Raw genomic sequence first — 115,343 nt, 5'->3', positions numbered from 1 at the left:
TCGAGCCTGGGTATTATCTGGCCGACAGGTTCGGCATCCGAATAGAAAACCTGTTCGAGATCATTTCGGCAGAAGACGGGTTTATGGAGTTCCGCAACCTGACCTGGGCACCCATCCAGACAGATATGCTGCTGACGCACCAATTGACCGAAACCGAGCGAGATTGGTTAACCAGCTATCATACCATGATGCTGGAACGAATTGGCCCTTATCTGTCCGAAGCAGCATTGGCCTGGGCGAAGAAAATCTGATCAGAATTTGCTGACTATGTTTTAGATTTCACCGCGTTCAAACGGGTACAGCCGGAGAATCTCCCGACATAGAAATCCTTGCTTAGGCGACAGGTTCTGGCCCGGCGGCAATACGAAACTGATATTTGCTTTTCCCTCTTGTGCATCCGGTTTATGAATGCAGATTGATTTGGACATCGACCTCCTACCAACAGGGACGCACCTCGTGTCTTGGGTGATTTTTGCGCTGGAATAATGCTAGCGACTTCCACCAGAGTCGTTTCAGATCGAATACACTGGCCGTAAGTTAAACGCGATTTTTCGCGAATGGTTGGACATCATGGACCCGAAAACCGCCCGCCTCATTCGTAGTCTCCAACGGCATATGCCTGCCTTCGAGGCCGCAGCGCGACACGGCAGTTTTACCTTGGCCGGTGAAGAGCTCGGCCTGACACAAAGCGCTATCAGCCGCCAGGTTAAGGATCTGGAGATCAAGCTGGGCCGCGAGGTGTTTCGGCGCCAACACAAGCAAGTCACACTAAACGAAGCCGGAGAGAAAATTTTTCGCGCCTATTCGTTCGCTACTCAGCATCTGGGTGATGCAATTGAGGACGTTCTGCAGAAAAAGACAAAGCGACAAGTGGTATTATCCACCTCGACCGCGAACGCCGCCTTTTTGCTTATGCCGAGGGTCAAAGACATGCGTGATTGCTTTCTCGGCGGTGAGATATTCGTCATGACCTCTGACCCGCAGGGAGTCGATCCTTCTGAAAATATTGATTTTTCCCTGATATATGGAAAGCCGGATCATACCGGCATGAAATCGGTGCCGTTGTTCAATGACATCGTGACGCCCGTGTGCAGCCCGTCATACCTTGAAGAAAACGGCCCGATCGCAAAGCCTGCGGATCTGTTGTCGCACGATTTGCTGTATATGCAGGCGCAACATTCCTCGTGGATCGGATGGCGGCGCTGGTTGAGACATTTTTCTCTGGAGGTGCCCGCGGGAGGCCAGCAACTGGCGTTCAACAACTGCTATCACGTCATTCAGGCCTGCCTCGCCGGGCAAGGCGTCGCGCTCGGCTGGCTTCGCATTATGCAGGATCAGCTGCAATCAGGACAACTCGTAGCTCCGTTATCTGATCGGGTTGAAACCGATGATCTGTATTACCTGGCCTATCCGCACCACAAGGCCCCTGCATGGGATCTTGCGCCGTTTCATGATGGGTTGATGGCCGAATTCGGTCAACCTGCCGAAACACTTTGACGTTTGCCAGCGACAGCTTCGGGAACTGAACGGTGCACCAAGTCGACCCATTTCTAAGCGACGATTGGCATTTCGGCTGATCAACGGCATTTTTTGAATGCGTTAAACTCATGCTAAGTCGCGTGATATTTCATTTCGGGTCTATTCCGGCATAACTTATGCCTTCCCTTGAACTCCCAGCACGAACCAGATGCCGGATTGCAAGGATACAGCATGAAAAAATCAATCAACTTTCAACTGACAAATAGAGGTCAACTGCGATGAGAGGTGAACAAGCCTCGAATACCCCGCAGAATGTGACACTTCCCGGCAAGAAGACCTGGAACTGGCATCCGGATTTGCCGCTGCAGGACAATTCGATCTTCAACTTGTCGCGCGGCCCGATCAATGCGTTGAAAGTACTGTATAACTCGTGGCTGCCGTTCACTGACCGGCTGATCGTTGTCGCAGTTTCAGTGCTGACATGGCTCTATCTTTCGCTATCGCTTGAAACGGCGCGAAGCTTTTCATTCGACTGGGTGGCGCTGGTCTATCTGCGCGATCTGGCGCTGATGGTTCTGTTGGCGGGCGGAATGCACCTGTATCTGTATACGTTCAAGCGGCAGGGCAATTACCAGCGCTATGATGCGCGTCCGTTCCACAAGAAAAACGCGCTGTTCACCTTTAACAGCCAGTTCCGCGACAACGAGTTCTGGTCCATCGCCAGCGGCGTGACGATCTGGACCGCCTACGACGTTGTCGGCCTTTGGGCTTTTGCGAATGGCTATATGCCGATGCTCAGCTTTGCGGACCACCCGGTCTGGTTCGTACTGTGGTTTGTGTTCCTGCCGATGTATGGCGTGCTCCATTTCTACTGGATTCACCGCCTGCTGCACTGGGGTCCGCTTTATACCAAAGTACACGCGCTGCATCACCGCAATGTCAATGTCGGCCCGTGGTCAGGCATGTCGATGCATCCGGTGGAACATATCGGCTATCTCAGTTCAGTGCCGATCCATGTGGTGCTGGCCTCGCATCCGATCCACTTCATCTTTCAGCTTCGGCAGAAGGTGCTTCTCGCGGTCAGTTCTCATGCGGGCTATGACGCCATTACAACCGGCGATGGCAACGACAAAGGGCTGAAAGTCGGGGATTTTTTCCACCAGCTGCACCACCGCTATTTCGAGTGCAACTATGGTGAGCCCGAGGTTTCTTGTGACAAGTGGTTCGGCACCTTCCATGACGGGACCGAGGAAGCAACCGCCGTCACCCGTGCACGAACCAAGCAGATGCATAAGAAATAAGGAGTAAAAAAGCCGCTTCTTGCGGATGGACGGTGCCCGGAGATTTCAAAAAGACTGTGCGGGAGGCCCCGCACAGTTTCTTTTTTTTCGGCAATGGTTTGCCAGTGCTTATTGCGCAGCAGCGCGAGCCGCTTCAAGACAGCCGTTATAGGTTGCGCGGTTGGCTTCGATCCACTCATCGACGTGACGGTCGATATCATCCGAGCTGTCTTCGCCGTCAGCAACTTTTTTGTTATGACCCGAGATGTCGTTGATGTTGATCGAGGCGACTTCGAACAGCTTTGCAGCAGCCGAGTTCGCGCCGAGGAACTCGTCGGTTGCGATGATGCGGATGCTGTCCACTGCAAAGCCTAGGTCTTTGCCTTCGAAGGTGGTTTCAGCGGTGGCACCGTCGGGCAGCGACGAATAAGGTACGGCCAGGAATTCGACATTCTCGCCCGGGACCAGAACGCCCGATACCCAGTAAGGAGTCTAGTTGTAGTACAGGATGTTCTCACCAGCTTCGTTGCGGGCGATGGTGTCCGCGATGATGGCGTTGTATTCGCCCTGATTGTGGACAACCGTGTCACGCAGACCGAACTCGGTCAGTTGATGCTCGATCACGCGCTCGCAGCCCCAGCCGGGAACACAACCGGCCAGATCAGCCAGACCGTCGCCATCAGCATCGAACAGCTTGGCGTTTTCTGGATCTTTCAGGTCGCCCAGATCCTGGACCCCCGCGTCATAGGCGGATTTGTTGATCAGATAGCCTTGCAGCGCGCCATCAATCAGGGTGCCGACTTTTTCCAGCACCGCGTCGCCACCGGATTCTTCAAAGAAGTTGTTGTGCAGCTTGTTCCACGAGGCAGTGGTGAAATCGGCGTCGCCGGTGCCCAGAGCCAGGTGCATGGTCTGCGCCAGAACCTCTTCCGGCTCGGCAACGTCATAGCCCAGGTCCTCGAGGGCGCGGAACACGATGCGCGCCTGGAAGAACTCTTCGACCGTCGGCTGGATCACCGGGCGAACGGTTACGCCTTCGCCCGGCAAGTGGCCATCGGCCGTGGCTGCGCCGGTCAGCAGAGTGGTGGCGGCAAGCGCGACCAATGTGGATTTGACGAACATTGTGTAGGGTCCTCCCAGTAGATTAGTTCGCTTTTTGTGGTTCGAGTGTTTCCTCAACTTTGGACTTGTTGAAGAAACGATAAACAACGCCAACCGGGCCGCCTTCGTACCAGTGACGGTGCCCGTGTTCGCGGCCGGATTGGCCCATGCCCTGCGTGATACGGTCCAGCACGATGGCCAGGATCACGATGCCCAGACCGCCGACCAGCGCCTTGCCCGCATCCAGACGGCCCATGGCGCGCAGCACCTCGTTGCCCAGCCCTTTGACCGAGATCATCGAGGCGATCACAACCATTGACAGCGACAGCATGATGGTCTGGTTCACACCGGCCAGAATGGTGGGGGTAGCCAGCGGCAGTTCGACCTTGAACAGGATCTGGCGCGGATTGGCCCCGAAGGCGCGCGCCGCCTCGACCACCGAGGGGTTCACCCCCCGGATGCCCAGCGAGGTCAGGCGGATCAGCGGCGGCAGTGCGAAGATGATGGTTACAACCAGGCCAGACACGTTGCCGATGCCGATCAGCATCACCACTGGCACCAGATAGACGAAGGCCGGAATGGTCTGCATGGTATCCAGAACGGGGCGGATCAGCGCCTCGAACCGGTCATTCTTACCGGCAAGAATGCCAAGCGGCAGGCCGATCAGGAAGGACAGGATCACTGCTGAGACCACAATCGCCAGCGTGGTCATCGCCAGCTCCCAGGCGTTGGGCGCCAGAAACCCGAGCGCAGTCATCAGAACGCCGACCAGAATGGCGACCCGTCTTCCCGCCGCCTGCCAGGCAATCAGGATCATCAGGATCAACATGATCAGCGGTGGAACCGCGTTCAGGGCGGTGTCGATACCAACGATCATTTCGTTGAAGAAATTCTTGATCGGCTGAATGATACCCCGGTTGGCGATGGCCCAGCCTTTGACGCCATCGGCGCTTTCGGCGATGCCCAGATCGACCGACGAGAAGGGATCGAGAATGCTGAATTCAGAGTCTGCCATGATACCCTCTCAGTGCTTCATAGTTACGGGGTCATCGACCTCGCCCTGGATGCCGCGCAGCAGGGCATTCTTGGTGACGATGCCGATCGGCTTGCCATCGGCCTTGGCCACAACCGCGTGCTGGGTGGCGATGGGCAGGTTGACCAGATCGTCCAGCGAGTGATCGGGATGCGCCTCGGGCCATTGGGAATGATCGACCGGATTGGTGACGATATCCTCGGGAGTGCCGACCTGAACCAGCGCACCATCTTTCATGATGGCGATGCGGTCGCCGATGCGGATCGCCTCGTCCAGATCGTGGGTGATGAACAGGGTGGTCTTTTTCATCTCGGCCGACAGCGACATGAATTTGTCCTGCAACTGACGCCGGATCAGCGGGTCAAGGGCCGAGAACGGCTCGTCCATCAGCAGAATGGAAGGGTCCGCTGCAATCGCGCGGGCCAGACCGACACGCTGCTGCATACCGCCCGACAGCTCATCGGGGTATTTCTGATCCCACCCGTTCAGATCGACGGTGTCGATGGCGCGCATTGCGTTTTCATGCCGCTCCTTGGCATCATGGCTGCGCACCTCCTGACTGAACGAGACATTGTCCAGCACCGTTCGGTGCGGCATCAGCGCCATGTTCTGGAACACCATACCGATCTTTTCGGCCCGAACCTCGCGCAATTCACGCGCGTTCAGCTTGTTGACGTCATTGCCTTCAATGAAAAGCTGACCCGATGTGGGCTCGATCAGGCGATTCACGTGGCGAATCAAGGTTGATTTTCCCGAACCCGAAAGCCCCATGATGCAGAAAATCTCGCCGCGCCCGACGGTGAATGTCGCATCCTGAACACCGACGACACAATCAAACCTGTCACGAACTTCAAGCTTCCCAAGCCCTTGTTCCTGAACAGCTTTCATCGCCTCTGCGGAACGTTTTCCGAAGATCTTCTACAGATTTCGGCAATCGATGGCGGCGTCACCATGAGTATCTTTCACCGGTTCCTCCCAACCTCGGATTTGTTTGCATACTGCATATTTTTTCGTAGTACACAATTTATATTTTGATAATGTGCGCAACTAATATTGATGGAGTCACAGCTGCGATTCATTTATTCCCAAGGGGCTCGTGATCAAATGGGAGGTCAGAAATGAAAGATGCGTCTCGGCGCCGGAAGCAGCAGCTTTATGAGCACTTGAAAATGTCTGTCATGACGCAATCGTTGTGCCCGGGGGCGGATCTGGACGAGGCGACGCTGTCAGAAGAGTTCGAGTTGTCGCGTACCCCATTGCGCGAGGTATTTCGTCAACTGGCCGGTGAAGGATATCTTGAACTTCGCGAGCACCGTGGCGCGCGGGTTTCGGGCATGTCTTATACGACTCTGCGTGATTTCTTTTTGGCCGCTCCGATGATCTATGGGGCCATTCTTCAGTTGGCCGCCAAGAACGCCAAACCGGGTCAGATCGAACAGCTGAAAGAGGCGCAACAAGCCTTCAAGGCGGCGCTGCGGTCTGGCTCGGGGTCGGATCGGACGCTTGCCAACAACCGCTTTCATGAAGTGACCGGCGATATGGCCGACAACATCTATCTGCTGCCGTCTTTCAAGCGGCTGCTGATTGACCATGCCCGGATCGGCATGACCTTCTATCGGCCACAGGACACGACCATGGCCGAAAACCTGTCCGTCGCCAGCGCCCAGCACGACGCCATCATCGCCGCCATCGAGGCGGGCGATGAGGCGGCGGCTGCGCAGCTCGCCATCGATCACTGGAACCTGTCCCGCGACCAGATCGAGCTGTTTGTCACGCCCGCCGGGCTTGACCATCCGCTGGGATCGACGGCGCGCAAAACCCCTGCATGAGGATATAAATGACCCCCCTGTTCAAGTTCGAAGGGATATACACCCCGGTGGTGACCCCCTATCACGACGATGGCAGCGTCAACTGGAACGCGCTGTCGGATGTGATCGAGTATCTGATCGAAAACGGCGTGCATGGCCTGATCTCAGGCGGCTCGACCGGAGAGAACTATGCCCAGAGCGTGGCCGAGCGTCTGGAACTGGCCAAGTTCACCCATGAGCGGCTGAAGGGCCGTCTGCCGCTGGTGGTTGGCACCGGCGCGATGATGACGCCGGATTCGATTGCGCTGGCGTCGGGCGCGCGCGAGATTAGCGCGGATTCGATCCTGCTGGCCAGCCCCGCCTATTCGGTGCCCACCGACCGGGAAAACGCGCTGAACGCGCTGGCCATCGACAAGGCCGCCGATCTGCCGGTGATGCTGTACAACTATCCGCACCGCACCGGCACCATGATGGGTCCGGAATTTCTGGACCGCGTTGGCCGCAGCCGCAATTTCTGCGGCATCAAGGAAAGCTCGGGCGATATCAACCGGGTGCACCTGCTGGCGCGCGACTATCCGCATATCCAGATGGGTTGCGGCATGGACGATCAGGCGTTGGAATTCTTCGCCTGGGGCGCACCGTTCTGGGTCTGTGGCGGGTCGAACTTCCTGCCCGCGGAACATGTGGCGCTGTACAATGCCTGCGTGGTCGAAGGCAATTTCGACAAAGGCCGCCGCATCATGTCGGCGATGCTGCCGCTGATGCATGTGCTGGAACAGGGTGGCAAGTTCATCCAGACCATCAAACACGGCGTCACCATGAACGGCTTTGACGCGGGCGTGATGCGCGCGCCGCTGCGGGGTCTGAACAAGGATGACAAACGCGCGCTGGAACAGGTCACGCGCGTGTTGAAACGCAAAATCGCCGACATCGTGGCAGAAGGATAAGAAACATGGATCTGCTGACACAGGACGAATACAAATCCATCGCCGCCGGTCTGGACCTGCCCACCGGGGCCTTCATCGACGGCACCTTCCGCCCTGCCGCATCCGGCAAGACCTTCACCAGCACTAACCCGGCCACCGGCGAGGCGCTGGCCGAGATCGCGGCATGTGGCACCGAGGATGTCGATTTTGCCGTCGAAAAGGCGCGTGAGGCGTTTGACGATGGCCGCTGGTCCAAGATGCACCCGTCGGAACGCAAGGACGTTCTGATCCGTCTGTGCAAACTGATGACCCGCAACGCGCGCGAACTGGCGGTGATGGAAAGCCTCGACAGCGGCAAGACCATCTATGACTGCGAAACCGTCGATGTGCCGGAAACCATCCACTGCCTGAAATGGCACGCGGAAGCCATCGACAAGCTCTATGATCAGGTCAGCCCCGCCAGCGACGATCACATCGCCATGGTGGTACGCGAACCGATCGGCGTCGTGGGTCTGGTGCTGCCATGGAACTTCCCGCTGCTGATGCTGGCGTGGAAGATCGGCCCGGCGCTGGCGGCTGGCTGTTCACTAGTGATCAAACCGGCCAAGGAAACCACTCTGACCGCGCTGCGCGTCGCCGAACTGGCGAAGGAGGCCGGTGTGCCCGCTGGTGTCCTGAATATCGTCCCCGGCGGCGGCGGCGAGGTGGGCGAACCCATCGGCCGTCACATGGATATCGACATGGTGTCCTTCACTGGCTCGACCGTGACCGGCAAGAAATTCCTGACCTATTCAGCGGAATCCAACGCCAAGGAAATGGTGCTGGAAATGGGCGGCAAGAACCCCGCCGTGGTCATGGACGACGCCGAGAATCTGGACCGCGTGGCCCAGCATCTGGTCAACGGCGCGTTCTGGAACATGGGCGAAAATTGCTCGGCCTCGTCCCGCCTGATCGTGCACAAGGCGGTCAAGGCGGAACTGCTGGAGTGTATCGCACATCACGCCAAACAGTGGAACATCGGCGATCCGCTGGACCCGGAAACCCGAATGGGCGCTCTGGTGTCCGAAGGCCATTACAACAAGGTCTGCAGCTATCTGGATCAGGCCGAGAACGTGGTCATCGGCGGCAAGGCCGACAGCGGCTTTGTCGAAGCAACCGTGGTCGAGGTTGCCGACAACAACGCGGTTCTGGCCCGGGAAGAGATCTTTGGCCCGGTGCTGTCGGTGATCGAAGTCTCTGGCTTTGACGAGGCGATTCAGGTGGCCAACGACACCGAATACGGGTTGTGCGCGTCGATCTTCACCGCCAACGCCAAGCGCGCCATTCGTGGGGCCCGCGCCCTGCGTGCCGGTACCGTGACGGTCAACAGTTTCGGCGAAGGCGACATCTCGACGCCGTTTGGTGGCTACAAACAGTCGGGTTTTGGTGGTCGCGACAACTCGGTTCATGCCCATGATCAGTACACCCAGTTGAAAACAATCTGGATTGATCTGTCCGATGACGCCGATGAGGCCGTGAGTTGACGCGGTACACCGCAAAATCCCTGCCGGTCCAACGCGGACCGGCAGCCTGGAATGCCATTTTGGGGGCTCAGGCCCCTGCTTCGGTATTGGACGGTAATCTGAGCGCCGACATTGTCGTGGTCGGCGGCGGGTTCGCTGGTTTGACAGCGGCACGCCGCATCACACAATTGGAACCCGAAGCAAAGGTTGTCGTGGTCGAGGCAGGTCGCATTGCCGAAGGTGCGGCTGGCCGGAATTCGGGTTTCATGATCGACCTGCCGCACGATCTGGCCTCGGACGACTATGCAGGCAGTGGCGACGATCGCAAGATGATCGACCTGAACCGTCAGGCCATCGGCTTTGCCCGCGCGGCGGTCGAGGAATATCAGATCGACCCGAATTACTTTGACCAGGCGGGCAAGGTGAACGGTGCGGCCAGCGAGGCCGGACAAGCGCATAACCAAAGCTATGCGAAACATCTGACATCGCTGGGCGAGGAAAGTCAGGCGCTGGACCCACAGCAGATGTTCGAACTGACAGGCTCGCGCCACTATATTTCAGGTCTTTATACGCCGGGCACAGTCATGTTGCAGCCCGCAGGCTATATTCGCGGATTGGCGGATGGTTTGGCTGGGCAAGGCGTGCGCATCTTCGAAAACAGCCCCGTCACCGGCTTTGTCCGCGACGGAGAAGGCTGGCAGGTTCAGACCGAGAAGGGCTCGGTTACCGCGCCGAAACTGGTGCTGACGGTCAATGGCCATCTGGAAAGCTTTGGCATCGAGCGCAACCGCCTGATGCAGCTGTTCCTGTTCGCGGTGATGACGCCGGAACTGGACAGTGAGGCACTGGCGAAGCTGGGCGGCCAGTCACGCTGGGGCGTGACACCTTCGGATCCCATGGGTACGACGATGCGCCGTATCGACACCGGTCAGGGTGGCAATCGGATTGTTACGCGCACTTGCGCAGCCCTGCGACCCGGAATGGCAGCGACACAGAACGATCTGCGTCGGGCTTCGCGCGTGATGCAGCGCAAGTTCGATCAGCGCTTCCCGCAACTGGCTGGAACGCAGATGGAGCATCAATGGGCCGGTCACCTCTGCCTGAGTCTCAACGGCGTTTCTGTCACGCGTGAGATTGACACGGGCGTCTATTCCGGCTGCGTCCAGAACGGGTTGGGGACCGCTCGCGGGACTTTGACCGGAATCGCGGCGGCCGAGCTTGCTTGCGGCCAAAGCTCTGAAATTTCTCAACATTTTAGCGCCGAAACGAGACCTAAACGACTACCCCCTCAGCCGCTTCGGGAAATCGGGGCAAATATCGTACTGCGTTGGAAGGAGTGGAACGCTAAAAACGAGTAAAACTAAACAAGTCATCAAGCAAAAAAGCCAGGTAATGGCTTTCGACACGACACGGGAGATATCAAATGTCGATAAAAGAACCATTTACAGATCTAGAGATAAAAACGGCAGATAGCGGTTTTTATGAGAATAACAGTGTACCGATTGCCCTGATCAGTAAGGGCATCATGGTCGCGCTTGTGCTTTGGGCGCTGGTGTTTCCGGCCAATGCAAACGGTACTCTGGGCAGCCTGAATGGCAGACTGCTGGAAAGCTTCAACAGCTTTTATGTCATCATCGTGGGGCTGTTTTTCTTCTTCCTTGCGATTGTTGCGCTCATCCCGGCCACTGGCAAGCGAGTCATGGGTACTCCGGGTGAGAAGCCCGAGTTTTCGAACTTCTCGTGGTTCTCGATGATGTTTGGCGCCGGCCTTGGTGTGGGCCTGATGGTGTTTGCCACCGCTGAACCGCTGGGGCTGTGGGGATCAAACCCCGTGGTCGTCGCCGGGGACGTTCCGGGCAATGAACCCGAAGCGGTCCAGTCGGCCTATCGATACACCTACCTGCACTATGGCTTCCACGCCTGGGCGATCTATGTGGTGACCGGTCTGTCGCTGGCCTATTATGCCTATACCCGCGATATGCCCCTGACCATCCGTGCCGCGCTCACTCCGCTTTTCGGCAAACTGCTGAACGGCTTTCTGGGCCATGTTGTTGACGTGCTGGGTGTTGTTGCAACGATTCTGGGTGTCTCGGTGACCATCGGCTATGGTGTCAGCCAGTTCATCGACGGTGTCTATGCGATCACCGGCATGGAATGGGTGATGAATCTGGGCGGCGATGTTCCGACTCCGTCGAAAGTGGGCCTGATCGCAGGACTGCTTGTCATCATGGGCCTTTCGATCATCTCGGCGGTCTCCGGTGTTGGACGGGGTGTGAAATACCTGTCGAACCTGAACCTGGTGCTGTCGATCATCCTGCTGGGTACCTTTGTCGTATTCGGCTCGTTCGTCTTCGCCATGACCACCTATGGTTCGGCAATGGTGGACTACATCCTGAACTTCCTCTGGCTGAGCTTTGGCGCCTATGGTCCGCTGTCGGCTGAATCCTTCGCGGCAGCTCTGCCCGCCGAAGCACAGGCCCATGCGGATGCCCTGATGGGTGGCGCGACCAATGCCTGGGGCAGCTTTGACGGCTTCAAGAGCGGTCTGGAGGGCGCAGCTGCAGAGCTGGACGAAGCAACGCTGGCTGCAGCCTATGCCGCGGGTGAGCAGGGTCGTCAGTTCGGCTGGCAAGCGGGCTGGACCACGTTCTACTGGGCCTGGTGGATTGCGTTCTCGCCCTTTGTGGGTCTGTTCCTGGCGCGCATCTCCAAGGGTCGCACCGTGCGTGAGTTCATCCTGGGCTGTGTGTTCGCACCGGCGCTGGTCTGCTTTGCATGGATGACAGTTCTGGGTGGTACCGCCATTGATCTGGAACTCGCCGGCGAAGCCGGTGGCGCGATCATCGGAGCGTCGAACACAAACAAACTGTTCGTAACGCTGTCCTATATGATCGACGGTGGCCTGCTGTCGATGCTGAACGTGATGTGCGTGATCCTGATCATGACCTTCCTGGTGACCTCGGCGGACTCGGGAATTCTGGTGATGAACACGATCATGTCGGGCGGCAGCCAGGAAACCGGCATCAAGCACCGCATCATCTGGGGTCTGATCCTGACCGCTGTGATCGGCGCGCTAATTCTGGCAGCAGGCGAAAACAACCCGATGGACGCGCTGCGCAATGCGATGATCATCGGCGCGTTGCCATTCACCATGGTGATGGGCCTGATGATGGTCGCTCTGGCCAAGGCGCTTTACCGCGACAGCCAGCGCGACAAGCACGGTTCTACTGAAGCTCAGGCCGCCGAGTAAGCGCTATACACACCAAATGATCAACGCCGCCCCCTTTAGGGCGGCGTTTTTTTATTCGCCAGACGCATCACGCAGTCGCTGAGTTCAATTTCATTTTTTGTCGCTCAGAAGACAGTGTTGTCGCAATCTGCTGCGCACGGGTAGAGTGATCACTCTACCCGTGCGCTCATGACTGATACCCAGACTCAGATCGCCGAAAATCTTGATCGCCAGTTTTCCGAAATGGGCTTTGCCACCCAAGGGGTCGAGGCGTTGCGCGCCGGAGCAAATGTTTCGCTCAGGACGCTGTACAAGCATTTCCCCAGCCGCGAGGCGATGGTGATCGGCGCATTGAACCACCGGGACGCGACCTATTCCGACTGGATAGGTCAGGACGATAAAGTGGGTGCGGACCACGTGTTGCACGTAATCGTTCGTCTGTCGGACTGGTTGTACGAGATTTCAAACACGGGCTGTCTGTTCCGCAATGCTCTGGCCGCCTATCCCGAAAGCGATGCCATCCGACAGGCGGTTCTCGAACACAAAACGCGTGTCAGAAACATGTTCCGCACGCGATTGTTGCACATCAGCCCGGAATGCGATGCCGATGCTCTGTCCGAAGCATTGTTCGTCCTGCACGAGGGGCTGACCGAAAGCGCCCGTCTGATCGGAGCAAAACCCGCAACCGACGCCACCATGCGCTGCGCCCGTGCGCTGCTTGGGTCCGCACATATTCACTAAAGCCGGACCAACCGGCAAATTGACAAGAGGATCTGACGTGAAGATCAAGGAACTCCACATCTACGCATATGACCTGCCGGTAAAGAACGGCCCCTACACGATGGCCAATGCCGAGGTCTGGGCACTGGATACCACGCTGGTCAAACTGGTGGCCGAAGATGGCACCATCGGCTGGGGCGAGACCTGCCCGGTTGGTGCGACCTATTCCGAAAGCCATGTCGGCGGCGCCCGCGCGGCGCTTGGCGTATTGGCCGAGGGGCTGATTGGGGCTGAAGTCTGGCCAATGGCGCTGCATCACAAGATGAACAGCCTGCTGAACGGTCACAACTATGCCAAGGCCGCTATCGACATCGCCGCGCACGACCTTCTGGGCAAGAAACTGGGCGTGAACGTGGCCGACCTGCTGGGCGGGGCGCAGATGGACCGTGTCCCCTCGTACTACGCCACCGGCGTTGGCGCACCGGATGAGATCGCGCGTCTGGCCAAAGAGAAAATGGATGAGGGCTATCCGCGCCTTCAGGTCAAGGTCGGCGGCCGCCCTGTCGAGGTGGATATCGAGACCGTGCGCAAGGTCTGGGAAGTGATCAAGGGCTCGGGCATCCGCATGGCGGTTGATGCCAACCGTGGCTGGACCACCCGCGACGCGCTGCGGGTCAGCCGGGAATGCCCCGATATTCCATTTGTCATGGAACAGCCCTGCAACACCTATCAGGATCTTCAGAAGATCCGCCCTCAGGTCACCCATGCCATCTATATGGATGAAAACAGCGTCGATCTGAACACGGTGATCTCGGCCGTGGGCACCGGATTGGTCGACGGGTTCGGCATGAAAGTCACCCGGATCGGCGGGCTGCAGAACATGCGCACCTTCCGCGATATCTGCGAGGCGCGCAACCTGCCTCATACCTGCGACGACAACTGGGGTGGCGATATCATTGCTGCCGCCTGTACCCAGATCGGCGCGACCGTGCGCCCCTCCCTGTCCGAAGGCGTCTGGCTGGCCGCGCCTTATATCGAGGGCAATTACGATCCCGAGAACGGTATCCAGATTGTCGGCGGCCATATCCAGCGCCCCACCGGCCCCGGTCTGGGCGTCACGCCGGATGAAACCAAATTCGGCGCGCCGGTCGCGTCTTTCGGAGGCTGAGATGATCCCCAAAACCATGCATGCCGTACAACTGACCGGCCATGGCGGCATCGACAAGCTGGCCTATCGTGACGACGTTGCAGTGCCTCAACCAAAGGCGGGCGAGGTGCTGATCCGCGTCGCTGCAGCCGGTGTCAACAACACCGATATCAACACACGCATCGGTTGGTATTCCAAGGCGGTGACTGAGGATACCAACACCGGCGGGGCCGAAGGGTTCGACAGCGTCGATGACGACGATGCCAGCTGGTCCGGCACGCCGCTGACCTTCCCCCGCATTCAGGGTGCCGATGTCTGCGGCCATATCGCCGCCGTTGGCGAAGGCGTCGATCCGGCCCGCATCGGCGAGCGTGTGATCGTGCGCAATATGCTGCGCACCTATGTCGAATATCGCCCCTATGAATGCTGGACCATCGGCAGCGAATGCGATGGTGGTTTTGCCCAGTTCTGTGTTGCCCCGTCACAGGAAACCCACGCGGTGAACTGCGATTGGGATGACGTCGAACTGGCTGCCATCCCTTGTGCCTATTCCACCGCCGAAGGCATGCTGCACCGCGCCAATGTCGGGGCGGAAACCGTACTGATCACCGGTGCTTCGGGTGGTGTTGGTTCTGCTGCGGTGCAACTGGCCAAACGCCGCGGTGCGCATGTAATCGCGATGTGTTCACCGTCGAAAGCCGATGCGGTCAAGGCGCTTGGCGCAGACCGCATTCTGGACCGCGACGCCGATCTGGTGGCGGAACTGGGCGCGGGCTCGATCGACGTCGTCGTCGATCTGGTCGCGGGTCCGCAATGGCCCAGCCTCCTGGACGTTCTACGCCGTGGCGGGCGCTATGCCACCGCCGGGGCCATCGCCGGGCCAATCTGCGAGATCGACATTCGCACGCTCTACCTCAAGGACCTGACCCTGTTCGGCTGCACCTTTCAGGAAGACGTCGTGTTCGAAAACCTGGTGAAATACATCGAGGCCGGGGAAATCCGCCCCGTCGTTGCCAAGACCTATCCGCTGAGCGATATCGCCATCGCTCAGGAGGATTTTTTGGCCAAGAAACATACCGGTCAGCTGGTGCTGATCCCGCCGCAGGTGTCGTGATGAAAATCAAGAGAATCGAAATGTTCCAGGTGGACCTGCCCTATGCCCACGGCGCTTACGAGCTGTCGGGCGGGCGGATCTACACCAGCTTTGACGGCACTTTCGTCTGCGTCACGGCCGATGACGGCACCGAAGGCTGGGGCGAAAGCACGCCGTTCGGTCCGAACTACATCGCGGCGCATGGCATGGGAACCCGCGCCGGGGTTGCCGAGATCGCGCCCCATCTGATCGGGCGTGATCCGCGCCACGTCGACCGGATCAACGACGCGATGGACGAGGCGCTGCTGGGCCACAACCACGCCAAAGCCGCCATAGACGCCGCCTGCTGGGACCTGTTCGGCAAATCCGTCGGTCTGCCGGTCTGCACCCTGCTGGGCGGGGCAACGGGGCAACGGCTGCCGACGATCAGTTCGATTTACGCCGGTACGCCAGAGGATATGCGCGCACGTGTCGCCGAACACCGCGCCAAGGGGTATCGCGGTCACTCGGTCAAGGTGGGCGCGTCCGAGGCCGAAGGCGGCCCGGCGCTGGATGCGGAACGTATCGCAGCCTCGCTGGCCGACCGTCAGCCGGGCGAATACTTCATCGTCGACGCCAATGGTGGGCTGGTGCCGGAAACCGCGCTGCGGATGCTGCGCGCCTTGCCATCGGGTCTGGATTTCGTGCTGGAAGCGCCGTGCTCGACCTGGCGCGAGACCATGTCGCTGCGCGCCCGCACCGACGTGCCGGTCATTCTGGATGAGCTGACACAGCTGGACGAGGACGTTGCCATGCTGGTGGCCAATGATGTGGCAGACGGTATTGGCCTGAAAATCACCAAGGCGGGCGGCCTGACCCATTCGCGTCGCCAGCGTGACATCTGTCGCGCCGCCGGTCTGACCATGAGCGTGCAGGACACCACGGGATCAACCCTGTCCTTTGCGGCCATCGTGCATATGGGAGCCACCGTTCCGACCAACCTGCTGCGCTGTGTACTTGATACCCGCGACATCATTGAATTCCAGATCGGCGCGTTTGACGCCCCTGTGCAGGAGGGCGGCGTTCTGCCACCCGACGCACCGGGATTGGGGGTCACCGTAGACCGCGATCTTCTGGGCACTCCACTCGAAACCTGGGAGTTATAACAAAATGTTCGAAGGAAAACGCGCATTGGTCACCGGCGCTGCGGGCGGCATCGGTCAGGCCATTGTCGACAAGCTGCGCCAAAATGGCGCGCGGGTGGCAGTGGCAGACCGTGCAACCGACAACCTGACTGCCGAGGCACATTTGCCCGGCGATCTGCTGGAGGCAGGCTATTGCGACGCGCTGCCTCGGGCCGCACATGACGCGTTGGGCGGGCTGGACATCGTCATCAACAACGCGGGCGTGATCACGCGCGGGCCGGTGACCGAGACCTCGGACGCTGACTGGTCCCTGTCGATGGGCGTCAATGTCGAGGCCCCGTTCCGCATCTGCCGCGCGGCCATCCCGCTGATGGCCGAGACGGGTGGTGGGGCCATCGTCAACACCGCCTCGTGCTGGGGCGGTAAGGCGCCGGGGCCGAACCACGCGCTGTATTGCATGACCAAGGCCGCAATCGCCTCGCTGACCGAATGCATGGGCATGGACCACGCGCATCAGGGCATCCGTATCAACGCAGTTTGCCCGAACGAAGTGAATACGCCGATGCTGCGCTCGGGCTTTGCCAAGCGCGGCTTTGACCCTGACAAGGCGGTGGCCGAGCTGGGCCAGACCGTACCGCTGGGCCGCATCGCTGAGCCGGACGACATCGCCGATGTGGTCCTGTTCCTGGCCTCGGACGCGGCGCGCTATATGTGCGGCACGCTGGTCGAGGTGAATGGCGGGAAGCCGGTCGCATGAGGCGGTTTGAGAACAAGGTGGTGCTGGTCACCGGCGGGCGTTCGGGCATCGGGCAGGCAATTGCCGAACGTCTGGCGTCCGAGGGCGCACGCGTCTTCACCGCGCAGCGAGGTGCCGAGCCTCGCTTCGAAGGGGTCGCGGCGGATTTCACCGATCCTGAAAGCCCCTCGCAAGTCGTGGCCGAGGTCATTTCGCGCGCAGGTCAATTGGATGTTCTGGTGAACAATGCCGGGATGATGCAGGAGGCCCGGGTCGAAGACATGTCGCTGGCGGACTGGCAAAAGAACCTGACGGTCAATCTGACAGCGCCGTTTCTGATGATACAGGCCGCCCTGCCCCATCTGCGCAAAACACGTGGCAGCATCGTCAACACCGGGTCCATTGAAGGGCTGGGCAGCAATCCCGGCCACGCGGCCTATTGCGCCTCGAAGGCCGGGCTGCACGGGCTGACGCGCGCCGTTGCGGTCGATCAAGGGGCCGAGGGTATCCGCTGCAATGCGATCGCGCCGGGCTGGATCGATACCGAGCTGAATCTCGACTTCATCGAAACGATGCCCGATCCCGACGCCTTTCGACGCGATATCGGAAAAATCCACCCCGTCGCCCGCACTGGTAAACCTGAAGAAGTGGCCGCGTTGGCTGCGTTCCTTGCGGCCGAGGAAAGCGGGTTTATCACCGGACAGGTGTATACCGTCGACGGCGGACGCATGGCAAAGCTCAGCCTGCCCTAAGAGCAAATGTGCGATGCCAATTCGTTCCGGCGCCGCGCTTTTGCAGCGCCTTTTCGCAACACTGATCCGGACTATCCGCCCTAAGAAATACCGGAATTGATCGACCCACTAAGTTTGCAATACATCCCCCAGGCTGGCTTGACGCCCCATAGTCGGTAATATAGCCACAATTTCACCTCACACAGTATTGCAAGTCGGTTAACCGGCGGTCGCGACGATCATGTCCCAGACACAGAAGTTCGTATTTTTCCTGACAGATGAGTTTTCTCACCTCGCATTCTCATGCGCAGTGGAACCATTGCGCATCGCAAATCTGATCAGCGGTGAAAACCTGTACGACTGGTCGCTGCATTCTGAAGATGGAGTGTCTGTCACATCCTCGAACGGGTCCAAAACCCTGGTCGACGGGGATTTTTCTTCGGCTGCCAAATGCCACAGGCTGTTGGTATTGTCGGGTATCAACATGCGCAATCATGTCAGCCGCCCGCTATTGTCAGCGCTGCGCCGGGAACGGGCCAAGGGAACTGAAATCGGCGCTCTTTGCTCGGGCGCGTGGATATTGGCCGAGGCTGGTTTTCTGAAAGGATGCAAAGCAGCGATACACTGGGAATATCACGACAGCTTCATGGAGGCATTTCCGGATGTAAATCTGGTGCGCAACGTTTTTGTTGCGGATGAAAAACACATCACGGCGTCCGGGGGTACAGCGACCGCGGATCTCATGCTGCATCTGATCGAAGCAGATCACGGCGAAGACCTCGCGCTCGATGTAGCTGATCAGATGGTCTATGTCGCTGTTCGCAACGCGACGGCCGAGCAGCGCGTCTCGTTGCAGTCCAGAAATGGTATGCGCAACAAACATCTGGTCGGGGCCATTCGCATCATGCGCGATCAGATTGACGACCCGATCCCGCCGTCTTCGATTGCAACCAATCTTGGAATTTCCACCCGCCAGCTTGAGCGGCTGTTCGGTAAATATCTGAATTCCACACCAAAGAAATACTATGTCGAGATGAGACTGGATCGCGCTCGGAAGCTTCTGTTGCAGACCGAAGATTCTGTGACGGATATTTCAATGGCCTGCGGATATGAAAGCCCCGGTCACTTCTCGAAGGTCTATCGCGCGCGCTTTGGTGTCTCTCCGCAGGCGCAGCGGAACAAATTGAGTTAGGCCGCACACTCCGGAAACGGTTTTTAATCGTCGCGGTCTGATTTGCGCCTTGCAGATCGGACAAGGCGGGTGATCGCATTTGCGCCGAAGATATGTCGCATCTATCAAATTTGCTTCGCAAGATTGGAGGCAGGAACCCGCCAGAGATGCGATATACGGCGAGAATTCTGGAGACTCACGATGACCACTGAAAGCCCTACCCGCTCCCGCTCGGGCGGTCGTTCTGCCCGCCGGGCAATTCGTACCGCACCAAAGTTTGACATGCTGCCGGGCCTGACCAACAACCTGCCGCATTGCGAGGTGATGGATGGCTCGCAGGTAGAGATGATCGACAACGCGGCCATGGACATTCTGGAAAACGTCGGCGTTCAGTTCCGCGATCCGATTGCTTTGGAGGACTGGAAGAAAGCCGGTGCCAAGGTCGTCGATGAACTGGTCTATCTGGACCGCAACATGGTGCGCGAGCTGATCGCGACCATCCCGGCGCAGTTCACCTATCACGCGCGCGATCCGCAGAAGAGCCTGAAACTGGGTGGCAAACATGCGGTGTTCGTGCCGATGACCGGCGCGCCGTTCCTGCGCGATCTGGACGATGTGCGCCGGAACCCGACGCTGGACGATCTGGCGATGTTCCACAAGCTGGCGCATATGATGCCCGCAATGCACAGCACGGCGCACCATATTGTCGAGCCCTACGATCATCCGATCAGCCAGCGCCACCTGCGCATCACCTATTCGTCGATGAAATACTCGGACAAGATGTTCATGGGTATGACCACCTCGCCCAAGAACGCTGAGGATGTCATGGATATGTGCGCCATCCTGTTTGGTGACGAGTTCATCGACGCCAACCCCGTCACCACCGGCAACTGTAATGGCAACAGCCCGCTGGTCTGGGATGAAACCATGCTGGGCGCGATGCGCGCCTTCTGCCGCCGCAATCAGCCGGTTCTGTGCTCGCCCTTCGTTCTGGGCGGCGCCAACACGCCCGCTTCGGTGCCCGCCACCGTGGCGCAGCTGACCGCCGAGGCGTTATCGGCGCTGGCCTATACACAGGTGATCCGCAAGGGCGCTCCGGCTATCTGGGGCCACTACCTGTCGACCGTTTCGATGAAATCGGGCGCACCGATGGCGGGGACTCCGGAAATCAGCCTGATGAACTTCATGATCGGCCAGATGGCGCGGTTCTATGATGTGCCGTGGCGTACTTCGAACACGCTGGGCGGGGCCAAGACATTTGACGCGCAGGCCGGATACGAATCCGCCACCACGTTGCAGGCCGTCATGCATGCCGGGGCGAACTATATCTGGCACTCGGCAGGCTGGAACGAGGCCGGGATGCACTGCTCGACCGCCAAGTTCATCGTGGACGCGGAACAATGCGCCATGGCCTACCGGATGGCCGAAGGTCCGAAATGGCACGATTTCGATCAGGCGGTTGCGGCCGTTCCGGATGTCGGCCCCGGCGGCCACTATCTGGGTCACCCGCACACGCAGGACAACTTCCAGCAGGCGTTTTTCATGCCCGACCTGTTCGACAACAACTCGATCGAGCAATGGGTTGCCGAAGGCAGTGTCGAGATCACTGAACGGGCTCTGAAACACGCCAAGAAGCTGCTGGGTGAATATGAAGAACCCAAGCTGGATGAAGCCAAGAACGAAGAGCTGCTGGACTATATCGCCCGCCGCGAGCGGGAAATTCCTGCCGCAGACGAGCTGAACCAGACGTACTAAGCACGCTTCCCTCCCCAAACTGGCCCGCCTTCTCAGGCGGGCTTTTTTGTTTGCATGCACTAAAGTTGAGAGGGGTTCAGTTTGGTAAGTGAGACAGCCGTATTCGTGGTGATCTGATCTATGGGCATGGCAAGCAGGGATGCCAGATCGTCGCTCGCATTCTCGGTTGTGCTGTCCAAAGTCCAGACATCAACTGTTGCGCCATGCTCAGACAAGAAGTCGGGCAGATCGATACCCTCAGATTTCAAAAACAGAACCAGCCTGTAATTGATATAGACGTAATCGAAGGGCGTATTGTCGAGTCGTGCCAAGATACTTGATAACGCGTCAAGCACGCGGTTTAGATTTGCTTTCTTATCCTGTTGCAGATGACGCAGCAGCAATTGAGTGGGATCAAAGCCTTGTGGGATTCCCGGTGCCAGGCGACAAAGTCGATCCAGCACCTTTCGATGGGGGCTGCTTACGACAATATGCCCGGCATGCGCCGAAAGAAGCTTGCCCAGATGCGCCAGATGGGCTGTCGTGATTTCTTCAGGCCCACCTTTGAGATCGAACTGCACCTGCACATTGCTGTCTGAGGCATCCGCCAGCAAATCGGCAATGTCGGTATCACACATCGGGGCTTGCTTGTCCGGCGAACCGTCCATGCGCAACAGCCTGAGCTTGCGGATTTCCTCCGGGTCAGTGTCACGGACCAGACCCTGGCCTGTTGTTTCAGAAGAAAGATGCCGGTCGTGCAAAACTGCAAATCCGACGCCCTTATGCGGCGTCAGATCCACTTCTACAGAGGCGCCGGCTTCAATGGCCTCGACCAATCTTGTGCGTTGAAACGGCGTATCTTCCGACGCGATTTTCAGCTTGTGCCATTTCAGAGCGACCTTGCGCCCGTCCGCGGCCAACAGATGCGTCGGAGTGATTGCCATCATCGCTATGTATCGTCGATCACGACGGCGGCGTGAATATGGAATTGCGGCAGCGAGATATTCAGATACCCGCTTTCGAACTCCCACACCAACTCCGCATCGGAATAGGCGCAACGTACCCGGCCCGGGGCGTGATCACGGCGGATATGGGCGATGCCGTCGCTGATCCAGGGGGCGTCCTCGATCACTTCGATCTGCCGCAGCTCGGAATCGGTGATCGCCATGCCGGACCCGCGCAGCTGCGTCGGCGCATAGAGGACGTGCAACACGTCCCGCCCCTCGCTCGGCTGGCGCATCAGCGACATGCGGGTGGCTGAAGGCAGGTTGGTTGACAGCAGCCGATCCGGATACAACGCGTCGATCATCCCGCGCAGCATGTATTTGTACAGCACCTGCCCCGTTGCGCCATAGAGCGAGAACAGCGGATAGGCGCAATGCATCACCCGCCCCTTACGCAGCATCGCCGGGCCCAAGTCATCGGCCCCGGGGTTTTCCGGGGTATGCAGATGCGAACAGAAATGCGCCCAGTTGCGGTTAAAATACGAGGGACGGATCACCGCCAGAACCTCGGCGTCCGTTGCAGTCAGGGGCAGCGGCTTCTGATACATCACCAAGGGGGTCGCGGGCAGATCACTGTCGAACGCGTCGTCGAATGACGCGTAAGACGGATCAAAGGCGATTTCAGTACCCGACAGATCGGCGCCGATATCCAGCGCCATCCGCTGCCCGTCCGGCGTCAGCCCCGACTGGCCCGTCGACAGAACCGCGCCGCCTTGGGCGACATAATCGGCCAGCTTATCTTGCAGCACTTTATCCAGCCGCACCTCGTCAGGCAGCACGATCAGCCGGTATTTGGCAAAATCGGCGTCGGCATCGATGGCGTCGAAGGGAATCTGCATCTCAAGAAAGGTGCGCGCAGCGGCCCGATCACTGGCCGGAATGCGATGATTGGTATGGGACGCCAGGCGGAGGTTCTGTGACTCGACCACCATCAGCGCCACATCGGCCTGATATTCGGCCCCACGCGCATAGGGTTCCAACTGGCGCACACGCTCATACGCCGGTCGGATCAGCTTGTAGGTTTCCGGGTCCATCGCGCCACGCGGGTGCAGCTGGTCACCGATCGAGCAATGCGTGCCCATGGCCAGCATCTGGCAGCATTCAAAGATCAGCGCTTCGGGGCGTTTGAACCCTCCGAACTCTCCCCAATGAGTATGAAACCGGCCGGTCATTCCCAGCATCGGCAGGCCGAGCCCGTCAGCATAGCGGGCCGAGGCCGGGAAATGATCATACCCCCAGCCTCCGGTTGGCAGACTTTCGATCTCGACCTGCCCGTAATGCTGATAGCGTTCCTTGTCTTTGAACACATGACCCGAGTTATAAAAGATCCGGACATCGGGAAAATCCGAGTTGATCTCGGTCGTGAAGCGTTCGAAGAATTCCATGATCCGCGCCTTGTCGTTGGCACGGCGACCCGCTTCGGTCGTCGGATCCTGACCCATGGCGACGGTCGACTCCAGACAGGCCGGGCAGACGCATTGGTTCGATCCCACGATGTCCATGAACAGAGCCGGTGGCGCATAGGCGTTGCAGACCTCTTTGGTCAGGGCGATGACATAGTCGATATAGCTCGGATGGTTCAGGCAGATCGTGTGCCAGGCCGGGGTCAATTGGTGCATCGCGCTGGGTTCGATTCCGGCATAATGCGCGGGCGTGTTCAGCGCGCTCATCACCCGCCATTCAGGATGTTCGCGCGCGGTCAGTTCGTCCCATTGCACGGTCATGTAGATCGGCGTTTCGATATCAGCGGCGCGGCAGGCGCGCACCATGTCGCCCAGCAGATCAGGCCGTTTCAGATGCGGATGCGGTTTGCCGATCTGCGTGGGGTAATATGCCCAGCCGTGATGGCAGCGCGCAAACAGGGTGACGGAATCAACAGCCCCGTCCTTTAGCACCTGCACAAACTGGTCCGGATCGAAATCTGCACCTACGTCGGGGATATGTTCTGAGGTGTGGAAATCCAGATGGATCTGGCGAAAGCGGAAATTGTCAGGGTCTCTATCGTGCATGGGTCACGTCCATCTCAATTGTATGCCGGTCAAAAGGTGACTGTCCGGCGACCAGATGCCGCCGGATCGAAAAGCGTTACGCAGTCGCCTCAGAAGCGGTCGCCGCTGTGCGGGTCAAACAGGTGCAGCTTGTTCAGCGCGACGTCAAAACTCAGGGTTTGGCCCGGCGCAATCGGAAGGGGGTGGTACATGGTCGACTGGATCAGTTGCGACCCGACGCGGACAGACAGGATCGCCTCAGAGCCCAGATCTTCGGCAAGATCGACACTAAATGTCAGTTGCCGGGTTTCACCATCATGTTCCAGACCATGGCCAACCGGCGTGATATCTTCGGGACGCACCCCCAGCGACAGACGGTCCGGCAAACCCGGCATATTGACGAATTGTGCAGGCAACGGCAGCGTCTGACCATCGGCAAACCGTAGCTGCGGCGCAGGCCCGCTGCGGTCAAGTTCAACATCGATCAGGTTCATTGGCGGAGAGCCGATGAACGTGGCCACAAAGGTATTGGCGGGGCGCTCGAACACGTCGCGAGGGGTCCCAACCTGTTCGATGACGCCATCGCGCATGATCACGATGCGGTCGGCCAGCGTCATCGCCTCGACCTGATCATGCGTTACATAAATGATTGTATTTCCGACCCGCTGGTGCAGGCGTTTGACCTCGGCCCGCATCTGGGTGCGCAGCTTGGCGTCCAGATTTGAAAGCGGCTCGTCAAACAGATAGACCTCGGGTTCGCGCACGATGGCACGGCCCATGGCGACGCGCTGACGCTGACCGCCTGACAATTGCCCGGGCTTGCGGCGCAAAAGCTCGGTCAGGCCCAGCGTTTCGGCGGCCTCGGATACCCGACGATTGATTTCCGCCCGGGGCATCCCCTGAACCTTCAGACCAAAGCCCAGATTACCCTCGACCGTCATATGCGGATACAGGGCATAATCCTGAAACACCATCGCGATGTTACGCCCGCGCGGCGGGATTTCATTCACCACCCTGTCACCGATCTGAACGGTGCCCGCACTGATCGTTTCAAGCCCCGCAATCATCCGCAGCGTAGTGGATTTGCCGCAGCCCGAAGGACCGACAAAAACCACGAATTCCTTGTCGGGAATTTCCAGGTTCATGTCATGAACGACATCAAGCTTGCCGTAGGACTTGCGAACTTCTGTCAGAACAACTTCAGCCATCTTGACCATCCATGTTCTCGTCCAGCTCCAGCCAGACGGGTTTGTGATCGGACCCGGCGGCCGCTTCGTCGATATGGGTCGCCTTCAGCCGGTGCCGCAGGTCGGGGGTGACAAAGATATGGTCGATATGGTGGTCGCTGAAGTGGCTTGTCTGACCCGAGCCTTCGGCGTAGCCCAGCCAGGTCCAGCTGTCGACAAATCGGTCAAGCGTCATGACCCGGCCGCCTTCCATGCCGATGGGGCCGGTGAATTCATCATAAACTGCGCTGCCCGGCGCATTGTTCATGTCGCCCAGCAGGATGGCCGGTTGGGGCATCGGCGGAGGGGTCTCGCCATTGGTCCAGTGATCGTCCATCCATGCCGGATCGCCATTCCACGAGCCACCCTGCAACGGAGCCTCGAGAATGCGCTGCCGCACGAACCGGGCCTGATCCAGTGCATAGTCCGGGGACCAGTAGAACAGATGTACGTTGTAAACCCGCAGTGGCCCGCCGGGAGCGTCGATCACCGCCTCAAGCAGGATCGAATGCATGCAATGCCGCGTGAACGAGCCACGGGTCGGCAGGGGCCACGACCGGGTCGACAGGATCGGATAGCGCGACAGGATCATGTCGCCATGCTGCCGCCTGCGATTGATCAGGCGACCTTCGTCATTGCGATAGCTGGCATCGACATTCATGCCCGAGGCATAAACCCAATAATAGTCGCCCAGATACTCGGCCAGCGTTTCCGCCTGATCCACATCGCCGCCGCGCTTCCAGAACCGGTCAACCTCTTGCAGGCCGATAATATCGGCGCCCTGCAGTTCATCTGCAATGCGCTTGAGGTCCAGTTTCTTGTCCCGGCCAACGCCGTATTGGATGTTATAGGTGACGATTTTCACTTGAGTCTGCCTTGTATTTTTTGAAGGGACGGCCGTTCGTGCAGGGTACAATCCAGCAGGATTTCCCGGGGCGGTCCGGTTTCCGAGCCATCCAGACGTGCCGCCATGCATTTGGCCACATGAATGGCAATCTCGCCGATAGGCTGTTCGATAGTGGCAATGCCGGGGGGATAGAGACGAAAAACCTCATGATCATCGAAACAGACCATCGACAGATCGATCCCCGGTCGCAACTGATGGGTCGAGATGAACTCGAGCGCGCCACGCCCGATCCGGTCGCTGGAATAGAAAACCGCAGTGGCAGGATCGTCGAGCGTCAGAAACGCGCGGGTTGCCTCTGCCCCGACCGCGCGCGCCCAGTTGCCAGGGTGTTCCAGCGCCGGATCCAGCGGCAGGCCGGCAGCCGTCAGCGCATCTCGATAGCCCAGATGTCGGTTGCGGGCGGTCTGCGTATCCAGATCTCCTAGGGCGATGCCGATCCGGCGGTGGCCAAGCTCGATCATGCGGGTCACCGCATCGGCGGTGGCCGCGCGGTCATTGACCAGCACCCGGTCCGCAACCAATCCGGGCACATCGTTGTTATAAAGGACCACCGGGATACCCGAGGCCGATAGCTGTTCCAGTTCATCCTTGGCCGCGCTGTTACCGGAAAAGACCAGCCCGTCAATGCGCCGATCCGCGGCGGATTGAATGGCATCCTGCATCGCCTTGTCTTCATAAGCATGGCTAAAAAACAGCATCGAATAGCCGATATCGCGAAACGCCCGGACCATCTCGGTCATGATCACCCCGTTGAAACCGTCAAAAGCGGGGGTGACAAAGCCAAGCGTCAGTGTCCGCGACGATTTCATCGCCCGCGCCACCGGGTCGGCGCGAAAACCAAGCTCGTCAATGGCTGCCTCAAGCCGCACCCGGGTCTTTTCGCGCAGATTCTGCCCGTTGAGGTAGCGCGACACTGTTCCCACCGCAACATCCGCCGCGCGGGCCACGTCGATCACGGTCGGTCGCTTGTCACTGCTCATATCCGGCCTCGTTCTTCATGGCTCAGCCCTTAGCCCCGCTCTTGTTCTTGCCATCGGCCGAGAAATACTTCTGGAACAGAAGGAATACGACCAAAGGCACAATCGAGGTGATGATGGTGGCCACCGCCCGCTGATCCAGATTTGGCTCATAGGTCCCGGCGATGGTCGACAGCAGCATCGGCAGCGTCTGTTTTTCGCGCAGGAACAGCAAGGGCAGCAGCAGCGAGTTCCACACCCACATGAATTGCAGGATCGCCACCGCGGCCATCGAGGTCAGAGAGTTCGGCAGCACGATGTAGAAATACGTCCGCAGATGGCCGCACCCGTCGACCTGCGCCGCGTCGATCAGCGAGCGGGGAAAGTTGGCCAGAAAGCTTTTGACCAGAAACACCGCCCAGGCAAAGGACAGCCCGGTAAAGGGGATCACCACTGCCCAATAGGTGTCGATCAACCCCAGTTCCCGCCACAGCTGGAACAGCGGAATGATGACGATCTGGTTCGGAACCACGAAGGCATTGACCAGGATCAACAGCAACGCGGTCCGGAACGGAAAATGCAGATATTGGAACGCATAGGCCGCAGCGGGCGCAAAGAGCACCGGGAAGATCGTGGCCAGCGCGGCAACACAGAACGAATTGTAAAGCGCAGCCCCTAACGGATAGTTTTCCCAGACCGTGACCCAGGCTTCGAGCGTAAACGTGAATGGCGTGATCACCCACCATCCCGAAGTGATCTCACCCTCGGGGCGGATAGACATCAGGATGATGCCCGCCAGAGGTGCCAGCCAGACTAGTGCGGCGCAGGCCATCGACAGGACGGCCCAGCGAGGAGGTTTCTGTATCATCGGCTCTCGGCGCTCCGGTCCAGGATCAGGGGGATGGCGCAGATAACCACCGCGACAAGCAGAACAATGGTACTGGCCGCGCCGTAACCTTGCTTGAAGAACACCACGGCCTCTTTGTACATAAAATACCCGACGGTTTCCGTGGCCCGCACCGGCCCACCGGTTGTCAGGATATGGATCATGTCAAAGGCCTTGAGCGAATTCAGCAGATTGATGAACACGGCGATCTTCAGTCCCGGCAGAGCCAGCGGTGCCAGAATATAACGCAGGATCTGAAAGTTGGTGGCCCCGTCGACATAAGCCGCTTCGATCTGACTGCGGGGGATGGCCTGAACGGCGGCAAAACAGGTCAGCAGCGGCAACCCGGCCTGCGACCAGACATAGGCAGCGGTGACACCCCATAGTGCTGTGTCGGGATTACCCAGCCATGGCGTGGCCAGATGATCCAGCCCGATGCCGCGCAAAATTCCGTTGAACAGCCCGTAATCAGGTTGCAGGATACCCAGCCAGATCAGTCCTGTCGCTGCCTCGGAAATCCCATAAGCCGCAAAGATCACCAGCCGGAACGGCGCGGTTTGCTTGGGCGCAAGCCCACATAGCAGCGCCATGGTAAACCCAAGCGCCACAGAAATGCTGGTACAGGCAAGGGTCCAGGTGAAGGTGACCTTCAGCGCGTTGTGGAAATTCGGATCGGAAAACAGATCGATATAGTTTTGAATTCCAATGGGGGTTGGCTTGCTCAGCCCGGTCCAGTCCAGAAAACTGATCCGGAAGGTTTCAATCAGCGGATAAAGAACGCCAACCACAAAAAAAGCCAGCGCAGGAGCCAACAGCACGAAGGCAACCCAGTCAATCCGGTTGAACCGGATACGCCAGGACGGTCCGGACCCCACGCGGGATCCGGACAAGGTCCGGGAGGAAACACTGGACCCCTGCGACATCGACATCAGTAGACGTCCGCCGCTTTGGCTTCCCAACGCGCTGTGATCGCGTCGATGCTGGCATCCGAAGGATCGCGCAGGAATTCCTGCAACCCGATGCGGAATTCACCCGACAATTCTGTCGGCAATAGGTCGTCAAGGACAAAGAAGACGTCCGAGCTTTGCAGCGCTTCGGCGTACTTGGCGACGATCGGATCATAGTTGGAGGGGTCAGCATTCTTGCTGGGGGTCGCCTGATTGTATTCGGCGATGATGCGCGAGCCTTCCGCCGACAGGACATAATCCAGAAACAGCATTGCGTCATCCTGGTTGTCGCCGTTCTTCATGACGACAAGATTTTTGCCATCCACACTCAGCGCATCCGAATGGGCCGGATCGATGGTCGGGAAGTTGACAAAACTATAGTCCACCCCCGGCTCCAGCCCGTATTCGTTCGAAGCGCGAGCGTTCAGCCAGGTGCCAATCAGAACATATCCGGCATCACCATCCTTCAGTGCCGCATCTGCGCCATCCGACCAGTGGGTCGACAACATGGTGTCGGCATCAGCACAGCAATTGGCCTCGAGCATGGCGCGCAAATTGCGCAGGGTCTGCTTTACCTCTTCCGACTCCCACGACACCTCATGATTGGCAAGTTTGCGGGCAAAATCTGTGCCCGCGGTCTTGAGCAGTGCATTCTCGAACCACTCAGTCTGGGCCCAGCTGCGCGCACCCATGTAGACCGGCATCTTGTCAGCTGCGCGGAAAGTTTCAAACGAGGCCAGGAACTCATCCCAATTCTGCGGCGCATCCAGTCCCAGACCTTTCAAATTGTCGACCCGGTACCACATCCCCGCGCGGTTGCCCGCGATGATGTAGGTTCCATAGGTCTCGCCGTCATAGGTGGACAGATTGCGCCAGCTGTCGCTCAGCGAGTCCGACCAGTTATACTGATCCCACGCATCATTCAGAGACACCACCAGATCGTTGTCCACCATCTCTTTTTCCAGCGATGGCCATGTGTTGATCAGAACATCGAATTTCTCACCCGACAGCAGTGCAGTGCGAATACCGGCGCGGGCATCATCACCCCCCGCCCCGGGGTTGATCTGGCGCAGGTCGATATCAATGTTTGCGGCATCAAAGCCCGCTTCCAGAGCATTGAACATCTCGGCTTCCGTGCCACCCAGCCAGTTCAGCAAGATGACCTCGCGATCAGCTGCGAAAGCACTGGTTGCGATAAGCGTCGCACTCATCGCGAGTACTGAGGTCTTGAGTTTCAAGGTCATGGTTCCCTCCAAAAATGAAACGTTTCATTTCTCTAATCGAGTCGTGCAACACAAATATGAATCTGTCAATAATTTTCTGTCTGACTTGGATTTTTTTATTTATATTACAACCTGTTACGCCAATTTTGGCCAGCGCAACCAGTTACTCCGGCCAATTGGGCTAACCGGCCAGTTTGACACTTGCAGCAGCACACGTGCATACCGTTTTGTCGCGACGCTTGGGGCGTGAATTACATCACCGCGCCGATTTGCCAGGGCACAAATTCCACGCCTCCGAACCCCAGTTCTTCGCTTTTTGTCTTTCCGCCCGATGCGACGCGGATCAGCATGTCCAACAGCTCCTCTCCCTTGACCTCGATGCTGACACCTTCAGTAATGATATCACCGCAGTTCAGATCCATGTCGTCGGCCAAGCGGGCATACATTTCCGAGTTTGTGGCGACCTTGACGCAGGGCGTCGGCTGAAAGCCCGACACCGAACCGCGCCCAGTCGTGAATACGATCAGATTTGCGCCCGAGGCCACCTGCCCGGTGACCGAACAGGGGTCAAATCCCGGGCTGTCCATAAAAACAAAGCCGGTTTTGTCGATCTGTTCAGCAAATCTGTAGACGCCCCGCAAAGGTGCTGTACCGCCTTTTGCAACTGCGCCCAGCGACTTTTCCAGAATGGTCGTTAGTCCGCCGCGCTTGTTGCCGGGGCTTGGGTTGTTGTCCATCTCACCGCCATTACGGGCGGCATACTCCTCCCACCAATGGATGCGCTCGATCAGCTTCTCGCCGATATCCACGGTTTCCGCCCGCCGGGTCAGCAGATGCTCGGCCCCATAGATCTCAGATGTTTCAGACAGGATTGTGGTGCCGCCCTGCCGCACCAAAAGGTCCGAAGCATATCCCAGCGCCGGATTGGCAGTGATCCCGGAATAGCCGTCCGAACCACCACATTGCATCCCGACGGTCAGAGCACTGACAGGCGCCGGCGCGCGACCGGCCTGATTGGCCTGTTCGGCAATCCCGCGTAACTCTTCGAGCCCACGCTCGATGGTGCGACGGGTGCCACCTTCGGTCTGGATCGTCATGTACCGCAACGCACCGTCCGCACGGATCGGTCGCCCGCCCACCAGATCAGCCACCTGCATCACCTCGCAGCCCAGTCCGATCAACAGGATGCCGCCAAAATTTGCATGTTGCGCATATCCGGCCAGGGTGCGGAACAGCGTGTCGTACCCCTCATCCTTGCCCGACATTCCGCACCCGGTCCCATGTACGATGGGCACGACCCCGTCTACATTTGGGAAAGCATCCAGCAAGCCGGATTTTTCCGCCGCCTCGGCAATGAACCGTGCAACCGAACCCGAACAATTCACAGTTGTCAGAATGCCGATGTAGTTCCGCGTACCCACTTTGCCGTCAGACCTGTGAAAGCCCAGAAAGCTGCGCTGCTCCTTCAGTTCGGGCAGGGGTGCGTTTGCGCTGGCATGGGCATAGTCCTGTTGATGGGCGCCCATACCCAAATTGTGCACATGGACATGTTCACCCGGGGAGATGTCTGATTTGGCCTGACCGATGATCTGACCATAACGGATGACGTTTTCGCCGGTTTTAATGAACGATGCAGCAATCTTGTGCCCTCGCGAAATCGACGCCGTCAGGGGAACCGGTACAAGCGAAGGCTGCTTTCCGGCCTGCAAATCGCGCAGGGCGATTACGACGTTGTCGTCAGGATTCAGCCTGACGACATCATGCGGCGCTTTGGTGCACTGGCTTGTTCCGCTGTCAGCTTGCATCATATCCCCAATCTTCTGGCCGTAACTGCTACGCCTGATATCTGCACTTGTCAACTAACATGTTAGAATGATACCAACGCACCATGACCAGACATCACGACATCGATGCCGCGCTTATGCCCGAAATCACCACGACCGAGGGCTCGCTTACTCAACGCGTTCACAACGCGATAAAACAGGCCATTCTGGCACTGGATTTTCCACCAGGGGCCAATCTGCGCAAAGCCCCTATTTGCGAACGCCTGAACGTGTCGCGCGCACCTGTGGCCGATGCAATTGCGCGTCTGGCAGCAGAGGGGCTGGTGGATGTGGTGCCACAATCAGGAACCCGCGTTTCCTATCTTTCGATGGAGGAAATCCGCGAAGGAACATTTCTGCGGGGGGCGCTGGAACTTGCCACGGTCGCCAAGGTCGCCCGCGATCTGACCGAGGATCAGCGCAAGCGATTAAGCCGCAACATGCGCCTGCAAGAGTTGTTGATCGAGGATGAAGACATTCCCGGGTTTTATCAGGCGGACGAAGAATTCCACAATTTGTTGATGGAGTTCACCGGGTATCGCCGCCTTGCCGGTGTGGCCCAAACGGTATCACTGCAAGTCAGTCGCGCCCGGATGTTGCTGCTGCCCACCCCCGGCCGCATTTCTGAAACGCTGGCAGAACACCGGGCGATATTCGACGCGATCTGCGACCGCGACGAGCAGACCGCACAAGATGCCATGCGTCATCACCTGGGCCAGTTGATGCCACGCATCGAGGTGCTGCAAAACCAGCAGCCCCACCTATTCAACCTCACAACCAGTACGACAAGCGAGGCAGAATGACCGTTTCCCAAACAGAACTGCTCAACAATCGAACGGATCGACCTGTTCCTCTGACCCGCATGGGCTTTGGCGGCGCGCCGCTTGGAAACCTGTATCGCAATGTCACGGATGAAGACGCGCAAGCCGCACTACGGGCGGCGTATGACGCGGGCATTCGGTTCTTTGACACAGCGCCTCAATACGGGCTGGGACGTTCCGAGTACCGCTTTGGCGAAGCCATCACCCGGTTTGGCCGCGATAATATTCAGCTTTCGACCAAAATCGGGCGCCTGTTGCTGGATTGCGAGCCGCATGAGGTCACGCCCGAGGCTTTCGTCAACGTCCCGCAAAAGCGCATCGTATTCGATTACACCTATGACGGGGTAATGCGGTCCTACGAGGCCAGTCGCCAGCGGATCGGCGTGGCAAATGCCGACATTCTGCTGGTGCATGACGTCTGCGTGTTCTCACAGGGCAGTCAGGAAATGTCTGACGCCAAGGTGCGCGAATTGTTCGACGAAGGGGGCTACAAAGCGCTGGTTGAATTGCGCGACGCTGGAGAAATTGCCGCTATTGGTGCGGGCGTGAACGAATGGCAGGTCTGCGAGAAACTATTGGGTCTGGGCGATTTCGACGGGTTTCTGCTGGCAGGTCGTTACACATTGCTGGAACAAGAGGCATTGGACAGCTTTCTGCCCCTTTGTGAAAAACGCGATGTGGGGATCATTCTGGGCGGGCCTTATAACTCGGGCATTCTGGCCACCGGAGCGGTGTCCGGTGCCAAATACAACTACGCCGATGCCCCTGATGAGATTTTGAACCGCGTGCGCAAAATCGAGGCTGTCTGCGCGGCGCATGACACACCTCTCATCGCTGCCGCATTGCAGTTTGTTCTGGGCCATCCTTGCGTCAAGACGGTAATTCCGGGCGCGGTCAGTGCCGCTGAGGTGCGGGCCAATGTTGCGTTGCTGGACCGCGACATTCCGTCGGGATTGTGGGCAGATCTGCGAACCGAAGGCCTGATCCGACCAGACGCGCCGCTGCCAAGCGAGGCTGCCAATGCTTCGTAACATCGACCCGATCCTGTCACCCGATCTGCTTTATGCGCTGCGCGCCATGGGACACGGCGACGAGATCGTGATTGCGGATGCAAATTTCCCCGGCTCCAGCAGCGGGCCGGAATGTATCCGGGCCGACGGATCTTCGGCCAGCGCAATATTGAGGGCCATTCTGTCCATCATGCCGTTGGACACTTTCGTGCCCGACCCGGCCTTGACCATGCAGGTGGTTGGCGATCCGGACGCCATCCCCGACGCGGTTGCGGACTTTCAGAACATTATCAACACAACAGCCGACAATCCGGCCCAAATACAGGGGCTGGAACGGTTCGCGTTCTATGATCGGGCTGCAAACGCCTTTGCCATCGTCCAGACCGGTGAGCGCAGACTGTATGGCAACATCATTCTGAAAAAAGGCGTCATCGGATGAGGATCGACGCCCATCAGCATTTCTGGAAGCTGGCACGCGGCGATTATGGCTGGTTGACGTCCGATCTGGGCGCGATTTACCAGGACTTCACCCCGGATGATCTGGCCCCCCTGCTCGCGGCCGCCGGGATTGATGGCACGGTTCTGGTGCAGGCCGCCCCGACCGTGGCCGAGACGGAATACATGCTGTCTCTGGCCGATCAGTCCGCGTTCGTCAAAGGTGTTGTTGGCTGGGTCGATTTCGAAGCTTCGGATGCGCCCGCACAGATCGCCGCACTGGCCGCGCATCCGGTTTTGGTGGGGCTGCGTCCAATGATACAGGACATTGCCGATCCGAATTGGATGCTGGGCGATGCCCTGACGCCAGCCTTTGCAGAACTGCAAAAGCGCGCTTTGATCTTCGACGCCCTGACCCTGCCCCAGCATCTTGGTCCGCTCAGGCGCCTGCTTGAGCGTCACCCCGATATGCGAGTTGTCATAGACCATGGCTCGAAGCCGATGATACGGGATGCGCTCATAACAGAATGGTCCAGAGATATGGCCGCACTGGCCAGCGAAACAAAGGCATGGTGCAAGCTCTCTGGTTTGGTCACCGAGGCGAACGCAGATTGGACGATCGAAGACCTGCGGCCCTATGTCGATCACTTGCTGAACACGTTCGGCCCATCGCGCCTGATCTGGGGCAGCGACTGGCCGGTTTGCACATTGGCCAGCACCTACGAGCGCTGGCTTGAAACCACCGACAAACTGCTTGGACAGCTGAACAGCGCGGAACGTCAGGCGATTATGGGTGGCAATGCCGCCCGCGCTTACAACCTCGGGGAATGACATGACACCTGCATTGGACCCAAACGGGCTGTGGCTCGGGCGTATTGAACGCGCCGGAATCGGCCCCTGCATTGTCACGCTACGCAACGGACGTGTCGTCGACATTACCTCAAAAACGGCGCCAACCGTTCGGGATGTTCTGGAACGCGACGATGCGGCGGATTACGTCCGTTCAGCCCAAGGCGAGGATGTTGGCCCGCTGGACGCAGACCATCGATGGCTTGCCCCCTGCGATCTGCAAGCCGTCAAGGCTTGTGGCGTAACGTTCGCCGGGTCCATGGTGGAACGCGTGATCGAGGAACAGGCAGCAGGCGACCCCGCCAAGGCTGACGCGATCCGGTCACGCATCGGCGACCGGATCGGCGACAGCCTGTCAAACATCGTACCGGGATCGGACGCCGCAGCGCAGGTCAAAGAAGCTCTGATCGGCGAAGGCCTCTGGAGCCAGTATCTTGAGGTCGGCATCGGTCCCGACGCCGAAGTGTTTTCAAAGGCGCAGGTTCTGTCCTCAGTAGGTTTTGGCGCAGAAATCGGCCTCCATCCAATCTCGACCTGGAACAATCCTGAACCCGAAATCGTGCTGGCCGTGACCTCCAATGGTGAAATCAAAGGCGCGACCCTGGGCAATGACGTCAACCTGCGTGATGTCGAAGGGCGTTCGGCCCTGTTGCTGAGCAAGGCCAAGGACAACAACGCCTCATGCGCGATCGGGCCGATGATCCGACTGTTCGACGAAAAATTCACATTGGATGATGTGCGCCGGGCAGAGTTGACGCTGACGGTAACGGGGCCGGATGGATTTGTCCTGAACGGCAACTCCTCCATGTCCCGGATCAGCCGCGATCCCGCCGATCTTGTAGGTCAAACCATTGGTCGCCATCACCAATATCCCGACGGATTGATGCTGTTTCTTGGAACGTTGTTTGCGCCTACGCAAGATCGTGATACGCCCGGCGGTGGTTTCACACATAAACTGGGTGATATCGTCACCATCGCCAATGACCAGCTTGGGGCACTTACCAACACGGTGCGCCTGTCAACCGATTGTCCGGAATGGACTTTCGGAGCGTCTCACTTGATGCGAAACCTCGCCCAACGCGACCTGATTTGAAAGAGAACTGAACATGTTGACCGGAAAACACTTGATCGCTGGCGAATGGGTTGGCTCGGACCATAGTTTCGCCTCCGAACCCGCACATGGCCCAAGTCACGACTTTTTCGTAGGGACATCGGCGCTGGTGGATGCAGCCGTTGAAGCCGCGGAAGAGGCATTCGCCACATTCGGCTGGTCGACACGCGCCAACCGCGCCGCGCTCCTGCGTAAAATAGCGGATGAGATTGATGCGCGTGGCGACGCGATTACGGAAATAGGAACGCAGGAAACCGGCCTGCCCGAGGCGCGCCTGCAGGGCGAACGTGGACGCACCGTTGGCCAGTTGCGCCTGTTCGCCGACCATATCAAGGCCGGGGATTATCTGGATCACCGCCACGACCCTGCCATGCCGGACCGCGCGCCCCTGCCCCGCCCCGACCTGCGCATGATCCAGCGCCCTCTGGGTCCGGTCGCGGTGTTCGGAGCATCGAACTTTCCGTTGGCCTTCTCGGTCGCAGGGGGTGACACCGCCGCAGCACTGGCCGCCGGTTGTCCGGTGGTCGTCAAGGGCCACTCGGCGCATCCCGGCACCGGAGAGATCGTGGCCCAGGCCATCGACGCGGCCATCAAGGCAACAGGCACGCATCCCGGTGTGTTCTCACTGGTGCAAGGCGGCAAGCGCGATGTGGGTACACGTCTGGTGCAACATCCTCTGATCCGTGCGGTGGGCTTTACCGGCAGTCTGGCTGGCGGGCGCGCGTTGTTCGACCTGTGCGCCCAGCGCGACGAACCCATCCCGTTCTTCGGTGAGCTTGGCTCGGTCAACCCGATGTTCATTCTGCCGCACGCTGCTGCGGCGCGCGGCGCCGCGATCGGCACCGGCTGGTCGGGCTCGCTGACCATGGGCGTTGGTCAGTTCTGCACCAACCCCGGCATCGCGGTGATCATCGACGGGCCGGACGCAGATGTGTTCCAAGAGGCAGCCGAAGCAGGGCTATCCGCAGTAGGCAACCAAACCATGCTGACCCCTGGGATTGCAGATGCCTATCGCGACGGCGTCGCCCGCGTCGCCGCTGGTACGGGAGTGTCTCAGATCCTGGGTACCAGCTGCGATACACGCGATGCCGCCCCTTACCTGTTCACCGTTTCGGGGGACGATTGGCTGGCTGATCACAACTTGCAGGAAGAAGTTTTCGGCCCGCTTGGCATCGTTGTCCGAGCAAGAGATATCGGACAGATGCAGCAAGTCGCCCGCGCCATCGAAGGTCAGTTGACCTGCACCCTGCATCTGGATGATAGCGACACCTTGGACGCCCGGGCCTTGCTGCCGTTGCTTGAACGTAAGGCGGGGCGTCTTCTGGCCAACAGTTTCCCCACCGGGGTCGAGGTCTGCGACAGCATGGTACATGGCGGCCCCTATCCCGCATCGACCAACTTCGGCGCGACCTCCGTAGGCACACTTTCGATCCGGCGCTTCCTGCGGCCTGTTTGTTACCAGGACATCCCGACAGACCTGCTGCCGGAGGTATTGTAAGGCCGCGCGGCGGTCTTCATTGTATCGGCCGCGCCACGGTTGAAATAACTGATTAGAGAGAGGGATGCCAAAGACATCGGTCCATGCGGTCTTGTAAGACTTGATGCAACTCGGCGTCCCTCAAATCACGCAGCAGCGGCATCCGAAGCTATCGCAGTGCTGACAGATGCACGAGTTGCCTCTCACGACAATCAGCCCCCGCGAATACATTCGGTGTTTTGCGACGAGCGCGGCGAATTTCCTGCATCTCGATATTGCACCCTTCGGATCGTCCTTACGTTCAGACAAACGAATGGACTGCTAAATTCGGATATACCTACTACGCATAGGAGCAGAGCTTGGATGTCGTCAGCTTTGCTTTCACCAGGGCCTCGGCAAACGTGACGGCGCAGGCCACCCCATCCACTACAGGCAGGCCGAATTCCTTGGACAGTTGAGACATCAGGTCGGTCATACCTGCACAACCCAAAACGATGGCCTCGGCTCTGTCCTCATCAATGGCCGCGCGAATTTCACCCCGGATAATGTCGATTGTATTGGGATCGTTCTCTTCCAGTTTTAGCACCGGTACGTCTGAGGCACGTACCCGAACACAGCGGCGATCCAACCCATAACGCAGCAGGTTGGCTTCCAATCCGGCCAATGAGCGTGACAACGTGGTGATGACGCTGAATTTGGGACTGATCATAGACGCCGCATGATATGCGGCCTCTCCCACACCGATGACGGGGGCCGAGGTGATACAGCGCACCGCGTCAACACCGGTGTCATCGAAACAGGCCACTACAATGCCATCGACATCCGGATACTGCCTGACGACGTCCAGCAGACCGGGAACGCATGTTGAAACGTCCAGATAACCCTGAATACTTGGGGGGCCGTCTTGTGAACTGGTCGCAATGATCTCGGTATCGGGGCTTGCGACAGCGCGGGCGGCGGCCGCAATCTTTCGGGTCATGGAACCGGTGGTGTTGGGATTTACGACAAGCAGTTTCATCACATCCTCACACTTCCCCGCCCAAATAGGCGGCCTTGATCCGCGGGTCGGTCAAAAGCTCTTTTGAATTGCCCGAGATCACCACGTTTCCAGTGGTCAACGCATAAGCCCGGTGCGAGATCGAGAGCGCCATGCGTGAATTCTGTTCGACCAACAGCACCGAAACACCCTCATCGCGATTGATCGCCACGATCGAGCGGGCAATGTCCTGCACCAGCTTGGGCGCGATCCCCAGCGAAGGTTCATCCAACAGCAGCAGGCGCGGCTTTGCCATCAGCGCTCGCCCGATCACCATCATCTGCTGCTCACCGCCCGACAGGGTTCCGGCCGACTGGCCATAGCGCTCTTTCAGACGTGGAAACCGTTCCAGCACCGAGTCCAGGGTGCGCTGAACATCTGCTTTGTCCGAACGGGTAAACGCCCCCATCAACAGATTGTCTTTTACCGACATATAAGGAAAGACGCGCCGCCCTTCCGGCACCATGGCGATGCCCTTGGAAACGATCTCGGCCGGGTTTGCTCCGGCAATATCCTCGCCCTCAAACGCGACTGAACCAGATTTGATTTTCGCCAGCCCCGTAATTGCCCGCAGGATCGAACTTTTACCTGCACCGTTGGCACCGATCAGGGCGACGGTTTCGCCTTGCTCAAGATCAATCGACACTCCCTTCAGGGCATAGACATGGTCGTAGTAGAGTTCGACATCCTTGAAATCCAACATCTTTGTCATGGCTCAGATCCCGATCTCGTCATCAGCGCTGCCCAGATAGGCTTCGATGACCTTTTCGTTGTTCTGGATTTCTGCAGGGGTACCTTCGGCGATCATCTCACCAAAATTCAGCACGACAATCCGGTCCGAGATGTTCATCACCGCGGGCATGTCATGTTCCACCAGCAGCACGGTAACGCCCCGATCATCGCGTACCTTGCGTACGAGGTTGACCATTTTCATGGTCTCATCGTGGTTCATCCCGGCAAAGGGTTCGTCCAGCAACAACACCTTGGGGTCAGTGGCCAAACCAATGGCAATGCCCAGCGCGCGCAGGTTGCCCTGCGGAAGGTTCGACGCCTGTTCGTTGGCGATCTCGGTCATGCCGAGGAAGTCGATCAGATCGTCGGCATATTGCCCAAAGCTCTCAACGTCTTCATGGGCCATTCTGGTGCCCCAGAAATATCCGGCCAGCGAAGCGCGGGCACGCAGATGCTGGGCAACAATAATGCTTTCGCGCACGGTCATGGATTTGAAGATCGTCGTCTCCTGAAACGTGCGGACCACACCCTTGCGGGCCACCACATGCGGTTTCAGGTTTGAAATCCTCTCTCCCTTGAACAGAACCTCTCCTGTTGTGGTTGGCAGGAAGGACGAGATCATCTTGAACAACGTGCTCTTGCCCGCCCCGTTTGGTCCAATCACCGAAAGGATCTCGTTCTCATTTACGTTGAACGAGATATCGCTATTGGCCGTCAGGCCGCCGAATTTCTTGGTGACGTGGCGGACTTCCAGAAGATGGCTCATTTGTCCGCTCCTTTCTTGCCCGGCAACCGCAGGCTGAGCAGCCCGTTGGGCAGGAACAGCATCAGGATGATCAGCAAGCTGGAATAGGCGAGCAGTTGGAAGCGGCCGAGTTCAAACAGCAGGTCCCAGCCAAAGTACAGAACCAGCGTGCCCAGCATCGGGCCGAACACATAACCCAGCCCACCCAGGAAGCAGTTCAGCATGAAATTCACGCTGTCGGCGACTTGAAAACTGGAGGGATAGACCGATTGCGCGATCGACCCGAACATCGCGCCGCCGATACCACCCAGAAAGGATGAGATCGCAAATATGACGATCCGGATGTATGAGATATTCACGCCGATTGAGCTGGCCAGTTCTTCATTCTGCTGCATCGACCGGCACAGATGACCAAGACGGGAATTCACCAGCCGATACATGGCGGCGAAGGTCAGCACCATCAGCACACAGGCCGTAAAGTAGAAGGCCAGTCTTGGGTTCTCGAGCGTGGCGAAATCCGGGATCAATGGGATGCCCAGGATCGATACCCCTCCTGGCAGCGGGATCGAGGTGATCCCCTTGGCACCATTGGTGATGGGCAAAGCAAGTGCAGTCAGGGTGACGACCTGCGTCAGCACCAGTGAGATCATCGCAAAGTAAACGCCACGCAGCCGCAGGATCGGCAGGCCGATCAGCACGGCGACTCCTGCCGCAAACAGGCCAGCCAGCGGCAGAGACAGCCAGAACGAGATACCTGCCTTCGTCACCAGAATGGCTGAAACATAGGCTCCGATCAGGGCGAATGCACCCTGGCCGATATTGATGCGCCCGATATAGAAGGTCAGCCAGACGCCCGCACTGGCGATGGACAGCAGCGCCACCGACGTCAGCGTATAGTACAGGTCAGATCTCCCGGACGCTGCGATAAAGCCGGGGACCGCGATGAAGATGGCCAGCAGGAAGACCATCAAACCGGCCCATTGGATCAATGTAAGCTTCGGCACTGTGCTAACCCCACGGTTTACCCATCAGGCCCTGTGGGCGGATGGCCAGGAAAATCATCAGTGAAACGAAGATCAGCAGATAGGTGATATCGCCATATTGCGAGAGCACTGCCAGACCGATGGCTTCCATGAAGCCCAGAATGATCCCGCCTGCAATCGCACCGGAAATCACACCCGCGCCACCGATCATAACCATCATGAAGGCTTTGATCGAAGTGGGGCCACCCATGCCAAGGTTCACGCCGGTAATCGTCACCAGCAATCCGCCAACCAGACCGGCCAGCATTGCCCCCAGCGCAAACCCGATCATGGAGTACCGCTCAACATTCACGCCCATCAGTTGCGCGGCCGTTCTGTCCTGTGCCAGCGCGCGCAGGGCGCGACCGGTTTTGGAGTACTGCATGAACAGGATGAAGCTGACGATAGACAGAATGGCCAGAACGCAGATCAGAATTCGGTCATAGGGCATGATCAGCTTGAAATCCCAGTTGAAGACGCCGTTGACGATCTTGGGAACTCCGCGCTGTTTTTCGCCAAAGACCAGCAGGATGACCGCGTCAAACAGAAAGGCCAGCCCCGCCGCCAGCAGCATTGTGCTTTCTTCGCGGGATGATCGTCGGATGACCGGCGCGAACAGAAACCGCTCGATCAACGCGCCAAGCACGGCCAGGGTGATACAGGACGCCAGCAGCGCAATGACGAATGGCCAGCCGAGTTGTCCGTAGAAGGTGTAGGTGACAAAACCGCCGAGAACATACATTTGCCCATGTGCAAAATTCAGTACGTTCATCAGGGCAAAGATCAGCGTCAGACCCAGGGCGATCATCGCATATTGCGCCCCCAGATAGATGCCATTTGCTAGTATCTGTTCCATGAGAGTCCCGCATAAGGTTCGGGTTTCCCGGGCTGATCATCAGCCCGGGAGAGTGGATTGCTCGTTAGGTTTATACCTTGCCAGGAGGGGTCGCTTCAGTCGACTTCTGCCACAAAGAGCGTTTCAAACGCCCCATCCTGATAGACATTCACCACCAGCGGGACTGCGATCTGACGCTTTTGTCCGAACGATGTTGTGCCGACATAGCGCATCTTGGCGTCCCCCTTCATGAAGGGGTTCGGCGCTTCGAACGTATCCATTGTGGTTTGGAACGCGTTCACGTCGTCAAGGCCCGCTGGGTTGGCGTTCAATGTCGCCAGAATGTATTCCAGCGCATAAACTTTGGTGTTCGACTCGTCGTTGTATTCACCGAACATGTCAGTATAGCGCTTGACGAACTCTTTCATGTCATCCGATGCGATCTCGGGTGTCGAAGCACCGCCAACGGAAATGAAGCCATTGGCCAGGTCCCCTGCCCCTTCGCGCAGAACCGTCGCATCCTGCGCGGTTTCGGTCGAGATGATGCCCTGAAAGCCAAGCTCGCGCGCGGATCGGATCAACTGAGGCGCGTTGGCCGGAGAGACCCCGGACAGAACCAGCAGATCAGGTTGCGTGCGCATGACAGGCGTCAGAACCGGGGTGAAGTCCGTAGTGTCCACCTGATAGGTTACGTTGTCCGACACGACCTCAAGCCCCAAAGATTTGGCGGCCTCAACGCCACCGTCCCGTTGGCTCAGCGGGTCGGATTCGTTTGCGGCAACAAACGCCACGGTCTTTACGCCCTTTTCATCCCGCAGATGCTTATAGATCGCGGGCCCGGACTGATAGTTGGCGACCATGCCCAAAACAGCGTTCGAAGCCGGAGCTGTATAAAGCTCTTTCGGGAAAGCATACGGGAAATACATGATCCCCTGTGCTTCGGCTACGGGGCGTACCGCGGCGGCACCATCATCCACGTTGGGCCCGACCACATAATGGATGCCTTCCTGCGCCATCTTTTCCATACCGGCGATTGCACGTTTGGGGTCTTTCTGATCGTCAAACGACACGATTTCGATGTCATAGGTCGTGTCGCCGATCTGATAGCCACCGGCTTCGTTGATCCAATCGGCGCGCGCTTCCATTGAGCGTTGGTTGGATATCCCCCAGGCCGCCGCCGGGCCCGAAGTTACACCAACAAAGCCGATCTTGAGAACCGGGTTTTCCGCCCAGGCGGCCGATCCCATCACGGACATAACCAAAGCCAGAGCAGCCGATGTCTTCATCAGATTTCTGCGTTTCATTCTTTCCTCCCTATTGAGGTTTCGACGCCTCTTGCGGGCGTTTGAACAATCAAAAAGTCACAGGTCGAATCCCGGTGATGCCAATCAGTTCTGCATTGTTAACAATCTTTGTCAACATTTATCGTTTGCGTTACTATTGATATTGTTAACATGCGGGCAATATATTGTCAGAAGAAGACCCTGCGGCTATTAACAATCTTCAACCCATTTCCACCGATGCGGAACGAGATGACGAACGCAACCGACCAGAAGCTCGACACTTTGCACACTGATCCAGACGAACAAATGATTGTGGATCGGATCTATTCCGCCGTCATGGAACAGAAGCTGGCACCCAGAACCAAGCTGAGCGAACAAACCTTATGTGAGACCTTTGGCGTAGGCCGGATGCGCGTTCGCCGGGCCTTGTTGCTGTTGAGCAGTCAGGGAATCGTGGAACTGCGCTCAAATCGCGGTGCCTTTGTCGCCTGCCCAAGTCCCAACGAGGCCCGCGAGGTTTTTGAAGCCCGCCTGATGATCGAAACCAGCATCGTGCGCGAGCTGACCCGAGAGATCAGCAGCGCGGGCGTCAATGCGTTGCGGGATCATATCAAAAAAGAAGACGAGGCTCGGGCAAGGAATGACCAGACTGAAATCATCAAACTTTCTGGCGAGTTTCATGTCGAGTTGGCCAAATGCCACAAGAATTCTGTGCTTACCCGCGTCGTTCGGGAATTGGTGACCCGGTCGTCTTTGATTGTAGCCCTATTCGGAACCAACAAAGACTCGTCCTGCCCCGATGATGAGCACGCGTCGATCATTGAGGCTATTGTAAGCGGTGACCCCCAATCCGCGGAGAACAGCATCCAGCACCACCTTCTCCATGTCAAAAACTGTCTCGATCTTGAGCAAACCCAGAAGGTCGAACCTGATCTGGCCAGGATTCTTACTGGGCGCATGTAGTTGGCTTTGAACGCGTAAACGCCCCGACAGGGCGCTTTAAACTCACATTGACCTATCAGGACCAGCGAGTGGTTCAGCCTGCCGATAACCCCAAATAGTCGCGCAGTTCTGGCGGCGGATTCTTAAACAGCTGCGATGTCTCTGAGGGTGTGTGCGCACGGCCGCTGGCGACCAGAACAGTCTTGCTGGCGATCCGCTGCGCGTCCTGCGGGTCGTGGCTGACCATCATCAAGGTCGTTCCCGTCTCCGCCAACAGATCCGCGACAAGATCAAGCATCTCGACCTTCAGGGCAGGACCCAAGGCGGCAAAGGGTTCGTCCAGCAGCAATAGCTGCCGTCGCTGTACCAGAACCCGCGCCAATGCCACGCGGCTTTGCTGCCCACCCGACAACTCGGCCGGTTTTCGCGCGCCAAATCCGGACAGCGCAACGCGCGCCAGCGCGGTTTCGACCAACGATTGCTCCTCCTCCGACAGGCGTCCGTTCGGACGCAGACCCAACGCAACATTTTGTGAGACAGTCAGATGCGGGAACAGGTTGCCGTCCTGAAACAGCATCGCCACTGGGCGCTTGCCCGGCGCAAGATCGGAGATCGGTTTACCCCGCCACAGGATTTGCCCTTGACTGAGGTCACGAAACCCGGCGATCGCCTCAAGCAGCGTCGACTTGCCCGCCCCGGACGGGCCGATGATGGCAACGCTGGCACCGGCCTCGACCTCAAAATCAGCCTGTATCGAAAAACCGCCATTGTTGATGACGCAACCGTCAAGTTTCAGCATGCGCCCGCCCTCCACGATCCAAAAGCCAGAATGCGCCCATCGACAGCACCAAAAGCAACAGTGCTGCACCCGCTGCGGCCTGCATCTGATAAGCGCCCATCAGGCGGTAAATCTGCAACGGCAAAGTTGCAATCTGCGGATCGGCAAACAGGGCGATTACGCCCAAATCTCCCATCGACAAAGCAGCTGCAAGCCCTGCGGCAAAGCCGATCTGCGGACGCATACGCGGCAGCAGAATGCGCAGGAAAAAGGTTCTTCTGTTCATGCCTAACGACAGCGCCAGCCGCCCGTGCCGCGAGACCACATCGCGCGCTGAGGGCACCAGAATGCGCAGAGCAAATGGCAAGGCCATGACGGCATTCACCAGCGCCGTCACTGGCAGCGCGAACGCCGTGGGGTTGGCCACCGGACGGATCAGGATGAACAGGCCCGTGCCGATCACCAAAGGCGAAGCGGCCAGGCCTAGAATGCCGCTGATTTCGACAATTCCGTACCGACCGGCTGCAACAGCCATGGCCATGGGCAATGCCAGCATCAGCAGGGCCATCGTGCTGGCGATGGCGACAAGGATCGAAATCAATGCCGCACGGAAAACCAAAACTGGCATCTCGAAAATGCCCGAAGCTCCGGAAATCACTACAGCTGCCAGTGGCAAAAGCAGAAAGGCCGTCGCAGCGATGATCCAGAACCCATCGAACAGGGGCGCGCCACCGTCCCAGCGGCGAATGGGTCGATCCAGCCCACTTCCGAAGCCGTCGCCGCGCGAAAACCTCAGTGCGGCAAAGGCAGCAGCGGCTGTCAGGGCCAGTTGCAGCGCAGACAACAGCGCCGCCCGGCCCAAGTCGAATTCATAGGTAAAGGACTGATAGATCGCCAGTTCGATGGTCGTGGCGCGCGGTCCCCCACCCAAGGTCAGGGCGACGGCAAAGCTGGTCAGGCAAATCGCAAAGATCACCGCCAGCACGCCAGGCAGAATCCGCTTGAGCATCGGCAATTCGATCAGGCGGAACATCGTTCTGCTGTCACAGCCCAGTTGCGCGGCCAGACGAAACCTCTCAGCAGGGATTTCCTGCCACGCCTGCAAGACCAGACGCGTGGCCAGCGGCAGGTTGAAGAACACATGCGCCAACACAACGCCATGCAACCCGTAGATCCGTATCGGCGGCAGACCAAAGAGGCCCAGGACATCCGAAATCCACCCCGCGCGGCCAAAGACCTGCAACAACCCAAAGATCGCCACGATAACCGGCAGAATAAACGGTGCACCCAACAGCGCGATCAGGGCACGCCGCCCCGGAAATCGCCGCCGGGCCAGCGCGCGTGCCACCGGTATCGCCAATGCGACACTGAACAGGGCAGACAAAACCGCCTGCACAAGTGTGAAACGCAAAGCCACCCAATCCGCCGGGCCGAACCCACCGGCCGTATCAGCCCGCAGCGCAACAGCGGCCAGAGTCCCAAGGATCAGTGCAGCGACCAGAGTCGCCGCACCGATACCTGGCCAGGGACTTACTGGCTGAGCGCGCCCAGCCATTCCGCAAGCGCCTGATCACGTGCCACCGCGGCCTCTTCCGGAGAATACAGCAGCGATTTTTCTGGTTTGATCAGCGTGTCGAACCCATCCGGCAAACCGGACGCCGGGGTCACCGCCGGATACATCCAATTGGTGGTTGGAATGATCTGCTGAAACGCATCCGAGACCATGAATCGCAGGAACTGATCCGCCAGTTCTGACTGATCTGTTCCAGCCAGTTTGGCTGCAACTTCCACCTGCATGTAGTGGCCTTCGTCAAACGCGGCAGCCGCTTTACTGGCATCTTCTTCGGCAATCAGGTGATAGGCGGGCGACGTGGTATAGCTGAGTACCATATCCGCCTCACCCTCAAGGAACAGACCATAGGCTTCGGACCAGCCCTTGGTCACGGTCACGATATTGTCGGAAAGACCGGCCCAGATTTCCGGCGCTTCATCGCCATAAGCCGCCTTGACCCATAACAACAGACCCAGACCGGGCGTGGATGAGCGTGGGTCCTGAATGATGATCTTGGAGTCGCCATCGGCCAGTTCACGGAAATTCGCAGGTGCGCCGGCATCCGCATTATGGACAAAGGCAAAATATCCCCAGTCATACGGGGCAAACACGTCATCCGACCATTCGATGGGCAGCGCGTAGTCGGCGGCAATCGGGCTTGGTGCAAACAGACCGGTTTCCTTGGCTGCGGTGATCAGGTTCGTATCCAGCCCCAGCACCACATCGGCGTCCGAGTTTTCGCCCTCAAGCCGGATACGCGACAGCAGCGCAGCGCCGTCCTCGACGCCGACAAGGTTCAGGTCGCAGTCACAGACTGCCTCGAACGCTTCTTCTACTTTGGGGCCCGGACCCCAATCCGAGACAAAGCTGTCATAGGTATAAACGGTCAGCTGAGGCTTGTCGGCCGCCACGGCCGTTGTTGCACTCAGAAATCCCGCAGCAATCAGCAGATGTTTCATGTCATCCTCCATTGCGACGAGAGGGCAAGGATGGATGAACCGTCACCTTTCCCTCCGCCGGTTCTAGCCGGTTCAGGTTCAACGGGTTCGCCGATGGCATCTCAGCGTATTGATCACGCACCCCGAGGTAAGGGCTTGACTAGGTGGGAACGGATCAAAAGACAACCGGATTCTCGGTCTTTTGTGCCAGTCTTTGCTGGTCGGAATTGGATTGTATCAGGGGGCAGCCAAAACCATCTATATATCCGCGCGTATGACACCCGTCGGATCTCGGAAGCGAAGCGCGAATCCGGCTGACGAGATTCGACCCTGAATCGACGCGACCGACTCAAGCCACCGCAACAGATCCCCTTCAGAACGGACACGGCTGTATCCACAACCCATTGGCACCTTTAGTTTCTTCAATACATATAAAAATGTATAGACATATTATCATTTAATGTAACTATAAAAGTTAGGGTTGGACGCAATAGCCGTTCTTGAATAGGTTTGCCGCGCAGTTGGCAAGCGCAAGTAAGCATAGCGACCCGGGATGGAAGCGAAATTGATTGCAGCCCGGTCTGGCCACCGAACGGAGCGAATCCGACGATGGTAAGACCCTGACCTTCAAGCTTCGTGAAGGGGTCAAGTTCAGCGACGGGGCCGATTTCGACGCCGAGGTGGCGAAATGGAATCTGGAACGTTGGATGGGCAAGGACGATTTCAGCTGGATCGGCGTCTCCGACGCGATGGAATCGATAGAGACCGAAGGCTCGCACTGGCTGATCATCAACCTGAAACGCCCGGTTCCCGTTGCCTTGCTGGAACTGACCATCGTGCGCTTCCTGTCGCCCAACGCGGCGAATGCGGATGGCAATCAGACCGCGCCCGTAGGCACCGGCCCGTGGATGGTGATCGAAAATGACAACGCAGGCACCAAGCTGGTGCCGAACCGGAATTACTGGGGCGACGCGCCTGCCTTTGAAGCCGTCGAGCTGAAAGTGGTGCCCGATGAGCTGTCGCGCTCGAACGGGTTGCGCTCGGGCGATCTGGACGTGATCGGCGGTGACTGGGTGTCGCCCCTGTCGCCGCGTCGGGCGCGGGCGATGGAAAAGGCCGGGGACGCCACCGTCGTGGCCGAGCAGGGCACGACCGGCGTGTCACTGACCTTCTCGCCGAAATCGCCCAAGCTGCAGGATGCGCGGGTGCGCAAGGCGATCTCGCATTCCATCGACCGCAACGCCATCGTGGCGGTGCTGTATGAAGGCTTCGCCGATCCAATCAACAACGTCTTCCCCGGCGTGATCCCGGAAAGCGGCTCGCAAAACGAGGTGCCGACCCGCGACATCGAAGGCGCCAAGGCGCTGCTGGCCGAGGCCGGGTGGGAACAATCCGGCGGCGGCTGGACCAAGGATGGCGAGACGCTGGAACTGGAACTGATGTTGTCCGAAGAGGCGCTGCCCGGTTCGCGCCGTCTGGCCGAAATGGTGCAGGGCATGATCTCGGAAAGCGGGATCAAGGTGACCGTGTCTTCGGTGGATAACGCCACCATCCACGAACGCCGCCCGACCTTCGAATACGACCTGACGTTCATGGCCACCTTCGGCGCGCCTTACGATCCGCATGGCACGCTGGGCAACCTGTTCCTGTCCAACGTGGACAGTGGCCCGGACGGCAAGTTCTATGCCCACCCGGATCTGGACCCGCTGGTTCTGGCCGGGCTGGAAACCAGCGGTGACGAGCGCGCGGTTGCGATGCAGGCGATCCACGACTGGCTGTATGACAACACCGCCGTGGCACCTCTGGTCGCGCCGCAGCGGCTGTGGGCGCATTCGGCGCGGGTACAGGATTTTGCGTTACCCGCCACCGATTACGATATTCCCGGTCAGGGCCTGTCGCTGAACTGATCGGTCGATAGGAGACGCACGTGATGCTGAAGCTGTTCACACGGCGCACGGCGCTGGCCATCGGGATGATCCTGGCCGCGTCGGCACTGACATTCGCCATCATTGCCGCCGCACCCGGCAATGTAGCTGCCCTGATGGCCGAGCGTGTCGCCGGCCCATCGGCTTCGGCGGAACTGGTCGCACAGATCGAGGAAGAGCTGGGTCTGAACGACCCGCTGCCCGTCCGCTATGTCCGGTGGCTGGGCGATGCCCTGACCGGCGATCTGGGCATCTCACTGCGGTCCGGCAAACCAATCGGGCGGGAGTTCGCCGAACGCCTGCCCGTGACCGCCACCCTGCTGATCTGGGGTGGCGTGATCGCCTTTTTCCTGACGCTGCTGGTCGGGCTTGCGGGCGCAATCAGCAATGGCGGCTGGGTCGATAGACTGCTTAGGGCGTTTTCGCTGCTGGCGGCCTCGACCCCTAATTTCTTTGTCGCGGCCCTGCTGGTGATCCTGTTTTCGGTCACGCTGGGCTGGCTGCCCGCCTTTGGCGGCGCAGGCGTGGCGGGTTGGATCATGCCCTGCCTGACCATCGCGCTGTTCCCCGGCGCGGTGCTCAGCCGGGTGGTGCGCGTCGGTCTTCAGGAAATCATGGCCCGCCCCTTCGCCACCACTGGTTTTGCCAAGGGCTATGGACGCTCGGGCGTGCTGCTGCGCGAAGCGCTGCCCAATATCGCGGTGCCATACCTGACCACCTTCGGCGCACAGTTCACGCTGATGATCATCGGCTCAATCGTGGTCGAGACGGTCTTTGCCCTCAAGGGCGTCGGCGCGTTCTTCATCGAGGCGATCCGGTTCCGCGATTTCGTCTCGATGCAGGCGATCCTGCTGACCTTCATCGTGTTCTTTGTGTTCGTGAACCTGTTCGTCGACCTGCTGTGCATGCTGATCGACCCCCGTATCCGGAGGCAGAAGAATGCGTAACCTGAAAAAATGGCCCTGGCTGGTGATCACACCGGTGGTCCTGTTCACCCTGATCGCCATTCTCGCCCCGTGGATCAGCCCCTATGATCCCACCACGCAGAACTATGGCGCCATCCTGCAGGGCCCAAGTGCCGCCCATTGGCTGGGCACCGACTATCTGGGCCGCGACATGCTCAGCCGTCTGATCAACGGCGCGCGGGTGTCGCTGTTTGCCATGTCGATGGTGCTGGCCTCGGCGCTGCTGATCGGCGTGGTGATCGGCCCGCAACTGATGCGGCAAGCGATGCGGTTGCAGGGGGTGAACAAGGCCAAAGGGCGCGAGATTGCTCTGGGGCTGTTGAAACGCACCGGCATCCCAGACCCCGAGGACCGCCATAACCGTTACCCGCACGAGATGTCGGGCGGCATGTTGCAGCGCGCGATGATCGCGCTGGCGCTGGCGGGCAACCCGCGCGTATTGATCGCGGATGAACCGACAACGGCGCTGGACGCCACCGTTCAGGCGCAAATCCTTGAACTGCTCAAGGACATCCAGCAACAGGAAGATATTGCGGTGGTGTTGATCACCCATGATATCGGCGTGGTCGCCTCGGTCGCTGACCGGGTGGCGGTGCTCTATGCGGGCCGGGTGGTGGAAAGCGGCACCGTCGCGCAGGTGCTGACCGCGCCGGTGCATCCTTATACGCAGGGGTTGCCGGCCTAGGTCCCCGATCTGCGCGCCGAGAGCGACGCGGTGTCCGAGGGCATCCCCGGATCACCCCCCGATCAGTCGCGGCTGCGCACCGGTTGCCCGTTCGATATGCGCTGTTCACGCACGCTGCCGATCTGTGGCGACCGCCGCCCGGCGGTGATTCCGGTGCCCGGAGACGGCACCCATGTCACGGCCTGCCATGCGGCGCAGGCGGAACTGGAAAGGGCCTGAGATGGAGACGCAAAACGCAATCGAGGTCCACGACCTGAAAGTCCATTTCCCCGGCAGCGGCCCCGACCGGATGGTGCGCGCGGTGGACGGCGTTGACCTGACCGTCGCACGCGGCGCCTTTCACGCCATCTTCGGCGAATCCAGCTGCGGCAAGACCACACTGGCGCGCACCATGGTGGGGCTGCAACCGGCCACATCCGGATCGGTACGCATTCTGGGACAGGATCTGGTCGCCGGGCTGCGCGACCGCAAGGCGCTGGCAAAACGGATGCAGTTCGTGTTCCAGAACCCGCTGGGCGCGCTCAGCCGACGACAGACCGTGTATCAGTCGTTGGAGGAGCCGCTGTCGATCCACGGTGTCGGTGGCAAGGAACGACGCGCACGCATCGCCAAGCTAATGGATCTCGTCGGGCTGCCTGAAAGCGCCGGCGAGCGCCTGCCGCGATCCCTGTCCGGCGGACAGAGGCAGCGTGTGGCCATTGCTCGTGCCCTGATGCTGGAGCCCGAGATTCTGATTTGCGACGAACCGCGTTCGGCGCTGGATGTTTCGATTCAGGCACAGATCGTAAAACTGTTCGTGACCCTGCAGCAGGAGCTTGGTCTGACTGTGGTGATGATCTCGCACGATCTGGCAGTTGTGCGCGAAATGTGGAGCGATGTGACGGTGATGTATCTGGGCCGCGTGATGGAGATGGGCGCGACCGAGACTCTGTTTGGCGACGCCCAGCACCCCTATACACAGGCGTTGCTGTCCTCGGTTCCCTCACCCGACCCGCGTGTCGAAGCGACACGGCAGCGCATCGTGCTGCAGGGCGACCCGCCAAGCCCGATGGATCCGCCACCCGGATGCCGGTTTCAGACCCGCTGCCGCCAGGCACAGGACCTGTGCCGCCAAGAGAGTCCGGTGCTGGACTATCACGCTTCGGATCACGCGGTCGCCTGCCATTATCCGGGCCCGGTCGAAACCTTGTTGCAGACATCCGGCGATTGACGGGCAAGGACGCAGTACGCGATGAAAGAACAGCCCAATGGGGGCGAGCCCCCCATTGCGCATTCTGTTGACCGCAAGAGCGATTTCATTACGATCTGCCCAAATCCACCTTATGCAGGGAGACGTGATGAGCCACTCTCTCAGGACCAAGCTGGACCGTCTCGGACCAAACGCGCTGTCGAAGCTTGAAACCGTCGGCTTTGACAGCAATCGTATGCGCCGCAGCCTGCCGCCCCTGCAAACTTTGGTCGCGTTCGAGGCGGCTGCGCGGCTTGGCAGTTTTACCCTGGCCGCCGCCGAGCTCAACCTGACCCAACCCGCCGTCAGCCAACAGGTAAAACTGCTGGAACACAGGCTTGAGGTGGCGCTTTTCCGGCGCAGCAACAATCTGATCGTTCTGACTGAAAATGGCGAGCGTTTCAGCGCGGCGGTTTCCGCGTTGCTGGATAACCTGAGCGAGAGCGTGCACGAGCTGACCCCGAATGAGGGGCGCATGACGCTGACCGTCAGCATGCTGCCCTCTTTCGCTTCGACTTGGTTTGCGTCCCGATCCGGGCGCTTTGTGGCGGCGCACCCGCAGATCGACCTGATCGCCCTGTCTACGGTGGCCAAAACCGAGTTTGGACAGGAAGGCGCCGACGTCGCCATCCGATGGGGCCCCGGTGGTGCCACGGGTCTGTATGAAGAACGGCTGATCAATGAAAACCACGTTCTGATTGCGGCGCGCGACGTGGCAGAACACATCGGAGCAGACACCGCGATCACCGACCTGAAGCGGTTTCCGATGATCCACGACACCAACCACAGCGAATGGCGCCAAGTCATTGAGATCAATGGTGGCGCGCCTGAAGATTTTGAAAAGGGGCTGTATTTCGGCGATGCCAGCGCATCCCTGAACGCCATTGCCACGGGTCAGGGGATCGGCGTCACGCGCGATGTTCTGGCCGCTGATCTGTTGGCGCGAGGCGTGGTCGTTCCTTTGCCGTTCAAACAGGTACCCGGGCCGCATTCCTACTTTTTCCTCTGCCCAGAAACCCGTCTGGACCAGCCGCGCGTGCAAGCGTTCCTGACATGGTTGCGGGCTGAGATCGGCTCTGCCTAAGAAATTCTTTTGTGCCTCCCAAGCAGACAGCATTTGTCGCGGGGTCAGGATTTGAGGACACTCGGACAAACCATGCGCAAAGGAACGGCCAGATGGAGTTTTCGCTTTTCAACCTGATGACCAAACCGGTCGACGGCTCAAGCCATGCGGACGTGTTCGGGCAAATGCGCGACATGTCGCGGATGGCCGATGATGCAGGGTTCGATATTGCGTGGTTTGCCGAACATCACCTATCGAACTACTGCATCTCGCCCTCGCCACTGATGACTGCGTCGCATATGGCGGGGGTGACCAAGCGGATCGGTCTGGGGCCGGCGGTCGTGGTCATGCCGTTCTACGAACCGCTGCGTCTGGTCGAGGACATCTGCCTGACCGATCAATTGACCGACGGGCGTCTGGTTCTGGGTCTGGGCACCGGCTATCAGCCACGCGAATTCAAGAAATTCGGGTTCGAGATCAATGACAGGCTGATGCGTGGCCTTGAGATATGGGATTGCATTGAACAGGGCGTTTATGGCGGCGTGATCAACTATCAGGGTCAGCACATCCGGATCGAGGATGCGGCACTGTCGATTGCCCCGGTGCAAGACCGTATTCGCACCTTTGCCGTGGGCAATGCCCAAGAGATGCGCCAGAAAATGATTGATTACGGGGCCGAACCACTGACCACCCCCGCCATCGGTCCCAACGCGATTATTGGCACCGCGCGCAGGCTCTATCAGGAAACGCGGGCAGAAAACGGGCTGAGTCTCGAGGGCTTTCCCTTTGCCGTTCAACGCTACATCTATGTCGCCAAAGACAAGGCGGATGCCCGCGCCGCGGCAGAACAGGTGCTGATCCATGCCCGCATGGCCAACAACATGCGACAGCCCGACCCGCAGATGGACGGGGCCGACCTGAAGATCGTACCGTTCGATCAGGAACCGGACATCGACACCGTGTTGCAGCGCGCCATTATCGGCGATGCCGAAGAGGTCACGCGCCGTATCATAGCCGAAGCGCAGGAATTTGGCATTACGCATCTAAGCGTCTTCATGCAGATCGCCTCAATCCCGTTTGCCGAGGCCAGACGCTCGCTCGAGGTGTTCTGCGAACAGGTGATGCCCGCCGTCAAAGCCGCCCTTGCCAGCGATCAAGGCGCCGGGGTGATGGCATCATGAGCGCACCGAATTACGCGCTGGATGACAAGGTCATACTGGTCACCGGGGGGGCGCAGGGGCTTGGGCTGGCCATGGCACGGGCCTGTGCCGCGCAAGGGGCAAGGCTGCGGCTGATGGATCTGAATGCCGAAAAGGTGGCAGCAGCGGCCAATGCCTTGCGCGCCGAGGGTTACGATGCCGAAGCCGCAAGTTTCAACCTGACCGATTTCGCCGCCTGCGAGGCATGGATCAGCGATGTTGCCGCTCAGGCGGGCTCGATCTGGGGGCTGATCAACAATGCGGGTTTCACCAATCATGGCCATGCATCTGAACAGACGGTGGAGGATTACAAATCCATGTATGACGTCCACGTGTTTGCCCCTTTCGTGCTGGCCCGCGCGGCCTGTCAGGTGATGCAGCAGAACCCCGGCCCACAACGCGGGCGGGTCATATCGATCGCCTCGATCGGGGCCACCAATCCTCGTCCGGGCATCGGCAACTACTGTTCCTCGAAATCGGCCGTGGCGGGGCTGACTCGGTCTCTGGCGGCGGATTTCGGCAAAGACGGGATCAATGCCAACGCCATCGCGCCCGGTTATGTGCTGACCGAGATGAACCGCAAAATTCTGAGCGATCAGGGTTTTGTGCGCCGCATCGAAAACCGAACCCCCGCCGCGCGATGGGCCGAGCCCGAAGAAATCGCCGCACCAGCCGCCTTTCTGATGTCCGAGGCCGCGTCCTATATCAACGGTCAGACCCTCGCCGTGGACGGGGGCATGAACAATTATCTGCAAGCGAACGAGGCCTGAATGACAAAACGGTTACAAGATAGGGTCGCACTGATCACCGGGGCCGGTTCGATGGGCGACGGCATGGGCAACGGCAAGGCCACCGCCCTGCGGCTGGCGCAAGAGGGGGCGTTGATCTGCGCGCTCGACATCAACCTTGAAGCCGCGCGGGACACCTGCGCGCTGATTGAACAGAACGGCGGTCGCGCCACGGCTTTGGCCGCAGATGTGACCGATGAAGACCAGATCGCAAATGCAGTGGCGGCCTGTCTGGAGGCGTTCGGGCAGATCGATATTCTGCAGAACAATGTGGGCATCCTGCGCACTGGGGGCGCAGTGGATACGACGGTTGAGGATTGGGACCTGATGGTTCAGGTCAACATGAAGGCCGTGTTCCTGCCGACCAAACACGTGCTGCCCCATTTCATCGAACGGGGCAGCGGCGTGGTGACCAATGTGTCCTCTATCGCCGGTCTGCGTTATCTGGGGGCGCCCTATATCGGCTATAACGCCACCAAGGGCTCGATCATTTCCTTCACCCGCAATCTGGCCGCCGAGGTCGCACCCCAAGGCATCCGCGCAAATTCGATTCTTCCCGGGTTTATAGACACGCCCATGTCGCGTCAGGCGATTGTCGACAACAGCGCAGCCCCGGATCAAATAGATTGGGACGCGCTGGGTCAGCAGCGCGCCGCGCGCATCCCGCTGGGACGCGTTGGCACACCGTGGGACGTGGCCAATGCGGCGCTGTTTCTGGCCAGCGACGACGCCTCGTACATCACCGGCACCGAGATCACGGTGGACGGGGGGGTTTCGTGCCGCGTCTGAGGTCCGGACGCGCGGCACGTATGCAGGCGCAACTGGTCGAACAACCCCGCCTGCCCCCGATCCTGCGGCGGCTGAGGCCACTTGAGATACTTGAACCGGACGAGATCGAACGCATCCATGATGCGTCCTGCACGATACTCGAAGACACGGGCATCGACTTTCGCGACCCTGTTGCGCTGGATCACTGGCGTGCTGCCGGGGCGCAGGTCCACGGCGAACGTGTGCGCATTGACCGGGCGCTGCTGATGGCGCTGGTGGCCAAAGCGCCCGAAACATTCCGGGTCGAGGGGCGGGGCGCGAGAACCGCCTTTACCATGGGCGGCGACACCACTGTATTTTGCCCGATGACAGGGGCGCCCTTTACCCGGGACCTCGACGGTGTTCGCCGCTCGACAACCGAGGCGGATGTGATCAGTTTCGCCCGCCTGACGCAAGCCTGCCCCAGCTTCCACATGGCAGGCGGCTTTACCTGCGAGCCGATGGACCTGCCCGTTGCCCATCGCCACCTGTCGATGATGCGCCACCATCTGGTGGAAACCGACCTGCCACTGTTCGGGATCGGCACCAGCCGGATGCGGGCCGAAGACTGCATCGCCATGGCGCGCATCGCAACCGGGGAATTGATGGACCGGGCGGTGACGATCTGGATGCACGCATCCGGAAACTCACCTTTGGTCTGGGATCAGGCGATGCTGGATGGTGCCCGGGTCTTTGCCGACGCGGGGCAAGCGGTGCTCTGCTCGCCCTTTGTGCTGGCCGCCGCCAACACTCCGGCGGATGTCGCGGCCACCATTGCGCAGGTCAACGCCGAAGCGCTGGCGGCCATCGCCTATCTGCAACTCTACCGGTCCGGAACGCCGGTGGTGTATGGGCAGTATACCGTTTCGATCTCGATGCAGTCCGGCGCGCCGATGGCGGGTACGCCCGAGGTGGCGCTGATCACACAGGCCATCGGTCAGTTGGCGCGACGCTATCGCCTGCCCTGGCGCACCTCGGCCAATCACGCGTCATCCAAGGCATTTGATGCGCAGTCTGGCTATGAAGGCGCCACCACCCTGATGACCGGCATCAACGCCGGGGCCAACCTGATGTTGCACGCCGGGGGATGGGACGAGGGCGGGCTGACCATCTGCTATGGCAAGTTCATTGCCGATGATGAACAAAACCGGCTGATGGCGCGCTATGCACAGGGGATTTCATTTGACCGGTTTGACGAGGCTCTGAAAGCCGTAACCCGGATCGGTCCCGGCGGACATTATCTGGGCGATGCCTTTACGCTGGCCCGCTTTCGCGACGCCTTTGCAATGCCGGAAGAAATGGATTTCTCCAGTTTCGAACACTGGAGCGCGGCGGGCTCCCAAGACATGGCCACCCGGTGCCGCGCCAGGGCGCAGGCGCTGCTGGACGGGTTGGAAACCCCGCCCATGCCACACGATATCCGCGCCGAACTGGATGATTATGTGACCAGACGACAATCTGAGATCGACCCGACAGAACTCTAGTCACAAAGACCCTGCCACGCCGATATCGCTTTCGTAACGTTCATATCGCAATGAGTTTCAGGTAAATCCTGAAACGCCAGTTGCGCTACCATTTGAAGGCTGACCTTCACAGGCTTCAAAAACTGGATGCGTTGTCAGATCACGCATCGGAACGAGACATAGAATACAATCTATGCCGGCCCGGACCATTTCAGGCCCGGACCGCTCGCGACGCGCCTTAAGAGGCTAAGCCGCAAGACGAGGCATCGCTGTTGTTGGTTGTATCCGTCTCCACCACGCCATCGGCCGGATTGGCATTGACGGTGATCTTGAAGGGGACTTGTTCGCCACCTTTGACGTCGTCTGGGAATACAAGCGACAAGGTGGTCTCGTCCCCGTTTGGCCCGAGTGCTGGCGTCGGCAGATCGACCACCACACCGCTCTGGAAGAAATCGACCCGTGTTGTCGAAGACCCGGCGGGCCCGGCACCGATATTGCGTACAATGATCCTCAATTTGCGCGGTTCCTCACAATACCAAGCCGGGAAAGGCGGCGGGCCGGGCGGGAAGGGCTGCACCGGGATCAAATCCGGCTTCTCTTCGGTATCCGGCGGTGGCGGTGGTGGAGGCGGCGGTGGTGGCGTCTTTTTGATCAGCCGGGGCACGACCGGCTCGACATCGATTGTTTCCACCTCGCCGTCGCCATGGGCTGCAGTATAGACCGCAACCACATCCAACGGCGTCTCGCTGTCGATGAACACGAACCCTTTCAGGAAACAGCATTCGGCCACCCGCAAGTGCCGCGCCACATCCTCGCAATCGATCTCCATCGACTCCCAAGGTCCGAGTTTGTTTTTCGATCTGGAAGAGACATTGCCCGGTTTCTCATTTGGCAAGGCAGAGGAAACCCGCTTGCGAAAACGCACCGTATCTCCGCTTCCGTTGCCGATGTTGATTGCCGTGTTATAGCGGCCCGTGGACAAGATGCGGCCCTTGGAGCAGCCGCAAACAAACTTGACTGCATAGCGATACGTCATCTCTGTTTCTGCCTCCTCGCAGCAAGTGATGTCATCTTCGGCGCGATTTACCTCCATGCGACGGAGAGCGACGTTGTTGTCACCGAGAGCCAGCCGGGCGACAGGCAGGCTGCCTGCAATTGTCTCGACATTGCTGCGGTCGTCCGGCGTATCCACGCTAGCAAGGATATGCTCGTCGCACAGGTCCTCGGGGCACCATGGGATCGGGCCGACGATCACTTCGTCGCCACAATGCACTGGCTGACCGATGGGTTCGCCGACGACCAGCGGGGCCCAGTCATCCGGCCACGTGGCGCCCTTGCCGTCAGTTGCGCGTGCCAAAGACAACGTGACTGCATCGGCTGGGTAATTGCCTCGATTGCCGATCCGGACATAGAGGTAGTTCTCGACACAGCGGCGCGGTGTCTCGTGGTCGGTGCCGCCGTCAGGGCGGTGCCGGTTCCAGATGCCAGGCGCATTATCGCCCGGCTGATGCCAGGGGTATTCACCCTGCCGGCCGTCATCGACAAAGATGTCCACATCCGGTGGTGCTCCGTTGTAAAGCGCCTGCTTTTCGAAGCCCCAACGCACCACCTTGTGCGCCCAGCCCCCGGCAGCGCCATCGAAATCGGTGGTATTGCGGTCGGATTCCTGCAGCGCGCTGGAGAACCCTTCGACCGTGTTGGGCACGATACCGGCCAGAAGCGGCACCGCTTGCAGGATCAGATAGACCGTGTAGCGGCTGGCATGCAGCCTGTCGTCCAGATCCGTGGAATCCCCTCCCAGAGACCGATAGATCCGGCCCAGCGTGGTGGCGTTGATCTCGGTCGAAAGATATCCACCCACATCCATTGAGCCACCCCAGCCCCAGCCCGAGGCCACCGACCGGTCCCACCGCCGGGTGATCAGGTTGCTGAAAGGGAAAGTGCGGAAACGGTCGGGCGCGATACCTTGCGGATCGTAGAGGATTGCCGCCAGCGCGTCGCCGAAACCGTGGCAAAACCCGAAATTGGGCGAATTGAGATGATCCCATAGCACCGCGTGGCCGAACTCATGCGCCGATACGCGTGAATCTGTGGCCATGCCCACGGTGGACCCATTGGCAGCCAGCGCATAGCGAAACCGCAATACGCCATTGCCCATGGCATTGCCGGGTGCCTGAGCATTCACCGGCCCTGCTATGGGGTTGAACCAGCGGTGATCCACATCCACCGGAAAGGTCACCCCGTCGAAATAACTGGGCAGGTCGAAACCCAGCGACTGCACGAAACGATACAGGAAATCATGATTGTAGTACGCACAGACCGCCGCGAAGTCGTCGCTGTCGGCCGGATAGTCAAAGACCGAAGCAGCACCGGCGTTTTCGGTCGGGGGCGCGATATTCGGCGTATCAAGGTCGCGCACCGCCACCAGTTCACCGCTCAACTCGATCGGCGCGCCACCGCCCGGCAGGATCAGGCGTTCCAGTTCCACCAGCTCGCGCTGTGCGTTCAAAAGCGCGACCGGTGCCGTCGGATCAAGCTGGGAATCCCCCGAAAGCGAGATCGGGTCGTCAGTGAAAACATAGCCCGATACACACCCCACCAGCGGTCGGATATAGAGAACCGCACCAGTCTCCCAGTCGACAAGCGCCCGCCAGTTCAACTCGCCATAATCGGGCAGTTTGCAGCCGAAATGCACAAGGCTTGCAAAGCGCCAGTCACCGTCCTTGACGGTCTTTGGTACACGACCGATTTCCGGCAATGGCGTCAGCTGTGCGCCTTCGATCTCGCCGGGCTCCTGATGCGGCAGCCGATGTTCGGCGTCATAGCGATAAAGGAAGTCTCGGGTATCGTTGATCTTGAACTTTGTGAACTTCGCCCCTTTGGCAGCCTCGCGCAGGACCGTGCCCGCCTGCTTTGCCCGATCAGTTGGAGGGGCAGAGATTTTGCCGGGGTCGATATCGGATACCACGCTGGAGGCCGACCCGGTGACAATGTTGTCCGGGCCCGCCATGCGCACCGTCAGGCCCCGTTCCCAGACAGGAATACCGTTGAAAGTCTGGCGGAATGTGAAGATCAGAAAGGACTGCACTGACTTGGCTTCTTCCAGCCGCAGCTTGCTGCCTTCCTCGCGATCAAACGCGCCTGCCACCTGTTCGCCCATCCGGTCAAGAAGATCAGGCGTGATCCGATAGTGGCTTGCAACATCGGCCGCGTAGGCTTGCGCCACATCCAGCGCGCTGGCCCCTTTTGTGCGGCCGGACAATGTGTCACCGCGATGTTGAAGTCCGACGATTGCGCCGTCTGGCGCGCGTTCAAATACTGTTTCCGACATGTTTGTCTCCGTTCAATAGCGCCTTGAAACGCTGGCCCAGGGGCCCCGGATGGTCCGGCCAAACGGCAAAAAAACTTGGTTCAAAATCGTATTAGGTAGCGCGATGACCGGAGAAACCCATCGGTGATCCTACCAACATGGCAATGGTAACATTAACTGACGATTCCCGCAAAACCGGCGGCGTTGGAAAATGCCACCGATAAGTTTGACAGAGCATCAAACGCCGGAAGGGAATAGGCATTCGATCAGTTCGAATTGACCGAAGCGAAGCCCGTTATGCCAACGCCATATGCAAAGACGGCCACCGCAACCAAAAAGCTGATAAGTTCCATTTTGAAGCTATACAGTATATGTAGATTGGACACGAACGCTTCAAAATATCCAATTTGACTTAGGTGTAATTTATCAAGCCACAAAAAATCGAGAGGTAAAAAAGCGAGCAGATTCAGTAATTTTTCGGGGTTCTTTGATCGTCAAAGAAAAGCCCGCCCAAAAAGGAGGAATGGATTTGAATCTGCAAGAACTTCAGGAACTGGGAAAGAGTAATCCGAAATTGTGCAAAGAAATGGAGGACATGTTGAAAGAGCTGGATCAGCTTTTCGACAATCCCGTAATTGAAGCCGCGTACAACAACGCAATTGCTCATGTCTATCCGTATATTGAGCTGGAAGGCGGAGTGGATAACCGTTGGGTAGGGCAATCCAGCGAGTATTTCAGGGAATATTTCCGAACGTGGTTTACTTATCTCCCCAAGCCAATAAGCGGTGACGGGTTAGGTCGGATAATTCCATTCAGCTATTTCTACCTGAACAACCCGACAGCCCGAGAATTTCTGAATACATTCAAGAGTCGCTGTGCTTCAACAGGCGAATATAAAACAGAAATATTCGACTGGATGGTGCGCTTTGTAAAACTGCGCGGGGAATTCATGGATTCAGTTAGATCGACAAAATACGTTGAAGAGTGGACTAAAGCACTTGGAGATGAAATGAAAGATTTCGTCGTGCCGAAAGGAGGCTTCGATTCGTTCAACGAATTTTTCACCCGCGAGCTCAAAACAGGCCCGGGTTCCGATCCACGACCGATTTCTGATCCGGGAAACGACTCTGTTCCGGTGGCTCCGGCCGATTCTGTTTTAAATTACATAATTTCCGATCTCACGCTGACTCAGGAATTGAATATCAAGTCGCGTCAGATCAACGTTACCGACCTATTTAATGGATCTTCCAAAGCAAAATGTTTTGAGGGGGGCACTGCGATCTCCTGCGTTCTGCTGCCGCAAAACTATCACCATTTCCATGCCCCGGTGACAGGTGAAATTATTGAAGCTGCCGAGATCCAAGGCAGGTATTTTGGGATCGTCGACGGGGGCGAATTCACAGATAATTTCAACTTCGGACAAGGCACAGCAGATTTCAGTGTCTTCGAAGACTTCCATCGCGCCTATTATCTGATCAGGACAAAGAAGCACGGTATAGTCGGGCTGGTACCGGTCGGCTTGAATACCATTAGCCGCATTCAGCGATCCCTTACGTGTGAGAAAGGGGTTGAGCCAGGCGACACCCCGATCCCGGTGACCAAAGGCGAAAAGCTGGGGTCATTCGCTTATGGCGGCTCCCTCTGTATTCTCTTTTTTCAGAAGGGCGTGTTCAACGCGGTGTCGGTGTTCATGGGGACCCGCCTTGGCGTCATGCAGGAACTTTCCTAGCAGGCCTACGGCAAGCATCGCCGCCACCGGTGTAAGCTGCGCAATGTAAGATGTATGGCTGGTCTCTTATCCTGCCGCCAATTCGTCCAAAAGCCTGGCGGCCTCTTTGAGGTCGGGGGTTTCAAAGCCTTCATCGAATTGCCTGAATACTTCTTCAAGCCGCCCATGGGCAATCCGACCTTTGCCCTGACGTTGCCAGAGCCGAGCCAGATTGACCGTGGCACGCAACTCCAGCGTCCTGGCTTTTTGGCTGCGCGCAACCTCGAAAGCCTCAAGGTACCAGGCCTCGGCCTCGTCCGTTTGGCCATTCATTTCCAGCAGTTCGCCTTTAAAGCGACGCACGTTTGCTTCTGCATGTCTCTCACCGTTGGCGACAGCCTCGAGCGCTTCATCAACGATCGCGATCGCTTTTTCAATCTGGCCCCCGGCCACATAAGCTTCGGCTTGAACCAACAAGTAAGACGGCTTTTGAAGACGGGCACCCGCAGCCTGCCAAATCTCGAGAGCATCCTCAATCTCGACTATGGCTTCTTCGAAGCGACCTTGCCGGTTGAGCCAGTCTCCGTGCACAATCCTTGCCGCGGCAAGCCAGAATGTCAGTTCGTGCTCGCTGGCCAACGCGATAAGCTCAGAGGCCAGCTCACCAGCTTTGCCATATTCGCGACGGAACAGTCTGAACCAGGACGCGAAACCCAAAGCAAATGCCAGATCATGGTAATTGTCGAGTGATCGCGCAAGTTCGATACATTGCTCACTGTAAGCCTCGGCCTGATCAGAATCCCCCATCAACCACAGAATCCAGGACAGCGCCGAAAGTGCGTCGACCATCGGGTTTTCTGACGGCGCAATCTGATAGGCCAAACCGGTTTCCATGTCGCTTTGCTCAACAAAGCGTCTGACCGGTTCCAGGGCATCGGCGAGGTCTCCGCTCCACAAGTTGGTAGTTCCAACGAGGTAGTTACCCGTCAGGGTCAGTTCTTCCATCTCGCTCGAATTCGAAAGCTCCACGAACTGGTTGGCCAGCGCCTTCGCTTCATCAAGCTCAATCTTGACGATGTAATAGGAAACAAGGCCCCAGAGCACCGGAAACAACAGCTCGACATTCTCGAGCGTTTGACAGATTTCGCGCGCTCGGTTGAAGGTATCTGAAACCTCTTTGGCGGCATATCCGCGACTTGCAATCAAGGGGTCCGCCAGTTCCAGCAATAGCAGAAGCTCGCTTTCATCCTGTTCAGGGGAAACAGGCATTCGCCTCAACTGTTCCAGAGCGTTTGAAAAATATGCGCTGGCTTCGACAAATGCCGAAACCCCCATCGCCCGGCCACCCGCAGCCCGCCAATAGTCACTGGCCTTGGCAAACGCGTGCGCTTCGGTGAAGTGATGTGCCAAAATCTCCGGGGCCTCGGCAGCAAGCTCCTCTTCGAGAGCCAGTCCAATTTTGGCGTGAATCTCTATACGCTGGTTGCGCAACAAAGAGGAATACGCCGCCTGCTGCACCAAAGCGTGCTTGAACTTGAATGTGCCTTTGGTCTCATCAAGCTCTTCGATCAGCCCGGATAACGTAAGTTCGTCCAGCTTCGGTGTGAGCACCTCATCCGGCATCTCGGTCAAAATCGACAGATGCCTGCGCGAGAAGGTCCGGCCAAAACATGCGGCCCGCTGAGCAAGGTTCCTGACATCGCCCAGCTGGTCCAGACGCTCCAGCAACAGGTCATGAATTGTTGTGGGGATATCGGGTACATTCCGCGTCGACCGACCGTTCTGAGAGCCGTCAGAATCTTGAGAAGCTGACAGCAACATCTGGGTAAGCTCTTCGACGAAAAGCGGAACACCGTCGGTCTTGTTCAGCACATAGTTGACCTGCTGCTGCGGCAGCGCGTTATCGTCAATCAGACCGTAGACCAATTCCCTGATCTGCGTCTGGTTCAACCGCCCCACTTTGATGCTGGTCACAGCGCGACTGTCCTGCCATACCGCCTTGAAGCCCGGTCGATGCGTAATCGCAATCAGGATCCTCACGTCTTTGAGCCAGCTCGCAATCGCGTTGAGCATCTCCAGCGACGTCGGATCAATCCAGTGCGCATCCTCAAAAATGACGGCCATTGGCCGCATGGCGGACCGAGATTGCAGGACATTGAGCGCCGCATCCATCATTTGCCTCTTGCGTTGCGCAAGGCTCAACTGAGGCTGGCTGTCTCTCTCATCAATCGGAACAGACAACATCGGCGCCATTAGTCGCGCAAACTGGCCCTCGCTATCCGCAAACCGGGAACACAGATGAGCCAGGCTGGCAAAATCCAATGCAGAGCGGTATTCGCCATCCGCATCAATCGAATGCCGGATCAGGTCGACCAGCGGATAAAGAGCTGTGTTAGTGCGAAACGGTGAACATTGCATACGAATTGGCTGATGCCCTTCGGACATCAAACGATCTTCGAACGCTTCGCAAAGGCGTGACTTACCAATCCCGGCCTCTCCGTCCAACAGCACGATCTGCCCACAGCCCTTCCGTGTGTTATCCCAACAAGAAAGCAGGACATCGAGCTCTTCCTGGCGCCCGACCAAGGGCGCACGCCGTCGCGTTTGCATCGCGCCGAAGCGGCTGGCAACGCTGCGTTCGCGTATAACGCGCCAAATCGCGACCGGTTCTTCAATTCCTTTGAGTGTACGCTCACCGAGCTGCTCGTAGACAAACAGTTCGCCCAGCAGATCACGCGTTTCTGATGCCACTATGACCTGGTTGGGCTCCGCTACCGCTTGCAACCGTGCCGCCAAATTCGGTGTCTCGCCAACGACCGCGGTTTGCTCGGCCACGCCTTCTCCGATGATGTCTCCGACGACAACCGGCCCGGTTGCCAGACCAATACGCACAGACAGATCGATATCGAAGCGGCGACGCACACTGGCATTCAACTCTCGGACTGAACGAACTACTTCCAAACCCGCGCGCACTGCGCGTTCTGCACCGTACTCATGCGCAATCGGGTATCCAAAGTAGATCAGGACGCCGTCACCCATGTAATTTGCAATGAAGCCGTCATATTTCCGAACGGCTTCGCGGCAACTTTTCTGGTAAGCGCGAATAACCTCGCGAAGGTCCTCAGGGTCCAGCCGGGTTGACAATGCAACAGACCCAACCAAATCGCAGAACATGACAGTTAACTGCCGCCGTTCAGCGGCTGATGCGTTGCGGACAACCATATCGTTAACGCCGCCAATACCGGCATTCAAATTCGCGATAGCTTTTAGAATGATCTTTCGATCACCAAGCCGCTGAATCCCGAGCTCTTTGAGGTCGTCATTGGTCAGCTCGGGCAATAATTTGATGTCGACGCCTTGTTCGCGGAAGACAGCGGCATACTCCTCTAAGCCGAGCCGTCCCAACCACGCTTCAACTTCAGGCATTATCCCCTCCGCGTTCGGATCGAATTCTCTTTGAGCGTATGTGTTTCGCTCTATCCAAGCCGCATCATTGAGAATAGTTCAGAAAGAGGTTTGTCGCAACTTTTGGTCCTACGAGTTTCGTGGGGGTCGGTTGCAGGCGCCGCCGTTGATTTCGGGAACCAGATTCCGATGCAGCAGCAGATTGTCCGGATCAGTCATGCGGGCCGCTTCCCGCATCTTGTCGACATCCGCTTTTGTCAACGTATGGAGCAGACCTTCCTTTGGCATGCTTCCATAGGGGTAAGTGCGCACATTGTATCTGCGCAGGATCGCCCAAACGTCTTCCGCCTGCTTTAGCATACTATCAGTTTCTTCACGCGGACAGCGAAGCAACATATCAATGCCCATGACCCAGGGCGCGTCATCATCCAGTTTTGCCCATATCTGGTTCTGGCTCGACATCGACGCCAGCATCGAGAAATAGGAATTACTGATGTACACGGGTCGGCTTGACCTGGCATATTCTCCAAGCTCTGCGAGCGCCGGGGCTGCATCGGCCTCTTGCAGCACGAAACCCAGAGGCAGCAGCATGTGTCTGGTGTTTGCGGTACGGTCAGCTTCAAGCATCTGAGTCTTGTCCCAACCCCCGATCGAGGCCGAAAATCCAATAGGGCTCTCAATATCCAGGGTTTCAATCTGGTAGCCCGACACATTCTGTTCGGCCATGATCTCTTGCCAGCGCTGCCGAGCATACTCCACGTCGCTGGCGGTTTTCGCTTCTATCGTGGAATGTACCTGCATCATGGGCTCGGCGGCAGACCAGTCGAAATACCCTTCCAGACATACGACTTCACGATAGTCACGCAGGCGCCGCGCGATGCTGTATGAATGCCGCGCCGGAATGCCCCCGACGATCATCTTCACACGGCGAGGCAACAGGGGCTCAACGGCTATTGTAGCATCCAGAACAAACCCAAGCATCCCCTGACAAGCGAGCGCGGTTTTGTAGAGCAGCGCATTCTCGACCGGGCTGCATCGCCAGGTTTTGCCATCCGTTCCCAGTAGGGTGAAATCGCGGACGTGGCTTACAAGAAATCCCCGCCGATAACTTCGGCCGCTCAGCCCGCCAATCGACAGCGTTCCACCGATTGTGGCGTTTCCCGCAGATGTCAGAACAGGCAGCCGGTGCCCTATGCTGGTCAGGTAATCCTGTACACCCCAAAGCTTCATGCCAGAGGCGACTTCGACGCAATTGTCGTCTATAAAACGTGGCCGCCGCCCGTCGTGCAGACGCCCCAAGTCCACGACCATGTGATCCGCCGCCAGAGATTGTCCAAGAAATGAATACGCGCCGCCGCGCGTAACAAGCTTCAGGTTGCGGGCAGATGCGTATTCCAGACAGACCCGAAACTCGTCAATGCTTGTGGGAATCGCGACCGCAGCCGGAATGCAGGTCCGGATTTTTCCATAATCGGTTGTATATGGCGCGATATCGTCGGCCGAGGTGAGGATGCAGGATGAAGCTCGGCTTCGATTAGGTCCGACCATCATACGCTACCAATGCCATACATCCGGCGACCAGAAACTGAATCTGCGCGCGCATCAGGCCACACGGGAACACTCAAGGCGCCCAACCCCAGACCCACCAATCTGAGTGCAAAGGCTTTGATGCGGGGATTCTGCGCGTCGAACACGTTGACCCTGAGACCAAAAGATTGCGCTCGCACTGGCCACCCTCCTCTCATCATGTCGCGCTGGAATTAGGTCGCTTACTGAGCTTCCCAATGCGCTGTTGATGCCACTATGACACTTCTGCACCCATCAACCAACAATCCTTGCAGGCTTGCACTGCCCGGTGTCTGAATCGGTGAACTCAGCACATTTGTTGCAAAAATCCTCTTTTCGCGGTATGTTCCCCGCATAATCTGACAAGTATTTTCCAGGGGTAACAGGCCAATGTCGGCAACAGATGCGAAACAGTTTATTGAGCGGCTGAACACGGATCATCAGCTTCGTGAAGAATTAGCAAAGGCAATCCGCGGCGGCGCGGCGGCAAAGGTTTCGGACCTCGGAAAGACGTGTGGTCTTGATTTTACCGGCCCTGAAATCGTCAAGGCATATGCCGATCTGCTTAATCAAAAAGGGCTGCCCAAGGATGATATTGACCTCGGCGATCCCGCTCAGGCCGCATATTCCGCCGAACCAGAAGCCTCGTATTCCAAACATCCAGCATACGCCGCTGGCCCCGACAGCAGCCCGCATTACGCGGCTTCGTCTGCGGCTCAATATGCAGATGAAGCATCAACTCATTACGCTGATGCTCCGGCCAAAGGCACGGCGTGAGAGCAAGTTGCCAATTGCCCCTTATCGGCAGTAGCGACGCATGGCGGTGCGTGGAAACGATATGACTTTGCCCGAAAGGTTCGATCTTTCAGAGGCGCTGTCATTACAGCTTCCCCATCTTTCCGACAGTCTTTCCACCCCGCATGCCAGATCCAACCTGCTGCGTCTCTCGAAACATCTGCCGCCTTTTCCGCGTGTGCTTCTTGAATGTCGATTGGCCGAAGCAGCACAAGTCGACCTTTCAATCGGCATCACCGACTCGGACGTCGACAAAGATCTGCTTCCAAGATACTTCACGTCCGACGGGTCCGAACGATGGGATCGTTTCTGCAGCTTCGTCGATTGGTGGTCCGAAGAAAATCTCTCTGAGTCCAACACAAAATCGGCGTGGCTTGAGTTTGACCTGGACGGCGAGACCGACGTGTTGCCGCTGCCATCCGTTTTCCTTCATCTCAAAGCTTCGCCAGTACAACCCAGCACGGCAGAAAGTACCGGAGCAGCGCGCGCGCTTGAGCGATTGAAGCCCGGCTCAGCCGAACCCTTAGACCATTGGCTTCAGACTCTTCCACCTCAGGCCAAGCCCAACTATGTCGGTGTGATGCTATCAAGGCCGCAGAGCGCCCTGAGGCTCAATGTGGTCGGGCTGAGTTCGGATAGCGCTTGGGATTGGGTTGCTCAATATGGAACCCTGCGACCCGAGTGCCGTGCTCTGTTCGAGCAGGCATACAATTTGGGTGGTAGCACAGTCCTTGCAGTCGATATCGATGATGCCGTCGGATCGAGGATCGGCCTCGAATGCCGACCCGAAAACGAGTCCGCTTCGCAAGCTATTTTTGACATACTTTCCGCAAGAAATCTCTGCACTGACAACGCCTATCAATCGTTGTGCAATTGGCCCGGCAAGCTTAGCGTTCTCGAAAATGGTGAAAACTGGCCACTTCACCTGGTGATTGAAGCAATGCTCAGAAAAAACAGCGGTATCAGCGTGCTATTGCGTCGCATCAATCACGTTAAGCTCGTCTTCGAAGAAGGAGCGCTGACGGACGCAAAAATATATCTGGCTTTCGAACACGTCGTGCATTCGGGTGAAGGCGCGGAATCCTGCGACGCCTAGACCCCGGGCTTTAGAAATAGAGGCGTCGATGGAAGAGAGTGGCGCCTCTCAATCTTCATGCTGAGCACCATGCTTATTCTGACGAAACGGTTTGTGCTTTCCTCCGCTATCGATAATAACTTAGCCCCGACAGGAATCACGGGCAATTTATCGATAAAATGACACCTACCATCAGACCTTGGACCTCAGAGGCCGCGCAATCCCTGCATGATCTGCCATTAATGGACCTGCTGTTTCGCGCTCAGGTGACGCATCGGGAGAACTTTGATCCCAACAAGATCCAGACGTCAAAGCTGCTATCCATCAAAACCGGCGGCTGCGCCGAGGATTGCGCCTATTGCTCGCAATCGGCGCGAAATGGCGCGAAACTGTCTGCATCGAAGCTGATCGAAGTTCAGCGCGTTCTGCACGAGGCGCGCAAAGCCCGAGATGGCGGCGCGACCCGTTTCTGCATGGGAGCTGCATGGCGGGAACCGAAAGATCGGGACATGGATGCGCTGGTGGCGATGGTCGAAGGTGTCCGCGATCTTGGCATGGAAACCTGCATGACCCTTGGTATGCTGGACGATAATCAGATTTTCCGACTGCGCGATGCCGGGCTGGACTATTACAATCACAACATCGACACGTCCGAGCGGTACTATTCCGAGGTCATCACCACCCGCAATTTCGCCGATAGGATCGATACCCTGGACCGCGTTCAGGAAGCGGGGATCAAGGTGTGTTCTGGCGGCATTCTTGGAATGGGCGAAGCGGTACAGGATCGGATCGATATGCTGGTTACTCTGGCCAACATGGACCCCGCACCCGAATCCGTTCCGATCAACATGCTGATACCGCAGGAAAATACACCTTTGGCGGATGCACAGCCGATCGATCCGGTCGAGTTTGTCCGGGTGATCGCCACGGCCCGGATCATGATGCCGCGTTCCTATGTACGGCTATCTGCCGGACGAAGTGACATGAGTGATGCCGTTCAGGCGATGTGTTTTCTCGCCGGGGCAAACTCGATCTTTGTCGGTGAGACCCTTCTCACGTCAGAGAACCCGGGTGAGGATGTCGACGCGGCACTGTTCGCCAAACTGGGCCTTCAGGCTGAAGTTGCCGAGGATCAGGCCCGCTGCGAAGTCGCTGAATGAAAGGGCTGGACCGCCTGGCCTCGGTGCTTGAGGCGCTGGACAAGCGCCACCGGCGGCGTGCCCTTTTGCAACCTGCAGGGTTCGACTTTGCCTCGAACGACTATCTGGGTTTGGCTGGTTCGCAGGCTCTGCAACAGGCCGGGCGTGTCGCTCTGGACAATGGAGTACCGCTGGGATCAGGCGGGTCACGCCTTTTGCGCGGGAACCACGCGGAACATGAAGCGCTGGAACAAGAGGCCGCCGAATTCTTTGGTGCTGAGGCGGCATTGTTCATGGGCGGCGGGTTTCAGGCCAATCAGGCGATATTCTCGACGCTGCCTGCTGCCGAAGATCTTGTCCTGCATGACGAATTGATCCACGCCAGCGCACATGACGGGATGCGCGCCGGTCGGGCCGAGACCCGTAAATTTGCCCACAACGATGTGAACCATGCCCGCGAGATCGTTGCGGACTGGCGGGCCGCGGGCGGAGCAGGGCAAATCTGGATCGCGGTCGAAAGCGTCTATTCGATGGAAGGTGATCTGGCACCATTGCCGGACCTGTCGGCACTGGCCATTGAATTTGACGCAGTGCTCGTGGTGGATGAAGCCCACGCGACCGGTGTATTCGGATCGCAAGGGCGCGGATTGGCCCATGATCTGCAGGCAGAGGTGCTGACGCTGCACACCTGCGGCAAGGGGCTTGGCGTGTCCGGCGGCTTGATATGTGGACCGAAGGTGATGATCGACACTTTGGTCAATCGCGCACGTCCCTTTATATTCGCGACCGCCCCTTCTCCGTTTACCGCCGCTCTGGTGCATGCTGCGCTGCAGGTTCTGCAAAAAGACGGCAATCTGGTCGCCTCCGCCGAAGCTCGTATCCGTCACGCGTATGACGCCGCGCAGCGCATCGGGTTGCCGAAATCTGTGCTCAACAGTCAGATCATACCAGTGCTGCTGGGCGATGAGGTCCGGGCCATGGCCATGGCAAACACGTTGCAGGAACAGGGTTTCGATGTGCGGGGCATCCGTCCCCCGACGGTTCCGCACGGTACGTCGCGGCTGCGCATCTCGATCACGGGAAATGTCAGCCATGCGAATATCAACGCTTTGTTTGATGCAATCGCGCAATATCAAAGGATCGCAGCATGAGCGCTTTGGTCGTGACGGGCACAGATACCGGTGTTGGCAAGACCGTCTTTTCCGCAGGTTTGACCCGGGCGCTTGGGGCCCGTTATTGGAAGCCTGTGCAATCCGGGCTCGAGGATGTTTCGGATACGGAAATCGTCAGGTCCTTGTCCGGCGCAGACGCTCTGCCCGAGGTTTATCGGCTTGAGAAACCGGCCTCACCGCATTTGTCGGCCGAACATGCAGGTGTTGAAATCCGGCTGGATCAACTGGCGCTGCCTGACATTGATGGCCCGCTGATTGTTGAAGGGGCTGGCGGGGTTATGGTGCCGCTGAATCGCAAGCGCCTGTTTCTTGACCTCTTCGTTCAATGGAACGCGCCCGTCATTCTGGTGGCGCGCACCGCACTCGGGACGATCAATCATACACTCCTGTCGTTGCAGGCCCTTCGGAATGCCGGGTGTCAGGTCATCGGTGTTGCCTTCATTGGCGAAGCGGAACCGGGTGTGGAGCAAACAATCGAAGAAATGGGTCAGGTTCAGCATCTGGGCCGGGTGCCTCATCTCGATAACCTGTCTCAGGCGACCCTGTCCGAAGCGTTCACAGCAATCGACATCGATACGATCCGGAGGTTTCTGTGACGCCTCTGGAATTTGATGCACGACATCTGTGGCACCCGTATACCAATGTGCTGGATCCGGGACCGATGCATCTGATCACCCAGTCCGAAGGGGTGTGGCTGACCCGCGACGACGGGGTCAGGATGATCGATGCCATGTCATCTTGGTGGTGTGCCTCCCATGGTCATCGTCATTCAGCCATCATCGGCGCCATGCAGACCCAGCTTTCGCAAATGCCCCACGTTATGTTCGGCGGGCTGACACATGACCCTGCGATTGAACTGGGTCGCAGGCTTGTCAATGTACTGCCTGACGGGCTTGACCGGATATTCTATTGCGACAGTGGCTCGGTTTCGGTCGAGGTGGCGCTGAAAATGGCCGTGCAATACCAGATGGCCATGGGTCGTTCAGACAGGACCGAGTTCGCCACCGTTCGCGGCGGCTATCACGGTGACACATGGAAAGCGATGAGCGTGTGCGATCCCGTAACCGGTATGCACGGGTTTTTCGGCCGGGCACTGTCGATACAGCATTTCCTGCCACGCCCATCGATTGCGTTTGATCAAGAGTGGACGGATGACCCCGGCCTGAACGGGCTTGGCGCGCTCGAAACATTGTTGGAAGCCAAGGGCGATCGGATTGCGGCCCTGATCCTTGAACCCGTGGTTCAAGGGGCGGGAGGTATGTATTTCTATCACCCCGCCTGGCTGTCCGGCGCGCGCGCGCTGTGTGATGCACATGGGGTTTTGCTGATCCTTGATGAGATTGCCACCGGCTTTGGACGGACCGGGGAGCTGTTCGCAATGCACCACGCTGGTGTCGTGCCGGACATCATCTGCATAGGCAAAGCGCTGACGGGTGGTCATATCTCGCTGGCTGCTACCGTTGCCTCGGAACCCGTGGCGTCTGGCATTGGCAACAGCGAAGCTGGCGTCATGATGCACGGGCCGACCTACATGGCCAATCCACTGGCCTGTGCTGCTGCCATCGCGAGCCTCGAACAGCTTGTGCAGCGCGACTGGCGCGCCGAGGTCAATGGAATTGCCCGCCAGATGGAACAGGAGCTGGCACCGGCACGAAAACTTCCCGGCGTTGCGGATGTCCGGGTCTTGGGGGCAATTGGCGTGATTGAAATGAAACATCGCGTCGACCCTGCGATTGCGCATCGACAAGCGCTGGAAACCGGTGTTTGGCTGCGCCCCTTCGCCCACAACATCTATTGTATGCCGCCCTATATCATCTCACCAGATGAGCTCAGCCGCGTAACGGCAGCAATGGTTTCGCTGGCCGGGGACATGTGATGAGGCGTCAGTGGCTATCTCACGCAGACTCCGCGTCACTCACCCTTGTCTTCGGTGGCTGGGCGGTGGGAGCAGCGGCTTTTGCCGGGCTTTCGGGTGATGGTGCCGTCCTGTTGGTCGAAGACTACACCCGGCTGGATGATCCCCTTCCTGAATTGGCGCAATATGACCGGGTCGATCTGGTCGCCTTTTCCTTCGGTGTGGCCTCTGCTGTGCATTGGATGGCGACGACCGGATCTGTGCCCGCGCGAAGCATTGCCATAAGCGGCACTTTGCTGCCAGCGGATGCAGATAAAGGGATCGCGCCGGATCTGATCCGGGCCACCGCAGACAATCTGACCGGGGAAAGCTTTGCCAAGTTCTGTCGGCGCGCGGGTCTGAAAGCGCCCACACCTGCGATTGATATTCCAGCCGCCCGAGCCGAACTGCACGCGATAATCGAGCGCGGGCCAGCACCGGATACCCGGTTTGATCGTATCTGGATACCAAAGCGCGACCGGGTCATTCCGACCCAGGCGCAAGAGCTGGCATGGGCAGCGCAATCTGAGGCGGTTCGTTACGCGCCGGGCCTGCATATCCCGTTCAACCCGGGTCAGACTTGGGCGGAGTGGATGCAATGACACCTCAATGCATCGCGCGCGTTCAGCGCAGTTTCAGCCGCAGCTTCGCAAGCTATCACGACGCAGCCAGCCAGCAGGCGCAAATCGCCGGACAACTGGTTCAGGATCTGTGCGACAGCGGTGCACCTCGGCACTTTACTTCCGCGTTGGAGCTGGGATGCGGCACTGGCCATCTGACGCAGCGGTTGTGCGCTGAATTCAACTTCGGGTCGCTAACGCTCAATGACCTGTCACCTGAAGCCCGACACACAGCGGAAGCTGCAGAGGCCACGTTTCTATGCGGGGATGCCGAGAGCATTAAGTGGCCGAACCAGCCCGGGCTGATTGCGTCCTCATCGATGATCCAATGGCTGCCCGATCCTGCCAGTTTCCTGCGCAAGGCGGCAATGGCACTTGCTCCGAACGGATGGCTGGCAGTGTCCGGCTTTGGCCCCCGCCAGTACCGCGAACTGGTGCAGCTTGGGTCGTCTGCCAAGGCGCCGGGACTGTGCTCGGCACACGAACTGGCCTCTGCCGTGGAGCATGAGCTGGAAATAATGACAAAAGGTGAAACCGTGCGACAAGCCCGGTTTTCATCCGCCCGTGACGTTCTGGAGCATCTGCGCCGAACGGGTGTGAATGGACGCGCGCAGAGAAGCTGGACCAAATCTCGCCTGGTGCAATTCACGAACGATTATTCACGGCATTTTGGGGATCAGTTTGGTCTGCCGTTAACCTATCACGCAATCTGGATCATCGCCCGAAAGAGCGCCTGATCCTCAAGACAAACGCGTCAGATGACGCTGCAAGATTGCCCGCGAGCGGTCCGCGTCCCGCTCCTTGATCGCCACCAAAATAGCCGCGTGATCCGGATCGTCACGCCGCCGCCATTTGGCAGTGCGATGCATGTTGAAATGCCACGAGTACAGCAACTGCAGGTTACCAATTTCAGCAATCAGCCGTGGCATCCTGCAACCCGATATGATCGCCATGTGAAAGCACCTGTTGGCTTCCTCCCACTCATGAGATGTATCGGCAGCGTTACACCTTTCGTGAAGCCTTTCTACCTCAGTGATCTGCATTGGCGTCAAATTGGGAACCGATTTGTTCAGAGCGACCGGTTCGAGCGCGCATCGCATAGTGCGCAGCTCTTCGACCATATCATAATCCATTGGGGCCACGCACATGCCGCGGCGCGGCAGACTGATTGCCAACCCCTTTGCCGCAAGGTTGAGCAATGCCTCGCGCACAGTCACCTGGCTTACTCCGAACGTGCGGGCAATCAAGTCCTGGCGCAGTTTTTCACCGGGCCGAAAGTCGCCCCGGACAATTCGAGAGGACAGTTTTTCCGCTAAATCATGCGACTTCTTGATCTGTTGTTGCGCCACCTGTCTCACCTCAACTTTGCGACCGGCAGGTCGCAGGAAACGCATACATTTACATGTCTTGTAGAACAACAGGTTAACTTTAACCGGATATGAAGGTAGAGTACTCATGCTGGCCTCAACGTCCCACGGTAGATTTGCAGCCGTTGGAAGCGATCTTACGAAAAAGACATCTTTGCCGACATGCTCATTGATTTATGTCCAGCCCACGCGCGATTCACGACAGCCCGTCACCATCTCTAGTGGATTGAGACACCACCATTTCGTTGGACAAAGCAACTAGGCTGATTTAGCGGTCAGCCTGGGATAAAACCGGAGTTAGAGATGAGCTTCACAATCGTCGAAGACGCCAATACGATTTTGCTGCCGGCCTTTGCATCAACTGAACTGAGTGATGCGACCCGGAAATTTCTGGATCAGGGCGGTGTGTCAATCCTGCTGGGTGAAACACGCGAGGAATATGTCGCGCGACGTGTCAGCGATGAACGGTGCGCGACGGAAACTCCGGACACCTTTTTGCGGGTAACGTCCGAGGCAAAATCGCGCGCGGGCTCTCTGCTTGTCTGCGTCGATCAGGAAATCGGTGGCACATGCCGCCTGCACGATCTGGTTCGACAGTTTCCGGCTGTTGCTGATATCCCGCAGACACCCGATGAAGAGATCGAGGAAATCGCCTATCAAGTGGCGCAGGCTGCTGTTTCCATGGGCGTCAATTGCTTTCTCGCCCCGGTTCTGGACCTGCTGACCGGCACCAATCCATGGCTGGCAGGTCGGACCTTTTCGACGGATCCCAAGGTGGTTGGTCGGGTATCCGCCGCCTATGTTCGCGGTGTTCAGCGCGGCGGCGTAGCGGCCACCGCCAAGCACTTCCCCGGATTCCACAATATCGAACTGGACCCGGCCATTGAGGAAGACGCGATCAACCGTGAACCAGCGGACAGTTTCGAGGCCGGCTTCGGACCGTTCCGCGATGTCATCGCCGCCGATGTCGGGATGATCATGGTAGGACCTGCGATCACCTCGGCCTTTGACCCCAAGGTTGCCGCGCTGCGTTCAAGGCCGGTTGTCGACATGCTGAAAACCAGGTTTGGATATAACGGCATCATCATGGCCGATGATCTGGACAGCAAGGCGACCATGCGCGACGACAGCGTCCCACAGGTGGCGATCGATGCCGTCAATGCGGGCTGTGATTTCCTGCTGCTTGCCGATGTCGGGGATCAATTGCAAACCGTCACGACCACGCTGGTGGATGCGGCGAACCGGGGAGTTATCTCACGCGAAGCGCTGGCCCAGTCTGCGGCCAAAGTCCGGGCCCTGGCCGTGGAATATGACACAGGCCTCTGAACCGACGCCGGGGATTTGCCAAAAACCAGCAAACGGATTTCGCACGCGCATAGTAGAGACGGACGATACCCCATAGCGCATGCTATCTCACTTTCAGGGCAATGCCTTGTCGAGCCGTGGATAACAGATCTAACAACCTGCGCGAAAGACTCATTTGCGGCTTAAAATCACTCGGATCTGCGTCAGCGATTTTGAACGGTATTGAAGTCACCACTATGATCCGCAAGAAGCAATTCGTCGGCACGATGACTTCCGGATCTCGACTTATTGCCGACCTCGCAGGATAGGTGCGTCTATGCACGGGCTTTTTCTGGCTCGAAAAAGTTGCGACACATCATCGGCATGACCTTGGTCTGCAAGAAGAGCCTATGAAATGGTTGTTAATAGGTAACTTCGTATGGCGGTTCTTCAATTTTGGTTCGCGGACTAGACGATGCCAGCATAGCCGGCACCGTGAAGAGTCGATAAGTTCAGCCGCTGACGGCTTTCTGATATCCGGTCAGCAGTTGTGCAGCGTCTTCGTTGATGTCGGGATGCACAAAGACCCCGTTTTCCACGATCAGTTCATCATCCAGCCAAATGCTGACCTTGGTCGAGATGCCGTCGAAATGCGAGCTTGCGGGCTGACCATCTGGCGGCATGTCCAGAACCGAAGTGTGGCCAAAGCCGAAATCGACCCCGCCCCAGATACGCTCGTCCTCGACAATCACCCAGCTGAGCTTCTGCGCGCCGGGGCACAGGCCGATCAGCATGTGGCTGATCTTGCGCATGTTTTCCTCGTCAAAGCCTTCGACAAAATCGCGTAGAGGATCAACCTTATCGCCCAGATAGTCGACGATCTCACCATCCTTCATCACCAGTTCAGCATGTCCGCCCTGCGACAAGTCAGTGTGTTCGACCATGTCGAACACGATGCGGCCATTCATGGTGCCGGTTTTCGGCACGATGTTCACATAACCCGGCGCCGTACCGAAGGTCTTGGTCGAAAAATCGCCACAGTCATTGTCGATCACGTGGCGCGGGTCGGTTTCATAGGTCAGATCGGTGCCACTGGCGCATTTGAAACGCACTACTTTGGCGGCTTCGATCTTAGCCACGATGCCGTCGATCATGCGCTTCATGCAAGCAATGCCAAACTGATCGCGATGTCCCTCTCGGATAGCGCGGGGCCAAGAGCAGACCGACCTCATTGCCGCGGCTGAAGGGCTTCCGTTTTCCTCGCGCAATCACCAACCCCATGGATATCTGGCACAGGTCATCGACACGGATGCAGTTCTCGACCTTCAGCCCGGCGGCGTTTGACCTCAGCCAGCTTCGCGTAACCCCGCTGTTGCCTTTTGCATCGCCAGAATCAGCGCATCGCGCTTGGCGGACAATTCTGCCGGGGTCTGGCCCTGCGCGGCCTCACCAACCCCCTGAATCATCTGTTGCGCGACTTCTTCATCCAGATGAATTTGCCCAAGATCATCCCACCAGCCATTGAACGTATCAGTGAAGTGATCGCAGAATGCTTGAAGGCCACCCTCACCCGCACCAAGGTTGAACAACATGGTGGGGCCCATGGCGGCCCACCGCAGACCGGGACCAGCCCAGACCGCTTTGTCCACGTCCTCGACCGATGCGACGCCTTCCACCACAAGACTGATCGCTTCGCGCCAGATTGCGGCTTGCAGGCGGTTGGCCACGTGGCCGGGTTTTTCCTTGTTGACCCGGATCGTGACCTTGCCGACCGCCTCATAGAACCGCTCGGCGCCTTCAACGGCGCCGGCGTCGGTCTTGTCATTGCCCATCACCTCGACCAGCGGGATCAGGTGCGGCGGGTTGAACGGGTGGCCCAGCACAAAGCGATTGGGATTTTTCCAGCCGCGCTGCATCTGCCCCAGCGTCAGACCCGAGGCCGAGCTTGCAACGATCGCATCCGGCTTCAGCACCGGTGCAATCTCGGCAAAGGTGGCATGTTTTATCGCCACCCGTTCGGGCACGTTTTCCTGCACGAAATCAGCACCGTCCACGGCCTCGGCCGCACTGCTGTGGAAACTGATCGCGTCCGGCGTGCCGTTTTCTGTCAGGCCAAGCTCGGACAGGGTCGGCCAGGCCAATTCCACGTAGTCCCGCACTGCTTTTTCCGCAGTCGGGGCAGGATCGAATACGGCCACCGACCGGCCAGAGGCGAGAAACAGCGCCGTCCAGCTGGCCCCGATCACGCCGCTGCCCAGACAGGCGGTATGTGCAAATTCAGTCATCAGAACAATCCCGGATTGAGGGGGGATGCGGCGGTCATGCCGCCATCCACGGTGAAACATTCGCCGCTGACATAGGCCGCTTTGTCCGAGGCCAGCCAGGACACCATGTTGGCGATATCCTGCGGCTCGCCAAACCGGCCAACGGGGTGGCGGGCCAGTGCATCGGCCATGGCGCGCTCGGGATCATTTGCCAGCGCAAACCCGTCTTCGGCCATTTCCGTCATGATCCAGCCGGGGCGGATCGCATTGCAGCGCACCTTGGGGCCGTGATCCACCGCAATGGAGCGCGTCAGCCCATGCACCCAGGCCTTGGACGCATTATAAAGCGCCATCGACGGGTCCGAGACCATGCCCGAGATCGAGCCGATATTGATGATGTTACCTCCGGTTTCGGTCATCTGAGGCAGCACGGCCCGGCACATGTTGAACACGCCCCGGCAGTTGACATTCATGACCAGATCCCAATCGTCGTCATTACTGTCGGCGATGGTCTTCTCCACCTGAACACCCGCATTGTTGACCACAAGACTTACCGGGCCAAACGCGGCGTTCGTCTCGGCAAGGACGCAATCCACATCATGCGCTTCGGCAACATTTGCGGTAATCCAGAGGATTTGATCGTCCAGATCGTCGGGACGCAAGCCCCGGCCACAGGTTGCAACCGCATAGCCCTCAGACGCAAGCTGATCGACGATGGCGCGGCCGATCCCCCGGCTGCCGCCGGTGACAATGGCTGTTTTTCTGTCCACGTTACTCTCCATGGGCGATCATCACGTGTCTGACGGCGGTATAGGCATCCAGTGCAAAGACGCTCATGTCGCAGCCTGTTCCGGAAGATTTCATCGCCGCCCAGGGCATTTCCGGGGTCGCGATGCCATGGGTGTTTACCCAGGTGAACCCATAGCGCAGTTTCGAAGACACCCGCATCGCGCGGCCCGTGTTGTTGGTCCAGACCGACGAGGCCAGACCAAACGGCCCGGTATTGGCCACGCTCAAAGCCTCGGCTTCGTCGCTGAAACGCGAAATCGTAACGACGGGACCGAAGACTTCGTTGCAGAACACCTCGGCATCATGGGGCACATTGGCCAGAATCGTGGGCTCATAGAAGAAGCCCGGACCGTCGATCATGTTGCCGCCGGTCACGACCTCGCATGTCGCACGCGCGCGGTCGACGAACCCGGCCACGGTGTTGCGCTGACCCGCCGAGATGATTGGGCCCATTTCGGTGCCCTCGGCCTTTTGCGCGCCAACCTTGATCTGGCCAACCTGATCAACCACAGCGGCGACGACCTTGTCATAGACCTCATCCGCAACCAGCAGGCGGCAGGGCTGCGCGCAATCCTGACCGGCATTGAAAAAGCTGCCATAGCGCACGGTTTCGGCCACCGCGTCGATATCGGCATCCTCGAACACGATCACCGGCGCCTTGCCGCCCAGTTCCAGATGCACATGGCGGATCTGACGCGAGGCGGCCTTCATCGCCTCGGCCCCGGTGGCGTTGGACCCGGTGATCGAGATCGCCTCGGTGCGCGGATCGTTGATCATTTGGTTGCCGATCTCGCGGCCCGATCCGTGCAGAACGTTGACCACACCCCTGGGTGCCACACCGGCAATCAGCTCTGCCGCTTTCAGGGTCGACAGCGGCGTCAGCTGCGAGGGTTTCAGCGTCACCGGGCAGCCCGCCGCCAGCGGTGCGGCCAGTTTCCACGCCGCCATCATCAGCGGATAGTTCCACGGTGCAATCGCGGCCACCGGGCCAACCGGGTCCTTCCGGATCATGCTGGTATGACCGGCGACATATTCGCCTGCGGTCACACCCGTCATGGTGCGCGCCGCACCGGCAAAGAAGCGGAACGTATCCAGCGTCAGCGGGGTTTCATCGTTCAGAGCGGATGGCCAGGGCTTGCCCGCATCCAGGCTTTCCAGCTCGGCCAGTTCCTCGATGTTCTTTTCCAGAACGTTGGCGATATTGGTCAGAAACTCGGACCGGTCCGCCGGGCTGGTCTGGCCAAATGATTCGAACGCCTCATGCGCCGCAGCGGCAGCCGCATCCGCCTGTTCGGACGTTGCGGCGTTGATGGCGCAGATCTCTTCGCCGGTGGCGGGGTTCAGAACCGCGATGGCGTCTCCCTGCCCTTCGACAAGTTCGCCGTTGATCAACAGTTTCGTTTGCATGGTATCCTCCCTCAGAACGCGACCTGGTCGCCGCCCTTCAGGCCAAGGCGTTCGCGTGCCTCGGCCGGGGTTGCGACCGTGAGGCCCAGATTTTCAACGATATTGCGGATTTTCCTGACCTGCTGGGCGCTGGACACGGCCTTTTCGCCCGGCCCGATATACAGGCTGTCCTCCAGCCCCACACGCACATTGCCGCCCAACAGCGCGCTTTGGGTGGTAAAGGGCATCTGATGGCGTCCGGCGGCCAGCACCGACCATTCATAGTCATCGCCAAACAGCTTGTTGGCGATGGTATGCATATGCATCAGGTTGTCCAGATCGGCGCCGACACCGCCCAGAATGCCGAACACCATCTGCACAAAGATCGGATCCTTGATCCAGCCCTGATCGATGATCCAGGCCAGGTTGTACAGATGCCCCAGATCATAGCATTCGAATTCGAACCGTGTGCCATGGCCCTCGCCCAGTTCTTTCAGGCAGTATTCGATATCTGCAAACGTGTTGCGGAAGATGAAATCGCGGGTCATGTCCAGAAATTCCGGCTCCCACGCGTGTTTCCAGTTCGAATACTTGTCCTTCATCGGAAAGATGCCGAAATTCATCGAGCCGATGTTCATGCTCGCCATCTCGGGCGAGGCTTTCACGGCGGCGCGCAGGCGTTCTTCGCGCGTCATGCCCAGACCGCCGCCAGTCGAGACGTTCATCACCGCATCAGTCGATTGCTTAATGCGGGGCAGAAACTCCATGAACAGGTCCGGGTTCGGGTCGGGCTTGCCGGTTTCCGGGTCGCGGGCGTGCAGATGGATGATCGAGGCACCGGCATCGGCCGCCTCGATACTGGCGGTGGCGATTTCGGTCGGGGTAATCGGCAGATGTTCCGACATGGTGGGCGTATGAATGCCACCGGTCGGCGCGCAGGTGATGATAACGGATTTTTGCTTAGCCATGGAACCGCCTCCTTAAAGCTTCATCTGCTGGACTTGTGCCGACAGCCCACCATCCAGCACCCAGAGCTGACCGCTGGCATAGCGCGCCTCGTCCGAGGCCAGCCAGTTCACCAGATTGGCAATGTCGTCAGGCGTGCCATAGGTGCGCATCGGGTGCACATCGCGCACCGCCTGCTGCAGCTGGTCGATGCTCTTGCCGCCAGCGCCGGAACCGTCTCCGGTGAAGAAGCTTTGCAGCATCGGCGTGTCGATATAGCCGGGGCAGATGGCGTTGACGCGGATGCCCTCGGGGCCGTGGTCGCAGGCCATGGCACGGGTCAGCGCATGCACTGCGCCCTTGGTGGCGCAATAGGCCGCAAGACCCGGATCGGCGATGAAGCCGTCATAGCTGCCAAAGTTGATGATTGACGCGCTGGTGCCGGATTTCGCGGCTTCCCGCATCAGCGGCAGCGCGTATTTCGAGGTCAGGAACGTGCCGGTGCAGTTAACCGCAAAGGATTTGTTCCATTCGTCCAGCGTGGTGTCCTCGATGGTCTTTTCGATCTCGATCCCGGCCGCGTTGACCAGAATGTCCAGCTTGCCGCAATCTGCCTGCACCTGCGCCATGGCCGCCTGTACCGCCGCCTCGTCCGCGACGTTCATCTGCACGAACCGGCTGCCGTCATCATCATGTTCGGCCAGCGATCCCTGTTCGGTCAGATCGGCGGCATAAACCGTGGCCCCTTCGCGCAAAAAGCGGGAGACGATCGCGCGTCCGATGCCGCCGCGTCCGCCGGTGACCAGCGCGATTTTTCCCTGTAGTTTCATTATTCTTGTCCTTCTTTGAGAGGCGGAAAACGATAGCGGTTTGCGGCAATCGTCCAATCCATGTGGTTTCGTACATATTGCTGGCTGGCGTCCGAGGGCGGGTTGTAATCCCACGCCTCACCGGCACCGGCCTCCATCGCCGCGTGCAGGGCGCGGCGGGATTTCTGGGTTGCGATGATCTGCGTGCGCAGCGCCTCACCATCCCAGCGGTCGGCCACCATCGCGGCAAAATCCGCGGCCTTTTCGGCATAGGCCGGGTCACTGGCCAGATTGGTGGTCTCCAACGGGTCGGCCACCACGTCATACAGCTGCGCAGGATCCGCATCGCAATGGATGTATTTGAGCGGCCCGCGCCGGATCATGATCACCGGATAGGGCGTCATCTCGGCGCAATATTCGCCGATGGCCTCGTCCACCGGATCATTCTCACCCCGCGCCAGCGGCATCAGGGAACGCCCGTCCACGGGTTCGCCCAGCGCGACCTCACCGCCCCCGGCAATCTCGATAAAGGTGGGCAACAGATCGACAAGCGAGCAGGCGTTGGCAACGCTGCCCTGCGCGACACCCGGACCCGCCATGATCAACGGGACGCGGGCGGAATGTTCGAAGAAGTTCATCTTGTACCACAGTCCGCGCTCACCCAACATGTCGCCGTGATCGGCAGTAACCATGACGATGGTATTGTCCAGCTCGCCCATATCCTCCAGCGCCTTGACCATTTCGCCGACCTTGCTGTCGAAATAGCTGACATTGGCCAGATAGGCGCGGCGGGCGCGGCGCACCTCTTCTTCGGACAGGGGCACATATGACGCCTCGATACCGTCCATCACCCGGCGCGAAAACGGATCGAGATCCTCCAGTGCGGGCACAAAGGCCGGCATGTCGACCTCGTCATCCGAATAGAGATCCCAGAACTCGGGCTTGGCCACATAGGGATCATGCGGGTGGATGAAGCTGGCCAGCATCATGAAGGGGCTTTCATCGCCTGCGGCCCGATCCCGGCCGCGGTCGATCAGCCAGCGGCGGGCGGCAAAGCCCACCTCATCATCGTAATCGGTCTGGAAGGTGGCGATGGCGACGCCGCTTTCCTTGACCGTCTGCATATTGTGATACCACTTGTCGATGCGTTCGTCCGGGGCCTCCCAATCCGGGGTCCAGGCGAAATCGGAAGGGTAGATATCGGTGGTGACGCGGTCCTCGAACCCGTGTTTCTGATCGGGGCCGACGAAATGCATCTTGCCGGACAGGCAGGTGCGATAGCCCAGCGATTTCAGGTAATGCGCAAAGGTCGGCACCGTGGCCTTGAACTCGGACGCGTTGTCATAGGCAGCGATCCGGCTGATCAACTGACCCGACATGAACGAAAACCGCGACGGCGCACACAGCGGTGAATTGCAATAAGCTGCATCGAACCGCATCCCACGCGCCGCCAGCGCGTCGATGTTGGGTGTCTTCGCGATTTCATGACCATAGGCCCCAGTCCAATGCGGGGCCAGCTGGTCAGCCATGATGACAAGAATATTGGGCTGATCGGGCATGTGTTTCTCCTGTTAAGCCGATGCAGAATTGAACCATCCAAGAGGGAACCCGGGAGGCGGTTCGAACTGCATCCGCTTAACTTCCGGCAAGCGCGCCGGAAGTGAGGAAAAGATCATTCAGCGGCCGTTTTGTAGGCGTCCAGAACAAGGCCGTGGAAATGATGCACGGCGTGTTCGGATTTGCCCGACCCGGTCGTGTCGTTGACGATGCGGCCTTGCGTGAAGGCTGGCGTGTTCATGCCGCGCTGCACGCTTTCGACAAGGTTGATGTCTTCGACCTGCAGAACCTCGTCGAGATAGCGGATGGCGTCCAGCTCCATCAGGTCAGGTTCCGAGGTTTCGAGGAAGAAATCATAGGTTTCCAGCGTCCGATCCGGGCCAACAGGGATGATGTTCAGCACGATCATCGAGGACCGACCCGGATAGCGCATCAAGCAGGTTGTGGGCCACAGCCACCAGACCGCATGCGTCTTGACCGTTGCGTTTGACACGTCGTAGGCGCTGTTCGCCGTCTGCCCGGCATCCGCCATATGGCTGGAATAGATGCCATGGGTCGTCACCTTGTAGGTGTCCATATCCACCAGGTCGCAAAAATCCTTGTGCGCGGTGGGGCAGTGATAGCATTCCAGAAAGTTGTCGACGACATTCTTCCAGTTCGACTTGATGTCGTAAGTCAGCCGGTGCCCGAATGTGAGCTGATCAATATCTGGCGCCCAATGTCTGATTTCGGTCGCCAGATTGCCGGTGCTTTCGGCCAGGGATTTCGCGGTCGGATCAAGGTTCACGTAGATGAAGCCGCAGAATTCCTCAACCTGTACCTGATCCAGACAAATCTCTTTCGGCTGGAAATCCACCAGCCCTTCGGTTTCGGGTGCGCGCACCAGCTGGCCGCTTAGCTTGTAAACCCAGGCGTGATAGGGGCACATGATGCGGGTGGTGTTGCCCTCGCCTGACAGCAATTCGTGCGCCCGGTGCTTGCAGACATTGTAGAACGCGCGCAGCTCACCTTCGCGGTCACGCACAACGGCAATCGGATTTCCGGCAATCTCGATCGTGGTATAGGACCCCGGCTCACGCACCTTCTCGACGTGGCAGACCCATTGCCAGGTTTTTGAAATAATCTCTTGCTGGTCGACATTGTGCCACGCTGCTTCAACATAAGCTTCCTTGCGCAGAGATTGAGAACGCGAAGCGTCATCGTCATAGCCCATGGAGATGTTCGCAAAATCTTTCGCGGAGGGCAGTTCAGTCATGGTGATCCTCATCATATCTTGAGCAGGCGGGCGCGATTAAACCGCCGGGTCTGAATAGTCTGACGATTCGGAGCCAGCCGAACTTTACTTGAGTCGCCTCTGTTTTTCCTTTTTTTGCCTCTCTTGATTGTTGTTGCGTTTCCGGTGCATTGGCCAGGCCCGAAATTCGAATGGCACCCGTCCTTCGATCCGATCCTTCACCGGCGGCAACCCGAACCGATCCTTGTACGCCCTGCTGAAGTGAACCTGGCTTGAAAATCCGCAAGCGACCGCGATCTCGGACATTTTGAGCGAGGTTTGAGTGACGAAGCCACGGGCACGGTCCAGCCGGATGTCCCGATAGTAAAGCACAGGGGTCTTTTTCAGGTACTGCGCAAACAAGCGGTTCAGCTGCCGTTGCGAAATCTCCGCCGCTTTGCAAATCTCGCCCATCGGAAGCGGCGTTTCCAGATTTTCTTCCATCGTTTTGATGGCAATTCTTACTTTATTGGGAATTTTTGCGCCCAGAGGTTCAGTAAACTGCGGGTTCTGGGGCGTCCCATGTTCCCGCATTTCAGAGTGGAACACGTATCGCGCTGCCGCATTCGCAATTGCGTTCCCGTGGACACCCTGAATGATATGCAGGGCAAAATCGATCGCTCCCGCCCCTCCACAACAGCTGATCCGGTCCCCTTCGAATTCAAAGAGCGATTCCGTGCAGCTGACCTGCGGATAAAGCTCCTGGAAGGCATCCATATGCTCATAATGCACGGTCGCCTTCCGGCCATTGAGCAGACCCGCCTCGGCGACAATAAAGGCCCCGGTATCAATCGCGCCTATCGTAATCTTCTGGCGGGCGGCAAGTTGCAGTGCCGTTTTCAGCTTCACCGAGCCGTGCTGTTCCGGTGTCCAACTGGAGGACACCACCAGAATGTCGCATTGAGCAACCGAAACCTCTTTCAAAGCTGTCGTTGTGATGGCTACGCCATTGCTGGCAACGCAGGTTCCACCCGCCTCGGACACCAGATCCCAGCTGTAGTGGGTGATGCCCTCAAGATAGTTTGCTGCCCGGAACGGATCCAGAAAGCTCATGGTTGCGGCCATGTTGAAATTCGGGGTCACTATGACCCGAACATGCAGAGGTTCGGTCGATTTACGCATCGATACGGCCATCCAAGGCAAATAATTGGCTGAAACATATAAATGCGCTCTATGCTTCGTGCAACAATCAACCCATGACGGGAGGTCGCCAAATGGAGGAAAACAGCATCCCGCGCGGCGTGGCACATTGTGCCTTGAACCAGAAAGCGGTTACCGGGCACGATGCCTGTGTTCGCATGTCAAGCTTGTCGATGAATGCGCTCAGTTCGGCGGTCGAGCCGCCGAGGATCGCAAATCAGCTGACCCGCCAGAACCGTTTTTTTATGGCGCTGTGTATCTGAGGACGGAAAACCTGCCCGCCTTCCGGGAATTTCATGCCGATCTGGCAGTCACCGAGCAACTATATCAGTTTGGCAACAGGATTTGGACCTGCGCGAGAGGAATTGCTGCCACCGACATGATGATCAGTCGGATACCAGATTTATTCGGCACAATACTTGGCTTCGATCAGTCATAGCTTAGCGAAAGCGCATCCGAGATTGGCACAGATTGACAGGTCAGGATCGCCCCGCTTTCAATGTCTTTGTCTTCAAGCGCCATTCGCGCGCGCATGTGGACGTCGCCCTTGCTCAGCTTTGCCCGGCACGCGCCACAGACCCCGGATTGGCAGGAAAAGGGTGGTTTCAACTCTGCCGATTTGGCGGCCTCCAACACCGTTTGGCCTTGAGCTATTTTGACTGCGTGGGTTTGACCGTTCAGTGTGATTTGCGCGGATGCGGACACCCCTTCGACGCTTGTATCCAGATCAGCCGTGCCACCATAGCTTTCCATATGGATGCGGCTGACCGGAACATCGAGCGACATGAGCGATGCTTTGACGGCCTTGTTCATGCCACCCGGTCCACAGACATAGTATTGCGCATCCTGGGCGTAAGGTGGGTTCTCGGCGATCAGAGCCTCGATCGCCGACTTGTCGATGATGCCCTTGCGCCAATATTCGGCAGACGACCAAAATCCGGGTTTTGAGAAAACATGGTGAAGTGTCATTCGATCCATGTTGGCCCTCAGAATGGCGTTTAGTTCATCGTCCAGAAGGATGCTTTTTTCGTTGGTATTGCCATAGATCAGATGCGCGAAAGATTTGGTCTCGGCAGCCATCACTGAACTGAGCATCGCATAAAGCGGGGTAATCCCAGAGCCCGCACCAAAAAAGTAATGCGTGCGGCGCGCTGTTGCAGAAGGATCAAGGCAGAACCCGCCAAAGGGTGGCATCACGTCAATCACATCACCTTTTCGGACTGTGTCGTTTATATGGTTGCTGACCACACCATCTTTGACTCGTTTTACGGTGATCCGCAGCGGATCGCCGGTGAAGGGCGAGGATGAGATTGAATAGCTGCGACGCTGTTCCTCACCGTTCACCATGAAGCGAAAAGACAAATGCTGGCCTGGCCGCCAGGCAAATGTCGCACGCAAGGCTTCGGGTACATCAAACATCACGGTCTTGGCCATGCCGCCGATTTCTTCGCGGGTGTCCAAGACTGTCAAAGGATGAAAAATGCGGGTGTTCATTTTGCCTCTCCCAACCATTCCAAAACGACTTTCTGATGATCGAGAACGGGGCTTTCACCTTCGGCGGCCGGCCCCGTTTCAAAGTAAGGCGATTTCAGGGATTTCTGCTGTTGTTCACAGGCATAGATATCTTCGCCGGTAAAGTCTCCGGCGACCATCGGGTCGTCTTCGCTCATGGCGTCGTGGGCTTGATATTTGCCGCTCAGGCCAAATTTGGTCCAGAAGTTTGAGGATTTCATCGACTGCTTGGCAAACTCCCAACCAGAACTGTTAGACACCCGCCCACGATTGGAGACGCGGGTCAGTTCAGGACCCAATGGTTCGATAATGAAGATGTTCCAACCGTCTTCCGAGCCAGCCAATCCGATTCCCGGAAACAGCATCGGCACCCAGGCGCCATTCTGATCCTCGGGGATCACACGCGGTGCAATGAGCTTGCTTTCCTGATCCTTGAGAAACGCGTCAACCGGCGGCTCCCAGAACATATAATGGGGACCTTCCCAGTGATACTTCGCCGCCTTGTGATCATACATTTGCAGCGTGTTCGAATGCAGGTGGCTCAGGTGATAGACGTCGATGTAGTTTTCGACCACAACTTTCCAGTTGGCCTTGATTTCATAGCTGGTGTTCAGCTCTTTGTATTCGACCAGTTCTTCGGGCACATGCGGGCCGATATATGGCTCCACCGGACCAAACCACTCGGCGATCGACGGCGCGTCAGGATCTGGGTGCACAAAGATCATCGACTTCCATATGTCGACTTTGGCGGGTTTCAGGCCAAGACAGGATTTATCGACCTTGCCGAATTCCTCGTGCTCTTCCGGGACCGAGATCAGGTTGCCTTCCAGATCGTAGGTCCAATCGTGATAGGGGCAGGTCAGCGCTTTTTGCGTCTTGCCGACAGCCCGGATCAGCTGTGTGCCTCGGTGACGGCAGATATTGTGAAATGCCCGCAGGCGGCGGTCACGCCCCATGACGACAAAGATGTTGTTCAATCCAGCCTGAACCGAAATATACTGACCGGGTTCGCTGACATCTTCCATGAACCCGGCATAGCGCCAGGTTTTCGAGAATATGTCGCGCATTTCGCGATCGAACCAATCCCGCGATGTATAGGCTTCGACAGGAAGAAGATGAAGCATTCGAGACATTTGGATACCTCCTCAGGGGGCTCGATCAGGCGGCAACTGGTAAGAAATCAAGGGCGATCATCATCAGACCCAGCACGACCCAGGCAATCTGGATCAGCCAGAACAGGATCGGATCATCGTCGCAGGTCACGTCAGACACCAGAAACGCGTGTCCGGTATAGAAATTTGGGATGGTCCAGTACAAAAACAGCAATCCCCAAAGCGATTGGTATCCAAACGCCGTTGCAATCATAAGGGCTGCAAAGACGACGTAGTTGATTATGCGGGATTGTTGCATATTGGATCTTTCAGTTCGGCAAGCAATTGATGTGCCAGGGATTGCGCGGTTTTCCTCCACGCCGTCGGCATTTGCAGGGGCGAAAGCGATGTCACATTGAAATAAAGGGCTACGATGCCGTGTGCGACGGCGTTGATTGCCTGTGGATGTGCTTGCGAGTGACCGTTTCGCAACACACCCGCGACCGCGGCTTCAAACTCTAATAACGAGTTACGGCAGGCTGCGCGGAGGTCCGCGTCATCTGCTGCACGCGCTGTCAGTGCCGCGAAGGCAAGTACCATATCTGGCGTTGAGCCGATGGCGTCCGAAAACAACAGGTCAACGAGTGTTGCCCCTGATGCCCCTTCGGGTAAAAAATCAATCATCGCTTGGGTCTGATCTGCAAAGCTTTGCAGCACGTAGTCTTGAAGCGCCGCGATCATCTCGTCTCGGTTTCCCAGATGATGCCGGATCAGCGGTCGGGTCAGGCCAGCCTCGGTTGCGATTTGGGTCAACGAGGCCCCCTCAAGTCCGAACCGTGCCACGCAGCGCACCAAGGCCTGCATGACTTGTTCATAGCGCTGGTCGCGATTTGAAGGTCGTCCGGCCATGTCAGTTCCAATACTTCAGGCGCGGATTCGAAGTGGCTGCCTTGCCCGAGGAAACGGCAACAATGACTGCTCCTTTCCCATTTCGAAGACCATCGACGGTCACGGGCAGTGGTGCTGTTTCATGGGTTTGAGCAAGGGCTGAACAGGTCGTGGCTGCAGTCAGCGCTGCTTTTGAAGGAAGTTTGAGATATCGCATGGGACACCCTAAATTGTCATTCTTGACAGGATTTAGGGGTGCGCCAATAGACTGTCAATATTGACGGGTAATATACCTAAACAAAATCCTGCATCTAAACCGACGCAGTATTCCTAACCGTCGCATGGCACCGGCGGATTTGACTAGCAGACCTGTGCCGTCCTCAGACTCGCGCAGGTCTCCAGCCGGTCCACCGATTTGCACGCTAAGACCTCGACTGGCCGCCTATTCCATCGCCTCGCGACGCCGCACCAGTTCAGAACGCGACACAGCCAGTTTGGTTTGAAGCTGATAGAAATTGCCACCCAACTATCTGAATCCCGAGTGGCCGCATAAAAACCGAACCAGATACGGAGGGAGTTCTATAGTATCTGAAAGAAAGCGCGGCTTGTTTGTTCGTGAAACAGCCGCGCAATGCCCGTAAGCGAAAGGCGTGCGTGGGTTTATTCGACCTTTTTCATCTCGGTCGAGATGTCGATGGTAATCGGCCCGGTCGAGAATCCGCCGACGCCGAATTCCATGTGGTCGATGGTCGTGGTGGCAGCGAAGGCCAGCCAGTCACCTTTGTAATAGTCCAGCGCCGCCGCAACAGGGTGCTTGCCCTGGAAAGTCAGTGTTGTTTCCAGTGTCACCGGCTTGGTCACACCGTGCATGGTCAGGTCGCCCGTGACATTTGCTGTGTCATCTCCGGTGCGTTCGATGCTGGTGCTGACAAAGGTGATCTCGGGGAATGTCTCGACCTCGAGGAAATCGGCTGAAGACAGGTGATCGTCAAGCGGCTTGAACCCGGTCGCCACACTGCTGGCCTGAATCGTAACGTCCAGCTTGGAGTTTTCGATGTTGACAGGATCAAAGTCCAGCGTTCCAACCGCTTCGGTGAATTCCGCGCTCTGGACTGAGACGCCGGCATGGCTCCACGAGAAGTTGACTTCGGTGTGGCCCTGGTCGGTCTTGTAGATTTCTGCGATGGCCGAAGTTCCGGACAATAGGCCGATGGCCAGAATACCTGCGGGGATCAGTCTGGTGGGGAACATGTGTCTTACCCTTCTATGCTGTGTTGGAGCAGTGACTTGCGCTACGGCAGTCTTGCCTGATAATAGATGCAACAGCATCTATTTGCGCTTTTCCTTACCGAAGCGCAAACTTAAAACCCTGGATCGCGGAGATGTGATGTGGTGAAACCTACGGCCGAAGAAACGAACCTTTGGATAGCGCTGAACCGGGCACATCGCAGAATACACCTGGATATGGAGGCCCGGTTACACACAAACGGCCTTCCGCCGCTGCGATGGTACGATATTCTGTGGAGCATCGAGAAGGCAGGTCAGGATGGGGTCAAAGCCTTTGAACTTAAGAACTCCTTGCTGTTCGATCAGTCTAACCTGTCCCGCATACTTGCGAAGATGGAACAGCAGGCCCTCATCGAACAGAAGGCGTGGCAAAGGGATCGGCGGGCCAAGATCCTGACGATTACAGAGGCCGGAAGACAATTGCGATACAAAATGTGGGGTGTTTACGGGAACGCAATTCACACGCATATGCGTGATTTGCTCGATGATCCCGACAATTCCGAGCTCATCGGGTTTTTGCACGCAAAATATTGATACTAAAGTGTTTTGTGGAAATCTACGTGATAATATCGCCTAGTTACATTTGTTTATGTGGGCTGACATTATGGATGGCCATAGCCGGCATCGCCGGCCGTGATATTATGAGCTGCGGCGTGGGATGCGCTGTAGGCAAGCGCCGCAAAAGCAAGGGCCACCAGTGTCAAGGATTGGCGCAACGCCTCCCTGCTCCGGCCCCATTGGGTAGTTTGCATGAGATTATCTCCGCTATTTGTGTGATCGAAACATCCGGTCCTGCCAGGGCAGGAGGATTCACACGCGCGGAGGTCGGTCGTGCCGATAGATCGGGTCGGGTTTGTTCAGGAACGGGCCGGGCGCATCAGAGAGCCTGAATCCGGTCACCGGCTGCGCATCGGATATCAGGATCAGAATGGCCGAGCTGTGATCATGATCGGCCATGTCGTGGCTGTGCCCGTGCAACGTCCAGTACTGATCCAGTTCATCATCATGGGAATGGCCGTGATCGGCGATCGCTTGACTGCGTTCGCTCAGACCTTGCCAAATACTGGCAGAATGCGTGAAGGACGGTGCTGCTGCCCAGGCGAACACGCTCAGCACAAGTACCGCGATAAACGCGCGTCTGATCCTGTCTGCCAATTGCCTGCCCGACGCAATCTGCATCACTGTACCTGCTTGCGACGGTTTTCCGCCCGCGTTCTCTTTGGTGCTTTGAGATCCCAATTAGCGCCAATTGACGCTATCGCGCAACCCCGGATGCCTCATCGCAGTTGATGCTCAAAATTTCGCCAACGCGCTCGCTAATTCTGACCAGATATGGATTGCTCACAATGCCTGAGAAATGTGGCCACTGGGCGTCCTGTCCGATTGTGTAGTGGTTTTCTAATGTTTGAGCTATTTACCAAGATGTCTGACGTTTCGACGGTGACTGACGGCACATGTTAGGGTGATCGCATTGGCAGGGCGTAGCGGATCGAATTGAGATTTCTGAAGGAACCAGGGCGTTCTTTGAGAAATGGATCAAGGATGAATTTATGGTCCGATCAATACCAGGCGGGATTCAGTTGATCGATACCGAATACCAAACGTTCTTGACGGTCATATAGTTGTCCAGCCCCTCGGTACCGCCTTCGCGACCATAGCCGCTGGACTTGACCCCGCCGAAGGGTGTTTCGGGCATAGAGGCCTCCAGCGTGTTGATCGACAGGTTGCCAACCTCCAATTCATCGACCAGGCGGTCAACATAATCCGCACGATTGGTAAAAGCGTAACCGGCCAGGCCATAGGGCACAGAATTCGCCTGGGCGACGGCGTGGTCCAAAGAGGAAACCGGATTGATCACGGCAACCGGACCAAAAGGTTCTTCCTGCATGATCCGGGCACTCTCGGGAACGTTCAGCAGGACGGTTGGCTGGAAAAAATACCCTCTGTCGCCCTGACGGGCGCCACCTGTTGCGACGGTGGCACCTTTGGCGCGGGCATCCTCGACCAGGTCCGTCAATGCGGGCACCCGGCGATCATTGGCGGTTGGTCCCATCTCGACGCCGCATTCCATGCCGTTGCCAACGATGGTTGCCTTGGCACGTTCGACGAAGCCGCGCGCATAATCGTCGAATATGCTTTCATGTGCAAAGAACCGGGTAGGCGAGGTGCAGACCTGGCCTGCGTTGCGCATCTTGCGGATCGCGCCGGAAATTGCGGCGCTCTGTACATCCGTGTCTTCGCACACAATCACCGGGGCATGGCCACCCAGTTCCATCAGCACCCGTGTGTCATGTTGCGCGGCCAGCGTGGTCAGGTGCCGTCCGACGCTGGTGGAGCCGGTGAATGCAACAAGCCGTACCGGATCTTTCGGGATCAGATAGTCCGAAATGTCAGCCGGATTGCCAAATACAAGGTTCAGGACACCGGGCGGCAGCCCCGCGTCCTCGAAAGCCTTTGCGATGTGAATAGCCCCAGCGGGTGTTTCCTCGGCGGCCTTCAGGATGACTGAACAGCCAGATGCCAGGGCGCCTGCGATTTTGCGGGCGGGTTGGCTCATTGGGAAATTCCACGGCGAGAAGGCCGCCACCACACCAACCGGCTGGTGGTGAACCGAAAACTTGTGCCCGCGCGCGGCGGGGATGATCCGGCCATAGGTCCGCATGGCCTCGCCCGCATCCCATTCAAAGAACTCGGCGCCCCGAATAACCTCAAGCCGGGCCTGTTTCAGCGGTTTGCCATGCTCCAGCGTGATGGAGGTTGCAATTTCTTCCTGACGATCGCGCATCAAGGCAGCGGCGCGCAGGATCGTGTCGGCACGTTCTCGCGGAGATCTGTACCGCCAGATTTCAAAGCCCTTTGTGGCCGCGTCAAGCGCGTCGTCCAGGTTGCCCTGGGTCGCGCAGGGCAGGCGGCCTATTTCTTCTTCCGTTGCCGGGTTGATTACAGGAATATCCGATCCCGACTTCAACCATTTTCCTGCAATGAATAGATTGAGTTCAGGATACATGGGTGCGGACCTCTGGGTTGGCTTCCCTTCAGATCACCCGTCGCGGCCATGCGCATCAAGTGAATTGGCTGAATACTGATATCAGAAAGAGGAATATCAAACTTGCCGGGACTGCGCCGCAGTGTGCAGTGCCGCCTTGAATGCACGGCCCGCGGGGGACAGATCGTCGTCGACCCGCAGCGACACTCCAACCGGCCCGTGCCCGAAAGGCACCTTCCAATCCAGTTGCGCCAGATGACCATTGCGCACGTCTTGCGACACCACTTCGGCTGGCATCAGTCCAATCAGGTCGCGGGACTGCAGCAGCGCGCGGTTGGTCAGGTAGGACACGCTTTCGATTGATACGGATGGCATATATTGCTGTTGGCCGACAAAGAAATGGTCGACCTGACGCCGCAATGTGGTCTCCAATGGCGGCAGAACCCAGCCGAAGGGCTTGATCTGGGCAAATGTGATCCCGGTCTTGCCCGCCAACGGGTGCGCGGGGCCGACAATGGCAAGAATGCGGTCATCGAACAGTTTCTCCTGCCGGATCTTGTCGCGATGACGGTGCGAAGGAAGACGCCCGACCACCATGTCAATCTCGCCGGACAGAAGGCTGGGCATAAGCACTTCGTTGGTGCCTTCGCTGATCTTGATCGCCACGTTCGGGCGGTTTTCTAGCAGGATTTCGATCGCCATCGGCAGCAGGCTTGTCGAGGCGGCCAATAATGTGCCCACTACCACCCGGCCTGCGTTCCCTTCGCTTAAATCATCCAGTTCCTGTGCGGCATTCGAGATTTGGGCAAAGATCAGTTTGCCATGCCGGATAAGCGTCTCGCCAAAGACGGTCGGCACAACGCCGCGATTGGTGCGGTCGAACAGTTTCACTTCGAAATCCAGTTCCAGGTCCTGGATCATCTTGGTTGCGGCAGGCTGGGAAATGCTGAGGGCGCGCGCGGCGTTCTGAATATTGCCGTGGGTGCCGACCGCCACGAGCAGACGTAGCTGTCTGAGTTTCAGGCGGGTCAGCGCACGGTCGACGATACGGGCTTGACGGTCAATCACAGTGTGATGCTCCGGGTGATCTGGTCCAGTTTACCCAGCACGCTCATCGCGGCCAATGCGGAAGAGCGTGGGTTTTCGGGCAGAGAATTCCCGCTGACCTGAAAGTGGAAACAACCGAAATCACCTGCTGCCGAGATCTCGTGGATGTTCTGCGTGCTTGACGCATCTGCGATCAGTTGAACCTTGGTGTCGTCGAATCCCAGACCCGCCAACGCTACGGCGGCGGCAACATTGGCGTTTTTGGGATACTCCAGTGCGGCGGCTCGGGCGCTGCCTTCGAAATGCACCTCGGCCCCCTCGGTCATTCCGTCCAGATCCAGCTTGTTTTCAGCCGGGGAGCCCTTCCACCCCTCAGGTGGTTTGCGGCCGATATAGGTGACCGAAGTCAGCCTGCCCGCGCGTGCGGCGCTCAGGCAATCCAGCGCGCCGATTGCGCCGCTCGCCAGATGCAGCTTTGATCTGCCGGCTTTTGCGGCCTGTGACAAGGCGGCCTCGACATCCGAATCCGCCAACGCGCCCAGTGACACGGTGATCAAGTCGAGCCCCCGCGCCAGAACCTTAGGCCCGTGACTTGCAAGCGCCTCGTGCCCGGCACAGTCGATCATCAGGTCAAGATCAGTAGGCAGCGCCTCAACCGACCCAAGCTCAATGGTTGTGTCCGGGATTGCCTGTTCCGAGCGAAGCAAGATCGCACCCACCTGATGCCCCCGGCTTTCAAGGGCCGGTGCGATGTAGCGGGCAATTGCGCCTTTTCCGATCAGTCCAATTTTCATGCAACGACCCTACTCCGAACGGGTCGATACGGGAATTGGAAAGCAGTTGATATTCATTTTTTCGATATCCACATACCGCCTTCATCTTGGACGGCGCCCACGCATTGTCGTTTTCTGTGGTCAATCCATTCAAAAGGTTCAGGTCATGAAATACGCCAAACACGACGCCAAAGCCTATGCGCGTGAGAATATGAAGGGCATCTGGGCCGCGGCGCTGAACCCGTTCCGCGAGGATCTTTCGCTGGATGAGGAAGGGTTGCGCGCCAATATCCGGCATTGGATTGACGACCTTGATATTCAGGGCCTCTTTGTTGCGGGCAAACAGGGCGAGTTCTGGGCCATGAGCCTTGATGAGCGCAAGCGCAACATGACCATCGCGGTCGAAGAATGCGCGGGCAAGGCCGGAACGATCATGTCGATCTCGGATCAGAATATGAACACGGCGTTGGATCTTGGTCGCCACGCGCAGGATTGCGGCGCGGATTATGTGGTTGTCCACGCGCCAATGCTCAGCTTCTGTCAGGATCGCAGCGAGGCGCTTTATCAGTATTACAAACGTTTCTGCGACGAGCTGGATATCGGCATCGCCATGTGGAGCCATCCCGATAGCGGTTATCTGATGCAACCGGAGGAATGCGCGCGCATTGCTGAATTACCCAACATCGTTGCGATCAAATATTCGGTCCCGCGCGATATGTATGTGCGCCTGACCCATATGGTGGGGGACAAGATCCACGTTTCGACTTCAGCTGAACATGAATGGCTGGACAATATTCTGGAACTGAACTGGCAGCTCTACCTGTGTTCGTCGCCGCCCTATCAGTTGCAGACGAAAAACGATCAGCGCATGAATGAATACACGCGCCTGGCGTTTGAAGGCAAAGCCGATGAAGCGCGGCGTGTGTTCGACAGCCTGAACCCGGTTCGCGACGCGATGAAACGCACAAAACCGCCGGGTAAGCCCACGGCATTCGGCAAGTACTGGCAAGAGCTTTTGGGCCAGACAGGAGGCCGCGTCCGTGCACCGATGCTAGAGCTGACCGAGGCCGAGAAAGAGATCATCCGCAATGGTTTCAACGAATGCGGATTGAAGCTCTGATATAAGCAAATCAGATATCTACTTACGGACAATTTCTTTGCAGCTATGGGAATTGTCACAGACAATTTTTTGAAATCGGGAGGCGATCATGTCAAGACTGTCCGCGTTCAACTTCAAAGCCTGGATCGATGAACACCGGCATCTGCTCAAACCGCCGGTTGGCAACAAGATGGTTTTTGAAGACGCCGACCTGATGGTCACGGTTGTGGGTGGTCCCAACAAGCGCACCGACTATCACGACGACCCGGTCGAAGAGTTCTTCTACCAGCTTGAGGGCGACATGCTGCTCAAGCTGTATGATGGCAAGGAGTTTTACGACGTGCCGATCCGTGAGGGAGAGATTTTCCTGCTGCCGCCCCATGTGCGCCATTCGCCGCAACGCCCGCAGGAAGGCTCGGTTGGTCTGGTGATCGAACCCAAACGGCAGGAAGGGCAGCTGGACGCCATCGAATGGTATTGCTTTGAATGTGGCTCACGGGTTCATCGCGCGGAAATGCAGCTGCAATCGATCGTCAAGGACCTGCCCCCTGTCTACGAGCAATTCTATGCCTCGCAGGAGGATCGGACCTGCCCGAACTGCGGTGTGGTACACCCGGGTAAGGAACCGCCCGAAGGATGGGTAAAGCTGTAATAAATCAGTAAAAAAGACAGGGAGAACGATGAAACACTTAGCCAAATTAGTCGCCTCGGCCGCCATTGTGGCCGCGTCATCAATCGCCGTGCAGGCCGAGGAATTTCGTCTGGGGCTGATCACCCCGCCGCCTCATATCTGGACCAAGGCCGCCGAGGCTTTTGGCGCCGAATTGTCCGAGGCAAGCGGCGGTGCGCACAGCGTGTCGGTCTTTCCGGCCCGCCAGTTGGGCAACGAGGCCGAGATGCTGCAACAATTGCAGACCGGGGCGCTGGACATGGCCTTTATGACCGTGGCCGAAGTTTCCAATCGCGCGCCAGAGCTGGGTGCGTTCTATGCGCCCTATCTTGCCGATGATATCGGCCATGCGGGTCGCATCCTGCGCTCGGATACCGCCAAGTCGATGCTGGAGCCGCTTCCCGGTCAGGTGGGGGTTGTCGGGGTTGGTTATGGCATGGCCGGTCTGCGTCAAATCGTCAGCCGGGGCGAGATTTCATCGGCAGAGGATCTGTCCGGTCTGAAACTGCGGATCACGCCGTTTACACCGATCCTGGATTTCTACAATGCTGTCGGCGCCGCGCCGACCCCGATGCCGCTGCCAGCCGTCTACGACGCGCTTGCAAACGGACAGGTGGACGCGATCGACATGGATGCGGAACTGATCTGGGTGCTGAAATACTATGATCACGCCGACACCATCGTGCAGTCGGATCACATGATGTTTCCGATGGTCGGCCTCGTCTCTGCCAAGGTCTGGGCCGGGATGTCCGAGGAAGATCGCGCCATGATTGGTGATCTGATGGCCAAGCATGTGGACAGCACCATCGACAGCTATGTCGCCAAAGAAGCGGGCTGGCTGGAGCAGATAGCGGGCACTGGCAAGACCTATACCAAGGTTGATGCTACATTCTTCGGCGATGCGATTGATGAATGGAACACAATCTGGGCGGAAAAAACGTCCTCGCTTGACGCATTGCGCGCAACAGCGGCAGAAACCAAATAAGGTACCATCAGCAGTGAACTGGGCGCGGGTCCGCTCGCGCCCTTTTTTGTGAGGAATGGCAATGTTGTATCGCGTATCAGCCGCTTGGGCGCGGGTCGAGCTGTATGCTGCGGCCCTGCTGGCGGTCTGTGTGACTTTGTTGATCCTTCTCAATGTTGCCACCCGCAATATTGGCCAGGCGCTGTTCTGGATTGATGAACTGGCGATCTATGCCATGGTCTGGATGACCTTTATGGGGGCCTCTGCCGCACTGCATCACCGCAATTCCGTAGCGATCACAATTCTGTCCGACGCGGTTCCGCCCGCAGCACGTTACGTGATCCGCAAAATCGTTGATCTCGTCATCTTTGCCTTCTCGCTGGCGATGCTATGGTTCTGCTGGCGCTGGTTTCTGCCGGTTGACCTTGCCCTGGCCGGATTCGATGTGATGACGTTTCAAGGCAATACATTCAGCTTCATCTATGCCGAACCCACCCTGACACTCGGCGTGCCAAAATATCTGTTCTGGCTGGTGATGTGGCTGTTTGCACTGGGGGCCACGCTTCATTCAACCATGCACCTGTTTTCACGGGCACTGCCGGAGGATGCAGCATGAGCCCCATCCTCTTTCTGGCGGCGCTGCTGCTATCCGTTCCCGTCGCGATCGTGCTGGCGATCACTGCGATCTGGTATATCTGGGAAAGCGGAAACACGGTTCTTTTTGACAGTTTCGCGCAAAAGATGTTCGGCGGGCTCGAAAACTACGGCCTTCTGGCCATCCCTCTATTCATGCTGACCGGAGAGTTGATGAATGAGGGCGGCATGACCCGCCGCCTTGTTGCACTGGCGCGTGTGTTTGTCGGCGGGTTCCGGGGCGGTTTGGCCTATATCAATCTGCTGGCAAATATGTTCTTGGCAGCGATCATTGGATCCGCGACCGCGCAGATAGCGGTCATGTCGCGCGCCATGGTGCCGGTGATGAAGGAAGAAGGCTATGATGAGGGCTTTGCCGCAGCGACCACGGCAGCAGGCGGCCTGCTTGCGCCGGTCATCCCGCCTTCGATGATGTTTGTCATCTTTGGTGTCCTCGCACAGGTGCCCATCGGAGAAATGTTCATCGCGGGCGTCATTCCGGGGCTGTTGATGGCGCTGGCGTTTGCATTGGTGATCACCTTGATTGGCTGGTCCCGGAACTTTCCCAAGGGCTCTTGGATGTCGCGAGGCGAGGCCGCGCGCGCGCTGCTTGCCGCATTACCGGCGATGCTGGTTCCTGTGGCCATCATTGGCGGCATCCTTTTTGGCATCGCCACGCCAACCGAATCTGCCGCCATTGCCTCGCTGATCGCATTTCTTGTCGGCTGGCTGTTTTATCGCGACCTCGACCCGCGCAAACTGGGTGAGATGTTCCGGCGGACGGCGGCGAACGCTTCGATGATCCTGTTCATGATCGCCGCGGCAAGTGTCTTTGGTTGGGTGATCATATACGAGGAACTGCCGCAGAAACTGGCCGGGCTGATTACCTCGATCACGTCTGATCCTTTCGTGTTTCTGTTGATCGTGAATCTGGCGCTGCTGCTGGTGGGTATGGTTATCGATGGCATTGCTGCAATCATACTGATCACACCAATCCTGCTGCCTATCGCAACAAACTCTTACGACATCAGCCCCTATCAATTCGGGGTCGTCGCCTGCCTGAATCTGGTCCTTGGCCTTTTGACGCCACCGGTCGGGATCGGTCTCTACATCGCATCATCCATGAGCGGCACCACACCGGGATCAATCCTGAAATCGCTCTGGCCATTCCTGATCGCGGTTACTGTTGTTTTGGTACTGCTGAGCTACTTCCCGGACTTGTCCACACTATTTGTATGATCCGGCCAATCATTATGAGAACAGGTTGAGCCGAAACCCGGGAAACCGAAGTTGGAAATGGCCAGCATTCCGTCTTCTACTACGAGCAGGAAACCAACAGCCTGTGGTTCTATGAAACGGACCAGGGCGAAACTGGACAACCCCTTAAAATCGCCGGGTTTGAAACCGGCACGCTGACCGAAAGCGATCTGATTTTCGTGTAGTCGCGGAGCCCCAATGCACCAGCAATTGTGTTCTTCCACCTCATTGAGAAGAACACTTTTGCTGGGACTTCACAGTGTTTTTCTATGTCCGTTACGGCGTTTCATACCAAGACCAAGAAGAAATCATATTCGGCGCAGTGTTTCGGTTGATCACACCACACTAAACCGTTGGGTCGCGCGATATTCTAATCATGGCGCCGACATAGTTTGCTCAATCCGAGCAAACAACTTGGCAATACCAACAATTCCAGGGCCCCTCCCCTTGGTAGAGGAAACTTGGGGCTCAGGTCATTGGAAATGTCTGTCGCTGTCGAACTGAAGCTGGCCTAAGCGATCGTTTGGTGTGGCACGAAAACGCGACGGATCCAAATTATGTGATCTCAATCGGCTATTCTTCGGCCAATATTGTCCCAACAAATTATCCACCTCATAAGAGCGAATTGGGACCCGCCCAGCTTGTGGCACAATGGTTAACTCACCGAGATAAATATTGCCTCCTTCACAATAAAAATCCACGCGCAAGAAATCGTATGGCGCGCCAACGGATTCTGCAATCTTCAGCATATCCTCTAGTCTTTCGGGCGGATCGACGGGATGTCCGCAGCCAAAATAGAATTGCTTTGATATGTGCTCAAATCGTTCCGTGTATATAGTCTGACTGTGATTGGTGTGCCGGTCCCGATCAACTTGAATCAGTCGAGCCTTGCCTTGAAACACAAAAATCTTCCAATCATCCGCGCTCCCGCCGTCGCCTGACAGGTCGCGTTCGAGATATACGCATTTCTTAATTGATGCGTTCCACCATTGACCTGTCCGAAAGTTACCAGGACTCGCCAGCCACGCTTCAGCAAGTTCCGCCATTTCAGTGCGCTCTTCATCCGACACCGGAAAGCGTACCTTCTTCATCAGATTGAAACCGTGGTTCGTCTTCCAGTAATAATAACCTGGTGGGACTTGGTCATTTGTCGGGGCTTCTGCTTTTTGGCTTACGAAGGGTCGATCATGAAACGTCAGCAAGTGCTTAACGTTCTCTGGCACAAAGGCTTCGTTAGAAAACTTGTCCTCTGCAGCAGGGAACGGCAAGGCGCCGAACAGTTTGTAAAGCAGTATAAAATCTGTGAACGTCTGCGGTGTTAGAATGTTGGGCGCAACCCCGCGTGCGCGCCCGAATGCTTCGATAGTTTGAGTTAGCACTTCTCGAGTGCGCTCAGGACCGAGAAAACGATAGCCGGAATCAGTGTTCTTTGGCATAGGATCATCAATGCCGAATAAGCGCTCCTCCTCGACTATGTCCATTGCATAATTCACTTCTCTGCTAACCGTATTGGTCAACCGAGATTGTGCCGTCTCCCGTTTCTTGTGCGTCGTCAGCTTTCGTTGAAGTTTTTTCCAATTCGTCTCGACGGGCTTCTTGATTTTAAGGCCATTTACGCGATTTCTCAGAGAGCCTACGAAGTTAATTTGCCGCTCTATCCGCTCCTCTTCCTTCGGAGTACGCCAGATTGGTTCGGGTTGCATAGTAAGTGCTTCAGGAAGACTATAGATCGCCTTGCCTTGTTGGCGACGCAGACTATTGAGAGATCTGAGGTTGCGTAAGGTGACAAACGACTTTGGGTCGCGATCATTTGAAACATTTTCTCGACCGAACCCGCCAACTATCCCTTCAAAGCCAAGAAACCGCGTGAATGCTTCCCAATCGCCGGAAGATCCTATCTCCAATTCAAGAAGACTGTCCTCGGCGTCATGGTATTTAAAGAATTTTCTGACATCGTTGAGATGCTCTTCGTAAATCTCAGCAAAACCCCGCTCAAACCCATGCGGGAAGTAGGCGCCATATATTTTGTTGCGGTTCTCGGCCTGAAGGACACCCAGCGAACTTCTCTTCACCGAGTCTACCCAAACTTCAGCGGATGTCCTGCGGGTCAGGATGAACTTGGCGGTGTTTCCAAATTCAGAAAACAGCTCTCGATAGATCAGATTCCAAGGCCAGTCTGAAAAGGCATCGAACTCAGACACGAGATTCTTGGTGACCTTCCCATAACCCTGCGACAAACATTCCGCTAAAGCAGGGTCCGAGTAACCTATCGCCTTGAAACCAAGTGATTTAAAGCCCTCATGTAGTGATGTCGTGGCAGTTTTGGGAAGGCCTATGCCAAACACTTATTGCGGGATCATTGCATAAACAACCTAGATCATTGTATCGCAACCGTTTTTGGCATGTCAGCACAGCTATTGCTCGACTCGTCGACTCAGCCTGCGGTTGTTGATGGACCGATTAAAGCTGATATCAACGGTTCGCAAGCTAGAATCTCAAAAGCGCATCAGCTAAGGATGATTCTGCTGCAATTGGTTTGCGGTTTAAGCACAAGGGTTTTCGAAAATTGGCATGGTTGGATCGTTGCGCAAGATGCGCAAAGAGAAAAAAATGCGCAAAAGAAGAGGCGAGTATCTCCCTCACTATGGGGTTGATGACTTACCTCTCTTGATTGATCGCGTGATCGGAGACATCGACCCACGCAAGTTGAGCGCGTTCATCCCAGTTAAGAACGAAATGGCTTTTTTACCAGCGTTTCTAGCACATTATCGAAAGTTAGGATTCGAACAGTTTCTATTCTTTGACGATCGGTCAAACGATGGAACACTTGAATTCCTCCTCACTCAAAGCGACTGCGTCGTCATTCAGGCAAAAAAGACTTTTGGTGAGCAACTATACTTTACGGGTCGCACTCCCAATAAGAATCGGGTTATGCGCTTTGGCGTATATTCGAAAATTGCGATTCCTCAGTTCTTCTTGCCCGGCAAGATAGTTGCGTACTTTGACGCCGATGAGTTTCTCATTCTACCTCCGGGTGTAGAACACATCTCCGAGGTGTACGCGCGTATTGAGGAATTAGGCTCGACCGGGGCTTATGCCTCAATGGTTGAGTTTTTCCCACGCTCGGCCAAATCGTTCGAGGACCCGTTACCTACGTCCTTTGAAGGAATGATAGAGGCGTATGGCTGGTTCGAGCCCGAAGCGATGTTCGATCCCGCCGCCCCTTTGGACGAAACACATAAACCGCAGTTCTTGGCCCCGTCAAAGTCAACGCGGTTATTCGAGCAGTACGGAGTCGGTGATGAACCGGAACGCAATTCTATCAAGGATCTTTTTCTGTCCGAAAGAGTGCGAAAGCAGCAGGGATTCAAACGTTCGGGCAGACATACTACGCCTATCTTATACCGAAGTGACGAAAGCGCTTTGTTTTCGTGCCATGACGCATTGATCCCACCTTCGGGTGAGATAATGCTGACTTTGGCGCATTTTGTGTTCACTTCAAACTTTGAACAAAAGATCAAAAATGCACGTGCCTGGAAAGCCCACGTTTTTGTTGCGTCCAAGTACAAGTATTATGATGCTCTATTGAACGCGGTTGAAGGAGTTGAAGATGGCTTCTTATCCGAGAGATCTGAGCGATACGAGAATGCCCAACGGCTCATTGAATGCGGGTTGATGAAATGGTGATCCAATTGTCTCAGACAAAGGATTAACGCCAATAGATTGGACTATTTTATCAGTGGATCTGGTTCTACCAGGTTATTCGCCCGGATTGAGCAAGCCATGTCGGCGCCGTGCTTGTCCCCAACCACATATCGCGCCTGAAGGGTTTCCGCTACCTGGACGTACCACCTTTGACGCTGAGTACGGCTGATTTGCTGGCGACTCAGGGTGTGATTGTCAGCCGGGAGGTGATCCAGTTGTGAGCTTATCGCTTTGGTGAACGCTTTGCAGATTACATCAGGCGGGATCGCTCACGGCCGAACGACAATTGGCAAAGGAGCGGTCTGATCTCGCTGCGTGCCGCTGCTGACATCGATCAGTAACGAAGTTCCATTGCAATGCGGCCAGGTCTTTCCATCGTCAGGGCTGGCCGGAATTGATAGCCAATCAGCTTTCAGGCATGCGGCCAGATGGCCTTGATATGCGACTCGCCGAAGCGCTCCATGCAGGCACGATACGTATCATCATAGTAGTGTCGCACGCGCGCGATGCTTTCGGTGTCGAGGTCGGCTGTACGGGGCGAGACGTTCACTTGCGCTCCGAAATCCGCCGGCCGGTATTCGAGCCCGAGAAAGTCGGTGATCCGCCGAACCTCTTGCTCGGAAAACAAAGTCTCGTAGAACCCGAATAAAACATCATCCGGAGAAAAGGCGTGATCGAGCGCCGCGAAGGTATGCTCGTAGCGTGTACGCATTTCCACGTCGGACCAGGCGAAGCGCTTGTTGAAGAACGCGATGGGATCCTTGCCGGCTTTCTCCGGCCTGTCCTGCTGGTCACGGATGCGCATCCGCGTGGCCGAGTATATCCGTTCGACAGGATCGCGCATCAGGAAGATCACTTTCACATGGAATCCCCGCGCCTCGAGCATTTCGCGAATACGTACGAGGTCTTCGCCCGACAGCCCGTTATAAGACGGTGTGATATCCCCCACCAGCCCGACATGCTCAAACGCACCATGCAGCTCATCGAAATAGGCGGCATAGTTCCTGGGATCGATATAAAAGGACACATGGCGAAGCGAATTTTCCAGCCACTCATCAATGTCCATGCGCTTACCAGGGGATTCCTCGGCGCGATTTCGGGCCAGCTCGGCGAGGTTTTGCAAGGCGCCCCGATAGAATTTCTGTGTCTTGGCGCCACGAATCCAGAGCGCGTCAAAGACATGGTACTCCTTGCGGAAACCAAAATTGCAGGCCGGATGATTGCTGAGATACTGATGCAGCCAAGTCGTGCCGCCCTTCTGGCAACCCACCCCCAAAAGAAACGTCTTCACAATACTTTCCCGTTCTTTCAAAATCGACAGGCTCTTCCGTCCCAGATTTCCTTCGACCTGTCAAATGGACGGGACAAGATCGGCGCTCATCCGAACGCGGGACCATGGAAGGTCGCCTTCGAGAAATTTCTAGGTACACCATTGCAGCCGGAGCGTTTCGGCAGTGTGACGTTAAGGGAGATCAACAGGACTTTGCAAAGCCCGCTTTCTGCGTTTTTCTGTCATTGGGACATCGCGCAGCATCGGTCAAAATGGGTTCGATCCGCCCCGCCGCTGCGTTGCGAACGCAGGTCCGCTCAGGATTGGCGAACGGCAAGAGCCGCCCGCCAAGGTGGTTCAAATGTTGATTTGCTCGACTATACTCAGCGCATCTTCAAGTTCGACGCCAAGATATCTGACTGTGCTGTCAACCTTGGTATGTCCGAGCAGAAGCTGAACCGCTCTGAGATTTCCGGGCGGTCGTGAAACCGGCTCGGAAACATGAAGCGGCAGCCGATCATTTCCGGCGACTTGATCCACGCGGCAACGGTGTCCCGCGTGTTTTCAGAGAGTTCGAACTAAACGGGTCGCTTGGATTTGCTCTGGATCACGGACACTCTTTCGCGAACGCGATCTTCCCTCACCAGGTCGGTTACAGCCAGTTTCACCAGATCGCATCAGGGAAGCCGGTTCACAGGCTTTGAATGAACCAATACGCTGGCGGAGGCGAAGGGATGGATGATCGAGCGTCTGTGGCGATCTCCGAAGTACGAATGCGTCTATCTCTACGCATTTGAAACCGGCTCAGAAGCAAAGACCAGGATCGGCAGCTGGATACCTTATTACAACACCGAACGGCCCCGCTCGACGCATGGAATATTGATGCCAAACGAGGCCGATGAAACCCTCCGAGGCGAAGAGAAGAACGCGGCCTGAACCGAAACCAAGATCCACCTTAGACAGGGCTGCAAACTGGTTGAAAATCTGGGACCACCTCTAATTGCTACTGATGCGGGGCAACCGATGCACTTAGCAATTGCTTAGAATACTCGTGATTGGGTTTCCCCAAACGCAGAGTTTCCGAAGACAAAACCTCTACAATCTCACCATTTCTCATAACCGCCAGTTGTTCACACATATGCGCGATCACCGGAAGATCATGAGATACCATTAGATATGTAAGTCCGCGCTGCGTGCGCAAGTCGGTCAGTAGATTGAGTACTTCGGCCTGAACGCTGACATCCAATGCTGATGTGGGTTCGTCCAAAAGCAAGATGTCCGGCTCACCTGCCAAGGCCCGCGCGATAGCCACGCGTTGACGTTGGCCACCAGAGAGCTGGTGTGGGTACCGGAACCGAAACCGTTGCCCAAGCCCAACATCGTTCAGCAGGCCGGTTACACGTTTGTCGATGTTGTCCAATCCATGCAGGTGAATTGTTTCGCTGAGAACCTGATCGACGGTGTGTCGCGGGTGAAGCGAAGCATATGGATCCTGGAAAACCATCTGCACGGTTCGAAAGAAACCGCGATTTCGCTTTGCTCCAAAAAGTGGTTCTCCTTCGACCCGAATGGTGCCAGACCAATGGGGCGCGAGACCAGTTATCGCACGCAGGATAGTTGACTTACCAGACCCGCTCTCTCCGACCAAGCCGAAGCTTTCGCCTTGTATGACATTCAGGTCGGCGGACTTGACCGCATCCACGCGATCATGAGCATGACCGAACCAAACATTCAGGTCCTTGATTTCCAGTGCGGTCATTTCAACCTCTCACACTCGGCGCGTCGGACCAGGAAGGGTCGCGGGTCAGAACACTCAGGTGAGTGCGTTTGTCATCCAGCCGGGGAAGCGAGTTCAACAGGCCCTGAGTATACGGGTGCTGGGCCTGGTGCAACTTATCCGCTTTGCAGACTTCAACAATTCGACCCGAATACATAATGAGGACACGATCGCAAAACTCTGAAACCAGATTCAAGTCGTGGCTGATGAAAATTAGGCCCATTCCCCGTTCCTTCACTAGCCCGTCCATGATGTTTAGCACCTGCCGCTGAACGCTGACATCCAGCGCCGAAGTCGGTTCATCCGCAATCAGAATCTTGGGGTTGGGGATCAGCATCATCGCAATCATGATCCGCTGCCCCATTCCTCCTGACACTTCATGTGGAAATGCCCGCATTACCCGTTCGGGATCACGGATCGAGACATTCTCCAACATCTCGATCGCCATCTTTTTGGCACGTGCTTTAGAGCCGGAGTTGTGCTGAAGGTACGCCTCTGTCAACTGTTCGCCGACGGTGACCACCGGATTCAAAGAGAACTTGGGATCCTGCATCACCATGGATATCTGCTTGCCGCGCATCTCGCGCATCTCGCGCTCGGTAAGTTTCAGCAGGTCACGTCCTTCAAGATTGACGTGGTTGGCTTCGACGATACCCGGCTTTCGGATCAAGCGAAGGATGGCCCGTCCTGTCATCGACTTGCCGGACCCGCTTTCGCCCACGATCCCCAACCGTTCACGTCCCAACGAGAATGAGACACCGCGCACCGCATCAAACACGCCCTGCCGGGTTGGGAAGCGAACCCACAGGTCTTCAATGTCGAGTAAGTTCATTGCCCACCATCCTTTGGGTCAAGGGCGTCTCTCAGCCCGTCTCCCAACAGGTTGAAGGCCAGTGAAACCGTGAAAATTGCAAGCCCTGGCACCGTGGCAACCCACCAGTGATCAAGGATGAACCTGCGACCTTCGGAAATCATCGCCCCCCATTCCGGGCTTGGGGGTTGTGCCCCCAGTCCCAGAAATCCAAGGCCGGCTGCGGCCAAAATGATCCCGGCCATGTCGAGTGTGACCCGCACGATCAGAGACGAGATACAAAGTGGCCAGATATGCCGGGTGATAATCCGCAGCGGCCCAGCACCCTGAAGGCGGATCGCGTTGATATAGTCGGTCGACCGGATCGTAAGTGTTTCCGCCCGCGCCATGCGTGCGTATGGTGGCCATGCTGTCAACGAGATCGCCAGAACCGCGTTCTCGATCCCTGCTCCTAGCGCTGCAACAAAAGCCAAAGCCAGAACAAGTCGCGGAAAGGCGAGGAAGATATCGGTGATGCGCATGAGGATCACATCCGTCCATCCCCCCGCATATCCAGCGACGGTTCCGACCAAAAGGCCCGCGACCGGAGCGATGAGCGCCACCAAAGCCACAATGTACAGCGTTATCCGCGCGCCATAAATCAAGCGCGACAATATATCCCGCCCCAGACTATCGGTACCCAGCAAATGTCCTTCGGACCCGATCGGAAGCAGTCGGCTGGAGAGATCCTGAACAAAGGGATCATGCGGCGCGATAATAGGTGCAAAAACCGCAGTCATCACGAGGATTACCAGGATCGCCAACCCAACCATTGCCATCGAGTTTGATCGCAGTGTCAGCCAGCCTTTATACAAGCTGGCCAATCTGGCGTGGCGTCGGGATGTGGGTTCGTCGGTCAGCAGCCACTGACGCAAAGTCATGTCGCTCATTTCGACCTCGGATCAAAGAAACGGTACAGAAGATCGGAGAATATATTCAGGCAGATAAAGATCAGCCCGACCACAACGGTTCCTCCGAGGACGGCATTCATGTCGGCGCTCAGCAAAGCGGTCGTGATATAGCTGCCGATCCCCGGCCAGCTAAAGATGATTTCGGTCAGAACCGAGCCTTCCAACAGATTGGCGTAGCTCAGTGCGATGACTGTAATGAGCTGAACGCGTATATTCTTGAAGGCATGGCGCCAGATCACCTGCCGCTCTGACAGGCCCTTGACGCGGGCGGTAATGACATATTCCGCTGACAGCTGTTCCAGCATGAAGGATCGCGTCATCCGGCTGATGTAAGCCAGCGAATAGTACCCCAGCAAAGCAGCGGGCAGGACGATGTGAGACAATGCATTGCGGAAGACATCCCAATCCTGAGCGATAGCGCTGTCCACCAAGATGAGCCCCGTTCGCGTTGGAACCAGATCCTCATAGAAGATGTCCAGGCGACCCGGGCCACCGACCCAGCCTAGTATTCCGTAGAAGACCAGCAGCCCCATGAGCCCCAGCCAGAAGATTGGCATTGAGTAGCCAACAAGCGCGACCACACGAGCGATCTGATCGATCCAGGACCCCCGCTTCACGGCGGCAATCACACCCAGCGGAACACCCAGAAAGATGCCAATCATCACACCCAATGTCGCCAATTCCAGTGTGGCGGGGAAAACACGTGCGATGTCTTCGGATACAGGGCGCGCATTCAATAACGAGTCGCCAAAGTCTCCGTGCAGGACGTCCCAAAGATAGTACCCGAATTGTACCAGCAGTGGCTTATCCAAGCCAAGCTGTTGGTAGACCGCATCATAAGTCGATTGCGAAGCGCGTTCACCGACGATCGCCAACACCGGATCGATCGGCATGACGCGGCCAATGATGAAGGTCACGAACAGCAGACCCAGCATCGTGATTGCAATGGTACCAAGAGTTTTGAGGATGCTCTTGATCCAATGGATAAGAGGCGCCGAGCGGCGCCCCTCAGATGGTCTTTCGGCCAGTGCCATTTACTTGGTCACCTGCCAATACGACGCCGATGTGATCGCCTGACCCGTCGAGAAATCCGTCACGTTCTCACGCAATGCCGATTGCTCGATTTGCTGGAACATAACGACAAAAGGCGATGTCTCACGGAATTCAGCCTGTATCTCCTTGTACATATCCGCACGTTTCACTGTGTCGTTCTCAACCACAGCCGCATCTGTTTTTTGGGTCAGACCGCCGGTATCCCACGAATTCCGCCACGCCAACAGACCAGTTGCATTGGCCGCATCTGAGTTGTCAGGATTATAGGCAAACGTCCCCGCGTTGGTTTGCGGATCAGGATAGTCCGGACCCCATGCGCCGAGATAGACGTCCAGTTCCCGTGCACGATACCGCGCCAGAATTTGCTTGGCAGTACCGACGGTGATGTTCATCGTGATGCCAACCTGACCCAGTGCATTTTGAAGTGACTGAGCGATCTCAATACGTTCCTGCGCTTCGCGCACGCCAACTTCGATCTCAAGTCCACTTACACCGGCTTCATCCAACAGCGCTTTGGCTTTTTCAACATCGAAGCTGAACGGATTCTCATCCGATGCTCCCAGATAGGTTTGCGGCAGGAAATTCTGATGAATTGTGTACTGACCCTTCAGGAAACTGTCGCGCATCCCTTCATAGTCGATCAGGTATTTGAATGCCTGACGAACCTGAGGCTTGCTGAGCTCAGGGTGCTTCTGGTTCAGCGAGACATACATCAGACGGCCTTTAAGTTCGTCTGCAATCTTGACACCAGCGACCGAGGACACCCCTGCCACGTCTTCGGGGTTCAGGTTGCGGGCAACGTCGATATCCCCACGTTCGAGCAGTAGGCGCTGGCTGGCGCTTTCCTGAACGTGACGGACAACAACACGCTCCATCGCCGGGGCACCCAGATAGAAATCAGGGTTGGACTTCAATGTTACGCTTTCATTGGGCTTCCAACTCACCAAGCTATAGGCACCGGAACCCGCCGTGTTGGTCTTGAGCCACTCGTTGCCCAGATCACCATCTTTGTCGTGTTCCATCACTGTCTTCTTGTCGACGATGCCGCCGATGGTCGCAGTCAGACAGTTCAGAACGAAGGATGTCGCGTAGGGCTTGTCGGTTGTGATCGTCAGAGTGTTGCCATCTGCAACAATCGTTTGTTCGACATTTTCCGGCGTGAACCCAAACTGGGTAAGGATAAAGGCCGGAGTCTTATTCAGAATGATCGCGCGACGCAGTGAAAACTGAACATCTTCGGCGGTCACCGGATTGCCTGAATGAAAGGTCAGACCTTCCCTGATTTTGAAGGTGATCGATTTGCCGTCTTCCGAAACATCCCAACTTTCCGCAACATCCGGCTGATATCCTGCATCCAGATTCAACGGGTCAAAATTGACAAGCTTCTGGTAGACATTGCGGCTGACATCCGACCCGGCAAATTCAAAGCTTTCGGCAGGGTCCAGTGTTGTGATGTCGTCAATACGGTTCGCGATCACCAGCATGTTTGGCGGCGTTTCCGCGATTGCCGAAGTCGAGGTCACAGCCAGCGCTAATCCCAGCGCCGCACCGGTAAGCAATCTATTAAATGCGTTCATTTTGTCCTCTCTGTCATCAAGTTATTCACTAACGGTTACGATCCCCAAGTCTTCTCAAGTACACGCAACCAGTTTTCATGGCAGAGCTTCTTGATGAGCTCTTCGCCGTATCCATGGGTTTCCATGGCATCTCTCAATCGGGGTAGCATCGAGACGTCGGTCACATTTTCAGGCACCACTGCCCCGTCATAGTCGGAACCAAACCCAACCCGATCCTCGCCCAAAAGGCCGATCAGATGATCAAGGTGCTTCAGGACCTGTGTAAGCGGCACGTCGGACAGCATCCGACCGTCTTCGCGCAGAAATGCTGCGGCAAAATTCAACCCGACCATCCCGTCGCTTTCCGCAATCGTGCGAAGCTGGTCATCCGTCAGATTCCGCGCGTGCGGGCAGATGGCATGGGCGTTTGAATGAGTCGCAACCAGAGGTGCATCTGAATATCGCGCCACGTCCCAAAACCCTTTTTCATTGAGGTGGGACAAATCCAGCATGATGCCAAGCGCATTGCAGCGCTGCACCAGCCGTAGTCCGTGATCTGTCAATCCCTGGCCAATATCCGGTCCTGACGGATACCTGAACGGCACCCCGTGGCCAAATATGTTCGACCTGCTCCAAACCGGCCCCAGCGATCGCAAGCCTGCGGCATGAAAAACGTCGAGGGAATGCAAATCAGCATCGATCGCTTCGGCGCCTTCGATGTGGAAAATGGCGGCTATCTGACCTTGCTCCAAGCAGGCCCGGATATCCGAGGTTGACCTGACCACCTTCAAAGCGCCCAACCGTTCCAGTTCAAGCAAAGTGGCAATCTGGCTCAGGGCGGCAGGCAGGGCGTCTTCTGCGTCTATCTGATCCGGAAGCGGCAGATCATAGCTTGGTCGAACCATTTCCTCCATCTTTGCGTCGGCATCCATGGGCGAAGGAACCCAGACCGCAAAGAAACCGCCGCCAAACCCACCCTCTTGGGATTTGACTAGATCAACCGCGCCATCGAGCCCGGTAAGGAAACGAGCAGCTTCAGACAGACCACCTGACGAAGACAATTTTGACAAAACGTCGTTGTGACCGTCAAAGATAAGAGGAGAAGTATTCAACCTCGCATCACCCAATTAAGTATCGTTTCGACACAAGCTAGCAGACGCTATCATCATAATTGCAAAAATAATTGATGAGTTTTACTCATAGAGCTAGTCGGAATCATGCGGGTACCGGGGAATGAAGAAACCGCGTAATTGGCATTCGCTGCCCGAGTATCAGGCGCTGCGCGCACTCATGCAATCTGGCACAACCGCGTCGGCCGCCCGACAACTTGGTTTGTCTCAGTCTGCTGTAAGCAGGTCAGTCAGCAACCTGGAAGCTCGACTGGGCAGAACACTGTTCGAGCGGGACGCAGGCAGGTTGCGACCCACACAGGAGGCCGTAAGGCTAAATATGCGCCTGGATCCCCTTTTTGAGGCATTGGACAGGATCGATGGCCCCGGAGAAACCGTTCAGGAAACACTACGTCTCGTGGCCCCGCCCAGCTATGCACATCGATACATCGTATCCCTTATTGCCAGCTTCATTCGCGGAAACCCCGGTTTTATTGTCAATCTGGAAGTAACAACGTCGGATATGGTTACTCTCGGTGTACTTGAGAACCGCTTTGATCTGGCAGTCACCGGGATTGAGCAGAGCCGAGCTGGCATCAAACTTGTTCCATTTCGCGAATCACCAGCGGTTTGTGTCATGCGCCCCGAACATCCCCTTTCAAAACGCGCGACGCTTGCACCGTCCGACCTGCATGAACAAGAGCTGATTGCCCTGACATATCGGCATGGACGGCGCGGACAACTTGACCGGTTGCTTCATCAGGTTCGCGCCGAACCGAGAATCGTTGCCGAAGTCTCCACCTCTTTCGCCGCTGCTGACATGGCAGGTGAAGGGTTGGGGTTGGCCGTTATCAATCCCTTTCCAGTGTACCATTACCGATCTCCCGATCTGGCATTTGTCCGATTTGAATCTCCGATGCGATATCGCGGTCACTTTGTGGTTTCGGATCAAAAACCAGTCCCAAGGATCGCACGGGCTTTCATGCGTCATCTTCGACTAAATACTCCTCCTGACCCATTTTCAGACCCGAGCTAATTTCATTCTTTTGAACGTTCAGCAGTGACGACGAAATGCGCTGACATTCCAACGGAATTGGCATGTGGAGAAGATGGCCTCTACGCAGACAGGCCACCAGCGATAGTCTTCTTCACCATGTATGCCGATCCAGAATTTCGAATGATCAGTATTCATTGTTTCCGCATATCAGTTCGCACCTGCAATGAAAGTCGGGAACCCGTCCTTCGTGCCGTACTTTGGCCACTTACCCGTTCAGCTTTAGCCAATAGCGTGTGTACCGGAGTTCACCCGTTCGGGTCAGAGCCCCCTTCTCTACCAGATCCTGCAGATCCCGCGTCGCCGTGGCGCGCGACGTTCCGGTGATCGAGATATAGTTCTCAGCACTTAATCCCCCCTTGAACCCATTGGGTCCAGCCTTGAACAAACGTGCGATTACTTTGCTTTGCCGGGCGTTGAACTGATCACGAAACCGGTCATAGAAATGCGTCTTGGATATAAAGAAACCAACCCGCTCAAGCGTCACCTGCTGTGCTGTATGGACAGTCTCGGCAAACCAGATAAGCCATGGTGTCACTTCTAGTGTCTTTTGGTGACGTTCAAGTTGGTCGTAGTAGGCCTTTCGCTCTCGCTCGATCGTGAAAGCAAGAGCAATCAGGCTTGGTTGCCCAATGTTCTGTGCCAAGGACTTTTCAACCAGCGCCCTGCCCAAGCGGCCATTGCCGTCTTCAAAGGGGTGAATGCTCTCGAAATACAGATGGCTCAATCCGGCCCGGATCAGCGCGCGCAAGGGTTCAGGGCCATCCGGTGCGGTCCGATTGAACCAGATTACGAATTGTGTCTGCCATCAGCACTCATGGAACAGAATAGGTTGATTGCGTAACGGAGGATTTCAGGCTCATCGTAACCATCAGAGAGTGGAGATGAGA

104 protein-coding genes, 4 pseudogenes and 1 riboswitch (1 of these 109 running past the window's edge) are annotated in these 115,343 nt (G+C 57.6%); of the genes and pseudogenes, 53 read left to right on the top strand and 55 right to left on the bottom strand.

Annotated elements, in window-relative coordinates; translation table 11 throughout:
- The 3 genes from ACR0K9_RS11555 to ACR0K9_RS11545 all read left to right on the top strand — a co-directional run.
- A protein-coding gene (locus tag ACR0K9_RS11555) for an aminopeptidase P family protein (protein WP_480823320.1) crosses the window boundary here: on the top strand, positions 1-251 show its end. 1,540 nt of this gene lie to the left of the window's left edge; 251 of the gene's 1,791 nt are visible here — the last part of the coding sequence; its start codon lies off the left edge, out of view; it ends in the stop codon at positions 249-251.
- 319 nt (positions 252-570) lie between these two features.
- Positions 571-1,497 carry a LysR substrate-binding domain-containing protein gene (locus ACR0K9_RS11550; RefSeq protein ID WP_480823318.1) on the top strand — a complete coding sequence of 309 codons (927 nt, stop codon included), beginning with the start codon at positions 571-573 and terminating at the stop codon, positions 1,495-1,497.
- Between the two features lie 260 nt (positions 1,498-1,757).
- Positions 1,758-2,780: a sterol desaturase family protein gene (locus ACR0K9_RS11545; protein ID WP_480823316.1), complete on the top strand. Its 1,023-nt coding sequence runs from the start codon at positions 1,758-1,760 to the stop codon at positions 2,778-2,780.
- Positions 2,781-2,888: 108 nt separating this feature from the next.
- On the opposite strand, the gene ACR0K9_RS11540 is transcribed toward ACR0K9_RS11545, so the two are convergent.
- From ACR0K9_RS11540 to ACR0K9_RS11525, 4 genes are all read right to left on the bottom strand, one after another.
- Positions 2,889-3,122 carry a hypothetical protein gene (locus ACR0K9_RS11540; protein ID WP_480823314.1) on the bottom strand — a complete coding sequence of 78 codons (234 nt, stop codon included), beginning with the start codon at positions 3,120-3,122 and terminating at the stop codon, positions 2,889-2,891.
- A 129-nt stretch (positions 3,123-3,251) separates the two neighbouring features.
- Positions 3,252-3,881, bottom strand: a complete 630-nt coding sequence (gene proX / locus ACR0K9_RS11535; RefSeq protein WP_480823312.1) for a glycine betaine/L-proline ABC transporter substrate-binding protein ProX — start codon at positions 3,879-3,881, stop codon at positions 3,252-3,254.
- 22 nt (positions 3,882-3,903) lie between these two features.
- Positions 3,904-4,875 (bottom strand): ABC transporter permease, encoded by a 972-nt coding sequence (locus ACR0K9_RS11530; RefSeq protein WP_480823310.1) that lies wholly within the window; start codon positions 4,873-4,875, stop codon positions 3,904-3,906.
- A 9-nt stretch (positions 4,876-4,884) separates the two neighbouring features.
- Positions 4,885-5,781 carry a betaine/proline/choline family ABC transporter ATP-binding protein gene (locus ACR0K9_RS11525; RefSeq protein ID WP_480823308.1) on the bottom strand — a complete coding sequence of 299 codons (897 nt, stop codon included), beginning with the start codon at positions 5,779-5,781 and terminating at the stop codon, positions 4,885-4,887.
- 230 nt (positions 5,782-6,011) lie between these two features.
- Here ACR0K9_RS11525 and ACR0K9_RS11520 point away from each other — a divergent pair, with 230 nt between their 5' ends.
- The 13 genes from ACR0K9_RS11520 to ACR0K9_RS11460 all read left to right on the top strand — a co-directional run bounded on the left by ACR0K9_RS11520 (position 6,012) and on the right by ACR0K9_RS11460 (position 20,835).
- Positions 6,012-6,722: a GntR family transcriptional regulator gene (locus tag ACR0K9_RS11520; protein ID WP_480530782.1), complete on the top strand. Its 711-nt coding sequence runs from the start codon at positions 6,012-6,014 to the stop codon at positions 6,720-6,722.
- Between the two features lie 8 nt (positions 6,723-6,730).
- Positions 6,731-7,648 carry a dihydrodipicolinate synthase family protein gene (locus ACR0K9_RS11515; protein WP_480823306.1) on the top strand — a complete coding sequence of 306 codons (918 nt, stop codon included), beginning with the start codon at positions 6,731-6,733 and terminating at the stop codon, positions 7,646-7,648.
- A gap of 5 nt (positions 7,649-7,653) precedes the next feature.
- Positions 7,654-9,150 carry an aldehyde dehydrogenase gene (locus ACR0K9_RS11510; RefSeq protein ID WP_480823304.1) on the top strand — a complete coding sequence of 499 codons (1,497 nt, stop codon included), beginning with the start codon at positions 7,654-7,656 and terminating at the stop codon, positions 9,148-9,150.
- Positions 9,147-10,487, top strand: coding sequence for an NAD(P)/FAD-dependent oxidoreductase (locus ACR0K9_RS11505; protein ID WP_480823302.1), 1,341 nt, complete (start codon positions 9,147-9,149; stop codon positions 10,485-10,487). Before ACR0K9_RS11510 ends, ACR0K9_RS11505 begins: the two co-directional genes overlap by 4 nt.
- 65 nt (positions 10,488-10,552) lie before the next feature.
- A complete protein-coding gene (locus ACR0K9_RS11500; protein WP_480823300.1) occupies positions 10,553-12,379 on the top strand; it encodes a BCCT family transporter in 1,827 nt (608 codons plus the stop codon).
- 168 nt (positions 12,380-12,547) lie between these two features.
- Complete coding sequence (locus tag ACR0K9_RS11495; protein WP_480823298.1) at positions 12,548-13,099, top strand: TetR/AcrR family transcriptional regulator; 552 nt, start codon at positions 12,548-12,550, stop codon at positions 13,097-13,099.
- 37 nt (positions 13,100-13,136) lie between these two features.
- On the top strand, positions 13,137-14,246 hold the full coding sequence (locus tag ACR0K9_RS11490) for a mandelate racemase/muconate lactonizing enzyme family protein (protein WP_480823296.1): 1,110 nt from the start codon (positions 13,137-13,139) through the stop codon (positions 14,244-14,246).
- Between the two features lies 1 nt (position 14,247).
- Positions 14,248-15,339, top strand: a complete 1,092-nt coding sequence (locus ACR0K9_RS11485) for an alcohol dehydrogenase family protein (protein WP_480823294.1) — start codon at positions 14,248-14,250, stop codon at positions 15,337-15,339.
- On the top strand, positions 15,339-16,463 hold the full coding sequence (locus ACR0K9_RS11480; protein WP_480823292.1) for a mandelate racemase/muconate lactonizing enzyme family protein: 1,125 nt from the start codon (positions 15,339-15,341) through the stop codon (positions 16,461-16,463). Before ACR0K9_RS11485 ends, ACR0K9_RS11480 begins: the two co-directional genes overlap by 1 nt.
- A 4-nt stretch (positions 16,464-16,467) precedes the next feature.
- Positions 16,468-17,199 (top strand): SDR family NAD(P)-dependent oxidoreductase, encoded by a 732-nt coding sequence (locus ACR0K9_RS11475; RefSeq protein ID WP_480823290.1) that lies wholly within the window; start codon positions 16,468-16,470, stop codon positions 17,197-17,199.
- Positions 17,196-17,930, top strand: coding sequence for an SDR family NAD(P)-dependent oxidoreductase (locus ACR0K9_RS11470; protein WP_480823288.1), 735 nt, complete (start codon positions 17,196-17,198; stop codon positions 17,928-17,930). Before ACR0K9_RS11475 ends, ACR0K9_RS11470 begins: the two co-directional genes overlap by 4 nt.
- Positions 17,931-18,150: 220 nt before the next feature.
- Positions 18,151-19,101 (top strand): GlxA family transcriptional regulator, encoded by a 951-nt coding sequence (locus tag ACR0K9_RS11465; protein ID WP_480823286.1) that lies wholly within the window; start codon positions 18,151-18,153, stop codon positions 19,099-19,101.
- Between the two features lie 180 nt (positions 19,102-19,281).
- Complete coding sequence (locus ACR0K9_RS11460; RefSeq protein WP_480823285.1) at positions 19,282-20,835, top strand: trimethylamine methyltransferase family protein; 1,554 nt, start codon at positions 19,282-19,284, stop codon at positions 20,833-20,835.
- 59 nt (positions 20,836-20,894) lie between these two features.
- Here the strand turns inward: ACR0K9_RS11460 and ACR0K9_RS11455 are convergent, their stop codons facing one another.
- The 9 genes from ACR0K9_RS11455 to ACR0K9_RS11415 all read right to left on the bottom strand — a co-directional run bounded on the left by ACR0K9_RS11455 (position 20,895) and on the right by ACR0K9_RS11415 (position 31,756).
- Positions 20,895-21,734: a glycerophosphodiester phosphodiesterase gene (locus ACR0K9_RS11455; RefSeq protein WP_480823283.1), complete on the bottom strand. Its 840-nt coding sequence runs from the start codon at positions 21,732-21,734 to the stop codon at positions 20,895-20,897.
- A 29-nt stretch (positions 21,735-21,763) separates the two neighbouring features.
- Entirely contained in the window at positions 21,764-23,827 is a 2,064-nt protein-coding gene (locus ACR0K9_RS11450; RefSeq protein ID WP_480823281.1) for an alpha-amylase family protein, read from the bottom strand.
- Between the two features lie 89 nt (positions 23,828-23,916).
- On the bottom strand, positions 23,917-25,014 hold the full coding sequence (locus ACR0K9_RS11445) for an ABC transporter ATP-binding protein (protein WP_480823279.1): 1,098 nt from the start codon (positions 25,012-25,014) through the stop codon (positions 23,917-23,919).
- Positions 25,007-25,897 carry an endonuclease/exonuclease/phosphatase family protein gene (locus tag ACR0K9_RS11440; RefSeq protein ID WP_480823277.1) on the bottom strand — a complete coding sequence of 297 codons (891 nt, stop codon included), beginning with the start codon at positions 25,895-25,897 and terminating at the stop codon, positions 25,007-25,009. Before ACR0K9_RS11440 ends, ACR0K9_RS11445 begins: the two co-directional genes overlap by 8 nt.
- Positions 25,894-26,919: a LacI family DNA-binding transcriptional regulator gene (locus ACR0K9_RS11435; RefSeq protein WP_480823275.1), complete on the bottom strand. Its 1,026-nt coding sequence runs from the start codon at positions 26,917-26,919 to the stop codon at positions 25,894-25,896. Before ACR0K9_RS11435 ends, ACR0K9_RS11440 begins: the two co-directional genes overlap by 4 nt.
- A 22-nt stretch (positions 26,920-26,941) precedes the next feature.
- The gene (locus tag ACR0K9_RS11430) at positions 26,942-27,763 is read right to left on the bottom strand and encodes a carbohydrate ABC transporter permease (protein WP_480530747.1); all 822 of its coding nucleotides are present in this window, start codon (positions 27,761-27,763) and stop codon (positions 26,942-26,944) included.
- A complete protein-coding gene (locus ACR0K9_RS11425) occupies positions 27,760-28,710 on the bottom strand; it encodes a carbohydrate ABC transporter permease (RefSeq protein ID WP_480823273.1) in 951 nt (316 codons plus the stop codon). The genes ACR0K9_RS11430 and ACR0K9_RS11425 overlap by 4 nt, the downstream gene beginning before the upstream one ends.
- A complete protein-coding gene (locus ACR0K9_RS11420; RefSeq protein WP_480823271.1) occupies positions 28,710-29,972 on the bottom strand; it encodes an ABC transporter substrate-binding protein in 1,263 nt (420 codons plus the stop codon). The genes ACR0K9_RS11425 and ACR0K9_RS11420 overlap by 1 nt, the downstream gene beginning before the upstream one ends.
- A gap of 230 nt (positions 29,973-30,202) precedes the next feature.
- The gene (locus ACR0K9_RS11415; RefSeq protein WP_480823535.1) at positions 30,203-31,756 is read right to left on the bottom strand and encodes a UxaA family hydrolase; all 1,554 of its coding nucleotides are present in this window, start codon (positions 31,754-31,756) and stop codon (positions 30,203-30,205) included.
- Between the two features lie 83 nt (positions 31,757-31,839).
- Between ACR0K9_RS11415 and ACR0K9_RS11410 the strand changes: the two genes are divergently transcribed.
- The 6 genes from ACR0K9_RS11410 to ACR0K9_RS11385 are packed head-to-tail and all read left to right on the top strand — an operon-like array spanning position 31,840 to position 37,498.
- The gene (locus ACR0K9_RS11410; protein WP_480823269.1) at positions 31,840-32,577 is read left to right on the top strand and encodes a GntR family transcriptional regulator; all 738 of its coding nucleotides are present in this window, start codon (positions 31,840-31,842) and stop codon (positions 32,575-32,577) included.
- Complete coding sequence (locus ACR0K9_RS11405) at positions 32,574-33,626, top strand: aldo/keto reductase (protein WP_480823267.1); 1,053 nt, start codon at positions 32,574-32,576, stop codon at positions 33,624-33,626. The genes ACR0K9_RS11410 and ACR0K9_RS11405 overlap by 4 nt, the downstream gene beginning before the upstream one ends.
- Positions 33,616-34,044: an RbsD/FucU family protein gene (locus tag ACR0K9_RS11400; protein ID WP_480823265.1), complete on the top strand. Its 429-nt coding sequence runs from the start codon at positions 33,616-33,618 to the stop codon at positions 34,042-34,044. The genes ACR0K9_RS11405 and ACR0K9_RS11400 overlap by 11 nt, the downstream gene beginning before the upstream one ends.
- Positions 34,041-34,871 carry an amidohydrolase family protein gene (locus ACR0K9_RS11395; protein WP_480823263.1) on the top strand — a complete coding sequence of 277 codons (831 nt, stop codon included), beginning with the start codon at positions 34,041-34,043 and terminating at the stop codon, positions 34,869-34,871. Before ACR0K9_RS11400 ends, ACR0K9_RS11395 begins: the two co-directional genes overlap by 4 nt.
- A 1-nt stretch (position 34,872) precedes the next feature.
- Positions 34,873-35,982, top strand: a complete 1,110-nt coding sequence (locus ACR0K9_RS11390) for a fumarylacetoacetate hydrolase family protein (RefSeq protein ID WP_480823261.1) — start codon at positions 34,873-34,875, stop codon at positions 35,980-35,982.
- Between the two features lie 13 nt (positions 35,983-35,995).
- On the top strand, positions 35,996-37,498 hold the full coding sequence (locus tag ACR0K9_RS11385) for an aldehyde dehydrogenase (NADP(+)) (RefSeq protein ID WP_480823259.1): 1,503 nt from the start codon (positions 35,996-35,998) through the stop codon (positions 37,496-37,498).
- Between the two features lie 319 nt (positions 37,499-37,817).
- Here the strand turns inward: ACR0K9_RS11385 and ACR0K9_RS11380 are convergent, their stop codons facing one another.
- The 6 genes from ACR0K9_RS11380 to ACR0K9_RS11355 form a co-directional block, all read right to left on the bottom strand.
- Entirely contained in the window at positions 37,818-38,495 is a 678-nt protein-coding gene (locus ACR0K9_RS11380) for an aspartate/glutamate racemase family protein (RefSeq protein WP_480823257.1), read from the bottom strand.
- Between the two features lie 7 nt (positions 38,496-38,502).
- Positions 38,503-39,225, bottom strand: a complete 723-nt coding sequence (locus tag ACR0K9_RS11375; RefSeq protein WP_480823255.1) for an ABC transporter ATP-binding protein — start codon at positions 39,223-39,225, stop codon at positions 38,503-38,505.
- 3 nt (positions 39,226-39,228) lie between these two features.
- Positions 39,229-40,011, bottom strand: a complete 783-nt coding sequence (locus tag ACR0K9_RS11370; protein WP_480823253.1) for an ABC transporter ATP-binding protein — start codon at positions 40,009-40,011, stop codon at positions 39,229-39,231.
- Positions 40,008-40,958 (bottom strand): branched-chain amino acid ABC transporter permease, encoded by a 951-nt coding sequence (locus tag ACR0K9_RS11365; RefSeq protein ID WP_480823533.1) that lies wholly within the window; start codon positions 40,956-40,958, stop codon positions 40,008-40,010. The genes ACR0K9_RS11370 and ACR0K9_RS11365 overlap by 4 nt, the downstream gene beginning before the upstream one ends.
- A gap of 40 nt (positions 40,959-40,998) precedes the next feature.
- Positions 40,999-41,868 carry a branched-chain amino acid ABC transporter permease gene (locus tag ACR0K9_RS11360; protein ID WP_480530723.1) on the bottom strand — a complete coding sequence of 290 codons (870 nt, stop codon included), beginning with the start codon at positions 41,866-41,868 and terminating at the stop codon, positions 40,999-41,001.
- Between the two features lie 95 nt (positions 41,869-41,963).
- A complete protein-coding gene (locus ACR0K9_RS11355) occupies positions 41,964-43,151 on the bottom strand; it encodes an ABC transporter substrate-binding protein (RefSeq protein WP_480823251.1) in 1,188 nt (395 codons plus the stop codon).
- A 108-nt stretch (positions 43,152-43,259) separates the two neighbouring features.
- Between ACR0K9_RS11355 and ACR0K9_RS11350 the strand changes: the two genes are divergently transcribed.
- A complete protein-coding gene (locus ACR0K9_RS11350) occupies positions 43,260-44,093 on the top strand; it encodes a GntR family transcriptional regulator (RefSeq protein ID WP_480823249.1) in 834 nt (277 codons plus the stop codon).
- Positions 44,094-44,166: 73 nt separating this feature from the next.
- On the opposite strand, the gene ACR0K9_RS11345 is transcribed toward ACR0K9_RS11350, so the two are convergent.
- From ACR0K9_RS11345 to thiB, 3 genes are read right to left on the bottom strand one after another with little or no spacing between them, the layout of a single operon-like run.
- Complete coding sequence (locus ACR0K9_RS11345) at positions 44,167-44,871, bottom strand: thiamine ABC transporter ATP-binding protein (protein WP_480823247.1); 705 nt, start codon at positions 44,869-44,871, stop codon at positions 44,167-44,169.
- Complete coding sequence (locus ACR0K9_RS11340; protein ID WP_480823245.1) at positions 44,858-46,405, bottom strand: thiamine/thiamine pyrophosphate ABC transporter permease ThiP; 1,548 nt, start codon at positions 46,403-46,405, stop codon at positions 44,858-44,860. The genes ACR0K9_RS11345 and ACR0K9_RS11340 overlap by 14 nt, the downstream gene beginning before the upstream one ends.
- Positions 46,381-47,361, bottom strand: coding sequence for a thiamine ABC transporter substrate binding subunit (gene thiB, locus ACR0K9_RS11335; protein ID WP_480823243.1), 981 nt, complete (start codon positions 47,359-47,361; stop codon positions 46,381-46,383). The genes ACR0K9_RS11340 and thiB overlap by 25 nt, the downstream gene beginning before the upstream one ends.
- A 31-nt stretch (positions 47,362-47,392) precedes the next feature.
- A riboswitch (TPP riboswitch) is annotated at positions 47,393-47,496 on the bottom strand.
- Between the two features lie 413 nt (positions 47,497-47,909).
- Between thiB and ACR0K9_RS11330 the strand changes: the two genes are divergently transcribed.
- The 10 genes from ACR0K9_RS11330 to ACR0K9_RS11285 all read left to right on the top strand — a co-directional run bounded on the left by ACR0K9_RS11330 (position 47,910) and on the right by ACR0K9_RS11285 (position 57,484).
- Positions 47,910-49,247 carry an ABC transporter substrate-binding protein gene (locus tag ACR0K9_RS11330; protein ID WP_480823241.1) on the top strand — a complete coding sequence of 446 codons (1,338 nt, stop codon included), beginning with the start codon at positions 47,910-47,912 and terminating at the stop codon, positions 49,245-49,247.
- Between the two features lie 23 nt (positions 49,248-49,270).
- Positions 49,271-50,212 carry an ABC transporter permease gene (locus ACR0K9_RS11325; RefSeq protein ID WP_480823239.1) on the top strand — a complete coding sequence of 314 codons (942 nt, stop codon included), beginning with the start codon at positions 49,271-49,273 and terminating at the stop codon, positions 50,210-50,212.
- Positions 50,205-50,915, top strand: coding sequence for an ATP-binding cassette domain-containing protein (locus tag ACR0K9_RS11320; protein ID WP_480823237.1), 711 nt, complete (start codon positions 50,205-50,207; stop codon positions 50,913-50,915). The genes ACR0K9_RS11325 and ACR0K9_RS11320 overlap by 8 nt, the downstream gene beginning before the upstream one ends.
- 9 nt (positions 50,916-50,924) lie before the next feature.
- A complete protein-coding gene (locus ACR0K9_RS11315; RefSeq protein WP_480823531.1) occupies positions 50,925-51,134 on the top strand; it encodes a hypothetical protein in 210 nt (69 codons plus the stop codon).
- A 1-nt stretch (position 51,135) separates the two neighbouring features.
- Positions 51,136-52,125 carry an ABC transporter ATP-binding protein gene (locus tag ACR0K9_RS11310; protein WP_480823235.1) on the top strand — a complete coding sequence of 330 codons (990 nt, stop codon included), beginning with the start codon at positions 51,136-51,138 and terminating at the stop codon, positions 52,123-52,125.
- 127 nt (positions 52,126-52,252) lie between these two features.
- A complete protein-coding gene (locus tag ACR0K9_RS11305) occupies positions 52,253-53,227 on the top strand; it encodes a LysR substrate-binding domain-containing protein (protein WP_480823233.1) in 975 nt (324 codons plus the stop codon).
- Between the two features lie 92 nt (positions 53,228-53,319).
- On the top strand, positions 53,320-54,387 hold the full coding sequence (locus ACR0K9_RS11300) for an LLM class flavin-dependent oxidoreductase (RefSeq protein ID WP_480823231.1): 1,068 nt from the start codon (positions 53,320-53,322) through the stop codon (positions 54,385-54,387).
- The gene (locus ACR0K9_RS11295; protein ID WP_480823229.1) at positions 54,384-55,175 is read left to right on the top strand and encodes an SDR family NAD(P)-dependent oxidoreductase; all 792 of its coding nucleotides are present in this window, start codon (positions 54,384-54,386) and stop codon (positions 55,173-55,175) included. The genes ACR0K9_RS11300 and ACR0K9_RS11295 overlap by 4 nt, the downstream gene beginning before the upstream one ends.
- Positions 55,176-55,982, top strand: coding sequence for an SDR family NAD(P)-dependent oxidoreductase (locus ACR0K9_RS11290; protein WP_480823227.1), 807 nt, complete (start codon positions 55,176-55,178; stop codon positions 55,980-55,982). It begins immediately after the preceding gene.
- Positions 55,970-57,484, top strand: coding sequence for a trimethylamine methyltransferase family protein (locus tag ACR0K9_RS11285; RefSeq protein WP_480823225.1), 1,515 nt, complete (start codon positions 55,970-55,972; stop codon positions 57,482-57,484). Before ACR0K9_RS11290 ends, ACR0K9_RS11285 begins: the two co-directional genes overlap by 13 nt.
- A 217-nt stretch (positions 57,485-57,701) precedes the next feature.
- On the opposite strand, the gene ACR0K9_RS11280 is transcribed toward ACR0K9_RS11285, so the two are convergent.
- Complete coding sequence (locus ACR0K9_RS11280; RefSeq protein ID WP_480823223.1) at positions 57,702-60,794, bottom strand: hypothetical protein; 3,093 nt, start codon at positions 60,792-60,794, stop codon at positions 57,702-57,704.
- Between the two features lie 502 nt (positions 60,795-61,296).
- Between ACR0K9_RS11280 and ACR0K9_RS11275 the strand changes: the two genes are divergently transcribed.
- A complete protein-coding gene (locus ACR0K9_RS11275) occupies positions 61,297-62,502 on the top strand; it encodes a phosphatidylserine decarboxylase (protein WP_480823221.1) in 1,206 nt (401 codons plus the stop codon).
- A gap of 66 nt (positions 62,503-62,568) precedes the next feature.
- Here the strand turns inward: ACR0K9_RS11275 and ACR0K9_RS11270 are convergent, their stop codons facing one another.
- Positions 62,569-65,907, bottom strand: coding sequence for an ATP-binding protein (locus ACR0K9_RS11270; protein WP_480823219.1), 3,339 nt, complete (start codon positions 65,905-65,907; stop codon positions 62,569-62,571).
- Between the two features lie 108 nt (positions 65,908-66,015).
- Entirely contained in the window at positions 66,016-67,434 is a 1,419-nt protein-coding gene (locus ACR0K9_RS11265; protein ID WP_480823217.1) for an FAD-binding oxidoreductase, read from the bottom strand.
- Positions 67,435-67,842: 408 nt separating this feature from the next.
- Between ACR0K9_RS11265 and ACR0K9_RS11260 the strand changes: the two genes are divergently transcribed.
- From ACR0K9_RS11260 to ACR0K9_RS11225, 8 genes are all read left to right on the top strand, one after another.
- Entirely contained in the window at positions 67,843-68,229 is a 387-nt protein-coding gene (locus tag ACR0K9_RS11260) for a Nif11 family protein (RefSeq protein ID WP_480823215.1), read from the top strand.
- Between the two features lie 61 nt (positions 68,230-68,290).
- Positions 68,291-69,343, top strand: coding sequence for a hypothetical protein (locus ACR0K9_RS11255; protein WP_480823213.1), 1,053 nt, complete (start codon positions 68,291-68,293; stop codon positions 69,341-69,343).
- Between the two features lie 158 nt (positions 69,344-69,501).
- Complete coding sequence (gene bioB / locus ACR0K9_RS11250) at positions 69,502-70,482, top strand: biotin synthase BioB (protein ID WP_480823211.1); 981 nt, start codon at positions 69,502-69,504, stop codon at positions 70,480-70,482.
- Positions 70,479-71,612: an 8-amino-7-oxononanoate synthase gene (locus tag ACR0K9_RS11245; protein ID WP_480823209.1), complete on the top strand. Its 1,134-nt coding sequence runs from the start codon at positions 70,479-70,481 to the stop codon at positions 71,610-71,612. The genes bioB and ACR0K9_RS11245 overlap by 4 nt, the downstream gene beginning before the upstream one ends.
- Positions 71,609-72,229 carry a dethiobiotin synthase gene (bioD, locus tag ACR0K9_RS11240; protein WP_480823207.1) on the top strand — a complete coding sequence of 207 codons (621 nt, stop codon included), beginning with the start codon at positions 71,609-71,611 and terminating at the stop codon, positions 72,227-72,229. Before ACR0K9_RS11245 ends, bioD begins: the two co-directional genes overlap by 4 nt.
- Positions 72,226-73,509: an adenosylmethionine--8-amino-7-oxononanoate transaminase gene (gene bioA, locus ACR0K9_RS11235; protein ID WP_480823205.1), complete on the top strand. Its 1,284-nt coding sequence runs from the start codon at positions 72,226-72,228 to the stop codon at positions 73,507-73,509. The genes bioD and bioA overlap by 4 nt, the downstream gene beginning before the upstream one ends.
- Positions 73,509-74,129, top strand: coding sequence for a pimeloyl-ACP methyl esterase BioG family protein (locus ACR0K9_RS11230; RefSeq protein WP_480823203.1), 621 nt, complete (start codon positions 73,509-73,511; stop codon positions 74,127-74,129). The genes bioA and ACR0K9_RS11230 overlap by 1 nt, the downstream gene beginning before the upstream one ends.
- Positions 74,126-74,884, top strand: coding sequence for a methyltransferase domain-containing protein (locus ACR0K9_RS11225; RefSeq protein ID WP_480823201.1), 759 nt, complete (start codon positions 74,126-74,128; stop codon positions 74,882-74,884). Before ACR0K9_RS11230 ends, ACR0K9_RS11225 begins: the two co-directional genes overlap by 4 nt.
- A gap of 3 nt (positions 74,885-74,887) precedes the next feature.
- On the opposite strand, the gene ACR0K9_RS11220 is transcribed toward ACR0K9_RS11225, so the two are convergent.
- A complete protein-coding gene (locus ACR0K9_RS11220; protein ID WP_480530677.1) occupies positions 74,888-75,496 on the bottom strand; it encodes a GntR family transcriptional regulator in 609 nt (202 codons plus the stop codon).
- A gap of 321 nt (positions 75,497-75,817) precedes the next feature.
- On the opposite strand from ACR0K9_RS11220, the gene ACR0K9_RS11215 reads away from it, so the two are divergent.
- Entirely contained in the window at positions 75,818-76,840 is a 1,023-nt protein-coding gene (locus tag ACR0K9_RS11215; RefSeq protein ID WP_480823199.1) for a glycoside hydrolase family 3 N-terminal domain-containing protein, read from the top strand.
- 470 nt (positions 76,841-77,310) lie between these two features.
- Here the strand turns inward: ACR0K9_RS11215 and ACR0K9_RS11210 are convergent, their stop codons facing one another.
- The 15 genes from ACR0K9_RS11210 to ACR0K9_RS11140 form a co-directional block, all read right to left on the bottom strand.
- Positions 77,311-77,961 (bottom strand): 2,5-dihydroxypyridine 5,6-dioxygenase NicX family protein, encoded by a 651-nt coding sequence (locus tag ACR0K9_RS11210; protein ID WP_480823197.1) that lies wholly within the window; start codon positions 77,959-77,961, stop codon positions 77,311-77,313.
- A gap of 183 nt (positions 77,962-78,144) precedes the next feature.
- Complete coding sequence (locus ACR0K9_RS11205; protein WP_480823195.1) at positions 78,145-79,083, bottom strand: 3-hydroxyacyl-CoA dehydrogenase NAD-binding domain-containing protein; 939 nt, start codon at positions 79,081-79,083, stop codon at positions 78,145-78,147.
- Entirely contained in the window at positions 79,083-79,832 is a 750-nt protein-coding gene (locus ACR0K9_RS11200) for an SDR family NAD(P)-dependent oxidoreductase (RefSeq protein WP_480823193.1), read from the bottom strand. Before ACR0K9_RS11200 ends, ACR0K9_RS11205 begins: the two co-directional genes overlap by 1 nt.
- Position 79,833: 1 nt before the next feature.
- Positions 79,834-81,258 (bottom strand): aminobutyraldehyde dehydrogenase, encoded by a 1,425-nt coding sequence (locus tag ACR0K9_RS11195; protein WP_480823191.1) that lies wholly within the window; start codon positions 81,256-81,258, stop codon positions 79,834-79,836.
- Between the two features lie 11 nt (positions 81,259-81,269).
- Complete coding sequence (gene kce / locus ACR0K9_RS11190; protein ID WP_480823189.1) at positions 81,270-82,205, bottom strand: 3,5-dioxohexanoate:acetyl-CoA acetone transferase; 936 nt, start codon at positions 82,203-82,205, stop codon at positions 81,270-81,272.
- Positions 82,206-82,217: 12 nt separating this feature from the next.
- Positions 82,218-83,012, bottom strand: coding sequence for an SDR family NAD(P)-dependent oxidoreductase (locus tag ACR0K9_RS11185; protein ID WP_480823187.1), 795 nt, complete (start codon positions 83,010-83,012; stop codon positions 82,218-82,220).
- Positions 83,012-84,550, bottom strand: coding sequence for a choline-sulfatase (gene betC, locus ACR0K9_RS11180; RefSeq protein ID WP_480823185.1), 1,539 nt, complete (start codon positions 84,548-84,550; stop codon positions 83,012-83,014). The genes ACR0K9_RS11185 and betC overlap by 1 nt, the downstream gene beginning before the upstream one ends.
- A 113-nt stretch (positions 84,551-84,663) precedes the next feature.
- Positions 84,664-85,803, bottom strand: a complete 1,140-nt coding sequence (locus ACR0K9_RS11175) for an aromatic ring-hydroxylating oxygenase subunit alpha (protein WP_480823183.1) — start codon at positions 85,801-85,803, stop codon at positions 84,664-84,666.
- A gap of 84 nt (positions 85,804-85,887) precedes the next feature.
- On the bottom strand, positions 85,888-87,069 hold the full coding sequence (locus ACR0K9_RS11170; protein ID WP_480823181.1) for a GlxA family transcriptional regulator: 1,182 nt from the start codon (positions 87,067-87,069) through the stop codon (positions 85,888-85,890).
- A gap of 321 nt (positions 87,070-87,390) precedes the next feature.
- Complete coding sequence (locus ACR0K9_RS11165) at positions 87,391-88,455, bottom strand: 2Fe-2S iron-sulfur cluster-binding protein (RefSeq protein ID WP_480823179.1); 1,065 nt, start codon at positions 88,453-88,455, stop codon at positions 87,391-87,393.
- Positions 88,452-89,606, bottom strand: a complete 1,155-nt coding sequence (locus ACR0K9_RS11160) for an aromatic ring-hydroxylating oxygenase subunit alpha (protein WP_480823177.1) — start codon at positions 89,604-89,606, stop codon at positions 88,452-88,454. Before ACR0K9_RS11160 ends, ACR0K9_RS11165 begins: the two co-directional genes overlap by 4 nt.
- A 25-nt stretch (positions 89,607-89,631) precedes the next feature.
- Positions 89,632-89,883, bottom strand: a complete 252-nt coding sequence (locus ACR0K9_RS11155; protein WP_480823175.1) for a hypothetical protein — start codon at positions 89,881-89,883, stop codon at positions 89,632-89,634.
- Positions 89,865-90,377, bottom strand: coding sequence for a TetR/AcrR family transcriptional regulator (locus tag ACR0K9_RS11150; RefSeq protein ID WP_480823173.1), 513 nt, complete (start codon positions 90,375-90,377; stop codon positions 89,865-89,867). The genes ACR0K9_RS11155 and ACR0K9_RS11150 overlap by 19 nt, the downstream gene beginning before the upstream one ends.
- 97 nt (positions 90,378-90,474) lie before the next feature.
- Complete coding sequence (locus ACR0K9_RS11145; protein ID WP_480823171.1) at positions 90,475-90,669, bottom strand: hypothetical protein; 195 nt, start codon at positions 90,667-90,669, stop codon at positions 90,475-90,477.
- A 443-nt stretch (positions 90,670-91,112) separates the two neighbouring features.
- Positions 91,113-91,703, bottom strand: coding sequence for a YceI family protein (locus ACR0K9_RS11140; protein ID WP_480823169.1), 591 nt, complete (start codon positions 91,701-91,703; stop codon positions 91,113-91,115).
- A gap of 138 nt (positions 91,704-91,841) precedes the next feature.
- On the opposite strand from ACR0K9_RS11140, the gene ACR0K9_RS11135 reads away from it, so the two are divergent.
- Positions 91,842-92,273: a MarR family winged helix-turn-helix transcriptional regulator gene (locus ACR0K9_RS11135; RefSeq protein WP_480823167.1), complete on the top strand. Its 432-nt coding sequence runs from the start codon at positions 91,842-91,844 to the stop codon at positions 92,271-92,273.
- A gap of 276 nt (positions 92,274-92,549) precedes the next feature.
- Here the strand turns inward: ACR0K9_RS11135 and ACR0K9_RS11130 are convergent, their stop codons facing one another.
- The 4 genes from ACR0K9_RS11130 to ACR0K9_RS11115 form a co-directional block, all read right to left on the bottom strand.
- Complete coding sequence (locus ACR0K9_RS11130) at positions 92,550-92,918, bottom strand: hypothetical protein (RefSeq protein WP_480823165.1); 369 nt, start codon at positions 92,916-92,918, stop codon at positions 92,550-92,552.
- Between the two features lie 397 nt (positions 92,919-93,315).
- Positions 93,316-94,746 carry an NAD-dependent succinate-semialdehyde dehydrogenase gene (locus ACR0K9_RS11125; RefSeq protein WP_480823163.1) on the bottom strand — a complete coding sequence of 477 codons (1,431 nt, stop codon included), beginning with the start codon at positions 94,744-94,746 and terminating at the stop codon, positions 93,316-93,318.
- A gap of 96 nt (positions 94,747-94,842) precedes the next feature.
- Complete coding sequence (locus ACR0K9_RS11120; RefSeq protein ID WP_480823161.1) at positions 94,843-95,793, bottom strand: LysR substrate-binding domain-containing protein; 951 nt, start codon at positions 95,791-95,793, stop codon at positions 94,843-94,845.
- Positions 95,790-96,566 (bottom strand): aspartate dehydrogenase, encoded by a 777-nt coding sequence (locus tag ACR0K9_RS11115; RefSeq protein WP_480823159.1) that lies wholly within the window; start codon positions 96,564-96,566, stop codon positions 95,790-95,792. The genes ACR0K9_RS11120 and ACR0K9_RS11115 overlap by 4 nt, the downstream gene beginning before the upstream one ends.
- Before the next feature lie 145 nt (positions 96,567-96,711).
- Here ACR0K9_RS11115 and ACR0K9_RS11110 point away from each other — a divergent pair, with 145 nt between their 5' ends.
- The 6 genes and pseudogenes from ACR0K9_RS11110 to ACR0K9_RS11085 form a co-directional block, all read left to right on the top strand.
- Positions 96,712-97,665 (top strand): dihydrodipicolinate synthase family protein, encoded by a 954-nt coding sequence (locus ACR0K9_RS11110; RefSeq protein WP_480823157.1) that lies wholly within the window; start codon positions 96,712-96,714, stop codon positions 97,663-97,665.
- An 88-nt stretch (positions 97,666-97,753) separates the two neighbouring features.
- A complete protein-coding gene (locus ACR0K9_RS11105) occupies positions 97,754-98,296 on the top strand; it encodes a 3-hydroxyanthranilate 3,4-dioxygenase (RefSeq protein WP_480823155.1) in 543 nt (180 codons plus the stop codon).
- Positions 98,297-98,324: 28 nt separating this feature from the next.
- Positions 98,325-99,299, top strand: coding sequence for a TRAP transporter substrate-binding protein (locus ACR0K9_RS11100; protein WP_480823153.1), 975 nt, complete (start codon positions 98,325-98,327; stop codon positions 99,297-99,299).
- A gap of 61 nt (positions 99,300-99,360) precedes the next feature.
- The gene (locus tag ACR0K9_RS11095; protein WP_480823151.1) at positions 99,361-99,894 is read left to right on the top strand and encodes a TRAP transporter small permease; all 534 of its coding nucleotides are present in this window, start codon (positions 99,361-99,363) and stop codon (positions 99,892-99,894) included.
- A complete protein-coding gene (locus ACR0K9_RS11090) occupies positions 99,891-101,150 on the top strand; it encodes a TRAP transporter large permease (protein ID WP_480823149.1) in 1,260 nt (419 codons plus the stop codon). The genes ACR0K9_RS11095 and ACR0K9_RS11090 overlap by 4 nt, the downstream gene beginning before the upstream one ends.
- Positions 101,151-101,427: 277 nt before the next feature.
- Positions 101,428-101,540: pseudogene (locus ACR0K9_RS11085) on the top strand (IS6 family transposase); the annotation flags it as partial.
- Between the two features lie 101 nt (positions 101,541-101,641).
- Here the strand turns inward: ACR0K9_RS11085 and ACR0K9_RS11080 are convergent.
- Positions 101,642-103,513, bottom strand: a complete 1,872-nt coding sequence (locus tag ACR0K9_RS11080) for an ATP-grasp fold amidoligase family protein (RefSeq protein WP_480823147.1) — start codon at positions 103,511-103,513, stop codon at positions 101,642-101,644.
- A gap of 226 nt (positions 103,514-103,739) precedes the next feature.
- Here ACR0K9_RS11080 and ACR0K9_RS11075 point away from each other — a divergent pair, with 226 nt between their 5' ends.
- The gene (locus tag ACR0K9_RS11075) at positions 103,740-104,855 is read left to right on the top strand and encodes a glycosyltransferase family 2 protein (RefSeq protein WP_480823145.1); all 1,116 of its coding nucleotides are present in this window, start codon (positions 103,740-103,742) and stop codon (positions 104,853-104,855) included.
- Positions 104,856-105,285: 430 nt separating this feature from the next.
- Here ACR0K9_RS11075 and ACR0K9_RS11070 read toward each other — a convergent pair whose 3' ends face one another.
- Together ACR0K9_RS11070 and ACR0K9_RS11065 are read right to left on the bottom strand one after the other, a co-directional pair.
- Positions 105,286-106,143 carry a sulfotransferase gene (locus tag ACR0K9_RS11070; RefSeq protein ID WP_480823529.1) on the bottom strand — a complete coding sequence of 286 codons (858 nt, stop codon included), beginning with the start codon at positions 106,141-106,143 and terminating at the stop codon, positions 105,286-105,288.
- A 357-nt stretch (positions 106,144-106,500) separates the two neighbouring features.
- Positions 106,501-106,820: pseudogene (locus ACR0K9_RS11065) on the bottom strand (site-specific integrase); the annotation flags it as partial.
- A gap of 58 nt (positions 106,821-106,878) precedes the next feature.
- Here ACR0K9_RS11065 and ACR0K9_RS11060 point away from each other — a divergent pair.
- Positions 106,879-107,079: pseudogene (locus tag ACR0K9_RS11060) on the top strand (integrase core domain-containing protein); the annotation flags it as partial.
- A gap of 67 nt (positions 107,080-107,146) precedes the next feature.
- On the opposite strand, the gene ACR0K9_RS11055 reads toward ACR0K9_RS11060, so the two are convergent.
- The 6 genes from ACR0K9_RS11055 to ACR0K9_RS11030 are packed head-to-tail and all read right to left on the bottom strand — an operon-like array spanning position 107,147 to position 113,402.
- Positions 107,147-107,902 carry an ABC transporter ATP-binding protein gene (locus ACR0K9_RS11055; protein WP_480823143.1) on the bottom strand — a complete coding sequence of 252 codons (756 nt, stop codon included), beginning with the start codon at positions 107,900-107,902 and terminating at the stop codon, positions 107,147-107,149.
- A 1-nt stretch (position 107,903) separates the two neighbouring features.
- Positions 107,904-108,752: an ABC transporter ATP-binding protein gene (locus ACR0K9_RS11050; RefSeq protein ID WP_480823141.1), complete on the bottom strand. Its 849-nt coding sequence runs from the start codon at positions 108,750-108,752 to the stop codon at positions 107,904-107,906.
- On the bottom strand, positions 108,749-109,660 hold the full coding sequence (locus ACR0K9_RS11045) for an ABC transporter permease (RefSeq protein WP_480823139.1): 912 nt from the start codon (positions 109,658-109,660) through the stop codon (positions 108,749-108,751). The genes ACR0K9_RS11050 and ACR0K9_RS11045 overlap by 4 nt, the downstream gene beginning before the upstream one ends.
- Positions 109,657-110,715: an ABC transporter permease gene (locus ACR0K9_RS11040; protein WP_480823137.1), complete on the bottom strand. Its 1,059-nt coding sequence runs from the start codon at positions 110,713-110,715 to the stop codon at positions 109,657-109,659. Before ACR0K9_RS11040 ends, ACR0K9_RS11045 begins: the two co-directional genes overlap by 4 nt.
- Positions 110,716-112,311 (bottom strand): ABC transporter substrate-binding protein, encoded by a 1,596-nt coding sequence (locus tag ACR0K9_RS11035; protein ID WP_480823135.1) that lies wholly within the window; start codon positions 112,309-112,311, stop codon positions 110,716-110,718.
- A 35-nt stretch (positions 112,312-112,346) separates the two neighbouring features.
- Complete coding sequence (locus tag ACR0K9_RS11030) at positions 112,347-113,402, bottom strand: dipeptidase (protein ID WP_480823134.1); 1,056 nt, start codon at positions 113,400-113,402, stop codon at positions 112,347-112,349.
- Positions 113,403-113,523: 121 nt separating this feature from the next.
- Between ACR0K9_RS11030 and ACR0K9_RS11025 the strand changes: the two genes are divergently transcribed.
- The gene (locus ACR0K9_RS11025; RefSeq protein ID WP_480823133.1) at positions 113,524-114,435 is read left to right on the top strand and encodes a LysR family transcriptional regulator; all 912 of its coding nucleotides are present in this window, start codon (positions 113,524-113,526) and stop codon (positions 114,433-114,435) included.
- Positions 114,436-114,661: 226 nt separating this feature from the next.
- On the opposite strand, the pseudogene ACR0K9_RS11020 reads toward ACR0K9_RS11025, so the two are convergent.
- A pseudogene (locus ACR0K9_RS11020) lies at positions 114,662-115,252 on the bottom strand (Fic family protein); the annotation flags it as partial.
- Positions 115,253-115,343 lie beyond the last annotated feature (91 nt).

This window comes from Ruegeria sp. L12 (assembly GCF_056531745.1).
This window is presented reverse-complemented; position numbering and strand designations above follow the sequence as displayed.

What these genes read in the sequence shown, in the direction of transcription:
- ACR0K9_RS11175 (WP_480823183.1), bottom strand. Translation starts at nt 85,803, where the DNA reads ATGACTGAACTGCCCTCCGCGAAAGATTTTGCGAACATCTCCATGGGC.
- ACR0K9_RS11260 (WP_480823215.1), top strand. Translation starts at nt 67,843, where the DNA reads ATGTCGGCAACAGATGCGAAACAGTTTATTGAGCGGCTGAACACGGAT.
- ACR0K9_RS11435 (WP_480823275.1), bottom strand. Translation starts at nt 26,919, where the DNA reads ATGAGCAGTGACAAGCGACCGACCGTGATCGACGTGGCCCGCGCGGCG.
- bioB (WP_480823211.1), top strand. Translation starts at nt 69,502, where the DNA reads ATGACACCTACCATCAGACCTTGGACCTCAGAGGCCGCGCAATCCCTG.
- ACR0K9_RS11225 (WP_480823201.1), top strand. Translation starts at nt 74,126, where the DNA reads ATGACACCTCAATGCATCGCGCGCGTTCAGCGCAGTTTCAGCCGCAGC.
- ACR0K9_RS11520 (WP_480530782.1), top strand. Translation starts at nt 6,012, where the DNA reads ATGAAAGATGCGTCTCGGCGCCGGAAGCAGCAGCTTTATGAGCACTTG.
- ACR0K9_RS11110 (WP_480823157.1), top strand. Translation starts at nt 96,712, where the DNA reads ATGAAATACGCCAAACACGACGCCAAAGCCTATGCGCGTGAGAATATG.
- ACR0K9_RS11385 (WP_480823259.1), top strand. Translation starts at nt 35,996, where the DNA reads ATGTTGACCGGAAAACACTTGATCGCTGGCGAATGGGTTGGCTCGGAC.
- ACR0K9_RS11035 (WP_480823135.1), bottom strand. Translation starts at nt 112,311, where the DNA reads ATGAACGCATTTAATAGATTGCTTACCGGTGCGGCGCTGGGATTAGCG.
- ACR0K9_RS11395 (WP_480823263.1), top strand. Translation starts at nt 34,041, where the DNA reads ATGAGGATCGACGCCCATCAGCATTTCTGGAAGCTGGCACGCGGCGAT.
- ACR0K9_RS11480 (WP_480823292.1), top strand. Translation starts at nt 15,339, where the DNA reads ATGAAAATCAAGAGAATCGAAATGTTCCAGGTGGACCTGCCCTATGCC.
- ACR0K9_RS11275 (WP_480823221.1), top strand. Translation starts at nt 61,297, where the DNA reads ATGGATTTGAATCTGCAAGAACTTCAGGAACTGGGAAAGAGTAATCCG.
- ACR0K9_RS11460 (WP_480823285.1), top strand. Translation starts at nt 19,282, where the DNA reads ATGACCACTGAAAGCCCTACCCGCTCCCGCTCGGGCGGTCGTTCTGCC.
- ACR0K9_RS11415 (WP_480823535.1), bottom strand. Translation starts at nt 31,756, where the DNA reads ATGCAAGCTGACAGCGGAACAAGCCAGTGCACCAAAGCGCCGCATGAT.
- ACR0K9_RS11025 (WP_480823133.1), top strand. Translation starts at nt 113,524, where the DNA reads ATGAAGAAACCGCGTAATTGGCATTCGCTGCCCGAGTATCAGGCGCTG.
- ACR0K9_RS11300 (WP_480823231.1), top strand. Translation starts at nt 53,320, where the DNA reads ATGGAGTTTTCGCTTTTCAACCTGATGACCAAACCGGTCGACGGCTCA.
- ACR0K9_RS11040 (WP_480823137.1), bottom strand. Translation starts at nt 110,715, where the DNA reads ATGGCACTGGCCGAAAGACCATCTGAGGGGCGCCGCTCGGCGCCTCTT.
- thiB (WP_480823243.1), bottom strand. Translation starts at nt 47,361, where the DNA reads ATGAAACATCTGCTGATTGCTGCGGGATTTCTGAGTGCAACAACGGCC.
- ACR0K9_RS11310 (WP_480823235.1), top strand. Translation starts at nt 51,136, where the DNA reads ATGGAGACGCAAAACGCAATCGAGGTCCACGACCTGAAAGTCCATTTC.
- ACR0K9_RS11355 (WP_480823251.1), bottom strand. Translation starts at nt 43,151, where the DNA reads ATGAAACGCAGAAATCTGATGAAGACATCGGCTGCTCTGGCTTTGGTT.
- ACR0K9_RS11475 (WP_480823290.1), top strand. Translation starts at nt 16,468, where the DNA reads ATGTTCGAAGGAAAACGCGCATTGGTCACCGGCGCTGCGGGCGGCATC.
- ACR0K9_RS11210 (WP_480823197.1), bottom strand. Translation starts at nt 77,961, where the DNA reads ATGAAGCGCATGATCGACGGCATCGTGGCTAAGATCGAAGCCGCCAAA.
- ACR0K9_RS11195 (WP_480823191.1), bottom strand. Translation starts at nt 81,258, where the DNA reads ATGCAAACGAAACTGTTGATCAACGGCGAACTTGTCGAAGGGCAGGGA.
- ACR0K9_RS11430 (WP_480530747.1), bottom strand. Translation starts at nt 27,763, where the DNA reads ATGATACAGAAACCTCCTCGCTGGGCCGTCCTGTCGATGGCCTGCGCC.
- ACR0K9_RS11215 (WP_480823199.1), top strand. Translation starts at nt 75,818, where the DNA reads ATGAGCTTCACAATCGTCGAAGACGCCAATACGATTTTGCTGCCGGCC.
- ACR0K9_RS11410 (WP_480823269.1), top strand. Translation starts at nt 31,840, where the DNA reads ATGACCAGACATCACGACATCGATGCCGCGCTTATGCCCGAAATCACC.
- kce (WP_480823189.1), bottom strand. Translation starts at nt 82,205, where the DNA reads ATGGCTAAGCAAAAATCCGTTATCATCACCTGCGCGCCGACCGGTGGC.
- ACR0K9_RS11140 (WP_480823169.1), bottom strand. Translation starts at nt 91,703, where the DNA reads ATGTTCCCCACCAGACTGATCCCCGCAGGTATTCTGGCCATCGGCCTA.
- proX (WP_480823312.1), bottom strand. Translation starts at nt 3,881, where the DNA reads ATGTTCGTCAAATCCACATTGGTCGCGCTTGCCGCCACCACTCTGCTG.
- ACR0K9_RS11245 (WP_480823209.1), top strand. Translation starts at nt 70,479, where the DNA reads ATGAAAGGGCTGGACCGCCTGGCCTCGGTGCTTGAGGCGCTGGACAAG.
- ACR0K9_RS11095 (WP_480823151.1), top strand. Translation starts at nt 99,361, where the DNA reads ATGTTGTATCGCGTATCAGCCGCTTGGGCGCGGGTCGAGCTGTATGCT.
- ACR0K9_RS11405 (WP_480823267.1), top strand. Translation starts at nt 32,574, where the DNA reads ATGACCGTTTCCCAAACAGAACTGCTCAACAATCGAACGGATCGACCT.
- ACR0K9_RS11325 (WP_480823239.1), top strand. Translation starts at nt 49,271, where the DNA reads ATGCTGAAGCTGTTCACACGGCGCACGGCGCTGGCCATCGGGATGATC.
- ACR0K9_RS11295 (WP_480823229.1), top strand. Translation starts at nt 54,384, where the DNA reads ATGAGCGCACCGAATTACGCGCTGGATGACAAGGTCATACTGGTCACC.
- ACR0K9_RS11525 (WP_480823308.1), bottom strand. Translation starts at nt 5,781, where the DNA reads ATGAAAGCTGTTCAGGAACAAGGGCTTGGGAAGCTTGAAGTTCGTGAC.
- ACR0K9_RS11375 (WP_480823255.1), bottom strand. Translation starts at nt 39,225, where the DNA reads ATGACAAAGATGTTGGATTTCAAGGATGTCGAACTCTACTACGACCAT.
- ACR0K9_RS11270 (WP_480823219.1), bottom strand. Translation starts at nt 65,907, where the DNA reads ATGCCTGAAGTTGAAGCGTGGTTGGGACGGCTCGGCTTAGAGGAGTAT.
- ACR0K9_RS11155 (WP_480823175.1), bottom strand. Translation starts at nt 89,883, where the DNA reads ATGCAACAATCCCGCATAATCAACTACGTCGTCTTTGCAGCCCTTATG.
- ACR0K9_RS11075 (WP_480823145.1), top strand. Translation starts at nt 103,740, where the DNA reads ATGGTTGGATCGTTGCGCAAGATGCGCAAAGAGAAAAAAATGCGCAAA.
- ACR0K9_RS11345 (WP_480823247.1), bottom strand. Translation starts at nt 44,871, where the DNA reads ATGCTGAAACTTGACGGTTGCGTCATCAACAATGGCGGTTTTTCGATA.
- ACR0K9_RS11340 (WP_480823245.1), bottom strand. Translation starts at nt 46,405, where the DNA reads ATGGCTGGGCGCGCTCAGCCAGTAAGTCCCTGGCCAGGTATCGGTGCG.
- ACR0K9_RS11360 (WP_480530723.1), bottom strand. Translation starts at nt 41,868, where the DNA reads ATGGAACAGATACTAGCAAATGGCATCTATCTGGGGGCGCAATATGCG.
- ACR0K9_RS11400 (WP_480823265.1), top strand. Translation starts at nt 33,616, where the DNA reads ATGCTTCGTAACATCGACCCGATCCTGTCACCCGATCTGCTTTATGCG.
- ACR0K9_RS11500 (WP_480823300.1), top strand. Translation starts at nt 10,553, where the DNA reads ATGTCGATAAAAGAACCATTTACAGATCTAGAGATAAAAACGGCAGAT.
- ACR0K9_RS11485 (WP_480823294.1), top strand. Translation starts at nt 14,248, where the DNA reads ATGATCCCCAAAACCATGCATGCCGTACAACTGACCGGCCATGGCGGC.
- ACR0K9_RS11420 (WP_480823271.1), bottom strand. Translation starts at nt 29,972, where the DNA reads ATGACCTTGAAACTCAAGACCTCAGTACTCGCGATGAGTGCGACGCTT.
- ACR0K9_RS11510 (WP_480823304.1), top strand. Translation starts at nt 7,654, where the DNA reads ATGGATCTGCTGACACAGGACGAATACAAATCCATCGCCGCCGGTCTG.
- ACR0K9_RS11515 (WP_480823306.1), top strand. Translation starts at nt 6,731, where the DNA reads ATGACCCCCCTGTTCAAGTTCGAAGGGATATACACCCCGGTGGTGACC.
- ACR0K9_RS11125 (WP_480823163.1), bottom strand. Translation starts at nt 94,746, where the DNA reads ATGTATCCTGAACTCAATCTATTCATTGCAGGAAAATGGTTGAAGTCG.
- ACR0K9_RS11265 (WP_480823217.1), bottom strand. Translation starts at nt 67,434, where the DNA reads ATGGTCGGACCTAATCGAAGCCGAGCTTCATCCTGCATCCTCACCTCG.
- ACR0K9_RS11115 (WP_480823159.1), bottom strand. Translation starts at nt 96,566, where the DNA reads ATGAAAATTGGACTGATCGGAAAAGGCGCAATTGCCCGCTACATCGCA.
- ACR0K9_RS11105 (WP_480823155.1), top strand. Translation starts at nt 97,754, where the DNA reads ATGTCAAGACTGTCCGCGTTCAACTTCAAAGCCTGGATCGATGAACAC.
- ACR0K9_RS11290 (WP_480823227.1), top strand. Translation starts at nt 55,176, where the DNA reads ATGACAAAACGGTTACAAGATAGGGTCGCACTGATCACCGGGGCCGGT.
- ACR0K9_RS11100 (WP_480823153.1), top strand. Translation starts at nt 98,325, where the DNA reads ATGAAACACTTAGCCAAATTAGTCGCCTCGGCCGCCATTGTGGCCGCG.
- ACR0K9_RS11165 (WP_480823179.1), bottom strand. Translation starts at nt 88,455, where the DNA reads ATGAACACCCGCATTTTTCATCCTTTGACAGTCTTGGACACCCGCGAA.
- ACR0K9_RS11050 (WP_480823141.1), bottom strand. Translation starts at nt 108,752, where the DNA reads ATGAACTTACTCGACATTGAAGACCTGTGGGTTCGCTTCCCAACCCGG.
- ACR0K9_RS11425 (WP_480823273.1), bottom strand. Translation starts at nt 28,710, where the DNA reads ATGTCGATGTCGCAGGGGTCCAGTGTTTCCTCCCGGACCTTGTCCGGA.
- ACR0K9_RS11545 (WP_480823316.1), top strand. Translation starts at nt 1,758, where the DNA reads ATGAGAGGTGAACAAGCCTCGAATACCCCGCAGAATGTGACACTTCCC.
- ACR0K9_RS11380 (WP_480823257.1), bottom strand. Translation starts at nt 38,495, where the DNA reads ATGAAACTGCTTGTCGTAAATCCCAACACCACCGGTTCCATGACCCGA.
- ACR0K9_RS11370 (WP_480823253.1), bottom strand. Translation starts at nt 40,011, where the DNA reads ATGAGCCATCTTCTGGAAGTCCGCCACGTCACCAAGAAATTCGGCGGC.
- ACR0K9_RS11445 (WP_480823279.1), bottom strand. Translation starts at nt 25,014, where the DNA reads ATGGCTGAAGTTGTTCTGACAGAAGTTCGCAAGTCCTACGGCAAGCTT.
- ACR0K9_RS11390 (WP_480823261.1), top strand. Translation starts at nt 34,873, where the DNA reads ATGACACCTGCATTGGACCCAAACGGGCTGTGGCTCGGGCGTATTGAA.
- ACR0K9_RS11280 (WP_480823223.1), bottom strand. Translation starts at nt 60,794, where the DNA reads ATGTCGGAAACAGTATTTGAACGCGCGCCAGACGGCGCAATCGTCGGA.
- bioD (WP_480823207.1), top strand. Translation starts at nt 71,609, where the DNA reads ATGAGCGCTTTGGTCGTGACGGGCACAGATACCGGTGTTGGCAAGACC.
- ACR0K9_RS11530 (WP_480823310.1), bottom strand. Translation starts at nt 4,875, where the DNA reads ATGGCAGACTCTGAATTCAGCATTCTCGATCCCTTCTCGTCGGTCGAT.
- ACR0K9_RS11090 (WP_480823149.1), top strand. Translation starts at nt 99,891, where the DNA reads ATGAGCCCCATCCTCTTTCTGGCGGCGCTGCTGCTATCCGTTCCCGTC.
- ACR0K9_RS11305 (WP_480823233.1), top strand. Translation starts at nt 52,253, where the DNA reads ATGAGCCACTCTCTCAGGACCAAGCTGGACCGTCTCGGACCAAACGCG.
- ACR0K9_RS11365 (WP_480823533.1), bottom strand. Translation starts at nt 40,958, where the DNA reads ATGGTCTTCCTGCTGGCCATCTTCATCGCGGTCCCCGGCTTTATCGCA.
- ACR0K9_RS11465 (WP_480823286.1), top strand. Translation starts at nt 18,151, where the DNA reads ATGTCCCAGACACAGAAGTTCGTATTTTTCCTGACAGATGAGTTTTCT.
- ACR0K9_RS11320 (WP_480823237.1), top strand. Translation starts at nt 50,205, where the DNA reads ATGCGTAACCTGAAAAAATGGCCCTGGCTGGTGATCACACCGGTGGTC.
- ACR0K9_RS11495 (WP_480823298.1), top strand. Translation starts at nt 12,548, where the DNA reads ATGACTGATACCCAGACTCAGATCGCCGAAAATCTTGATCGCCAGTTT.
- ACR0K9_RS11450 (WP_480823281.1), bottom strand. Translation starts at nt 23,827, where the DNA reads ATGCACGATAGAGACCCTGACAATTTCCGCTTTCGCCAGATCCATCTG.
- ACR0K9_RS11055 (WP_480823143.1), bottom strand. Translation starts at nt 107,902, where the DNA reads ATGACCGCACTGGAAATCAAGGACCTGAATGTTTGGTTCGGTCATGCT.
- ACR0K9_RS11230 (WP_480823203.1), top strand. Translation starts at nt 73,509, where the DNA reads ATGAGGCGTCAGTGGCTATCTCACGCAGACTCCGCGTCACTCACCCTT.
- ACR0K9_RS11130 (WP_480823165.1), bottom strand. Translation starts at nt 92,918, where the DNA reads ATGCAGATTGCGTCGGGCAGGCAATTGGCAGACAGGATCAGACGCGCG.
- ACR0K9_RS11205 (WP_480823195.1), bottom strand. Translation starts at nt 79,083, where the DNA reads ATGACTGAATTTGCACATACCGCCTGTCTGGGCAGCGGCGTGATCGGG.
- ACR0K9_RS11185 (WP_480823187.1), bottom strand. Translation starts at nt 83,012, where the DNA reads ATGAAACTACAGGGAAAAATCGCGCTGGTCACCGGCGGACGCGGCGGC.
- ACR0K9_RS11470 (WP_480823288.1), top strand. Translation starts at nt 17,196, where the DNA reads ATGAGGCGGTTTGAGAACAAGGTGGTGCTGGTCACCGGCGGGCGTTCG.
- ACR0K9_RS11255 (WP_480823213.1), top strand. Translation starts at nt 68,291, where the DNA reads ATGACTTTGCCCGAAAGGTTCGATCTTTCAGAGGCGCTGTCATTACAG.
- ACR0K9_RS11145 (WP_480823171.1), bottom strand. Translation starts at nt 90,669, where the DNA reads ATGCGATATCTCAAACTTCCTTCAAAAGCAGCGCTGACTGCAGCCACG.
- ACR0K9_RS11045 (WP_480823139.1), bottom strand. Translation starts at nt 109,660, where the DNA reads ATGAGCGACATGACTTTGCGTCAGTGGCTGCTGACCGACGAACCCACA.
- ACR0K9_RS11550 (WP_480823318.1), top strand. Translation starts at nt 571, where the DNA reads ATGGACCCGAAAACCGCCCGCCTCATTCGTAGTCTCCAACGGCATATG.
- ACR0K9_RS11160 (WP_480823177.1), bottom strand. Translation starts at nt 89,606, where the DNA reads ATGTCTCGAATGCTTCATCTTCTTCCTGTCGAAGCCTATACATCGCGG.
- betC (WP_480823185.1), bottom strand. Translation starts at nt 84,550, where the DNA reads ATGCCCGATCAGCCCAATATTCTTGTCATCATGGCTGACCAGCTGGCC.